Annotated in this window: 95 protein-coding genes (2 of these 95 cut by a window edge); 42 read left to right on the top strand and 53 right to left on the bottom strand. The window is 45.1% G+C overall.

The genetic code is table 11. The features are described 5' to 3' along the window. On the bottom strand, positions 1 to 193 hold the 5' portion of the coding sequence (lhgO, locus tag VIA_RS11335; RefSeq protein ID WP_004413133.1) for an L-2-hydroxyglutarate oxidase. The gene continues 1,025 nt to the left of window position 1, outside the view; the window shows 193 of its 1,218 coding nt (coding positions 1-193); the start codon lies at positions 191 to 193; its stop codon lies off the left edge, out of view. Positions 194 to 408: 215 nt separating this feature from the next. Between lhgO and VIA_RS11330 the strand changes: the two genes are divergently transcribed. From VIA_RS11330 to VIA_RS11320, 3 genes are all read left to right on the top strand, one after another. After that, entirely contained in the window at positions 409 to 1,368 is a 960-nt protein-coding gene (locus VIA_RS11330; protein ID WP_004413132.1) for an L-threonylcarbamoyladenylate synthase, read from the top strand. Positions 1,369 to 1,623: 255 nt separating this feature from the next. Continuing rightward, positions 1,624 to 2,376, top strand: coding sequence for a 1-acylglycerol-3-phosphate O-acyltransferase (locus VIA_RS11325; RefSeq protein ID WP_004413130.1), 753 nt, complete (start codon positions 1,624 to 1,626; stop codon positions 2,374 to 2,376). A gap of 149 nt (positions 2,377 to 2,525) precedes the next feature. Beyond that, a complete protein-coding gene (locus VIA_RS11320) occupies positions 2,526 to 3,842 on the top strand; it encodes an MBL fold metallo-hydrolase (RefSeq protein ID WP_004413129.1) in 1,317 nt (438 codons plus the stop codon). A gap of 67 nt (positions 3,843 to 3,909) precedes the next feature. On the opposite strand, the gene VIA_RS11315 is transcribed toward VIA_RS11320, so the two are convergent. Then, positions 3,910 to 4,770, bottom strand: a complete 861-nt coding sequence (locus VIA_RS11315) for an MBL fold metallo-hydrolase (protein WP_004413128.1) — start codon at positions 4,768 to 4,770, stop codon at positions 3,910 to 3,912. 110 nt (positions 4,771 to 4,880) lie between these two features. Here VIA_RS11315 and VIA_RS11310 point away from each other — a divergent pair, with 110 nt between their 5' ends. The 4 genes from VIA_RS11310 to VIA_RS11295 all read left to right on the top strand — a co-directional run bounded on the left by VIA_RS11310 (position 4,881) and on the right by VIA_RS11295 (position 8,680). Then, on the top strand, positions 4,881 to 5,777 hold the full coding sequence (locus VIA_RS11310; protein WP_004413126.1) for a LysR family transcriptional regulator: 897 nt from the start codon (positions 4,881 to 4,883) through the stop codon (positions 5,775 to 5,777). A 133-nt stretch (positions 5,778 to 5,910) separates the two neighbouring features. Beyond that, positions 5,911 to 7,185 carry a hemolysin family protein gene (locus VIA_RS11305; RefSeq protein WP_004413125.1) on the top strand — a complete coding sequence of 425 codons (1,275 nt, stop codon included), beginning with the start codon at positions 5,911 to 5,913 and terminating at the stop codon, positions 7,183 to 7,185. 77 nt (positions 7,186 to 7,262) lie between these two features. Next, on the top strand, positions 7,263 to 7,988 hold the full coding sequence (locus VIA_RS11300) for a DUF3581 domain-containing protein (RefSeq protein ID WP_004413124.1): 726 nt from the start codon (positions 7,263 to 7,265) through the stop codon (positions 7,986 to 7,988). A gap of 155 nt (positions 7,989 to 8,143) precedes the next feature. After that, complete coding sequence (locus VIA_RS11295) at positions 8,144 to 8,680, top strand: hypothetical protein (protein WP_004413122.1); 537 nt, start codon at positions 8,144 to 8,146, stop codon at positions 8,678 to 8,680. Between the two features lie 15 nt (positions 8,681 to 8,695). On the opposite strand, the gene VIA_RS11290 is transcribed toward VIA_RS11295, so the two are convergent. Then, positions 8,696 to 9,673, bottom strand: a complete 978-nt coding sequence (locus tag VIA_RS11290; protein ID WP_004413121.1) for an ion channel — start codon at positions 9,671 to 9,673, stop codon at positions 8,696 to 8,698. A 99-nt stretch (positions 9,674 to 9,772) separates the two neighbouring features. Next, a complete protein-coding gene (locus VIA_RS11285) occupies positions 9,773 to 10,660 on the bottom strand; it encodes a LysR substrate-binding domain-containing protein (protein ID WP_004413120.1) in 888 nt (295 codons plus the stop codon). 104 nt (positions 10,661 to 10,764) lie between these two features. Here VIA_RS11285 and VIA_RS11280 point away from each other — a divergent pair, with 104 nt between their 5' ends. Continuing rightward, positions 10,765 to 12,015, top strand: a complete 1,251-nt coding sequence (locus VIA_RS11280) for a D-amino acid dehydrogenase (protein WP_004413119.1) — start codon at positions 10,765 to 10,767, stop codon at positions 12,013 to 12,015. Between the two features lie 291 nt (positions 12,016 to 12,306). Continuing rightward, positions 12,307 to 13,845, top strand: coding sequence for an alanine/glycine:cation symporter family protein (locus VIA_RS11275; RefSeq protein ID WP_004413118.1), 1,539 nt, complete (start codon positions 12,307 to 12,309; stop codon positions 13,843 to 13,845). Between the two features lie 130 nt (positions 13,846 to 13,975). Here the strand turns inward: VIA_RS11275 and VIA_RS11270 are convergent, their stop codons facing one another. The 4 genes from VIA_RS11270 to guaB form a co-directional block, all read right to left on the bottom strand. Continuing rightward, positions 13,976 to 14,569 (bottom strand): acetate uptake transporter, encoded by a 594-nt coding sequence (locus tag VIA_RS11270; RefSeq protein ID WP_004413117.1) that lies wholly within the window; start codon positions 14,567 to 14,569, stop codon positions 13,976 to 13,978. A 292-nt stretch (positions 14,570 to 14,861) separates the two neighbouring features. After that, positions 14,862 to 16,553: a glycoside hydrolase family 19 protein gene (locus VIA_RS11265; protein ID WP_004413116.1), complete on the bottom strand. Its 1,692-nt coding sequence runs from the start codon at positions 16,551 to 16,553 to the stop codon at positions 14,862 to 14,864. 219 nt (positions 16,554 to 16,772) lie between these two features. Continuing rightward, entirely contained in the window at positions 16,773 to 18,326 is a 1,554-nt protein-coding gene (guaA, locus tag VIA_RS11260; RefSeq protein ID WP_004413114.1) for a glutamine-hydrolyzing GMP synthase, read from the bottom strand. Positions 18,327 to 18,441: 115 nt separating this feature from the next. Beyond that, positions 18,442 to 19,905 (bottom strand): IMP dehydrogenase, encoded by a 1,464-nt coding sequence (guaB, locus tag VIA_RS11255; RefSeq protein WP_004413113.1) that lies wholly within the window; start codon positions 19,903 to 19,905, stop codon positions 18,442 to 18,444. A 232-nt stretch (positions 19,906 to 20,137) separates the two neighbouring features. Between guaB and xseA the strand changes: the two genes are divergently transcribed. Next, positions 20,138 to 21,469: an exodeoxyribonuclease VII large subunit gene (xseA, locus tag VIA_RS11250; RefSeq protein WP_004413112.1), complete on the top strand. Its 1,332-nt coding sequence runs from the start codon at positions 20,138 to 20,140 to the stop codon at positions 21,467 to 21,469. 1 nt (position 21,470) lies between these two features. On the opposite strand, the gene VIA_RS11245 is transcribed toward xseA, so the two are convergent. From VIA_RS11245 to VIA_RS11180, 14 genes are all read right to left on the bottom strand, one after another. After that, positions 21,471 to 21,692, bottom strand: coding sequence for a zinc ribbon domain-containing protein (locus tag VIA_RS11245; RefSeq protein ID WP_004413111.1), 222 nt, complete (start codon positions 21,690 to 21,692; stop codon positions 21,471 to 21,473). A gap of 44 nt (positions 21,693 to 21,736) precedes the next feature. Continuing rightward, the gene (locus VIA_RS11240) at positions 21,737 to 22,756 is read right to left on the bottom strand and encodes a sensor domain-containing diguanylate cyclase (protein ID WP_004413110.1); all 1,020 of its coding nucleotides are present in this window, start codon (positions 22,754 to 22,756) and stop codon (positions 21,737 to 21,739) included. Between the two features lie 314 nt (positions 22,757 to 23,070). Further along, on the bottom strand, positions 23,071 to 23,937 hold the full coding sequence (locus VIA_RS11235; protein ID WP_004413109.1) for an alanyl-tRNA editing protein: 867 nt from the start codon (positions 23,935 to 23,937) through the stop codon (positions 23,071 to 23,073). A gap of 83 nt (positions 23,938 to 24,020) precedes the next feature. Then, a complete protein-coding gene (gene der, locus VIA_RS11230; RefSeq protein ID WP_004413108.1) occupies positions 24,021 to 25,508 on the bottom strand; it encodes a ribosome biogenesis GTPase Der in 1,488 nt (495 codons plus the stop codon). A 168-nt stretch (positions 25,509 to 25,676) separates the two neighbouring features. After that, positions 25,677 to 26,837, bottom strand: coding sequence for an outer membrane protein assembly factor BamB (gene bamB / locus VIA_RS11225; protein WP_004413107.1), 1,161 nt, complete (start codon positions 26,835 to 26,837; stop codon positions 25,677 to 25,679). 9 nt (positions 26,838 to 26,846) lie between these two features. Continuing rightward, complete coding sequence (locus VIA_RS11220; RefSeq protein WP_004413106.1) at positions 26,847 to 27,461, bottom strand: YfgM family protein; 615 nt, start codon at positions 27,459 to 27,461, stop codon at positions 26,847 to 26,849. 66 nt (positions 27,462 to 27,527) lie between these two features. Continuing rightward, positions 27,528 to 28,796, bottom strand: coding sequence for a histidine--tRNA ligase (gene hisS, locus VIA_RS11215; RefSeq protein WP_004413105.1), 1,269 nt, complete (start codon positions 28,794 to 28,796; stop codon positions 27,528 to 27,530). A gap of 46 nt (positions 28,797 to 28,842) precedes the next feature. Continuing rightward, positions 28,843 to 29,961 carry a flavodoxin-dependent (E)-4-hydroxy-3-methylbut-2-enyl-diphosphate synthase gene (gene ispG / locus VIA_RS11210; protein ID WP_004413104.1) on the bottom strand — a complete coding sequence of 373 codons (1,119 nt, stop codon included), beginning with the start codon at positions 29,959 to 29,961 and terminating at the stop codon, positions 28,843 to 28,845. Between the two features lie 8 nt (positions 29,962 to 29,969). After that, complete coding sequence (rodZ, locus tag VIA_RS11205) at positions 29,970 to 30,935, bottom strand: cytoskeleton protein RodZ (RefSeq protein WP_004413103.1); 966 nt, start codon at positions 30,933 to 30,935, stop codon at positions 29,970 to 29,972. Between the two features lie 320 nt (positions 30,936 to 31,255). Then, on the bottom strand, positions 31,256 to 32,380 hold the full coding sequence (gene rlmN, locus VIA_RS11200) for a dual-specificity RNA methyltransferase RlmN (protein ID WP_004413102.1): 1,125 nt from the start codon (positions 32,378 to 32,380) through the stop codon (positions 31,256 to 31,258). Positions 32,381 to 32,549: 169 nt separating this feature from the next. Next, positions 32,550 to 32,981, bottom strand: a complete 432-nt coding sequence (csdE, locus tag VIA_RS11195; protein WP_004413101.1) for a cysteine desulfurase sulfur acceptor subunit CsdE — start codon at positions 32,979 to 32,981, stop codon at positions 32,550 to 32,552. 20 nt (positions 32,982 to 33,001) lie between these two features. Continuing rightward, positions 33,002 to 33,811, bottom strand: coding sequence for a tRNA cyclic N6-threonylcarbamoyladenosine(37) synthase TcdA (gene tcdA / locus VIA_RS11190; protein ID WP_004413100.1), 810 nt, complete (start codon positions 33,809 to 33,811; stop codon positions 33,002 to 33,004). Between the two features lie 77 nt (positions 33,812 to 33,888). After that, positions 33,889 to 34,992: a murein transglycosylase A gene (gene mltA, locus VIA_RS11185; protein WP_004413099.1), complete on the bottom strand. Its 1,104-nt coding sequence runs from the start codon at positions 34,990 to 34,992 to the stop codon at positions 33,889 to 33,891. A gap of 79 nt (positions 34,993 to 35,071) precedes the next feature. Then, positions 35,072 to 35,452, bottom strand: a complete 381-nt coding sequence (locus tag VIA_RS11180) for a DUF2850 domain-containing protein (RefSeq protein WP_004413098.1) — start codon at positions 35,450 to 35,452, stop codon at positions 35,072 to 35,074. 241 nt (positions 35,453 to 35,693) lie between these two features. Between VIA_RS11180 and argA the strand changes: the two genes are divergently transcribed. Beyond that, complete coding sequence (gene argA / locus VIA_RS11175) at positions 35,694 to 37,031, top strand: amino-acid N-acetyltransferase (RefSeq protein ID WP_004418048.1); 1,338 nt, start codon at positions 35,694 to 35,696, stop codon at positions 37,029 to 37,031. Positions 37,032 to 37,260: 229 nt separating this feature from the next. Beyond that, complete coding sequence (locus tag VIA_RS22360) at positions 37,261 to 37,437, top strand: hypothetical protein (protein ID WP_004413096.1); 177 nt, start codon at positions 37,261 to 37,263, stop codon at positions 37,435 to 37,437. Between the two features lie 24 nt (positions 37,438 to 37,461). Here the strand turns inward: VIA_RS22360 and recD are convergent, their stop codons facing one another. From recD to VIA_RS11150, 4 genes are all read right to left on the bottom strand, one after another. After that, positions 37,462 to 39,585 (bottom strand): exodeoxyribonuclease V subunit alpha, encoded by a 2,124-nt coding sequence (gene recD, locus VIA_RS11165; RefSeq protein ID WP_004413095.1) that lies wholly within the window; start codon positions 39,583 to 39,585, stop codon positions 37,462 to 37,464. Further along, positions 39,585 to 43,202: an exodeoxyribonuclease V subunit beta gene (gene recB, locus VIA_RS11160; RefSeq protein ID WP_004413094.1), complete on the bottom strand. Its 3,618-nt coding sequence runs from the start codon at positions 43,200 to 43,202 to the stop codon at positions 39,585 to 39,587. The genes recD and recB overlap by 1 nt, the downstream gene beginning before the upstream one ends. A 297-nt stretch (positions 43,203 to 43,499) precedes the next feature. Then, positions 43,500 to 46,964, bottom strand: coding sequence for an exodeoxyribonuclease V subunit gamma (gene recC / locus VIA_RS11155; RefSeq protein ID WP_004413093.1), 3,465 nt, complete (start codon positions 46,962 to 46,964; stop codon positions 43,500 to 43,502). Positions 46,965 to 47,058: 94 nt separating this feature from the next. After that, complete coding sequence (locus tag VIA_RS11150; RefSeq protein WP_004413092.1) at positions 47,059 to 48,027, bottom strand: TDT family transporter; 969 nt, start codon at positions 48,025 to 48,027, stop codon at positions 47,059 to 47,061. Between the two features lie 104 nt (positions 48,028 to 48,131). On the opposite strand from VIA_RS11150, the gene VIA_RS11145 reads away from it, so the two are divergent. The 8 genes from VIA_RS11145 to VIA_RS11110 all read left to right on the top strand — a co-directional run bounded on the left by VIA_RS11145 (position 48,132) and on the right by VIA_RS11110 (position 54,802). Further along, positions 48,132 to 49,025 (top strand): LysR family transcriptional regulator, encoded by an 894-nt coding sequence (locus tag VIA_RS11145; RefSeq protein WP_004413091.1) that lies wholly within the window; start codon positions 48,132 to 48,134, stop codon positions 49,023 to 49,025. 102 nt (positions 49,026 to 49,127) lie between these two features. Further along, positions 49,128 to 49,430, top strand: coding sequence for a YebG family protein (locus VIA_RS11140; RefSeq protein ID WP_004413090.1), 303 nt, complete (start codon positions 49,128 to 49,130; stop codon positions 49,428 to 49,430). Positions 49,431 to 49,574: 144 nt separating this feature from the next. Continuing rightward, a complete protein-coding gene (locus VIA_RS11135; protein ID WP_004413089.1) occupies positions 49,575 to 50,318 on the top strand; it encodes a copper homeostasis protein CutC in 744 nt (247 codons plus the stop codon). Between the two features lie 42 nt (positions 50,319 to 50,360). Next, a complete protein-coding gene (locus VIA_RS11130; RefSeq protein ID WP_004413088.1) occupies positions 50,361 to 51,308 on the top strand; it encodes a LysR family transcriptional regulator in 948 nt (315 codons plus the stop codon). A 292-nt stretch (positions 51,309 to 51,600) separates the two neighbouring features. Then, a complete protein-coding gene (locus VIA_RS11125; protein ID WP_004413087.1) occupies positions 51,601 to 52,875 on the top strand; it encodes a restriction endonuclease subunit S domain-containing protein in 1,275 nt (424 codons plus the stop codon). Between the two features lie 45 nt (positions 52,876 to 52,920). Next, positions 52,921 to 53,562, top strand: a complete 642-nt coding sequence (locus tag VIA_RS11120; protein ID WP_004413086.1) for a hypothetical protein — start codon at positions 52,921 to 52,923, stop codon at positions 53,560 to 53,562. 145 nt (positions 53,563 to 53,707) lie between these two features. Further along, positions 53,708 to 54,247, top strand: a complete 540-nt coding sequence (locus VIA_RS11115) for a porin family protein (RefSeq protein WP_004413085.1) — start codon at positions 53,708 to 53,710, stop codon at positions 54,245 to 54,247. Positions 54,248 to 54,316: 69 nt separating this feature from the next. Then, positions 54,317 to 54,802 carry a hypothetical protein gene (locus VIA_RS11110; RefSeq protein WP_004418051.1) on the top strand — a complete coding sequence of 162 codons (486 nt, stop codon included), beginning with the start codon at positions 54,317 to 54,319 and terminating at the stop codon, positions 54,800 to 54,802. 9 nt (positions 54,803 to 54,811) lie between these two features. On the opposite strand, the gene phoU is transcribed toward VIA_RS11110, so the two are convergent. The 4 genes from phoU to VIA_RS11090 form a co-directional block, all read right to left on the bottom strand. After that, a complete protein-coding gene (gene phoU / locus VIA_RS11105) occupies positions 54,812 to 55,510 on the bottom strand; it encodes a phosphate signaling complex protein PhoU (RefSeq protein WP_004413083.1) in 699 nt (232 codons plus the stop codon). Between the two features lie 69 nt (positions 55,511 to 55,579). Beyond that, positions 55,580 to 56,398: a phosphate ABC transporter ATP-binding protein PstB gene (gene pstB, locus VIA_RS11100; protein WP_004413082.1), complete on the bottom strand. Its 819-nt coding sequence runs from the start codon at positions 56,396 to 56,398 to the stop codon at positions 55,580 to 55,582. 2 nt (positions 56,399 to 56,400) lie between these two features. After that, positions 56,401 to 58,047 (bottom strand): phosphate ABC transporter permease PstA, encoded by a 1,647-nt coding sequence (pstA, locus tag VIA_RS11095; protein ID WP_004413081.1) that lies wholly within the window; start codon positions 58,045 to 58,047, stop codon positions 56,401 to 56,403. Positions 58,048 to 58,070: 23 nt separating this feature from the next. Continuing rightward, positions 58,071 to 60,254: an ABC transporter permease subunit gene (locus VIA_RS11090; RefSeq protein ID WP_004413080.1), complete on the bottom strand. Its 2,184-nt coding sequence runs from the start codon at positions 60,252 to 60,254 to the stop codon at positions 58,071 to 58,073. 172 nt (positions 60,255 to 60,426) lie between these two features. On the opposite strand from VIA_RS11090, the gene ppk1 reads away from it, so the two are divergent. Next, entirely contained in the window at positions 60,427 to 62,523 is a 2,097-nt protein-coding gene (ppk1, locus tag VIA_RS11085) for a polyphosphate kinase 1 (RefSeq protein ID WP_004413079.1), read from the top strand. Further along, the gene (gene ppx / locus VIA_RS11080) at positions 62,507 to 64,006 is read left to right on the top strand and encodes an exopolyphosphatase (protein ID WP_004413078.1); all 1,500 of its coding nucleotides are present in this window, start codon (positions 62,507 to 62,509) and stop codon (positions 64,004 to 64,006) included. The genes ppk1 and ppx overlap by 17 nt, the downstream gene beginning before the upstream one ends. A gap of 25 nt (positions 64,007 to 64,031) precedes the next feature. On the opposite strand, the gene VIA_RS11075 is transcribed toward ppx, so the two are convergent. From VIA_RS11075 to phoB, 3 genes are read right to left on the bottom strand one after another with little or no spacing between them, the layout of a single operon-like run. Next, positions 64,032 to 64,991: a PstS family phosphate ABC transporter substrate-binding protein gene (locus tag VIA_RS11075; protein WP_004413077.1), complete on the bottom strand. Its 960-nt coding sequence runs from the start codon at positions 64,989 to 64,991 to the stop codon at positions 64,032 to 64,034. Continuing rightward, on the bottom strand, positions 64,991 to 66,289 hold the full coding sequence (phoR, locus tag VIA_RS11070) for a phosphate regulon sensor histidine kinase PhoR (protein ID WP_004418055.1): 1,299 nt from the start codon (positions 66,287 to 66,289) through the stop codon (positions 64,991 to 64,993). Before phoR ends, VIA_RS11075 begins: the two co-directional genes overlap by 1 nt. Before the next feature lie 25 nt (positions 66,290 to 66,314). Further along, on the bottom strand, positions 66,315 to 67,004 hold the full coding sequence (phoB, locus tag VIA_RS11065; protein ID WP_004413075.1) for a phosphate regulon transcriptional regulator PhoB: 690 nt from the start codon (positions 67,002 to 67,004) through the stop codon (positions 66,315 to 66,317). Positions 67,005 to 67,212: 208 nt separating this feature from the next. Here phoB and rdgC point away from each other — a divergent pair, with 208 nt between their 5' ends. The 3 genes from rdgC (at position 67,213) to VIA_RS11050 (ending at position 70,042) form a co-directional block, all read left to right on the top strand. Next, positions 67,213 to 68,127, top strand: a complete 915-nt coding sequence (gene rdgC / locus VIA_RS11060; protein WP_004413074.1) for a recombination-associated protein RdgC — start codon at positions 67,213 to 67,215, stop codon at positions 68,125 to 68,127. Between the two features lie 260 nt (positions 68,128 to 68,387). After that, positions 68,388 to 69,785 (top strand): prephenate-dependent tRNA uridine(34) hydroxylase TrhP, encoded by a 1,398-nt coding sequence (trhP, locus tag VIA_RS11055; protein WP_004413073.1) that lies wholly within the window; start codon positions 68,388 to 68,390, stop codon positions 69,783 to 69,785. A gap of 2 nt (positions 69,786 to 69,787) precedes the next feature. Further along, complete coding sequence (locus tag VIA_RS11050; protein WP_004413072.1) at positions 69,788 to 70,042, top strand: YfhL family 4Fe-4S dicluster ferredoxin; 255 nt, start codon at positions 69,788 to 69,790, stop codon at positions 70,040 to 70,042. Positions 70,043 to 70,100: 58 nt separating this feature from the next. On the opposite strand, the gene mepA is transcribed toward VIA_RS11050, so the two are convergent. The 8 genes from mepA to queA form a co-directional block, all read right to left on the bottom strand. Further along, a complete protein-coding gene (gene mepA, locus VIA_RS11045; RefSeq protein WP_004413071.1) occupies positions 70,101 to 70,955 on the bottom strand; it encodes a penicillin-insensitive murein endopeptidase in 855 nt (284 codons plus the stop codon). A gap of 38 nt (positions 70,956 to 70,993) precedes the next feature. Then, positions 70,994 to 71,326, bottom strand: coding sequence for a DUF1904 domain-containing protein (locus VIA_RS11040; RefSeq protein ID WP_004413070.1), 333 nt, complete (start codon positions 71,324 to 71,326; stop codon positions 70,994 to 70,996). Positions 71,327 to 71,434: 108 nt separating this feature from the next. Then, positions 71,435 to 71,956: a hypothetical protein gene (locus tag VIA_RS11035; protein ID WP_004413069.1), complete on the bottom strand. Its 522-nt coding sequence runs from the start codon at positions 71,954 to 71,956 to the stop codon at positions 71,435 to 71,437. Between the two features lie 70 nt (positions 71,957 to 72,026). Continuing rightward, the gene (gene secF, locus VIA_RS11030; protein WP_004413067.1) at positions 72,027 to 72,974 is read right to left on the bottom strand and encodes a protein translocase subunit SecF; all 948 of its coding nucleotides are present in this window, start codon (positions 72,972 to 72,974) and stop codon (positions 72,027 to 72,029) included. 14 nt (positions 72,975 to 72,988) lie between these two features. Further along, positions 72,989 to 74,845, bottom strand: coding sequence for a protein translocase subunit SecD (secD, locus tag VIA_RS11025; protein ID WP_004418060.1), 1,857 nt, complete (start codon positions 74,843 to 74,845; stop codon positions 72,989 to 72,991). A gap of 20 nt (positions 74,846 to 74,865) precedes the next feature. Next, the gene (gene yajC / locus VIA_RS11020) at positions 74,866 to 75,195 is read right to left on the bottom strand and encodes a preprotein translocase subunit YajC (RefSeq protein WP_004413065.1); all 330 of its coding nucleotides are present in this window, start codon (positions 75,193 to 75,195) and stop codon (positions 74,866 to 74,868) included. A gap of 172 nt (positions 75,196 to 75,367) precedes the next feature. Further along, positions 75,368 to 76,504 carry a tRNA guanosine(34) transglycosylase Tgt gene (gene tgt, locus VIA_RS11015; RefSeq protein ID WP_004413064.1) on the bottom strand — a complete coding sequence of 379 codons (1,137 nt, stop codon included), beginning with the start codon at positions 76,502 to 76,504 and terminating at the stop codon, positions 75,368 to 75,370. Between the two features lie 260 nt (positions 76,505 to 76,764). Continuing rightward, on the bottom strand, positions 76,765 to 77,817 hold the full coding sequence (gene queA, locus VIA_RS11010) for a tRNA preQ1(34) S-adenosylmethionine ribosyltransferase-isomerase QueA (protein ID WP_004413063.1): 1,053 nt from the start codon (positions 77,815 to 77,817) through the stop codon (positions 76,765 to 76,767). A 315-nt stretch (positions 77,818 to 78,132) separates the two neighbouring features. On the opposite strand from queA, the gene VIA_RS11005 reads away from it, so the two are divergent. Further along, positions 78,133 to 78,573, top strand: a complete 441-nt coding sequence (locus tag VIA_RS11005; RefSeq protein WP_004413062.1) for a CBS domain-containing protein — start codon at positions 78,133 to 78,135, stop codon at positions 78,571 to 78,573. A gap of 67 nt (positions 78,574 to 78,640) precedes the next feature. Here the strand turns inward: VIA_RS11005 and VIA_RS11000 are convergent, their stop codons facing one another. Then, on the bottom strand, positions 78,641 to 79,636 hold the full coding sequence (locus tag VIA_RS11000) for a LacI family DNA-binding transcriptional regulator (protein ID WP_004413061.1): 996 nt from the start codon (positions 79,634 to 79,636) through the stop codon (positions 78,641 to 78,643). A gap of 198 nt (positions 79,637 to 79,834) precedes the next feature. Between VIA_RS11000 and VIA_RS10995 the strand changes: the two genes are divergently transcribed. From VIA_RS10995 to VIA_RS10980, 4 genes are all read left to right on the top strand, one after another. Next, positions 79,835 to 81,289, top strand: a complete 1,455-nt coding sequence (locus tag VIA_RS10995; protein WP_004413060.1) for a glycoside hydrolase family 32 protein — start codon at positions 79,835 to 79,837, stop codon at positions 81,287 to 81,289. A gap of 16 nt (positions 81,290 to 81,305) precedes the next feature. Beyond that, the gene (locus VIA_RS10990; protein WP_004413059.1) at positions 81,306 to 82,679 is read left to right on the top strand and encodes a PTS transporter subunit EIIC; all 1,374 of its coding nucleotides are present in this window, start codon (positions 81,306 to 81,308) and stop codon (positions 82,677 to 82,679) included. Positions 82,680 to 82,770: 91 nt separating this feature from the next. Beyond that, the gene (locus VIA_RS10985; protein WP_004413058.1) at positions 82,771 to 83,694 is read left to right on the top strand and encodes an aminoimidazole riboside kinase; all 924 of its coding nucleotides are present in this window, start codon (positions 82,771 to 82,773) and stop codon (positions 83,692 to 83,694) included. Between the two features lie 216 nt (positions 83,695 to 83,910). Then, complete coding sequence (locus VIA_RS10980; RefSeq protein ID WP_004413057.1) at positions 83,911 to 85,851, top strand: HAMP domain-containing methyl-accepting chemotaxis protein; 1,941 nt, start codon at positions 83,911 to 83,913, stop codon at positions 85,849 to 85,851. A gap of 67 nt (positions 85,852 to 85,918) precedes the next feature. On the opposite strand, the gene VIA_RS10975 is transcribed toward VIA_RS10980, so the two are convergent. Together VIA_RS10975 and VIA_RS10970 are read right to left on the bottom strand one after the other, a co-directional pair. After that, positions 85,919 to 86,722, bottom strand: coding sequence for a thrombospondin type 3 repeat-containing protein (locus VIA_RS10975; RefSeq protein ID WP_004413056.1), 804 nt, complete (start codon positions 86,720 to 86,722; stop codon positions 85,919 to 85,921). A 175-nt stretch (positions 86,723 to 86,897) separates the two neighbouring features. Further along, entirely contained in the window at positions 86,898 to 87,584 is a 687-nt protein-coding gene (locus VIA_RS10970) for an EAL domain-containing protein (RefSeq protein WP_235801307.1), read from the bottom strand. A 194-nt stretch (positions 87,585 to 87,778) separates the two neighbouring features. Between VIA_RS10970 and VIA_RS10965 the strand changes: the two genes are divergently transcribed. Next, positions 87,779 to 88,702, top strand: a complete 924-nt coding sequence (locus VIA_RS10965) for a helix-turn-helix domain-containing protein (protein WP_004413054.1) — start codon at positions 87,779 to 87,781, stop codon at positions 88,700 to 88,702. Positions 88,703 to 88,905: 203 nt separating this feature from the next. Beyond that, the gene (locus tag VIA_RS10960; RefSeq protein WP_004413053.1) at positions 88,906 to 89,871 is read left to right on the top strand and encodes a helix-turn-helix transcriptional regulator; all 966 of its coding nucleotides are present in this window, start codon (positions 88,906 to 88,908) and stop codon (positions 89,869 to 89,871) included. Between the two features lie 679 nt (positions 89,872 to 90,550). Here the strand turns inward: VIA_RS10960 and aceA are convergent. From aceA to VIA_RS10945, 3 genes are all read right to left on the bottom strand, one after another. Then, positions 90,551 to 91,864 carry an isocitrate lyase gene (gene aceA / locus VIA_RS10955; protein WP_004413052.1) on the bottom strand — a complete coding sequence of 438 codons (1,314 nt, stop codon included), beginning with the start codon at positions 91,862 to 91,864 and terminating at the stop codon, positions 90,551 to 90,553. Positions 91,865 to 92,017: 153 nt separating this feature from the next. After that, entirely contained in the window at positions 92,018 to 93,664 is a 1,647-nt protein-coding gene (aceB, locus tag VIA_RS10950) for a malate synthase A (RefSeq protein ID WP_004413051.1), read from the bottom strand. A 621-nt stretch (positions 93,665 to 94,285) separates the two neighbouring features. Further along, on the bottom strand, positions 94,286 to 95,191 hold the full coding sequence (locus tag VIA_RS10945; RefSeq protein ID WP_004413050.1) for a hydrogen peroxide-inducible genes activator: 906 nt from the start codon (positions 95,189 to 95,191) through the stop codon (positions 94,286 to 94,288). 199 nt (positions 95,192 to 95,390) lie between these two features. On the opposite strand from VIA_RS10945, the gene VIA_RS10940 reads away from it, so the two are divergent. The 3 genes from VIA_RS10940 (at position 95,391) to dapD (ending at position 98,202) form a co-directional block, all read left to right on the top strand. Beyond that, complete coding sequence (locus VIA_RS10940) at positions 95,391 to 95,999, top strand: peroxiredoxin C (RefSeq protein WP_004413049.1); 609 nt, start codon at positions 95,391 to 95,393, stop codon at positions 95,997 to 95,999. Positions 96,000 to 96,322: 323 nt separating this feature from the next. After that, positions 96,323 to 96,964, top strand: coding sequence for a MarC family protein (locus VIA_RS10935; RefSeq protein WP_004413048.1), 642 nt, complete (start codon positions 96,323 to 96,325; stop codon positions 96,962 to 96,964). A 209-nt stretch (positions 96,965 to 97,173) separates the two neighbouring features. Continuing rightward, positions 97,174 to 98,202, top strand: a complete 1,029-nt coding sequence (dapD, locus tag VIA_RS10930; protein WP_004413047.1) for a 2,3,4,5-tetrahydropyridine-2,6-dicarboxylate N-succinyltransferase — start codon at positions 97,174 to 97,176, stop codon at positions 98,200 to 98,202. A gap of 84 nt (positions 98,203 to 98,286) precedes the next feature. On the opposite strand, the gene VIA_RS10925 is transcribed toward dapD, so the two are convergent. Further along, positions 98,287 to 98,859, bottom strand: coding sequence for an outer membrane beta-barrel protein (locus tag VIA_RS10925; protein ID WP_004418067.1), 573 nt, complete (start codon positions 98,857 to 98,859; stop codon positions 98,287 to 98,289). 7 nt (positions 98,860 to 98,866) lie between these two features. Beyond that, on the bottom strand, positions 98,867 to 102,679 hold the full coding sequence (locus VIA_RS10920) for a hypothetical protein (protein WP_004413046.1): 3,813 nt from the start codon (positions 102,677 to 102,679) through the stop codon (positions 98,867 to 98,869). 439 nt (positions 102,680 to 103,118) lie between these two features. Here VIA_RS10920 and VIA_RS10915 point away from each other — a divergent pair, with 439 nt between their 5' ends. The 4 genes from VIA_RS10915 (at position 103,119) to glpD (ending at position 108,253) form a co-directional block, all read left to right on the top strand. Then, positions 103,119 to 103,973 (top strand): MIP/aquaporin family protein, encoded by an 855-nt coding sequence (locus tag VIA_RS10915; RefSeq protein ID WP_004413045.1) that lies wholly within the window; start codon positions 103,119 to 103,121, stop codon positions 103,971 to 103,973. 56 nt (positions 103,974 to 104,029) lie between these two features. Continuing rightward, positions 104,030 to 105,547 carry a glycerol kinase GlpK gene (glpK, locus tag VIA_RS10910; protein ID WP_004413044.1) on the top strand — a complete coding sequence of 506 codons (1,518 nt, stop codon included), beginning with the start codon at positions 104,030 to 104,032 and terminating at the stop codon, positions 105,545 to 105,547. 185 nt (positions 105,548 to 105,732) lie between these two features. Further along, on the top strand, positions 105,733 to 106,512 hold the full coding sequence (locus VIA_RS10905; RefSeq protein ID WP_004413043.1) for a DeoR/GlpR family transcriptional regulator: 780 nt from the start codon (positions 105,733 to 105,735) through the stop codon (positions 106,510 to 106,512). Between the two features lie 172 nt (positions 106,513 to 106,684). Then, entirely contained in the window at positions 106,685 to 108,253 is a 1,569-nt protein-coding gene (glpD, locus tag VIA_RS10900) for a glycerol-3-phosphate dehydrogenase (RefSeq protein ID WP_004413042.1), read from the top strand. Between the two features lie 58 nt (positions 108,254 to 108,311). Here the strand turns inward: glpD and VIA_RS10895 are convergent, their stop codons facing one another. Beyond that, positions 108,312 to 109,496, bottom strand: coding sequence for an NnrS family protein (locus VIA_RS10895; RefSeq protein ID WP_004413041.1), 1,185 nt, complete (start codon positions 109,494 to 109,496; stop codon positions 108,312 to 108,314). A gap of 249 nt (positions 109,497 to 109,745) precedes the next feature. Between VIA_RS10895 and VIA_RS10890 the strand changes: the two genes are divergently transcribed. Next, on the top strand, positions 109,746 to 110,306 hold the full coding sequence (locus tag VIA_RS10890) for a gamma-glutamylcyclotransferase family protein (protein WP_004413040.1): 561 nt from the start codon (positions 109,746 to 109,748) through the stop codon (positions 110,304 to 110,306). Between the two features lie 33 nt (positions 110,307 to 110,339). Here the strand turns inward: VIA_RS10890 and VIA_RS10885 are convergent, their stop codons facing one another. Beyond that, positions 110,340 to 110,672, bottom strand: a complete 333-nt coding sequence (locus VIA_RS10885) for a tRNA-binding protein (RefSeq protein WP_004413039.1) — start codon at positions 110,670 to 110,672, stop codon at positions 110,340 to 110,342. 180 nt (positions 110,673 to 110,852) lie between these two features. Here VIA_RS10885 and VIA_RS10880 point away from each other — a divergent pair, with 180 nt between their 5' ends. After that, positions 110,853 to 111,857: a substrate-binding domain-containing protein gene (locus VIA_RS10880; protein WP_004413038.1), complete on the top strand. Its 1,005-nt coding sequence runs from the start codon at positions 110,853 to 110,855 to the stop codon at positions 111,855 to 111,857. 56 nt (positions 111,858 to 111,913) lie between these two features. On the opposite strand, the gene VIA_RS10875 is transcribed toward VIA_RS10880, so the two are convergent. Then, positions 111,914 to 112,795, bottom strand: a complete 882-nt coding sequence (locus tag VIA_RS10875) for an aldo/keto reductase (protein WP_004413037.1) — start codon at positions 112,793 to 112,795, stop codon at positions 111,914 to 111,916. 195 nt (positions 112,796 to 112,990) lie between these two features. On the opposite strand from VIA_RS10875, the gene VIA_RS10870 reads away from it, so the two are divergent. Then, positions 112,991 to 113,884: a LysR family transcriptional regulator gene (locus VIA_RS10870; protein WP_004413036.1), complete on the top strand. Its 894-nt coding sequence runs from the start codon at positions 112,991 to 112,993 to the stop codon at positions 113,882 to 113,884. Between the two features lie 90 nt (positions 113,885 to 113,974). Here the strand turns inward: VIA_RS10870 and ahpF are convergent, their stop codons facing one another. Beyond that, on the bottom strand, positions 113,975 to 115,343 hold the 3' portion of the coding sequence (gene ahpF, locus VIA_RS10865; RefSeq protein WP_004413035.1) for an alkyl hydroperoxide reductase subunit F. 224 nt of this gene lie beyond the right edge of the window; only the last 1,369 of its 1,593 coding nucleotides appear in the window; its start codon lies beyond the right edge, outside the window — the gene reads right to left on this strand; its stop codon occupies positions 113,975 to 113,977.

The following is a 115,343-nucleotide window of genomic DNA, read 5'->3' as shown; positions in this document are numbered from 1 at the left end:
TTAAACTGCCGGGGGCATAATAGACTCCAGCGTGAATCACACCACTGTTATGCCCTGTTTGATGAGACGATAAGTGCTGCTCTTTCTCAAGTAGTAAAATCGAGCAATTTGGGTGACGTTGCTGTAACTGCCAAGCCGTCGACACGCCAACAATCCCGCCGCCAACAACAATGTAATCGTAAGTCTGCTTCAATCTCTTGTCCTTTTTAGCTCAATTCAGCGTATCAGTTAGCAAGCTTTCAAACGTAGAGTAACTTTCTTAGCCGCTAAACAGTTGAAAGTAGTCGTTATATAGCGAAATTTTATCAATCGATACAATTCATGTTCAATTAAACATCGAAACTTTGTGAAACATGGTTAAAATAGCCGGCTCAGATTTTTATCCATCGGTTCTTTGAGGAAGAGACATTGAAGACGCAACACCTTTCAGCAAGCAATAGTAAAGATATTGAACAAGCCAAAGAGATTCTCGCTTCTGGCGAACTTGTTGCGATTCCGACCGAGACCGTTTATGGCCTTGCAGCCGATGCTTCGAACCCTGAAGCGGTGAAAAAGATCTTCGCTGCCAAAGGTCGCCCAGCAAATCACCCACTGATCGTTCACATCGGCAGTGTGGAGCAATTGACTGACTGGGCAACGGATATTCCTCAAGAAGCTTATACTATCGCCAGCGCTTACTGGCCGGGTCCTGTCACACTACTACTGAATAAAGCTGAACAAGCAACGCCAGTGGTAACCGGTGGTTTAGAGACGATTGGTGTTCGTATGCCAGCGCACGATGTTTTCGCCTCCTTACTCTCTTCAGGTATGGCGGTAGCGGCACCTTCAGCGAACCCTTATAAGAAGCTCAGCCCAACTTCCGCTCAGCATGTGATGAACTCGCTAGGTGGCAAGATTGCTGCGGTACTTGATGGCGGTGATTGTGTCCACGGCCTTGAATCGACCATTATCGACCTTACGCAGCGACCATTTCGCGTATTGCGCACAGGCCCAGTGACCGCTACACAACTATCTGAAACATTAGGTAAAGAAGTCCTTGCGCCCAAAGCTCACGCGGTTGCGGTACCGGGGAATGTCACTAGCCATTATCAACCGAACACTAAAGTTCGCTTGGTTGATCTTAGCGATATTCAATCAGCAAACGGTAACAACATCGCTTGTTTACACTATTCAGCAATCGAAGCCTCACTCGGTTTTAAATCGAAGCTGATGCCACAAGATGTCGCGCAGTACTCGCATGACCTTTATCGCGCGCTTGATGAAGCCGATAAATGGGGCTGTGATGAGATCTGGGTCGAGCGTCCACCGGTGAGCGAAGCGTGGTTTGCGGTTCATGACCGATTGAATCGAGCACAATCTAAGCTGTAATCATTCTAAGCCCAGTTCACGCTGGGCTTTTTGCTTTTTCATCACTAGCAATCCTGTACTCAGATCAGACTCAGCGAACAGGTGTTCATCTTTTTTCTTTTTAAATGAATAAGTTAAACAAGATATCTGGCTATTTTTCGATCCCACTTCACACCTTTTCATTATCTAGCTAAACCTACCCGCAAAATTGTTGCAATTTAGTTAACTAGACCTAAAACTCTAAATTCACCGATAGATTTAATCAAGGAGTGTATTGTGCTGACTATTGTTCGTCTTATCTTGGCAGGGATCTTTGTGGTATTCACCACCCTATTTGCTTTGCTGTATTGCCTGTTTAGCCCAAGAAACCCTAAGCACGTGTTCTTCTTTTGTCGCTGGTTTAATCAACTGCATAAACTGATCGGAATTGAGCTTATTCAGCGGGGGCTTGAACATGCCCCAACGCCGAACAATAGTGTGTATATCTCTAACCATCAAAGCGTCTATGACTTTGTTACCTCTCCGGGTATGTTAAGGCCTCGTACGGTTTCACTTGGCAAAAAAGAGCTGATTTGGGTACCGTTTTTCGGCCAACTGTATTGGATAACGGGCAATATTTTGATTGATCGCCAAGATAAGTCCAAAGCGCGCGACACGATTAAACAGGTCGCCGAAGCGATCCACCAGCGTGACCTGTCTGTTTGGGCCTACCCCGAAGGGACGCGCAGTAAAGGTCGTGGGTTATTGCCATTTAAGACCGGTGCTTTTCGTATGGCGATTGAAGCGGGAGTTCCGATCACGCCAATGGTGGTCAGCACCACTCACAATAAGATCCATCTGAATCGCCGCAACAATGGTATCGTGATTACTGAAATGCTTGAGCCGATTGATGTCACTGGCTATAGCATCAATGATGCGCGAGCCTTAGCCGATCATTGCCATCAGCTAATGGCGAAAAAGATTGCTGAGCTTGATGCGGAAGTCGCGCAACTTGAAGCGCAAAAGCAGCCAACTCAAGCTCCTCAGTAGGCAGCCAATAGCGACTCACTCGCAGATAACCTACTGAGCAGTCGATAAATTACTTTGAAAACTGCTAAGCCCTCGCATTTCTCGCTCAGCGACTTGTCGTAAAATAGCTTTGTCGGCACTGTCGTAGCGAAATTTTGCGAGGGGGTTATATGGAAATCATTCATCATGGTGGCAAACACACTATCACTGGTTCTTGCCATGAACTAAGAGATGAGCAGCAAGCGATTCTCGTCGACTGTGGATTATTTCAAGGTGCTGATACTCGCCCGCTTGAGGTTGAATTTGCTACCTCACACCTTAATGCCCTCGTGATTACCCACGCGCATATTGACCATATCGGTCGTCTACCTTGGTTACTTGCAACCGGATTTAATCAGCCCATCTATTGTAGTGAGGCCACCGCTGAGCTTATTCCGCTAATGCTCGAAGATAGCTTAAAACTTCAACTCGGATTAAAGCCCAAACAAGCTCAACGGATACTCAATAAAATCAGTAAGTTACTTAAGCCGCAGCCTTACAGTCAGTGGGTTGAACTAGAGCCCGTATTGCAAGACTCAATGGCGATCCGTTTCCAGCCTGCGGGGCATATATTGGGTTCTGCCTATATTGAAGTGCGCTTAGCCAATCAAGAGGTGGTGGTATTTTCTGGCGATTTAGGCCCGAGTAACACGCCTTTATTACCCGACCCATTATCGCCTGAGCGAGCGGATTATCTACTGATTGAAACGACTTACGGTGACAAGCCGCATGATGATATTGCCACGCGCTCTGAGCGGCTAAAAGCGATCATTGATCGCTCACTTGAAGATGGTGGTACGATCTTAATCCCTGCCTTTAGCGTCGGCCGAACTCAAGAGCTGCTGTTTGATATTGAGCAGCTGATTCATGATCACCAAATCGATATTTCAATTCCGATCATTTTAGATTCACCGATGGCGCAGCGCGTCACCCGCTCTTATCGACGTTTCAAACAGCTTTGGGGGCAAGAAGCGAAGCAGCGCCTTAAAATGCACCGCCATCCACTCGCCTTTGAGCAGTGCATTACGGTAGAAGATTACCGCACACACCAACGACTGGTTAATCGACTGCAATCCACAAGGGAAGCGGCGATAGTGGTTGCGGCCTCCGGTATGTGTCAAGGTGGCCGCATTATGGATTATCTTAAAGCGCTCTTACCCGATGAGCGCACCGATATCTTGTTAGCGGGTTATCAAGCTGAAGGAACGTTAGGCAGAGAGATTCAGTCCGGCGCAATGGCGGTAGAGATTGATCAACAAGAAGTCGAAGTGAATGCGCAGATTCATACCATGTCTGGTTACTCTGCCCACGCAGACAAAGACGATTTACTTCGATTTGTTCAGGGGATTGAACCTACACCAAAAGAGGTGCATTTGATTCATGGCGAGCCAAATACTCAAGACACTTTCGCCAGCACGCTTAAACAGCTGGGTTATCACGTCATTTAGTTAGATTAATTGCTCGTGAGTGAGCTTGGCACACTTTACCAAACTCACTCTATCAACTTAGTTTCGCTTACCAAGTCGTCTCATTTTTATGTACTTGAGCACCAAGCTCTAAACTAAAATCGGAACCCAATTTCGGGTAGTGCTTTACCATCGAATCAATCAACTCAACGCTGTTGGTACTGCTTTCTTTCGCCTGCTCGAAACGCTCAATCCACTTATAGGTATAACGGATAGTGCTGGCATCTAGCTTGCCTTGTTCCGTCATATGGCCCGGCACAACAAATTTCGGCTTAAGCGCTAGCATCTCTTGCAGTTGCGCCATCCAAGCATCGACTTCTTGGCTTGATTGCGTGTCAGCCATCCATACATGCATACCTTCGACAATACCAACGTTGCCTAAAATGGCTTTTTCACTTGGGATCCACAGGTAAGGTCGGTGCGCAAGAACGCCATCTAGACCGCGTATCTCGACCACTTGATCGTCCACTTTAATTTGATTGGCCTCGATAGCGGTTGGCAGTTGCGGGTTAGTCGGCGCGTTTAACCCCATCTTAGGTCCCCAAAAGCTCACTTTCTTTTCGAGCTTTTTGGCAATCGCCTCACGTACCGCGGGCGTTGTGACGACATTGGCTTCAGGGAAGATTGTCAGCAGTTGCTCTGCGCCAAAGTAGTAGTCTGGATCGGCTTGGCTAATAAAAATGGTCTTCAACGGTTTGCCCGCATCCAAGATTTTAGCTGCTATACGCAGTGCATCCGCTTTGGTAAAGCCGGTATCAATCAATAAAGTTTCCGTTTCACCAATCACTAAAGTTGAGGTGACGTTAAAGCTGTTGTCGTCTGCGTTGTAGACCTCAAAGTCTAAATCAGCACTGGCTATTGATGAGTATGTTGCGGCTAGCAATAAACTAAAGGTAGTAAGGGCTTTCATGAACGCTCCTGATTTGATGTTGTTTTGTTCAGTGGTAATCATGTTAGCGACTGGTTTTATTTCGAAATAGAGCCTATTCTTTGCATCATTATTTCTTAAATCGAACAAGTATGGATAAGTTAACTGCAGCGAAAGTGATGTTGGATGTGGCGCAGACAGAAAGCTTTACCGCCACCGCAGACAGGCTCGATATGTCTCGGCCTATGGTAACCCGATACGTTGAAGCCGCTGAAAACTGGCTTGGCTCACGCCTACTTCAGCGCACTACTCGTAAAGTGTCATTAACCAGCGCGGGTGAACAGTTACTGCCAAAACTGCAATCTTGGGTCGATGAGGCGCACAAACTGGAAGAGAGCTTAATGCCCACACATGCCATTAGCGGCCTGGTGCGAGTATCTGTCAGTATGTCTTTCGGCTTTTCCCAGTTAATGCCAGCGCTTGAGAAATTTCGCCAACAGTACCCTGCGGTTAAATTGGATATCGATGCTCAAGACAGGGCCGTCGATATGGTGGCAGAGCGGATTGATTTGGCAATTCGAACCACCAACGATCCTAACCCTACTTTGATCGGACGACCATTTTCTGTCTGCTACTCAAAGCTGGTTGCTTCTCCAGAGTATTTAGCTACTCAGCCAGAGATAAAAACGCCACAAGACTTAACTCATCACCAATGCCTTGGCTATAAAAACTTTGGTCGCCATCTCTGGCAGCTTACTCATAAGGGAGAGAGACAAGAGGTCGAAGTGAATTGCGATATCACCGCCAATGAAGCGACCGTATTACTGCATGGCTCCTTAGCGAATATGGGCATCTCAATGCAGCCAGATTACCTTGCCGACCAATGGATCGAGCAAGGCAAATTGGTTTGGGTACTGCCAGAGTGGCAACTGATGTCGCTGCAAATGTATCTGCTTTATCCGTCACGCAAACACCTCTCAATACCCGTCCGCGTATTGATTGATTTCTTGCTAGATTACTTTGACTACACCTCTCCAAAATCAAGTTAATGGCGACGAACTTATTCCCATAACATTTGCTAATCGTTACCTTAAAAACAATTAGCCATGCTGCTTAAATAATCAATATCTTTTCCCTTGTGCTATAGCTATGCTTTGAATGTGTTTATAACTGGAACAATTAATGGACATTTTCATACTGGTGGGGCTTATCACCCTAAACGGCATTTTTGCCATGTCAGAACTTGCGCTTGTCGCAGCTAAGTCGAGTCGTCTTAAGAAACTCGCAGAAACTCAATCTTCCGCAAAGCTCGCACTAGAGCTAAAAAGCAACCCAACCCGCTTTTTATCGACCATCCAGATCGGCATTACCGCAATTGGTATCCTTAGTGGTATTTTCGGTGAAGCGACGCTGTCTGGCCCATTTGCACAGTGGCTAATCCAACAAGGCTTCGAGCCTGAACTCGCCTCTATTGCCGCAACTGCAAGTGTGGTGGTGATCATTACTTACTTTGCCATTGTGGTCGGCGAACTGGTTCCCAAGCGATTTGCCCAACGTAATGCAGAACGTATTGCTGTGATTGTTGCCTACCCTATTCATTGGCTTGCAATCCTGACGACGCCGTTTGTGGTGTTATTGAGTGTTTCAACCGATGCTCTGCTAAAACTATTTCGTCAGCATGGCGATGATAATGATCAGGTCACCGAAGAAGATATCTTCGCGGTCATGACCGAAGGCTCAGAATCTGGTGCGATAGAACCGCAAGAACAACAGATGATCCAAAACATTCTCTATCTCAACGATCGCTTAGTGACGTCACTGATGACACCTCGCTGTGATATGGACTTTCTAGATGTAGAGCAGCCGATTGAGCAAATCCTCAAACGTATTCGTCAGACGCAGCACTCGGTGTGGCCTGTCTGCCATGGCGGTTTAGATAAGATCATTGGTACGATATCGTCTAAGGTGTTACTCGACCAATATGAAGAGTTATCAATCACCAAGATTGTCAAACTGGTCAGAAAACCGCGCTATTTCCCAGAATCGATGAAAGGCTTACCGCTGCTAAATCAAATGCAGAAAAACAACTGTGAGATGGCATTTATTGTTGATGAGTATGGCGATATTCAAGGTATCGTTACTCACTACGATATATTGGAGTCCGTCGCGGGTGAGCTTGGTCTAGCACCACAACATGTCTGGGCGAGACAGCATCAAGATGGCAGTTGGTGGATGGATGCCTTAATCCCGCTCAATGAGCTTAAACGCCGCCTAGATATTGCTTCTATCGAAGGTGAAGAGAGTGAAGGCTTCCAAACCCTAAATGGTTACATCACTTGGAAAGCGGGCAAAGTGCCACAATGTGGCGAAGTGATTTCCTGTGGTGACTGGCAGTTTGAAGTGTTAGCGGTGACTTCGAGTCGAATCTTGCAGGTTAAGGTTTCGTCAATTCTTTAGCGAATCATCTGGATAGACCATTTAATAGCATAGCTTCATGTATACTGCGCGGCAGTTATGGCCACATGAATAAAAGTATGTTTCTTACACCTTATTTTTCACAAGATAACAATCAGTTCCAGTTCACTCGCCAACAAGCAAGTCACTTTGCTAAAAAGGTTGCGGGAGACTATAACCCTATCCACGATGAAGATAGCAAACGCTTCTGCGTGCCTGGTGATCTGCTTTTTGCGGTTCTCCTAAGCAAAGAAGGCATTAGCCAAAAAATGCGCTTTGATTTTTCGGGAATGGTGAGCGATAGCGTATCTCTATCAGTTGAAAATAAGTGTGCCAAGGAAAGTGCGTTAGTCGATGCTAATGCGAAAGAGTACTTACACATGTCACGTGAAGGTGAAGTAAGCCAAAACCCAGAGTTCATTGAACACGTGGTAACGAGCTACGTTCAGTTCTCTGGTATGAACTTCCCGCATATCATGGTGCCACTAATGGAAGAACAGCAGATGATGATCAACTGCCAGCGCCCATTGGTTATTTACGAAAGCATGGAAGTCGAGTTCTCTCGTTTAGACTTAACGCACCCTGAAGTCGTGTATGCAGGCGCTACATTCGATGTAGAAGGCAAACGTGGTCTCGTGACCCTAAACTTCGATTTCAAAGAGAATGGCGAGATCGTCGGTAAAGGCGTAAAACGTATGGTAGCAAGTGGTCTTAAACCTTACGACCAAGCGGCTGTTGATGATCTTGTCGAGCGTTTTAACGCGCGTAAAGATGCTTTCTTAGCGGACTTTGCTAACGCCGCATAATCAAATTTAGGTTACCAGATCGCTGATTTGGTAACCTTTTTCTTATCTAATCCTTCTCACTGCGCCGACTGGCTCAAACTATTCAGCGTTACTTCTAGCTCCATCGCATCTTCTCCGTTAGCCTCTGCACTATTCCAACCGTCTATCGAGTTACTATGACCGCGAGCACTCAATACGCTGCACCTATCTTGCAGTTCACTCAAACCGATACTTCATCCATCTTGACGCAACTCCCATCAGAGCAACATAGCCAATGGTCAGCGACGGTTGAACTATTGAAACAACAATTCATGCAACTGCCGCACTTAGCTGGTGACGTTGTGCTCGGTTTTACTAATCAAGCGACGGCATCGGTCAGCTCAATAATTGTTTTGTATCGTGGATTAGTCTTTGTTATCGCAGTTGGTTTCGAAGCGAGTGACTACCAGTCAGAGGTGTTAGCAGCGCTATACCAACAGGCAAATGAGTTAAAGCAACATCACTTAGCCAGTGAGAGTAAATTTATTATACCGGTCAGTATTGAGACTCACGCCTCCCCGCAAGGCGGCGCGATTGTTGTCTCTGAAGATTTAGTGGCACAAACCATGTGTGATAATGGCCAGAACCTCGCTGCGCTGATTGAGCACTTTTCTAACCAATACAAAGACGATCAGATCATTCTCTCTGATTGGTTAGCCAGCGAGTTCAAATAACCATTTCCACAGTGCTCAGCGGGTCATTTTTTTAACAAAGACCACCACAAACAGTGCCATGGTAAAGCTGCCTAAGAAGGCTTCGCAGGCAGCGATAAACCTCGCCAGCCCAACGGGAGATATGTCTCCATAGCCCAAGGTGGTGAATGTGACGACGCTAAAATAGAGCGAGTTAAAAAACTCCAACGCATAAAACTTCCAGCCACTTACCCCCTCGTAAACAGGGTGTCCCCCTGTGGTATCTAAGAAGAAATAAGCCAGAGCACAGACTAAGATTAAGAAAATCGAAAAGCCGACGACACGAATCGGATCTTCGCCGTAGCCACAAAATACATCCACCAGCTTGGAGATGCCGCGCCTAACACTAAACAACGGCATTTGGTAACGGCGAAAACGCATTTCCCGTTTAAAGAAATCGCCAGCCATTTCAAACAAGCCTTGCTTCTCGCATTGCTTACGAATATTTCTACAGACTTCCTCTGCTTCTTGGCAATACATTACCGATTCTTTGCGTTTATGCCCCCGAATCGCACGTCTCGCCGCCCTTTCTTGTTTTAGGTCGCCTCCCCATTCAATATTTTCTAACTTAGCGCGAGAGAGCGAAGCACCAAGCAAATTACAATTATCTAACTTGGCGCAGTGTAAATTTGCACCAATTAACTTGGCTTTCATTAAAGATGAGCCACGTAAATCTAAGCCAAAAAAGTGAGCATCGGTCAAATTTGCTCGATAGAAGTCGACATCTCGACATAGATAACCTTCTTTGCTACCGCGGTTTACTAAATTGAGATCTTCTAAATTCGTTTTTGCCAACTGAAATCCGTCTAAAGGTTTACCTGCTGCGGCCCATTGCTCAACCTTGTCTTTTACATCATCATTGCTTTTATCGACTTTTGGATCGTGCCAGTAACAGAGTCCTGACTCACCACTTGGTTGATCGCAGCACCAGCCATCAGGGTTTTGATAGCTGCATCGGCCTTGATGAGATTCCATAATGCGCTGCCCCTACATTCGCTTGATTTTACTAAGGCAGAATCAAGCTCACTACTAAGTGTAGTGGGTGCATATGGCCGCGCCATCGATATTTATAAATTAATCAATAAGCACTTGTTCTCTCAACCAATTTTTAAATAAGCGCGTGTAGGGATTATCGGTATGGGTCAAAACAAAGTAACCAGCATGAGCAGAAATAGCCGCAAAAGGTGCTATTAGGCGCCCTTCTTTTAGCTCATTGCTCAGTAGTGCTGATCGTGCAAGTGCAATCCCGACTCCAGCCTCAGCCGCTGACATCGCCATATCGGTGCGATTAAAGAAGTGCCCTTGGTTAGTTTCAAAGGTCAGGCTTTGCTGTTTAGCCCAATAATGCCACTCATGATCTTTCGCTGCACCGGCCCATGGCATGACATCATGCAATAGCACCACATCTCTCCAACAATCATTGTCTAACCGCAATGGATGGGATTGCAAATAACTGGGACTGATGACAGGTATTAGGGACTCCTCCATGAGTAATTCTGCGCTTTGATGCTTGTAAGGTATCGGCCCATAGTCAATCGCAATATCAAAGTTGCGGTTGTCACTATCCACCAACGCCCCTTCAGCAAAGGTATGTATTTGCACATCGGGGTAGAGTTTATGAAATTTATCTAAGCGAGGAACAAGCCATTTGAAAGCAAAAGATGGCGTCAGCTTTAGTCGGATCTGCTTACGCTCAGATACATGACTAAGCTGAAAAACATTTTCTTCAATGGCAGCTAAATGATGACTGGTCGATTCAACTAGCTTGCTGCCCTGCTCGGTTAATCGTATCCCACGAGCATGGCGTTCAAATACCACAAAGCCGAGTTTCTCTTCTATTTGTTGCAGCTGCTGACTCACTGCGCCAACGGTTAAACTCAGCTCTTTCGCTGCACTGGTTAAGCTTTGGTGGCGGGCGACGATACAGACCAAGTTCACCCCATGCAGAATTGCGGACTTCATAACTAGCCTTTAAAAAAACTAAAACCTAATATCAATTCTTATCGATTGTTAAGCGAATGTAAATTACCGATCCTAAGCAAAATTTAATTGTGTGAGAATCAAACGTGAAAGTCGTTGTTTTAGGAAGTGGTGTCATCGGGCTGACCAGTGCATGGTATTTATCTCAAGCGGGATTTAACGTAACCGTTATCGATAGGCAAGCCCGCTCCGCTGAAGAGACAAGCTTTGCTAACGCAGGTCAGATCTCCTATGGCTACTCTTCCCCATGGGCCGCGCCGGGTATTCCGACTAAGGCGATTAAATGGCTATTTGAACAGCATGCTCCGCTAAAGATTAAGCCAAACCTAAGCCCAGAACTCGTCAGTTGGGCAACGAAGATGCTAGGCAATTGCCAACTTGATAAATACAGAATCAATAAAGCGAGGATGCTGACTATCGCTAATCGTAGCCGAGAGTGTTTAGCAGAATTAAATCAAAAACATCAATTAGACTATCAAGGTAAAACCCAAGGTACACTGCAAATATTTCGTAAACAGGCTCAGCTTAGTGCGATAAAAAAAGATATCGCTCTGCTAGAAGAAAGCGGTACGCGCTACCAATTGATGTCACCTAAAGAGTGTTTAACTCAAGAGCCTGGCTTATCAAGCATGGAAGGCAGTCTTGTCGGTGGGCTCTATTTACCCGACGATGAAACGGGGGACTGCTATCTGTTTTGCCAACAACTGCAAAGCATGGCAGAGCAAGCGGGCGTGCAATTTCTGTTTAATACCGAGATCGAACAGTTACTGGTTGATAATCATCGCATCGCAGGTGTCAAAACGTCGCAAGGCATCATTGAAGCCGATCACTATGTCATGGCGCTGGGAAGTTACTCTAAACATCTTCTGCAGCCTCTTAGTATCGATATTCCCGTTTATCCGGTCAAAGGCTACTCTTTAACGCTACCTGTTGTTGACGAGGCTCATGCCCCACATTCCACGATCATGGACGAAACCTATAAAGTCGCGGTAACCCGATTTGATCAACGCATTCGGGTCGCAGGCACAGCTGAATTGGCTGGCTTTGATCCGAGTTTGCCAGAAAAAAGGCTAGCGACACTCAACCATGTCGTTCGCCAACTCTTTCCTAAGGGCGTCGACTTCAACCAAGCTGACTATTGGAGTGGCTTTCGTCCAATGACCCCTGATGGCACGCCTATCATAGGTCAAACTCCTTATTCCAACCTCTACACCAATACTGGTCATGGCACGCTTGGTTGGACCATGGCGTGTGGATCAGCCAACATTCTGACCGAGATCCTTGCAACTCAAGGAGAGAAGCCATTTTCAGAGCTGAGTGTCGAACGCTATCAGTAACCAGTAACGATACAATCCACTCATATAACTCTCATAAACAAGATATATACAAATTCGCCATTTGTAGTTGTTATAAATATAAAACACCACAAATGGCGCTTATTTCATCAGATACTCAGCCTCTTTCTACTACCATCCAGTCCAACTCGTGTTTTTAACAATTTTTTAGCACTTTGTGTTTTAGATCACGTCAGTTAACACCAAAAGATAAATAAATTAACAATTAAATTACAAGCAGGGTAATATCCTGCTCAGAAAACAACCATTACAAAACAAACAGGGAAACTTCTTATGCAGTCAATTGTTGATTTTTTGAATGGAATCATCTGGAGCCCGGTATTGATTTACCTTTGCTTGGGCGCAGGTCTTTTCTACTCAGTCATGACACGATTTGTTCAGATTCGTCACTTCACTGAAATGTGGCGTCTACTTTTATCAGGGAAAAGCTCATCTAAAGGTATTTCATCGTTCCAGGCATTAGCGGTTTCGCTATCTGGTCGTGTCGGTACAGGTAACATCGCAGGTGTTGCGGCGGCGATCGGCTTCGGTGGCCCAGGTGCTGTATTCTGGATGTGGGTGGTTGCCTTCTTCGGCGCAGCTACGGCATACGCAGAATCAACGTTGGCGCAAATTTACAAAGAGGAAGATAACGGCGAATTCCGTGGCGGCCCAGCTTACTACATTGAAAAAGCAATGGGACAAAAATGGTATGCATGGGTTTTTGCTATCGCGACTATCTTTGCTTGTGGTTTCTTACTACCAGGCGTTCAATCAAACAGTATCGGTAACGCAGTAGAAGCAGCGTTCGGTTCTGGCGCAATGATTGAAACTGCGATCGGTACATTCAGCTTCGCTAAGATCCTAACAGGTACTATCATTGCTGTGATTCTAGCCTTCATCATCTTTGGTGGTGTTAAGCGTATTGCAAACTTCACGCAGATTGTCGTTCCTTTCATGGCGCTAGCTTATATCGTAACAGCGTTCATCATCATCCTGCTAAACATCGGTGAAGTACCACGCGTATTCGCAATGATCGTTGGTGATGCATTCACGCCTATGGCGGGTGTTGGTGCTGCAATTGGTTGGGGTGTAAAACGTGGTGTTTACTCTAACGAAGCTGGTCAAGGTACTGGTCCACACGCAGCGGCAGCAGCAAGTGTTGATCACCCTGCGCAGCAAGGCCTAGTGCAGTCATTCTCGATCTACATTGATACGCTACTAGTCTGTTCAGCAACTGCGTTTATGATCATCATTACTGGTGCATACAACGTTCATGGCGCTGAAGGTTTCCTAGTGCAGAACGTAGCGGCAGATATCGCTGCGAACGGTCCAGTCTTTACTCAGATGGCAATCGAAAGTGCGCTACCGGGCATTGGTAAGCCATTCATCGCGATTGCACTGTTCTTCTTCGCATTCACAACCATTCTTGCGTACTACTACATCGCAGAGACAAATATTGCGTATATCCGCCGTACCTTCAAAGTTAACGGCTTAATGTTCCTACTAAAAGTCGCATTAATCGCAGTTGTGTTCTACGGTACAGTTAAGACCGCAAACCTTGCATGGGCAATGGGTGATGTGGGTGTAGGCCTAATGGCATGGTTAAACATCGTCGGCATCTTGATTATCTTCTTCATGTCTAAGCCAGCACTAAAAGCGCTACATGATTACGAAGAGCAGCAAAGACAAGGTGTGACTGAGTACACGTTTAACCCAGTTAAGCTTGGCATTAAAGGCGCTGACTACTGGGAAGATAAGTACCGTCGTAAGACAGGTAAAGAGCCAGAATCAGAAGTGGATTCTAAACCGGTTGAACAACCTTCAGCCTAATAGCGATAAGCTATAAATAAAAAGCAGTGGTAAGAAAAAGGGGTTAGCAAATGCTAACCCCTTTCGTATTAAGGTTCCCAATTTCAGTTGTCGTTCTTCAGGCGATTCGACAACTAAATTTTAAATTTGATTAAGCGGCAACTTGCTCTAGCTCAACTTGAGCTGCTTTCTTCTCGCCAACTGGCAGAATCGTACGGCCATATTCGTTATTAAGAACTTGAGCCATAGCAAAGTAAATTGCACTTGCGCCACAGAAGATACCTTCTAGACCAGCGATTGTGCCAATCACCTCACTACCAGTGAAATCACGTGCAGCAAGTAGGAAGAATAGGATTGTTAGTGAACCGAATACCACTTGTTTTGCCACTGGGTAGCATAGAGAGCCAACAAACATAAAGCCTGTGAAGATGCCCCATAGTGCTAGGTACCAGCCCATGAAGCTTGCTGGGCTTGCTGGAAGGCCCATGTAAGGCATCACGATTAGACCAACCAATGTTAGCCAAAATAGACCGTATGAAGTGAACGCAGTCGTACCAAATGTATCACCACGTTTGAAGCACATCATGCCAACAAGTACTTGGCTAAGACCACCATAGAAAATACCCATTGCTAGGATCATAGAATCCATAGGGAAGAAACCTGCATTGTGAATGTTAAGCAGGATGGTCGTCATACCGAAACCCATTAGGCCCAGTGGAGCCGGGTTTGCCAGTTTTGTTGACATTTTGCACACCTTTAAAAAAAGTTAATAAAATTTACGCGCAGATTTTAGTGGTGTGGATGAAAAAAGATAGATCAAGGATTTGCAATCTAAGATTGCGCAAAACGCATGGTTAACGATAAAGAGCCAATTACCATTCAGCGTATGAATATGTAGATTGTTTCCCCCTAACAGCCACGATACAAAGCAAATGCTGCAGGAAAGAAAAAGCCGCTTAAGCATTATTGATTACTTAAGCGGCATGATCAGTAATAACAAGGCTACGCTGATTTCAAATCAGGCTTAGCTGCTGTGTTTACTGACAGGAGATTTCATCCCAGAACCAGTTCGACTGAACTGGAGATTCCCATACTCCCGGACCATTTTTCGCAATAAAGCACTTGCCGTTATAGGTCACTTTATCCCCGTCAGCCGCTTGTGTTACTCCTGGCTCCCACTGAATAAAGCTATCTGGAACCGGAGTGGGATCTGGCGTTGGTTCAGGGTCCGGAGTTGGTGTTGGGTCCGGTGTCGGATCTGGCGTTGGGTCTGGAGTAGGCTCAGGCACTGGTTCAGTTGGGGTACCTGATACTAGTTCCCACGGCCCACCAAGAGCAGGATCATCACCTTGAGTCCACCACTTCGCTTGATAAGTCGCGCCTTTATATGTCACTTGCTCACCGGCGTTATAGACTTTATTAGCGTCCCAATCGGTGCCTGTGCCAGGGTCAACTGGATCAAGCTTATCGACGATACGTACTTCAGGCCAGCTGGAATGAGATCCATAAAAGTTGGTCACACACTTCTCGTAGTCACCCGGAACCAAAGCTGAGTAAGCCGTTTGGAAACCCACCAACTCACACTCAAATGAGTAACCACCCGGACGATCGGCATAGTACTTCCAGTTGCCATCCCAGTTAGTGTAAAGCACATCTGTTGCGCCATTTAGGTTTAAGCTGCCATAAGGTGTTTGCTGCCAGCAGGTGTTCTTCTCGTCAGCATCAAGTGGAATTTGATAGTGCGAAGATAGCCCTTCCCAGTAACGAATACGGTTGACTGGCTGACCCTTATCTTTATTTTGCTCACCACACTCGATACCACCGTTAATGATATTGATGGTAGTACCAAAGCCGTAACCAATGCCGGCATCAACTTCACGTTGAGACGGTGACCATGTTTTATCGATCACATGCAACATCGCTGGTTTAGGAGCTTGCGGCGTTAAGAAGAACCAAATGGCTGACGCGAGGTTTAACCATGAGTCCGCAACTAACCCCGGGTTATTAAGCAGTACTGATGCATCGCCATCAAACATGACTTCAGAGAATGCACCGTAGTTAAAGTGGTAAGAAAGCTGTTTTGCACCACGGCCAAAATAGCCTTGCCCTGTCGCACATGGCCATTTTTTATTCTGCCAATCGTTCTGGCCACAGCCTGTTGTGTAACCTTCTTGCCCTTCTGACCAGCCCATTTCACGCACATGCACTAGCGCTTGTTGCCACTCTTCAAGTCCAAGTGGATTGTCCGAGGTATTATCTATCGCGATATGACCACCAGTTTCTTGGGCAAAGTGAGCAAACGCAGTGACAATAGATCGCTTACAGATCGCATCAGAATCGCGGCCATCGGTATATTCCGAACAGAACGCAGGAAACTTACCAATCGCTCTTAAGAAACGTGTGTAGGTGTACTCTGGCGCCGCCATACCGGTTAGAAAATCCCACTCTGAACGAGGAAATACTCGCTCGGCTCGCTGTACGTTTTCAGGGTTAGTTGCCAGGCCTGAGTCGATGGCCTCAACAACGCTGTTCGGAGCAGTGCGCAATGCTTGAGACCAAATCTGATACATTGGGTCAGCCGTTTTCTGACTTTCTACCGCCTCAACATCAGAGCGTGCAATCACGTACCCAGTCGGGTTTTGCGGATCGGGCTGGATGTTCATCGCCGCCCAACTGGACGACACTGCCGCCAACGAAAGTGCAGCGGTTAAGTAGCTTACCTTTTTCATGGAACATTTCCTTGTGTTTTCAGCTGACAAAAGGTTAGGGAATACTGAAAAAATAAGCACGATGAATAACTTAGACTTACGTCAAGATGCGACGCGATTTGAGCTTACAACAGAAGGCGTAACAAACTGAGATGAAGAACTGTGCGCTTACTCCAAAGTTTTAGGCGAAAAAAAACCAGCCCGAAGGCTGGTTCAATTATTGGTTGTTAATCGCGAAGATTATTCCCACTCGATAGTTGCTGGTGGCTTACCAGAGATGTCGTAAACAACTCGTGAAATGCCGTCAACTTCGTTGATAATGCGGTTAGATACCTTACCTAGGAAATCGTACGGTAGGTGTGCCCAATGCGCCGTCATGAAGTCGATCGTTTCTACAGCACGTAGAGAAACAACCCAATCGTACTTACGACCATCGCCCATTACACCTACAGAACGTACTGGTAGGAATACCGTGAACGCTTGAGAGACTTTGTTGTAAAGATCCGCAGCGTGCAGCTCTTCAATAAAGATAGCGTCTGCGCGACGTAGCAAATCACAGTACTCTTTCTTGATTTCACCAAGAACACGAACACCTAGGCCAGGACCTGGGAATGGGTGGCGGTAAAGCATGTTGTAAGGCAGACCTAGCTCTAGACCAATCTTACGTACTTCATCTTTAAACAGCTCACGTAGTGGCTCAACAAGACCCATCTCCATATCATCTGGCAGACCGCCAACGTTATGGTGAGATTTGATCACGTGCGCTTTACCTGTCTTAGAGGCCGCTGATTCGATAACATCAGGGTAGATAGTACCTTGAGCTAACCATTTAGCATTTTCCAGCTTCTTAGACTCTTCATCGAATACGTCAACGAATACGTGACCGATAGTCTTACGCTTCTCTTCTGGATCAGACTTGCCTTCAAGTGCTGTTAGGAAGCGCTCTTCTGCATCAACTTTGATGATGTTTAGGCCGAACTTGTCGCCAAACATATCCATTACTTGCTGACCTTCGTTCAGACGAAGTAGACCGTTATCAACGAATACACACGTCAGCTTGTCGCCGATTGCGCGGTGAACCAACATAGCAACCACTGATGAATCAACACCACCAGATAGACCTAGAATAACTTCATCGTCGCCCACTTGCTCTTTAATACGAGCAACGGCATCTTCGATAATTGATTCTGAAGTCCATAGACGCTCACAGCCACATACGCCAAGAACAAAGTTCTCTAGCATTTGCAGGCCATTCTTCGTGTGCGTTACTTCTGGGTGGAACTGAACACCGTAGTATTTCTTCTCTTCGTTCGCCATCGCAGCGTAAGGACAAGTGTCTGTCTCACCCGCTTTAACGAAGCCTTCAGGGATCTCGACAACTTTGTCACCGTGGCTCATCCAAACATCTTGAGATGCTTCAAGATCTTTAAAGATTGATGACTCGCCCGATACTTGTACTGCTGCGTAACCAAACTCACGCTCATTAGAAGTCGAAACTTTACCACCTAGCTGCTCAGCCATAGTTTGCATGCCGTAACATACACCTAATAGAGGAACACCTGAGTCAAATACATATTGAGGTGCGCGTGGAGAGTTATCTTCCGTTACGCTTTCTGGGCCACCAGATAGGATGATACCGTCTGGATTGAATTCACGAATATCCGCTTCTTCAACATCCCAGCTCCAAAGTTCACAGTAAACGCCGATTTCACGTACGCGGCGTGCTACTAATTGAGTGTACTGAGAACCGAAGTCCAAGATCAGAATACGTTGGTCATGAATATTTTTAGTCATTTTGAGCAGTCTTATAAGCTAAGTGATTAAAACGGAGGCGAGTGTACTCGCCTCTTCTTAATGCTTCAAGGAAAAAAGCAAACGTTTACGTCGGATGTGTAAATCTCTATTGAGATTAACCTAGACGGTAGTTTGGAGCTTCCTTGGTGATTTGAACGTCATGGACATGAGACTCTTTCATGCCTGCACCTGAAATACGTACGAATTCAGCTTTAGTACGCATATCTTCAATGGTTGCAGAGCCTGTTAGACCCATGCTTGAACGTAGACCACCCATTTGTTGGTGAACGATCTCTTTTAGGCGACCTTTGTATGCGATACGACCTTCGATACCTTCTGGTACTAGCTTGTCTGCTGCGTTGTCAGACTGGAAGTAACGGTCAGATGAGCCTTGAGACATAGCGCCAAGTGACCCCATGCCACGGTAAGCTTTGTATGAACGGCCGTTATATAGGATTACTTCGCCAGGTGCTTCTTCAGTACCAGCGAACATAGAGCCAACCATGACACATGATGCACCTGCTACGATAGCTTTACAGATATCACCTGAGAAACGGATACCGCCATCTGCGATAACTGGAATACCGTGCTGGTTTGCTACTTCTGCAGCATCAGCAATAGCAGTAACTTGAGGAACACCCACACCTGTTACGATACGAGTTGTACAGATAGAACCAGGGCCGATACCTACTTTAACTGCACTTACGCCAGCGTCGATAAGCGCTTTAGCACCAGCACCAGTCGCTACGTTACCACCGATGATATCTAGATTTGGGTATGCTGCGCGAGTTTCGCGGATACGATTTAGAACACCTTCAGAGTGACCATGTGAAGAGTCGATAAGTAGAACATCAACGCCCGCTTCAACAAGAGCAGCAACGCGCTCTTCGTTACCTGCGCCTGCACCAACTGCCGCGCCAACACGTAGACGACCTTGCGCATCTTTACATGCGTTAGGCTTACGTTCTGCTTTGTGGAAATCTTTCGCGGTAATCATACCGGTTAGTTGGAACTCGTCGTTCACAACCAGTACTTTTTCTACGCGCGCTTTATGCATTTTCTCTTGAACTTCTTCACGAGTCGCACCTTCCTTAACAGCTGCTAGGCGCTCTTTAGGCGTCATTACAACATCGACTTTCTTGGAAAGGTCAGTTACAAAGCGAACGTCACGGCCAGTGATGATACCAACAAGTTCGTTAGTATCCGTTACCACTGGGAAACCTGCAAAACCATGCTTTTCTGTTAGAGCAACAACATCGGCAATAGTTGCATCAGGGCTTACTGTCACAGGGTGAGAAACCACACCTGCTTCGTAAATCTTAACCTGGTGAACCATCTGCGCTTGCTGCTCAATAGACATGTTCTTGTGGATAAAGCCAATGCCACCCTCTTGCGCTAGCGCAATCGCTAGACGAGCTTCAGTAACGGTGTCCATAGACGCCGAAATCATTGGGATGTTTAGGGTGATGTTCTTGGTCAGCTGAGTGCGAAGATCAGCTGTGTTTGGGAGAACGGTGGAGTGTGCTGGCACAAGTAGTACGTCATCGAATGTCAGCGCTTCTTTGGCAATTCTTAGCATTTGCAATATCTCACAATTAGAGGAGTAAAAAGAACAATCCGGTCTCATCGTTTCGCATAATGAGGGCAGTAAGTTTTGTTAACTTAACTACATTTGGATTAGATATTGCGGACGGATTATACGGCCTACGTAATCGCTTGACCACAAATTTTTTAATTTTTTTCTTGCATTAACCCCCTTGATATGTATTATATTGCCGCTAATTTCCATATTCACGTCCGCGAGATTAGCCTTGTCATCTCTGACCAATCAAAACATCTTCACCGTTTCTCGTCTTAATGCAGAAGTGCGCCTATTACTTGAAAATGAAATGGGGATTGTTTGGTTAGTTGGCGAGATTTCAAACTTCTCTGCTCCTGTCTCTGGTCACTGGTACCTCACTCTTAAAGATTCTCGTGCTCAAGTAAAATGTGCCATGTTCCGTGGTAACAATCGCCGCGTTACATTCAAGCCGAAAAACGGCAATCAAGTCTTGGTTAAAGCTCGTTTATCGCTGTATGAACCGCGTGGTGACTACCAGTTAATCATTGAAAGCATGCAGCCAGAAGGTGACGGCCGACTTCAGCAGCAGTTTGAAGAACTGAAGATGAAATTGGCGGGTGAAGGCTTGTTTGCTCAAACCAGCAAGAAGCCATTACCTGAGCACCCGAAGCGTGTTGGTGTGATCACCTCTAAAACAGGCGCTGCGCTATACGATATTTTAGATGTATTGAAGCGCCGCGATCCTTCCCTACCCGTCGTGGTTTACCCGACGATGGTTCAAGGTGAAGAGGCGGCAATCCAAATTGCTCAAGCGATTGGCTGCGCTAACAGCCGCAATGAGTGTGATGTATTGATCGTCGGACGTGGTGGTGGCTCACTGGAAGATTTATGGTGCTTTAATAACGAGATATTGGCCCGCACAATTGCTGCTAGTCAGATCCCGATTATCAGTGCTGTCGGTCATGAAGTGGATGTGACTATCGCTGACTTTGTCGCTGATATGCGCGCGCCAACACCATCTGCAGCAGCCGAACTGGTTAGCCGTGATAACAGCCATAAAGATCAGGCGCTACTGAGCCGTCAAAATAAGCTCGTCAGCGCAATGCGTTATTACCTAAGTGAACAAAAACGTCATAACGCCCTACTCCTTCATCGCTTAGAGCGTCAACACCCGAGCTACCAATTACAGCGTCAAAGCCAGCAGTTGGATGAACTTGAAGTTCGTCTGCATCGCTCAATGGAACGCTACTTATCTCAACGTAGCCAAAAAGTTGAGCGTCAACAATATCGTTTGGAGCTTAACTCACCAGTTAAACGCCTGTCAGAGCAAAAATCGACTCTACAACGATTGGAGCAGAAGCTGCTTGATGCAATGGACAGACGCTTGCTGAATACACGTCATCAGCTGGCATTAGCTGCCGAGAAGTTAGATACCGTCAGTCCATTAGCAACCCTAAAGCGTGGCTACAGTATTTCGCAAACTGAGCAAGGTAAAGTACTGACTAAAACATCAGATATAAAAACAGGCGACACTTTGGTCACCCGTTTATCTGATGGAGAGATACGTTCAACCGTTAACTAAACTAACTCGGTTGAAACTCAAAACGTACTTTTGACTTTGACTTAAGCTCATTGCATGCGTTGCAAAAATAGCTCGCTGAACCACATGCTTGCAGCTTCTCTAACTCCGCATCGCAATCAGGGCAAAAACCAATCTTTTTAAAGTTTTCATCGCAAGATTGGCAATGGTATTCGCCAGTCCAGCTCAATTCATCATGACAAATTGGGCAACTATTCTCATTCATATCGGCTTCTTCACAATATCTATATCACGCCTACTTTAACTTCCTCAGGCAAAGTTACTATGATCTTTATCAAGCCCATCAGGGTGCTTTACTTTGTACATTGCGTGATCGGCTCGCTTTATTAATCGCTGCAATGAGGTCATTCGTGTTATTTCACACACTGCCATACCGACACTGACATAAATTGTTACCCCATCAACTGGCGATATCTCACCTAATCGTTGGTTAAACTCCACAGCCAGTTGGGAAAACGTATCTGGATCGTTGGACCAAGAAAATGCGACAAATTCATCGCCACCATAACGGCCGCCCAAGCTACTAATCTCAAATGTCTGATTAAACACCTCACCAACAGCGGCAAGTACTTTGTCTCCGACCTCATGACCATTGCGATCGTTGATCTGTTTGAACTTATCAATATCAGCAAAGAAACACGCGATGTATTTTAGTTCGGTATTTAAACAATCATTCGCTTGCTGGAGCAGAGCCCTACGGTTCAAACACCCCGTTAAACTATCGTAGCGAGCGTGATAGTGAAGCTGATCCTCTAACTGATACTTCTCCCATGCTACAGCATAGAGTGACGCCAGCATTTCGAGTACTTCGAGTTCATGAGACTCAGGCAAAGACGGTGCAGCACTGTATATTGCGAATGTCCCCATGACCGCTTCTTGACTAGATAAAATAGGAACAGACCAACAGGCATGTAAACCTGCCTCTTCTGTCAGTGACGTGAATGGCGCCCAGTTGGGATGGGTATTGATATTATCGACGACAACATTTTGCTTTAGGTAAGCAGCAGCGCCACACGATCCTATTGTCGGGCCAATAGTGACGCCTTCAATTGCGTCATTATAGAATTCTGGCAAGCTTGGAGCCGACTCCAAGTAAAGCCGGCTACTGTTGGCATCAAGCCTTAGTATTGAAGCTTTTCTTTCACCAAACCAGCATTCAGAGAGCTCAACCACACGGCGATTGAGCTCTGTTCTTCCCATTCCTAATGCAAGCTTAGTGAGTAACTTGTTAACTTCTCTGTGAGCAGTAAGAAGCTTAAGGTAACTCATATGACTGATCTTTAATATATTCTGTTTTTATGGGAAAACAGTAGCATAAAGGCTCTATTTATAACCCGATCCCAGCCTCATTTATAACCAATTAGAATAAAACTCTAGAAACGATCTAAGCTATAGTAAAGATCAAACTCTGATCATCGGCTAAATCCAAAGTGATCAGCGATCTGCACCAAAAAGAACATTTATATAACCACATACCGAAAGCATAAGTTACATGTTCTGCATTTGGATTTTTAAAAGCATAAAAAACCAAACGTCTTTTGTTTTACGCCATTATCAGAATATTATAAAAACGATCGACTTCACTATGTCGGTTTTACATCAGTGTGCATTTCAATATTACTCGCATCGACTTGAACCAGTTTCACCTCAATCACAGCATAATCGTTTAAAGAACTTGCATGACTGCCACCGCAAGGAATAACAGCGATTGCGCCCTCTTTTAAGTCACACGACCAGTATCGAGAGTCCGTCAATGCGTCTCCATGGCACTCAACCAAGATGTCAGAATCGAACTTTAGCCATTCGATCAATTGTGCGTTCACCAAGCTCTCTATTTGCGCTAAGTTCGCTAGCAAGTCAGCACTGTTTAAACCACGCTTACGTAGCGTCTTACCCAGTCGATAAGTATCTAGGCATTTATCCGGTGTAACAAAACTTGTCACCTGCGCATAGCTATTGAAGTCGTAGTTGCCATGCGGATCTTTTCTGTCTGCGTCTTTACGCCAATAACCGTGCTCAGTCAGTACCTTATTTAGAGCGAGATATGAAAGGTGGCCTGCACTGTGCCCACGACTCAATGATTGCTGATAAGGCTTATCAACCGATAAACAGACTTTCTGACCAAGCTCAAGTTCGACAGACCCCTTAGTTAAACAATGGACGACAACAAAGCTCCAGCCTGGCTCATCACGTTTCACAGGGATTGTTTGACCGACATAAAGCTCGCCGCTTGCCAGTTCAACGGCGCCAACTTGGCAATCAAGCACATTGTGGCAATCTAGAGTACCTCTATCAGCAGGATGATCTGGCCAAATATGGCTCACGGGATGAAAAGGCGTGGTATCTGTCACCACATATAGATGCTCGCTACCTTGCTGGATAAGCTGAACAACAGCGTCAAGCTGCCAAGTATTGTGACAAAATTGGGCGATAGTTGGTTTAATTTGCATTTCTTGTCCTATAAAAAAAGCGCCTTAGTAAACTAGGCGCTTTTTATCAATAAACTCTTTCCTGTGTACTCCGACTCAGGCAATTAGTTCTTACGATTTTTCATCATGCTCATTAGGCGCTTACGTTTACGCTCTTGAGACATAGTCATCTTGTTCGTTTTACCCTCAAACGGGTTGTCGCTGCTCTGGAACTGAATACGGATCGGTGTACCCATGATCTCTAGAGACTTACGGTAGTAGTTCATCAGGTAACGTTTGTATGAATCTGGCAGTTCATTAACTTGGTTACCGTGAATAACCACGATTGGTGGGTTATAACCACCCGCGTGCGCGTATTTCAGCTTAACACGGCGACCACGAACCAACGGTGGCTGGTGATCATCAGTTGCCATTTTCATAATACGAGTCAGTACTGATGTACCTACACGAGTTGTCGCAGACTTGTAAGCTTCTTGCACAGATTCAAACAGGTGACCAACACCAGTACCGTGCAGCGCAGAGATAAAGTGGATACGCGCGAAGTCTACGAAACCTAGACGACGGTCTAGCTCTTTCTTCACGTGCTCTTTCACGTCTGTATCAAGGCCATCCCACTTGTTCACAGCTAGAACAATTGAACGACCAGCGTTTAGGGCAAAACCTAGTAGGCTAAGATCTTGGTCTGAAATGTTTTCACGTGCGTCAATTACTAGTAGAACAACGTTCGCGTCTTCAACCGCTTTTAGCGTTTTAACCACTGAGAACTTCTCAACAGTTTCATTGATACGTTTACGACGACGAACACCAGCCGTATCGATCAGTACGTATTCACGACCATCACGCTCCATTGGAATGTAGATAGAGTCACGTGTTGTACCCGGCATATCGTAGACAACCACACGCTCTTCACCAAGAATACGGTTAGTTAACGTCGATTTACCTACGTTTGGTCGACCGATAATAGCCAGTTTGATTGGCTGATCTTGCAGACGCTTAAACTCTTCCTCAGCTTCTTCTTCGGTGTAGTCTAACTTCTCTTCATCAAGATCTTCAAACTCGGTTAGGTCTTCGATTTCGCCTTTCGCTTCTTCTGCCATTTTTTCTGCAAATGGGTTAAGCGCGCGATCAATCAAAGCACCGACACCACGGCCGTGAGCCGCAGCAATCTGGTACATGTTTTCAACACCAAGTTGCCAGAAGTCAGCTGACGCTGCGTCAGCATCAATACCATCAACCTTGTTTACAACCAGCATTGAAGGCTTTTCAATCTTACGAAGGTGGTTAGAAATGGCGATGTCAGATGGTGTTAAGCCTGCGCGGCCATCAACCATAAATAGCACAACATCAGCTTCATCAATCGCCGCTAGCGACTGTTCAGCCATTTTGGTTTCTACACCTTCTTCTGTGCCATCAATACCGCCGGTATCGATAACAATGAATTCATGTTCACCAAGCTTCGCTTGGCCGTATTTACGGTCACGAGTTAAGCCAGGGAAATCCGCAACCAACGCGTCGCGTGTACGAGTCAATCGGTTAAATAACGTTGACTTACCAACGTTAGGACGCCCTACCAGAGCAACAACAGGTACCATAATAACCTCTACAATATTCTTTTCTTTATGTAGTTATAGGTAACAACTCAGCAGAGTCCACTTTATGAGCACTTTACCTATAACCACATGTAACTTTGGGGTTCTAAAACAAACAAACGGCTCCCAACTGTTACCAGCGAGGAGCCGAATGTGAATTGTATCACGAAACTATTCGCTGATCGTTAGTTTCTTTACATCGCCATTGCGCGTCATTAAGAGATAACCACCAGGGATTGTGATTGGTGCAACCGCAAAGCCACTGCTGTCTACTTCTTGTTGAGCAACGAATTCACCGCTGCTGCGATCAACCCAATGTAGATAACCTTCACTATCACCTACAACCACATACTGGTTGATAATCGTCGGCGCTGTCAGTAATCGGTGTTCAAGCTGCTCATTGCTCCACAATTCAGTACCGCTACGTGCGTCAAAAGCAACAAGATGATCTTGCTCTGTAACGATATAGATACGACTACCGTCACTGGCGATATCCGTCGCAGACGAGAACGCACGCTTCCATACCGGCTTACCAGAACGCAAGTCGATAGCCGTTAGCTGACCATTGTAGCCAATGATGTATAGGTTGCTGCCTATAATCAGCGGCGAAGCATCGACATCAACAAGGCGGTCAATTTCAGTTGCGCCCTGAGGCATTCCGATCGGCTGCTGCCAAATAAGCTGACCACGTTCAACAATCGCCGCTGCTAAGCGGCCATTTGCCGTACCCCAGAAGACACCGCCAGAAGCCGTGACTGGAGTACTGTTACCACGTAGAGTCAAATTCGGTACTTCGGTACTGATCGTCCACTTACTTTCACCCGTTACCTGATCAAGCGCAATCAGCATACCGCTGTTAGTATGAACAATCACAAGGTTGCTGTCTGTCGCTGGTGAGGTCAACACTTCACCATCCACTTCAGAGTTCCAGTTTTGTTCACCGGTTTCTTCGTTGAACGCTAACACTCGACCATTTTCGCTACCAATGAAGATTTGGCCGTACGCAGCCACAATCCCACCAGATAGACGAGCTGAGACATCAGATTCGACTTCGGTTTCCCACAAGGTTTTACCTGTTTCTGGGTCGAGCGCTTTAATCACACCATCACGGCTTGCAACAAATACTTTGTCATAAGCGTATGCAGGTGTGAGCTTAGAGTAATATTGACCAACACCATTACCTACCGACGCTTTCCACTCTGTACTTGGCGTAAATTCACTTTGTACAACAGGAACTGGTGCCATGATGATGGTATCTTCCTCACTCGCACAACCCGCGAGGATACCAGCGAACATTGCCGCAGTGAGCGCTTTCTTCAGCATATTCTTCATGCTATGCCCTTACTTGGCTAGATCGTCCAGTTTCATCTGTAGTGTTTGGCTTGCATCACCAGATTGCTGCGCTTCTGTGTAAGCGGCATACGCGGCTTGCTCATCGCCTTTACGCAGTAAGATGTCACCTTTAAGTTCTGCTACTCGGCCAGCCCAGCTTTCATCAGTGATGTTTGCTAGCTCAGCAACAGCAGCATCAAACTCGCCCTGCTCCGCTTTAACGCGAGCTAAGCGGTAATTAACCACTGACAATACTGCCGCATCTTTGGTTGCAGACTTTGCCCACTCTAGCTGAGCAAGCGCTTCATCAAAGTTACCCGCTTCAACTTGTACCTTCGCTAGCTGAAGAGCAGCTAGAGTTGCATATTCAGTATCTTTATTGCCATCAATAAAGGTTTGAATGTCGCCTTCAGCAGATGCGCCTTTTTCAGCAAGTACTTGAACTGCTTTTGTGTAGCTTTCTGACGCCGCTTCTTGAGCCGCAGTCACAGAATCTTGGTAGTAGCGCCACCCGAACAGGCCGCCAAGACCAACAACAGCACCTAAAATGACTGCTTTGCCGTTCTCTTTCCACCAATCTTTGATCGCTTCTACTTGTTGTTCTTCAGTATCGTAGAGTTCCACTTCCTGTCCTCTTACATCTCAAAAAAGTAGCGACAGAGATCGCTACTTCAAAATTAGATAAATTAATTACACTAGCTCAGATAGCTTAGCGATAACGTCTGTTTGGCTGTAAGTTTCTTGCGTACCGCCAATCAGGTCTTTCAATACTACCGTGTTATCAGCCACTTCGTTCTCACCAAGAACCAACGCGACCGCTGCACCAACTTTATCAGCACGTTTAAATTGCTTTTTAAAGTTACCGCCACCGAAGTGGTTCATTACGCGTAAGCCTGAAACCTGTTCGCGTAAAGACTCAGCTAGCTTCATACCCGCCATCATAGTGCCTTCACCGGCCGTAACCATGTAGACATCAACGCTACGACGTACTTCCGTTAGCTCAAGAGTTTCTAGCATTAGTACAAGACGCTCTAGGCCCATTGCGAAGCCGACTGCTGGTGTTGCTTTACCGCCTAGCTGTTCAACTAGACCATCGTAACGACCACCACCACATACCGTGCCTTGAGCACCTAGGCTTTCTGTAATCCACTCGAATACAGTGCGGTTGTAGTAATCTAAACCACGAACTAAACGCTCGTTAACTGTGTATTCGATACCTGCAGCGTCAAGAAGTTCACAAAGACCAGCAAAATGTTCTTTCGACTCTTCACCTAGGTAGTCAGACAGGCGCGGCGCATCACCAAGGATTGCTTGAACATCTGGATTCTTAGTATCCAGTACGCGCAATGGGTTAGTGTGCATACGACGCTTACAGTCGTCATCTAAAATATCGATGTGCTGTTCTAAGAATGCGATCAGCGCAGTACGGTAGTTCGCGCGATCTTCTAGAGAACCGATTGAGTTAAGCTCTAGACGAACGTGCTTATCGATGCCTAGCTCACGCCATAGACGTGCCGTCATCATGATAAGTTCAGCATCAACATCAGGACCATCTAGACCGAAAACTTCCACACCACATTGGTGGAATTGACGGTAACGACCTTTTTGCGGGCGCTCGTGACGGAACATTGGACCCATGTACCACAGACGCTGTTCATCACGGTTGATAAGGCTATTTTCAATGCAAGAACGTACACAACCAGCTGTACCTTCAGGGCGCAGCGTTAGGCTATCACCGTTGCGGTCTTCAAAGGTGTACATTTCTTTTTCAACCACGTCGGTCACTTCACCGATAGCGCGACTGAATAAATGTGTCATCTCAACGATTGGCATGCGCACTTCGTTGTAACCGTATGCGCTAACTACGTTCTTCACTGTGTTTTCAAGTTTTTGCCACAGTGGTGATTGAGTTGGAAGGCAGTCGTTCATGCCTCGAATTGCTTGGATTTTCTTTGCCACAGTCATTTACCGTAAAATAGGTACCGTAATTTGCATTACGTTGAGATTAATCTTCTTGTTTGATATCGATGCGATTCGCTTCGTCGAGTACCGACGCCTTAGCACGAATCTTCGCTTCTAGCTGATTAACTAGATCTTCGTTATCAAATCGCTCTTTCTGACGCTTACCGTCTTCGTAGAAAGCACTCTTCTTATTACTACCCGCTAAACCTAAGTGAGACACTTCAGCTTCACCTGGGCCATTGACGACACAACCGATGATCGATACGTCCATTGGCGTAATCACATCTTCTAAGCGCTGCTCAAGTGCGTTTACCGTGCCAATCACATCAAACTCTTGGCGAGAACAGCTTGGGCAAGCAATAAAGTTAATGCCGCGAGAACGAATACGTAGTGACTTTAGAATATCGAAACCGACTTTGATCTCTTCAACAGGATCCGCCGCCAACGAAATGCGCAGCGTATCACCTATGCCTTCCGCTAGAAGCATACCGAGGCCAACTGATGACTTCACCGCACCTGCGCGAGCACCGCCTGCTTCTGTAATACCCAAATGCAGCGGTTGATCAATCTTCTGAGCAAGCAGACGATATGAGTCAACGGCTAAGAAGACATCTGACGCTTTTACGCTGACTTTGAACTGGTCAAAGTTCAGGCGGTCAAGAATATCGACATGACGCATTGCTGATTCGACGAGTGCAGCTGGTGTTGGTTCGCCATATTTCATCTGGATGTCTTTTTCCAGAGAGCCACCATTTACACCGATGCGGATCGGAATGTTTTTATCACGAGCGCAGTCAACTACGGCACGAATACGCTCTTCATTGCCGATGTTGCCAGGGTTAATACGCAGACAATCAACACCATACTCTGCCACTTTCAGCGCAATACGGTAGTCAAAATGAATATCCGCAACGAGTGGAATATTCACCTGCTGTTTAATCTGTTTGAACGCTTCTGCTGCATCCATTGTAGGAACAGACACGCGAACGATATCTGCACCGACATTTTCCAGCGCTTTAATTTGAGCAACAGTCGCCGCAACGTCTGTTGTTCTGGTGTTTGTCATTGACTGCACAGCGATTGGTGCGCCATCACCAATAGGCACATCGCCCACGTATATACGCGTCGATGGGCGACGTTTGATCGGAGATTCGTATTGCATAGTAATTTCTAAGGTAAGTTGAATCTTGCTACTTTGCCTGAAGTATACCCAGAAAGGTCGACAGGTTCACTCGCTAATGTCATTGAAACGTTTTCAGGCGCACCTAAAATCACGCTATATGGCATATTTCCGGTGAGATCTAAGCTTTGACCCGCTTTTTTCACGCCAGTCGAAAGTGTTTTCCCCGTAGCATCTTTGACTTGAATCCAGCAATCATCACGAAATGACAACGTCAGAAGGTTCTTAACCACTTCCGTTTTTTGTGCTGAAGATTCTGGTTGTTGCTCAGCCACCTGCGGTGCTTGAGCGTCATCAGTGTTTGTAACTTGTTCATTAGGTGCTTCCACTGGCTCAGCGATGATTTCTGTACTAGACGTCTGATCTGCCGTTTGCTCTGCTTCCGCTTCGATAATTTGTTCAATGTTACTGTCGGTGGCTGTCACACGAGACTCTTCCGCCTCTAACGTAGTAAAATCAAGCGCAGGGTCGCTTTCTTGTTGTTCAATCTTGAGTTCTTGTTCCGTATCGCTGGTAAGGTCAGCCAAACTGGCTTCCTGATTTTGCCACCACCAAACCGATGAAATACCTGCGATAACCGCAAAAATACCCCATGTTAGCGTCATGATACGGCTATCGTGCTTTTCGCGATTGGTCTTGCGAGAAAAGCTCTTCATTTCTTGTTCTTCCGGCTGCGTATCTTCACAGCCGTCAAGCGCACAAAGTACCACAGACTCTTCAATACCAACGGCACGTGCATATGAACGCAAATAGCCTCGAGTAAATGTCGCGACCTGATCAGAAGCAAAATTGTTATTTTCGATATTTTCAATAATAGAGGCACGTAAACGTAAACGATCAGCAATTTGCTTTTGGCTAAGACCTAGCTCTTCACGTTTATTTTTCAGAATAGTACCAGCTTCTACTCTTTCTACATTTTCTTCGTTGTTCGTTGGTGCTTGTTGTTCAGCAGTCATGATTTAATCATTCTCTTCAAGTTAGAATTTGTCTCTCACGCGTTAGTTATTCATTTTTGTTGTGCGCCGGACAAACTCAAAAATTTGTGGGAGGACATAGCCTCGCAAGTCGATACTCTCGCTTCACTCAATAGACAGGGAATTACCCTAAAGCGTTAACCCTTAATTCTAATAGATATCTTAGCCGAAACAACATAGACAAAGTGCATATTTTACAAGCAGCTCAAGGTTTTTCGATAATTTGACAGAGAGATCGCTACAGGATGTAACGAAAAAGCCAGAGCTAGGCTCTGGCTTTCGGTAAATATCGCAACGCGTTATTAAACTGCTTTCACTTCAATTGTGTCGCCTTTCGCGGCTTTATTGATTGCCGTGCGCTTAGTACGGTCAATCACATCACCAACAAGTTGGCCACAAGCGGCATCAATATCATCACCACGAGTCTTGCGAACTGTCACGGTGTGCTCATATTGCATCAATGTTTTCTGGAAGCGGTCAATACGCGAGTTACTCGGTTTCTTGTATGGTGACCCTGGATACGGGTTAAACGGAATCAAGTTAATCTTACACGGCGTATCTTTCATCAGCACTGCCAACTCACGAGCGTGGTCCATATCATCGTTAACATGGTCAAGTAACACATACTCAACCGTTACTTTGCCACGGTTAGCATTTGAAGAAGCGATGTAACGACGAACTGACGCTAAGAAGTCTTGAATGTCCCAACGATCATTGATCGGCATAATTTGGCTACGCAGCTCGTCATTTGGCGCGTGAAGAGAGATAGCTAACGCAACATCAATCTTACCTGTCATCTGATCAAGACCAGAAACAACACCTGATGTAGAAACAGTTACACGGCGCTTTGACAGACCAAAACCTAGATCATCCAGCATGATTTCAAGGGCTGGGATTAGGTTCTTCATGTTAAGTAGTGGTTCACCCATCCCCATCATCACCACATTGGTGATAGGACGACGACCCGTCTCTTTTTGCAGACCGATTTCACGTGCAGCACGCCAAACCTGACCAATAATTTCAGAGACTTTAAGGTTACGGTTGAAACCTTGCTGAGCCGTTGAGCAGAACTTACACTCTAACGCACAACCGACCTGAGAAGAGACACATAGCGTTGCACGGTCATCTTCAGGGATGTAGACCGTCTCAACATCTTGATCGCCCACTTTCATCGCCCATTTAATGGTACCGTCTGAAGAGTGCTGAGCTTCAGCAACCACAGGCGCTTTAATCTCACAACGATGAAGCAGTTTCTCACGTAGCTTCTTGTTAATGTTGGTCATGTTATCGAAGTTATCGACACCGAAATGGTAGATCCACTTCATTACTTGATCTGCACGGAATGCTTTTTCACCGAGCTCCTCAGCAAAAAACTTACGCATACCTTGACGATCAAAGTCGAGTAGATTGATTTTTTCAGTGGTCATGTGGCCTCTCAAACGACGGAACATTAATTAAGGGCGCGAATTGTACAGCCTTTACGCAGTGACAACAAGCGTTGTAAAAGCCTGTATTTAGTAAGGCGTTAATATCTTTGTGGTTAAAGTTTGTACAAAAACAAACAACCCACCAAATTGGTGGGTTGTTATGATGAAACTATGCTTGAGCGACTTGCTGTATTTGCTCGACAATCGCTTTCAAACCATTGCCGCGCGAAGGGCTTAGGTGGGCGATTAAGCCAAGCTGTTCAAAGTAGTCATCGATATCAAACGCTTGAATCTCTGCTGCGGACTTACCGTCGTATGCTGCCATCACTAAAGCAATCAGGCCGCGTACAATTCGAGCATCAGAATCCGCGCAAAAATACCAAGTCCCATCCACTTGCTGACTGACTAGCCATACCAGACTTTCACAACCTGATACGGTGACTTGCTCAGACTTTAACTCTTCAGGCATCTGAGGCAGCTTTTTACCCCACTGAATAACCTGACGATAGCGATCTTCCCAGCCTTTAAAGCCTTGCATAGCAACCACAATATCATCAGCTTTGATATCTGTACCAAATGGAGATAACGGAAACGGTGACATAGAACTCTCCTCTTCTGTAACTATTTGGCGTACTTAAGTAGTAGTTTTTCGACAATGCGCGATACCGCAACAAAGCCAAACGTCGCAGTCACAACCGTCGCGGCGCCAAAGCCACTTGCACAGTCCATGCGCTTTGGTCCTTCAGCGGTTGATTTAACACCACATACTGAGCCATCTGGCTGAGGATACTTAAGTTGTTCAGTCGAAAAGACGCAATCAATACCAAATTTACGCGCTGGATTGGTCGGGAAGTTGTGGTGACGTCGCAGCGTATCTTTGATTTTTTTCGCTAGAGGATCTTGGATGGTTTTAGTTAAATCCGCCACCTTAATTTGTGTTGGATCGACTTGGCCACCAGCACCACCAGTGGTGATAACTTTGATTTTATTGCTACGGCAATAAGCCAATAATGACGCTTTAGCTTTAACACTATCAATCGCATCAAGTACGTAGTCGTACTCTTTACTCAGATACTCATGTTGGTTATCTGGAGTAATAAAATCATCAATCAAGTTAACCTTACACTCAGGGTTGATCAGCTTAACGCGCTCGGCCATCACTTCAATTTTGCTCTGACCAACTGTACCGGACATCGCATGGATTTGACGGTTAATGTTGGTGACACACACATCATCCATATCAATCAAGGTAAGCTCACCAACACCTGTGCGTGCTAACGCTTCTACCGCCCACGAGCCAACGCCACCAATACCGATCACACAGACGTGCGCCGCGCGTAAGACCTCGACTTCATTGTTACCATATAGGCGACGAGTACCACCAAAACGCTGGTTATAGTTTTCAGAAGCTGGAGTTTCGAGTTCACGCATATTGATTGTCCGCTCGGTGCAAAAAGAAAGAGTGCGATTTATACGCACTCTTTATTAAAAAGTCTAGATGTGAAGATCTATTGTAACTTCTCTGGCGGCAATGCCCAAGGCGCTTGTGTCGCCGAACCATCAAGCCCCAGTTTCCATACTCGGCCAAAGTGCTTGTAATGACCTGCTTCGGTACCGGCTCTTGGTCCCATGCCATGATAAAGGTCCAAATGGTTCTGTTTCACTGCGCCGCCCGTATCTAACACAATCAGTAGACGCAATTGATGCGCGCCACTCCAAGTGCCATCCGGTTTTAACAGCGGAACTTCAGCCAAGATTGGCGTTCCCATTGGGAAAATTGAGCGGTCTCCCGCCACAGATGCCATTGGTAATAGTGGGATACCTGCTGAGCCTGTTACTGGCGCATCGGCACGTGGTGCAAAGAAGACAAATGATGGGTTCTGCTCTAGTAGCTCTTTTACCGTTGCTTCATCATTTGCTAATACCCAATCTTTGATTGCCTTCATCGACATTTTTTCACGCGGCACGAGATCACGTTCAATCAGCACTCGGCCGATGCTGACATAAGCTTTGTTGTTCTTACCGCCATAAGCGAAATACTCTAGGGTGTCATCATCTTCAAAATGAACAAAACCACTGCCCTGCACTTCCATTAAGAACGGGTCAATTCGATTAGCAGCGTAACCAAGCTCTAGACCCTGACCTTCTAGGGCACCGTCATAGATTTGCGCACGTGTTGGGCAGTCACTTTCACAGTTCGGCTTTGAATAAACTGGGTACTTAAACTTTTCGTTTGGCTGATGACGTAGCTCCATCACTGGCGAGAAATAACCAGTAAACAGCACATTGCCTTTTTTGTCGCCGCCACCAAGTTGTGCCGCCTGAATGTCGAAGTTAGCTAAATCATTCGGATCGCCACTCTGTAATACCCATTCGTTGAGCTTTTCATACAGAGGTTGGTAGATTTTGGCCATCGAAGGAGAATTGGTGACGACCTGATCGGCCTGACGATGGAATTCAGTAAAATCTCTCGGTTTATCCGATTCTACGACGACAGACTTATTTAAGATGGTGTTGAACTCTTCACCCGTATATTGTTGGGCACGTTCGGTAGGTTGAGCACAGCCAAAAAGAACAGCGGCAGCTGCGATAGGAAGATATTTTTTGAACACTGGTTTGATCCCTTTCAAGCGATGCCATGAGCATGACAAACTTAACAAAAATACGCAATCCAGCAGTGGTCAATGGTGGTTATTTTTGGCTTTCTCTGACATGGAAAACCGCTTGATAGTGCGGCTGGGAGATCAAACGCATTTCAGTAAAGGCTTCATTGAGTATGATAAAGCGGCGCTTTTCGTCACCAACGCTATATTCTAGGTAGGTCCCATCCCAGCTATAACTGGTCGCGACATTCCCCCCATCAATCGTGACACCCGTTGGCCCCAAGACAAATTCACTCGCAGCATAGGATGCGACATTTTGCTCGACCCAAGTGCCATAGAGATTCGACTTAGGGTAAGTCACCGATAAGTAATAGTCATAGAGTTTGCTCCCTAACATCACAGCCGCAATGCTAGCGACAATCGCTCCAACAATGATAACTCGCTCTATCAGCTTCTTCTTTGTGATCACAGATCCACTCACCTTACTTCTTACTGCGGTATTCAGGATACACCTCCCAAGGTATAAGTCTGCGTTATAAATAGACAGTTGGCTAATAATTTCACTTAGATCGATTATTACTACGAAGTTGACTCGTCTTCGAAACAAAATTGCACTATATCTATCGCAACGACACCCAGAAAAAACACTTGCCGACTTTCGAATAAAATTGCAGTATATTTGTATATAAATTCACTCAATGGATGGCGTTGTGAAAATTCGTAGTACCGCTCTCGTCAAAGGGTTCAGACAGTCCGCCCCGTATGTCAACGCACATAGGGATAAAACCATGGTTATCATGCTCGGTGGCGAGGCTGTAGCAGATGGAAATTTTTCCAATATTATCAGTGATCTAGCCTTGCTACATAGCTTAGGCGTAAAAATTGTTCTCGTTCATGGAGCGCGGCCACAAATTAATCATCTTTTTGAGCAAAATAACCACTCAACGCCATACCATAAAGGGATCAGAGTTACCGATGAGAGCTCACTAAATTATGTTATGCAAGCCGCTGGGCAGCTCCAACTTGCTATCACCGCCCAGTTATCGATGAGTTTGAGTAACACACCAATGGCAGGCACTCAGCTAAATGTCGTCAGTGGTAACTTTGTTATTTCTCAGCCTCTAGGGGTTGATGACGGTGTGGACTATTGCCACAGCGGTCGTATTCGCCGCATTGATGTTGAAGGCATTAATCGCATGCTTAACCAAGGGTCGATTGTGCTACTTGGTCCTATCGCAAGCTCAGTCACCGGAGAGTCTTTCAATCTGTTATCAGAAGAGGTCGCAACCAAAGTTGCCATCAAGCTCAAAGCGGATAAGCTGATCGGCTTTTGTTCAGAGCAAGGCATCATTGATGAAGAAGGTAATGCGGTTGCAGAGTTGTTCCCGAAAGATGCCGAGAAAATGTTATCTATCTTAGAAAATCAATCTGAGTCAGGGGCAGAAAACTCATCGGGCACATTACGATTTTTACGCGCAGCGACAGCGGCTTGCCGAGCCGGTGTGCCGCGTAGCCATTTAATCAGTTACAAAGTCGATGGCGCTCTGATTCAAGAGCTATTCTCTCTCGACGGGATCGGTACACAAATCGTTGAAGCCAGTGCAGAACAAGTACGCGTTGCTAACATTGACGATATTGGCGGTATTTTGGATCTGATTTATCCATTAGAGGAACAAGGTATTCTGGTGCGCCGCTCTCGTGAACAGCTGGAACAAGAAATCCATCAATTCACCATCATAGAAAAAGATGGTCTGATCATAGGTTGTGCAGCACTTTATCCCTATCACAATGAGCGCATGGCGGAGATGGCTTGTGTTGCTATTCATCCTGAGTATAGAGATGGTAACCGAGGCTTGCTGCTACTCAACCACATGCGCCTGCAATCTAAAGCGCAGGGCATTGAGCATATTTTTGTATTAACCACCCACAGCTTACATTGGTTTAGAGAACAAGGTTTCCATGAGATGGGCGTAAACTTTTTGCCATCCCATAAACAAAACCTCTATAACTACCAGCGTAAGTCGAAGATTCTGGCTCTGGAACTCTAGCTCAATTGAATTCTTATTCTTGATACAAGATTGACGAAACGGCCTACATTATTGTCTTTATTTCATATCTTGAATTGGTTAAAATTTCAGCTTCCAGCTCGTAGAGCTAATATTTGCGACTGGAAGCTAGATAGGATCAACTTCACCACTTTGCAGGCTGATATCGCAGCTTGCTAGGTTGCAAGGATTGCTTGAGGTTACACACAACGTCACTAAGAGCAAACTATCGATGAAGAAAATCATCTGTAACTCAGTACAGAGTTTCTGGGACATGGCCGATAATGAACTGCTAGAGAACCTAGATGTTCATTGTGTCTTTCCCGTCACTGAAGGCTTAAAAGCATTCATCCTCAACTATAAAGAGAAGTACCGTATCCGCAGTATCTCATTCTCTTCTGCACTGTAGTTGAGACCTGATAGCCATGGATGGTTATCCACTTACCTGCAATCTTTCTATCAACCCACTTGCTCGCTCCGTTCGCACTTTTATCCCTCGATTCATCACTCGATCGTCCGCATAAAAACTCAAACGCTTCTTCGCCCTTGTAATACCGGTATAGATTAACTCGCGGGTTAAGATTGGCGTAAAGTCCGGTGGCAGAATCATTAAGGTATGTTCAAACTCACTGCCTTGAGATTTGTGAATCGTCATTGCATACGCAGTTTCATGCTCAGGTACACGGCTAGGCAATACCGACTTAACGCTACCATCTGGCAACTCGAAGTAGACCTTCAACCTTGCTTGTTGCTCAGAGCTATCACGCATACATATGCCGATATCACCGTTGTACAGACCAAGAGCATGATCGTTACGTGTCACCATCACTGGCCTACCGTGATACCAAAGCTCATCTTGAGTTTGAATCAACTTACGTGCAGCAAGCCCGCGTTCAACGCGATGGTTTAGCCCTTTAACACCAAAGTCCCCTTCACGTATTGCGCACAGCAAGCGGCAACGCGCGAACTGGTCCAACACAGCCTTAGCGCGCTGTTGCTGCGTTTCAGGCTCATTGGTATTCGGGTCTAACTGATGCAACTCAATACGTTTCAGGTAATGTGCGTATTCCGCAACCAATGTTTGAATCAGTTGATTGTAGTGCTGGCTGTCGATAGGAAATTTACTGATATCGGCAAACTCTTTCTGCCATACCCAATCTACCTTTTGTGCCGAGCCACTATTGACCGCTTGAGCAAGTTGTCCAATCCCTGAACGAGCATCGAATCGATAACTTTTCTTCAGCATACATAAGCTATCAGCGATGCTGGCTTGATTATGTGCTCCACGAGCTAAAGTGCTAAAACCGGTAAGTTTAGCGACTTGAGCCGCTTGCCCATGGCTAAAACCAAATTGATTAAATGAACAGATATCACCGAGCACCGCGCCAGCTTCAACCGACGCCAATTGGTCTTTATCGCCAAGTAAGATCAGCCTTGCATGCTTAGGTAGTGCATCAATCAATTTGTACATCATAGGCAAATCGACCATTGAAGCCTCATCAACCACTAATATATCTAGGTGCAGTGGATTGTCACTGTTATGTCGAAACTCCGCACTGTTAGGGATTGCCCCGAGTAGTCGATGTAATGTGCTTGCGTCGGTCGGAATGCTCTCTTTCAGCTCCGGCGCAACTGGCAGCTGCGCTATGGCCTTACCTATGGATTCCGTTAAACGCGCAGCTGCCTTGCCCGTTGGCGCAACCAGTTTAATGGTGGGTTGAGAGCCATAGCCTTGCGCTTGCTCTATCAATGCGGCTAGCAGTTTGGTTACTGTGGTCGTTTTACCTGTACCCGGCCCGCCAGAGATAACCGCAAACTTTCGAGTTAATGCCACGGCTGCAGCAACCTTCTGCCAATTGACACACGCAGACTGTGGAACAAGCTCATCCAGCACCGAAAGATCTTCGATGGTTTTCGCCGTGGTAAGCTTTTGGTCTATGGTAGGCCAATCCAACATTTCCTCTGCGACAACGTCAAGGTGGTCACAGACCATACGCTGACGAATCACCGCTGAGCTCTCTCCAGATTGACTATATTTATTCAATGAATCAAATAGATAACGATATTCTCTAGCAAATAAGTGATTGAGTAGTTCAGTCAGTTTTTGCACTTCATCAGGCTTTAGGATCATGGGTGACCCAAAGCTATTTAAGCGTGCCGCTAATGTCACTTCGTAGTGCCAATAACGATGTAGATAAAGCCTCGAACCATCAAATATCAGCGGTAGTGCCTCACCGTTTGAACCGACAATCGCAGCACTGTTTAACTTGCTGACCCAATCAATTGTTACTAGCCCTTCATTAAGCGCCAACGCAGATTCACCAAAGAGCCCCAATTTAGCGGCTAAATCCACAGGTTGAGCTTGCAGGTCAAACAGAGGTAAACAAATATGTCCTTTGCCAAGCTCACTGCTCACTACTCCGGCAATAAAAGCCAGAGCGTCATCTTGCGTTTGAGTTTCAATAAAGCGAGCAAACTGATAATCCAATTGCCTGATATTGCCCTTAGCGGCAAGCTGTTTAAGCGTATCTAATAGAGAATTCGAGGTTGCGAGCATTACAGTAACTCCATTTGGCCAGCATTATTATGCTTAGTGTCAATCGGCTGACCATCAATCAATTTGTCCATATCATCAAGAAATTCGAGGCTTGGCTTGGCAGAAAAAACACCGTGGTCACTCGCTCCGTCCATACCTCTTAAGAACAGGTAATAGACGCCGCCGAAATGCTGTTCGTAATCATAGTTAGCAATGCGGCTACGTAAGAACCGATGTAGAGCCAGAGCATAAATTTGGTACTGGAGGTCGTAACGATGATCGGCCATCGCTCCATTAAGCGCCTGACCGTGGTAGTAACTCACATCATCCCCTAAATGGTTCGATTTCCAGTCGAGGACGTAATACTTACCTTGATGTTCAAACACCAAGTCAATAAAGCCTTTCAACATACCCTGCACAGTATGAAAACCAAGATCGCCCGCTTTGGCTGATAAGGTATCGTGACGTTGAATGACGCGATTTAGAGCAGGAGCGGCCAACACTTCAATCGGCAGCAAGAACTCCATCTCAACCAACCTCTGACTTGGTCCTTTTTGATTGAGGATTAGTTGCTTCCCATCGAGAGGTGTCGCCAGCACGGTATCAATCAACTGCTGTAAAACCGGTAACCAGCTCTGATCTAACTGCTCACTCTCCAGAAGACGGATGATGATGTCTGTATTTTCTTCACTGCTCGCGCTTTGGGTAAACTCAACTTCTTCAAATAGCGTATGCAAGAAAGTACCAGGCCTAGCTCCACGTGGAAAAGTAAAGATAGATTGCTCGGGTTCCACCAGTTCTTCTTCATCCTGTTCATCAGAAGAATCGATATCGAGGTGCATTAAGTCGGTGTAGGCCTCATCACTGTGATGTGAACCTTGTTTGATTAAACCTGAGTAACTGGTGATGCGCCAGTGACGATCGATCTCATTAGATAGTGTTCGAGCAGTCAACGTCTGCGGCTCGCCCGTAATTTGAGTAAAAACCTGCTGTTGCTCTGGTGGCAATGAACAAAGCTGGACCGCATCAAGACCATCAACATGCTTTTGGATAGCCATGGTCAAATCGCTAATGCCCCCTTCCTTACCGTCTTGGAGTAGGTAGCCCATCGCACTGTGGTGGACACCGGTAGGCTCTTTGGTCGAGCGACCATTGCGCAGCGGCGCAGCACCAATAAAGCAGCCATAGACGGCGCGGGTTAACGCCACATAAATTAGACGTAAGTCTTCGGCTAAACGTTCTTTGTCAGCTTGAGCTAATGACGCATCTTGCTTCGTAATATCTAAGATAGTCCTGTCTTGCGCCGCATCGTAATACTTGGCTTCACTCGCCTCGCGGTAGCTAAGTACAAATGGCAAAAACACCAAGTCATATTCCAAACCTTTCGATTTATGAATCGTGACGATCTGAACCAGGTTCCGCTCCGATTCTAATCGTTGAATCTGGTCCTCACTGCCACCTAAACCATTTTCAGCATCACTGATCGCTTGTGCTAACCAACGCAGCAAACCATGGTCACTATCGAGCTCTTGGCTTGCTTGTTGGAGCAACTCACCAATATGCATCAGGTCAGTTAACGTTCGCTCTCCGCCCTCTTCTTCCAATAACCGTTCTGCAATATGACGTTTGCTCATCACAGCACGCAACATTGGCAGTACGCCACGTTGAGTCCAGAGTTTGCGGTACTCTTTAAACTCATTGATGGCACTTTCCCACTCATTCTCATCGTTATTGAGTTTGTCCAAAGCCCCAGCATCAAGCGCAAACATTTCAGAAGCTAAGCTCGCACGCAGCGCGCGATCATTTTCTGGCGTTAATACTGCTTGAAGAAGGCGCTGCAAGTCTTGAGCGATCATTGAAGTGAATACGCTATCGCGGTTCGAAAGGTAAACGCTGGCAATGCCCTGCTTGGCCAGAGCGTCTTTAACCATTCGACCTTCATTACCCGTACGCACTAGAACAGCAATATCGCCTGCTTGGATCTGATGCTTGCCTTTACCGTCTTCGAAAAACGCCAAATCTTGCTGCGCAGAAGTCAACACCGCTTGAATCTGATCCGCAGTCGCTTTAGCCATGGCTTGCAGATATTCACCTTTGGGTAGCGGTTTATCTTCAGCATCTTGTAGCCAATAGGTCAGCGCAGGTTGCTTTTGGCCACCGATAGTCCAAATGCGTTTTTCAGCATTCGGGCTATGGTTAACCGGATGAAACGGAATATCTTGATCGTAGATAAATGGACTGCTCGGTAAAGCAAAGACTTGGTTTACCGCTGCGACCATATCGGCACTTGAACGCCAGTTCGTCCCTAACGTGAAGTGGGAAGAAACCTGATTACGCGCTTTGATATAAGTAAAGATATCCGCGCCACGGAAACCATAAATCGCCTGTTTTGGATCACCGATCATAAATAGGCCGCATTCTGGGTTATTAAGATAAATACGGCTAAAAATACTGTATTGCAGTGGGTCGGTATCTTGGAATTCATCAATCATCGCGACGGGATAAAGCTGGCGAATACGACTAGCCAATAGCTCGGCTTCATCTTGGTCGATGGCGGCAGATAAATTAGTCAGCAGGTCATCAAATGACATCCACTGTTTCTGCTGTTTCGCTTTAGCCAGCATGTCGCGGCAATGTTCAATCGCATGAGCCAGAATCGGTGCTTTTAAACTGATTGGCGCAGCTAAGAAATCTTCAATCGCATTAAATACTTGGTGCTGAGGTGGGTTACCTTTTGGCGTTTTCTCTACCAATACGTTTTGGGCAAACTTTTCCAGCTTATCTGGATAGTCGTAGCTGGTTGTTTCCGTCGCCGCCCACAGGCTCACCGCTTCTAACCAAGTCGGTAATGACTTCTTAGTGTAGCTGCGTTTATTGACATCAGAATCACTGATCAGAGCGAGAAAATCATCTTGATGTTCACGCCATAATGCTTTCAGCTCATCTATCTTAGCTAAGTTCTGCTGATGAAGATCAGCGAGTGAGCCGCTCATCGCCGCGACCGAGAGGCTAAGGGGTGCACCAGTTAAATAGCTGGAAACATCACTGAGTAGATTGGCAGGTGCATTCCAAATTCGGCGAACCTCACCAGCCAGATTAAGCGGTAACGGATAGAAATTTCTGCGCCAGTAGTCAGCTACAATTTGCGCCTTTAGGTGGCTCTCATCGGTGACGAATTCGTTATTAAATCGGCTGCCTGATTCAAAGGCATTCTGAGTAAGCATGCGCTGACAAAAACCGTGAATGGTGTAGACCGCGGCCTCATCCATTTGGCGCTCAGCTTGAAGAAGAATTTCCGCGGCTTGTTTATGGTCACTCACTTCATCCAACAGAGGTTCAATAACCGGATCGCTGCTTTTTCCGCGCGCAAAAGCCAAGCGAGCATCATGAATTCTCGCTCGGATACGATCACGCAACTCAGCCGTAGCGGCTTCAGTAAAGGTCACCACCAATATTTGATCAACCGTCAATGGCACTTGATGCTTGGTTTCTGGACTACCATGACCCAAAAGCAATCGTAGGTATAAACCTGCGATGGTAAAGGTTTTCCCCGTCCCCGCTGACGCCTCGATCAATCGAGCGCCATGAAGAGGAAAAGTCATGGTGTTTAGCGGAGTAACCATTGACGTAGCTGTCATAAAATTCTGCCTTTTTGCTGAAAACTTATGGATCTCGTGAGACATAAGTGTGATCCAGACTTAAAAACTGTTGTTATTCATATTTATCCTACAAAAGTTAGGATGTTATGCGATCTTTCTCACGGCAGAAGCTGTGTCTAGCCGTTAGTATGCGCGCCATGTGTTGAGCAGCTTTAACGTTGCAACAAACCAAAAGAATCATGGTCCCTCTGACCTGTGGCCGTACAGCGAACGCCCTACACTATAATGATTTACTGGCGGCCACCTACTTTCCTTACTGCTTTGTTTCCAAAGACCTTATTGCATATCTTCATTTGTCATCGCTTCTAAGCGTGCCGTTTGCAGCACTAGCGCACTCATTGTTCGTAGGCTTGTAGCCAGTTCATCATTCCAACTTGGCCAAATTCGGGCAATGTATGGGTTATTTCCTTCACCGGAAGCAATGAAACTGTCGTTGAACGTATCGACCATTTTCTTGAGTGACTTTTCTTCATCATCCACCCATTTACCGCGACTGAATCCAGCCTCTACACAAGCAAGCGCTGTTTTAGGGAAATAGGCCAGTGGCTCTGTCATGCCTTGATAAAACAGGCGGACTAACTCAGACAATAGCGAAAGTGCATAATTTGCATCAGCAATAGGTGGGTAAACTAAGTGCACCACACCCTCTTTTTTGTCATAGCCAATCATATGAGTGCGTTTACTTTGACCCATTGCAGACATCGCAAGGTGATCAATCCACGCTGATAGGTAGTCTTGTGAGCGTATTTTACCACTGCGGTAACGGACTAGGCCTGACTGATAATGCTGAGTTAACCAACCAGTCAGTTGGATTTTTTTATCTTCGCCCAACACATCCAGCGTCAGTTTTACTTCCAAGTCGTCATTGTCATTACCGCAAAGGAAAGTCAGTTTCTCCACCAACTCTTCGGCTTGCACTCGATTGGTCTCAAACTCAATATCGCCGAATGCACCAACCGGAAGTTTGCCTTGCGCACGCTGTTCATCAACAAACGCTTTAATGATCGCTTTAGTATCTGAGCCTTGCCCATTATCTAACTGGCGCTTCAGTAAACTATCTAGCAGGCCGTCGCGCATTTGATAGCTTTCCAAACCATTAAGAATAAATGGTTCATCATCTTCCATTACTGGCAATGGCGGCTCGAACATCACCTTTAAGCGGCGGTTAAAGAAGTACTGCACAGGCAGGCGCCAAAAGCGTTGCAGCTCGACGAGGTCTAAATCAAGTGGGTAAGTCACATCAAGCAGGTAATCTTGTAGGCGCTGATTAAACTCGCCACTTACCTGACCTTGGCGGTTAGCGGCCGGAAGCCACTCTTTGGCATAGCTTGGTGAATCACCTAAAAAAGCGCTGCTGCTAAACGGCACCATAGAGTGCTGAGTCAGTAACTCATCAAGCAGCTTTTCACCGGACTCATCGCAAGCCAATTGCTCATCACCCTCTAGGCAATAGTTCTGATGACAATACTCCATCAACTCAGATACCAGCACTGACGGCACTCGCTCGGTGTTATCTTGAATCGAGCGGCCAACATAACTGATATACAAGGAGTGCTGCGCAGAGAGCATCGCTTCTAAAAATAGGTAACGATCATCATCACGACGAGAACGATCACCGGGCTTGGTTCGGCCATTCATCAGATCGAACCCTTCCGGCGGCACAGTTCGTGGATAGACACCATCGTTCATGCCAAGCAAACATACTGCTCTAAATGGAATCGAGCGCATTGGCATCAAGGTACAGAAGTTCACTTGTCCAGCGAGAAAACGCTGACTTACCCGAGTGCCAGAAAGTTTATTTTGTAGATACTGAGCAATAATGGCGGGAGCGAGTGGCTGTTCAAACGCAGCATCAGTCAGTTGCTCTTTTAGATTAGCTAAGGTGTCGCGAATCGATTTAAGCGCCGCTTCGCCTTCTAGTTCGACTTTAAAGAATGCATCAAGAAGCAGAGTTAGCACTTCGCGCCACTCATCAATCGACTGAGTTTGCACTAGCTTTTGACGATACTCACTAACGGTTTCAATAAAGTGCGCCAGTTTACCCGCCAGCTCAGCGCCCAATCCTTGTACTTGGTTATAGGGAGCTAAAGTACCCGTTGATGACTCAAATAGACCTGCTGATTCTGGCATCGCATAACCTAACAGCATGCGCTCAATGCCGAACTGCCAGGTGTTTTGCGCCGTCTCAGGCAGATCAAATTCATGCCCTGTAGACGGATTCAGTCCCCAGCGGATCCCTGACTCTTCTACCCACTGTTTGGCTAAAATAAATTCATCTTCGCTTAGTTCAAATCGCGCCAATATTGCTGGAGTTTCCAGTAGCTCCAATAGCTCTGATGCAAGGCAGCGCGTATTCGGCAGATTAACCAGTTGCATGAACGCATTCAGGATTGGGCTCTCTTGGTCGGCGGTACGATCCGAGATCGAATAAGGAATAAAACGTTCACCGGGCGCATTACCAAACACCGCCTGAATCGCTGGGCTATAAGCATTGATATCCGCGACCATCACTATGATGTCACGCGGCTTGAGACTAGGGTCAGCATCAAACATTGCAAGCAACTGGTCATGCAGTACTTCCACTTCACGCATCGGACTATGGCAAGCATGTAGGCTGAGAGATTTATCGCCCAGCGTGACTACTTGCTTGTGTGAACTACTGTCTAGCTGATGATCATCTTGGTGCTCTTCTAGATTGAGGATATCTGCTTGCAGTTGATGGAGCAGCGAATCGCGCTCGACATCGACAAATGCCTCAATTTCGTGTGACTCTAATTGCGACAACAGATACATATTGTCACGGCCAAGCTTGCCCATTGACGCTAGCAGGCTGTTACCTACCGCATCAGTATGTAGCTCATCGAGCAAATTGTCTTCCAATGAACCTTTAAGTTGTTCACTTTCACCATGCTGCTCAGAATGGTCTTGATTCCAAACCACATGTTTACGATGTTTTGCTGCTAGGCGGGCGAGGAACTTTCTGTCTCGTACTTCACCCCAGTAGTAGCGACATGGGTTAGTGAACATCAAGTGCACATCAATATGCTCACCAATCGCTTTTAACGCGTCCATATAACGCGGTGGCAAAGAGGTGATACCAAATACAAATAGGCGCTTAGGTAAGTGATCAAAGTTACCCTGATAGTTTTCGAGTGTATCAATAAAGTGCTCGTATAAATTAGCACGGTGATATGGAGACTGGCCTAAAGCCAAAGTGTGATCATAAAGCGCTTGCCATAAGATCGGCTGCCAAGGGTGCTCTTCCTCTAGCTCTGCCACGGTTTGGCCTGCCTCCCAAGCGGCGATCCACTCAGGGCGGTACACTAAGTAACCATCAAAAATATCGGCGATTTTTTCAGACAATTGGTAGAGCTTAGAGCTATCTTCATCTTGCTCTAAATAACGTTTAAGTGGGTCAAACTCTGGCGTGTTGAGCATGCCCGGCAAGATGTGCATCAACTTCCAAGTCATCGACTCTTTATTAAAGGCACTGCGCTGAGGTACATCAGGCAGGACCTCAGTAAACATGTTCCAGATGAAGGTCGCAGGGAGTGGAAAGTCAATGTTCGCTGCTACCCCAAACTCTTTCGCCAACTCCATTTTTAACCACTGAGACATACCTGGGCTTTGCACCAAGATTTGCTCTTTTTCAAATGGATTTGCTAGAGGATTGAGCCGAACCAGCTCGACAAGTAGAGACTTTAAAACATCCACTTGGTTGGAATGGTAGACAGTAAACAAAATGCACTCACACTATTCTCGCCGTAATTAGGATTGAGATTAGCATAAGTGCACGGTTTTCTTGATAAATATAAGCTTAGAAAAGCTCAAAAGGTTACGCGTTACGCACTACATGTCGATGAGGCTGATAGAAGTGGAAGTAACGTGCCGCAACATAGCCCACCACTAGCGTTGCAACCACTAGCTCTAACCCTGCTAGCCAATGTACTTGCTCAACATATTGCTGCGCGATGCCAACACTTTCCATCCAAGCAGATAATTTAAATAGCGCTGTCGAGCCTATCACCATAGGGAAGGTAAAAGCTGCATAACCTGGGCTAAACGGTAAGCGTAATAGCTTAAAGAAAGCGAGGTAAATAATCGCTGTCATTAATACTGCAATACCAAATAACACCCCAATTATCACCGGTGATGGCTGTGTCGTCACGGTTAAGTAACCTGCCAATGAAAGACTTGCTGGTGCAGCCATTATCGCCATAGTTGGTTTTGCTGCATCTGGCACTTCGTGAGTAAACATAAAGCGGTAAATCATCATAGGTAACATCACCGCATAGGCCGCAATACCAAACACTAGAGCAATATGTGCAACCATCGCCAAGTTAGGGTTACCAGAAAAAGAGACATCCGCAACGATGATACCAACAGGCGGAACAAACCAGCTTGGCACCATATGATGCAGTTCAAAGCTCTGCGCGCGGTGGTAAACGAAGCTAGTAAGGAACACCACATGCAACCCAACAGCCGCTAGCCATACTAAGTCACCTGCCACAGGATAAAAGTGTCCAATCGATGCAGAGACGACCATAGTACCCATTGCGAAAGTCGGTACTACGCTACCCACCACTGGGTGAGCAAGATCTTCACGTAATAGGTGATTATGAAATAAAAATTTCACCGCTAAGATTGCCAATAGTACGCTGGCAATCGCTGCTCCGCTCCATTGAGCGTAACCGTGAAATGGCGCGGCATTTTCCCAACACCAACCTAAACTGGCAATCCCTAGCGCTAAGCCCGCCATTGGAGTTGGAGCTCCCATCACTTTTGCTTTTGCTGCTTGAATCATTGTTGCCTCTCAACCTCTTTAGTACGGAGCCAGTTTACGCTTGCTAATTGTTCGAGAATATCTAATTATTTAAAACAGTCGTTCAAACAAACTTAACGAGACTTATGGCTACTAACATTTCTCTCAAACAGCTCAAAGTATTCATTACTATTACTCAGCACGAGACGCTCACTTCTGCTTCAGAAGCACTGTTTCTATCCAAAGCAGCAGTGAGTATGGCGCTGTCTGAATTAGAAAAGCAGATAGGCCACTCCCTATTTGATCGCGTCAACAACCGTCTCATTCTTAATCAAGAGGGACAGAAGTTACTGCCATTAGCCGATGAGCTTATTGAGCGAGCGCAAGATATCGAACAACTTTTTGATAATGACCAGACATTAACCGGAGAGTTAAAGATTGGCGCTAGTGATACGATAGGCAATCAGGTCGCCCCCTATCTGCTGCGAGACTTTCGCGCGGAAACTCAGCACACATCGCAAAGCTTATTTATCTCAAACTCGGCTTTGATCTGTGAGAAGCTGATCGATTATGAGCTCGACCTTGCTTTGATTGAAGGAAAAACCCTTCACCCTCAGTTAATTTCCACTCAGTTTAGTGAAGATGAAATGTGCATCGTCAGTGCACCGAATGACCCATTGGCCAGCAGACAGCCACTAACCATTGGCGCACTTGAAAATAGTGACTGGATACTGCGCGAACCCGGATCTGGTTCAAGAGAGTTCTTTTTACGTACCGTCGCACCGCGAATTGAGCACTGGCAAGAATCCTTTCAACTTAATACCACAGAAGCGCTACTCAACAGTGTTTCAGCAGGGCTTGGATTAGGCTGCCTTTCGAAGCTCGCCGCCGAGCCAGCCATCAGAGATGGGCGTGTTGTTGAACTAAAACTCTCCCTTGATATGAAGCGACGCTTTTGGCTACTGGTGCATAAAGAAAAGTACCAAAGCCCGCTGCTTAAAACATTTATCGACTATTGCCACCAATGGCGTAAAGACTGACCACTTAGATCCCATAATCAGCGCATCACCTAGACTTAACTGGTCAAAAACTGTATAAACAGACAGTAAATATTTTCAATAATTTGAGTTAGAGGACCAACCATGGCTGTAATCGTCAAGTACGTGGTAGAACGCAACGGAGAAGAGAAAATGACTTTTACCTCTAAAGCGGAAGCTGACGCATATGACAAGATGCTCGATATGGCTGATGAGCTTTTTGAGCTACTGGGTAAAAGTGAACTGCTAGAAGATGAAGGCAAGACAGAAGACTTGGCTATGTTCCTAGCACAAAACAAAGAAGAAGTGCTTTACGCTCTTGGGGCTAAACGCAAACCTGCGCCGAAGAAACCAAAGAAAGTAGAAGCCGTTGAAGATGCAGAAGAAGCGCAAGACGACGCTGCATAATTTCACTCTTGCTCAAACAATCTAAACCTCAGCCTTATGCTGAGGTTTTTTATTTTTAGGGAAACAAATCCTTGCACCTTTACCCTAATATCTTGCACCTAGACTGCTAGAATAACTCATCACCCTCTGAATGAGTTCACTCCGATGAAATATCACGTAGAAGTCTGTATCGACAACTTAGAATCTTTGCACAATGCCATTAATGGTGGCGCAACACGTATTGAGCTTTGCTCTTCCCTCGCGCTTGGCGGGCTAACGCCAAGCTTTGGTTTTATGAAGAAAGCAGGACAAATCTCAACAATTCCTGTGTATGCCATGATTCGCCCACGCCAGGGGGACTTTCTTTACGACCAAGATGACGTCGACGCAATGCTGCTTGATATCGAAGCCGCAGCCGAAGCGGGGCTTCAAGGTGTGGTGTTCGGTGTTCTTACCGCCGATGGTAACGTGGATATGCCTTTAGCGCACCAGTTGGCCGACAAAGCAAAACTGTACGACTTGGGCATCACTTTCCACCGAGCTATCGATCAAAGTAGTCACTGGCAGCAAGCACTCGAAAACGTGATTGAATTGGGCTGCGAACGTATTCTTACCTCAGGCTTAGCCTCTAATGTCGAACAAGGCGTCGAGGTATTGAAAGAGATGGTTGCGCTCGCTGACGGCAAAGTCTCAATTATGGCTGGTGCAGGCTTAACGGCAGACAACGTTCAAGAGATAGTGAGCCACACTGGCGTTCGAGAAGTCCACTTATCAGGGAAAACGACTCGCGCTAGTTATATGAACGCAGCTAGTGACGCGGCTAAAATGGGCAATCAAGAGATTGATGATTTCATTATTCCGATGACCAATAGCAGCGCAATAGAAAAAGTCGTAAACGCACTCAGTTGATGGTAAAAAGAAAGTGGCTAACCAATAGGACTAGGATGAGAGATGGCAAAGGATCTGTTTTACAGTTTAGATTTGAATCTACTGAGAACGTTTTTGGTTTTATCGCAAGAGCTCAATATGCGTAAAGCCTCTCAGCGACTGTTTGTCTCTCAACCCGCGATCAGCCAATCTCTGCAAAAGCTGCGCAACCACTTCAATGATGATCTTTTTGTTAAAGTCCCGTCAGGGTTAGAACCGACCTCATTTGCGACGGAGCTAGCCGACGCTATTACTCCGCATTTAGACGGACTGGCAAATGCGCTCAATAGCTCGCAAGAGTTTGATCCTAAGTTGATTGATAACAAGCTTAAAATTGCTCTCTCCCCCATGGTACTGGCCTGCCTCTCTGGAACGCTTTTTCACCAATTAAGAGAGCAAGCACCTCAAGCCGATATCGAGCTAATTGGCTGGACACACAATACCCTAGAGAACATCAGTAAAGGGGAAGTGCTACTTGGTATCAACTACGATCTTTCTGCCCCCAAAGAAATCTACCTAAAACAACTGATTGAGCTTAAAGGTCGAGTCTTTGTCCGCCAAGGACATCCTATTAAGAAATCCATCGCAACAATGGAAGAGTTTGATGGCTATGAGATCGCTTCTTTCATCAATCCTGGCTGGAACGACACCTTTAGTGTCGCTGAACAACTGATGAAGAACCATGGGCTAAATACTCGTGTCGGGTTCCGCTCAGAACTGGTCATGGCAATTATTGATGTTGTACAACACACCGACATGTTTATGCCCCATTCAAATTTATTCCCACTCGACCTTTACCCCAATCTACGCGCTATTGACGTCATCATGGACGAGCAAGATAAGTCGATGCCGGTTTACAGCCAGTACCATGTAAAAAATCGTAATAACCCTCTGATCCACTGGTTAAACTCAGAAATTCAAACCGCGCTCAATCATCAAGTCAATAAGAGTGAATCCATTCTCGCTGTTTAAGCTCTAGTAACACCATAACCCGCCAGCTTCGCCCATTATGATAAGCAATACTTATCTACCATATAAGTTTTCATCATTAGATTGGTAATTACTTATTAACAATACTAGCCGCAGCAAATAGTTCAGCACTGGATATCGCTGATTAGAGTATGTTTGATTGTGACTTGTCCTACTCTCTCGACAATTCTAACTCCTACCCTCTCTAGCCAAAGGATTGGCCTTCTCATTAACTGGTATCGATCGCAGTAAGCATCACACCAGTCAATCTTGTAAGACTTTTAGGTAGTGGATTATGAAAAAATCTCTTTTAGCTTTAATCGTCGCTGGCTCATTTGTGTTGGCTGGTTGTTCTTCTTCTGGTGGCGCAGGCAATTCTGATGCTGACCGCGATGTCGATCCTGAGTTTGGTGTAACGCCACCCGATTTTGGTGAAACTCCTGATTGGGGAGTGCCAGATACTGAACACACACCTGATCGCCCTCTACCAGACCACTCTCCAGATTGGGGAGTAGATACAACACCTGATTGGGGATTACAACCTTCACAGCCACCGATCGACAATGCACCTGATCGTCCAAACCCAATTGACCCAGATTTTGGGCTAGATACAACCCCAGAGTGGGGACTACAGCCTTCTCAACCACCAATTGATAATGCACCAGATCGCCCAGAACCTGACTTTGGTGATACTCCTGGATGGGGCGGTGAAGTCGGTGATATTCATGTCGATGGTGATGGTGTGATCCGCTATGAAGGTCAAAACTTCCAAATCACTGGATACGATGATTCAATCAAAGAGTTCACCATAGTCGATCCTAATGGCGTTACCTTATATGCACGAGTTATGGGTGACGGCCGAATTGGTATCATCTACAACCAAAAAGTATATTTCCTGAACAGCCATCGTTTTGCGTTTACTCCTGATTATGACTTTGATATTGATACTGACCTTGATTACATCGCTAAAGATGACATCACTAATATCTTAAACCTACAAAAAGAAGCGATTAAGCAGCTTAACCAAGATGAATTGATTGGTGAGTACCTTAAATATGCCTCTGGCGTTTTCTACAACAAAGAGAAGATGGAGCAAGCGGCATATGACGTTGCGACGCACTACCTACTGACGGATGCGGAGCTAGATGCACAGCACAAATTGGGCGTATTAGCGTTCTCATTTAACGGCAATGTTTCTATCGCTCACTCAATCGTGGTCGATGCTCTAAAGCATATTGATAACAATGCATCTGATGTAGAGAAAACTGAAATCTTACGCTATATCAACGGTAAGCTAGGCTCAGAGCACGAGACAATTCAGCATGTTTACGAAGCGGTATATCGCCATGGTACCGATATGCTTGACCGTATCGGAGTGTCAGGCAACGAAGGTAACCGCTACGCCATTGCATTAGTTCGCAATATCCAGCGTCATGGTTGGGATCATGTGAAAGGTAAGCTAGAAGAGCACATTGGTAGCAATCCTCAGCCAATGCAAATGTCGACGCCACAGCGCAATATCGACCAAAATCGTGTCCGCAGCGACATCCGTAACCGCCTATCTAAATAACTCCAGAGGAAAAAGGCTCAGAGAACCTGAGCCTTTTTATTACTCATGAAAAAAACACTGTTCTTTATCTTGAGCTCGCTGCCTAGTGTTGCTCTAGCTAACTTCAATTTTAGCTATGCAGATGAAATCGTAGAGTTGGGATACTCAGTAGATATTAAGGACAATTCATATTTATACCTAGGCGCAGACACCTCTAACTGGTTTGCAGTAGGTTACGGCCACTCATATCTATTTGACACCTTAACTCGAGTTTCGGGTTACTACGAATATGGGCAATGGGATAACGTTTTATTAGGTGACTTTGGTGTGCGAACCAAAAGTAATTTGTTTGATCTCTCCGTTACGCAGTTCTTTAAAAGCTCCAGCATTAAGCTCGGCGCAAAATATGAACTAATTGATGATAGTGGCTGGGAATTTGAAGCGGGTGATAAACAATCGGTTTATACCGGAGCTAGCTATTACTTTGATAATTGGTATGTCTCTACGACCTACACTCATTCGCTAAGAAAGTATGACGATGAGATGTGGGGCGATAGTGATAGCGATTTTCGCTCAAATGAACTGGAGCTAACTCTAGGACTAAACCGAATTTGGAAAGTATCGCCATACGTAAAAACCACCGCCTATCGTGCTCATGCAGACACCACTTATTACAGTTGGAGTGTTGGCGGCAGTCTGACTTGGTAAATGCACACTCTTAATAAGCAGCGATTATGAATGATATAACGCTTATCAATTAGAGCTTATTGATTGAGAAACCTATTATAAACGCATCGGGACAAAGACATTTCTAGGATGGAAAGCACAATGAATTTTATATGAGAATACAGAAATGAAACTAGCCTTCACAACACTTTTAACTGCATCACTTTTATCTGCTCCAGTACTCGCAAACAACGAAGGCCACCGTATTGGCCTTGGCTTTAACAGCACATCAATTGAAGAAGTCGATACCCCATCACACGACTACTCTGCGAGAGGTATCAAATTGGAATATGGTTACGAATTTAACCATATTGTTGGCGTTAACCTTTCATACAGTAAAGCATCAGGTGATTACTGGGGACCAATTGAAAGCGATAGCACAACGTTCAAGCTAGATACCGATATCGGCTATACGTTCAACCTAGATGGATTCTCAATCAAACCTTATGGTGTTATTGGATTCGCAACATTCAAAGAAGAACTTAGAGCTTATGGCGAAAACCTAGGATCTTGGGATGATTCTTCTCTATTTATCGGTACAGGCGTTCGTGGCACATTCAACGACCACTTCTACGCTGACTTCCGTGCTGATTTCATCAACTTAGAAACAGAGAACGTCGATCATTTTGTCGATCAGTTCTCTCTCACAGTCGGTTATAAGTTTTAATTCCATAAACGTCTTAGCCTAATTTTCACGCCATGGATGGCGAGCCTACTCCTTGTTCTGGTATCTATCATGAAAAAACATCTACTTGCCCTTATACTCCTAACACCACTTACTGCAACTGCAAGCGGTCTTCACCTCTCTCCTGAAGTAAAAATTGGTCCTTACTTAGGGGCTGGCATTCAGGTGGGTATGACTGATGTATTAGATTTGGATGCGGTTTTCTTCAGTTACAATCGCACTGCCTACCAAAGCTCTGTCTACGATGAAGCGATCGACTCTTTCCGTATTGGCGGTCAAAAGATGCTAGGTGCGAGTAAAACACATGGTTTTCAAGCAGAAGTTGGGTATGCAAAATATGATGGAACAAAAGACCTATTTTCACCAACTCGCTATAAAGCTGATGGTATTAGCATTGGAGGCGCTTACGTATTCCAAGCAACGGAAAATTTAGCGCTAAGAGGTGGTGTGGACTTTAATCTATTTGGCTGGGGAAACACTCATATTCCTTATGATATCTCCCCTACGTTTAATTTAGGTGTAATTCTTAACCTTTAATGCAATCGACTAACGAAGTGCATCATCTATACTCTGTTCGCCCAAGTGGCGAACATCTTTTCCTTTCACAAAGTAGATGATGTACTCACAAATATTCTGACAACGATCCCCTACTCGCTCAATCGCACGTGCAGACCACATTACCTGTAGAATGTTTGGAATGTTCTTCGGATCTTCCATCATGTAAGTCATCAGTTGACGAATCACCGCTTCGTATTCAGCATCAATTTTATCATCCAGCTTATACACTTCTGCGGCAGCATCAACATCCATACGGGCAAATGCATCCAAAACTTGATGCAACATACTGATCGCTTGACGGCACAGTGGCTCTAAAGAAACCTGAAATTGGCGTTCTTTCGAAGAGGGACTTTCGATAGCCACATAAGCAATTTTGGTCGCGACATCACCAATACGCTCAAGGTCAGTAATGGTTTTGATGATCGCCATGATTAGACGCAGATCTTTCGCGGTTGGCTGACGCTTGGCGATAATTCGCGTACACGCTTCATCAATCGAGACTTCCATTGAGTTCACTTTATGATCATCTCGAACCACCTTTCGTGCTAGCTCAATGTCTTCTTTATGCAGCGCTTGCATCGCAAACGACAATTGCTGTTCAACCAATCCGCCCATGGTTAACACATGAGTACGGATTGATTCCAACTCGACATTAAACTGACCTGAAATATGGCGCCCAAAGTTCATAAATAAAGTTATTCTCTTTTTGTGGATGAATAGTTAACACAGCTACGGTTTCAAATATGACCAACAAACCTAGCCATATCTACCAGTAATGTAGTCTTCCGTTTGCTTTTTCAATGGCGAAGTAAAAATAGAATCCGTATCTGAGTACTCGATCAACTTACCCATATGAATAAAGGCAGTGTGGTCACTCACACGAGCGGCTTGCTGCATATTATGAGTAACAATTGCAACGGTATACTTAGTCTTCAGATCGTTGATCAACTCTTCAATCGTCAATGTCGAGATCGGATCCAACGCCGAAGTAGGCTCATCCAAAAGCAACACCTCTGGCTCAATCGCAATCGCGCGAGCAATCACTAAGCGCTGCTGCTGACCGCCAGATAATCCAAATGCATTTTCATGTAGACGATCTTTCACTTCATCCCATAACGCCGACGCTCGCAGTGAACGTTCGACCGCATCATCAAGAGCACGACTGTTGTTGACTCCTTGAAGGCGCAAACCATAGACCACATTTTCATAAATTGATTTAGGAAACGGATTCGGCCTTTGAAACACCATACCAACACGGCGACGTAAGGTAGCCACATCTACATCCGGATCATAGACGTTCTTGCCATGCAGTTTCACTTTGCCTTTAACACTGCACCCTTCGACCAGATCGTTCATTCGGTTGATACAACGAAGTAAGGTTGATTTCCCGCAACCCGATGGACCGATAAAAGCGGTTACCTGACCTTTAGGAATGCGCATAGAAATGTCACTCAAAGCCTGCGCGGTCTGATAATGCAGGTTTAACCCCTCAATCGAGATAGCCGTTAAATCATCACTAAGATTATTCACGTCTAGTGGGGTCGGATAGCCAAGAGTTTGATTCACAGAAAACATGGTTAATCTTGTCCTAAAGTTCGGTATTTCTCGCGTAGGTTATTACGAATACTAATCGCAGTCAGGTTAAGGCCGATGATTACCGTAACCAGCAACAAAGAGGTGGCATAAACCAACGGTCGTGCACTTTCAATATTAGTCGTTTGGAAACCAACGTCGTAAATATGAAAGCCCAAGTGCATGAACTTGCGCTCTAAATGCAAGAATGGGAACTGACTATCCACAGGCAAGCTTGAGGCGAGTTTTACCACACCCACCAGCATTAAAGGAGCCACCTCACCGGCTGCGCGAGCCACCGCTAAAATAAGTCCGGTGATCATAGCAGGGCTTGCCATAGGTAAGACAATACGCCACATGGTCTCAAACTGGGTCGCCCCGAGAGCTAGAGAGCCGTGTCGCACTGAGTTTGGAATTCGGGTTAAGCCTTCTTCTGTCGCGACAATCACAACAGGTAGAGTCAAGACGGCTAAGGTTAGTGCAGACCATAAGAGGCCTGGCGTGCCAAAGGTTGGAGCTGGTAAGCGCTCTTGATAGAACAGCGAGTCGATCGAACCACCTAAGGTATAAACAAAGAAACCTAAGCCAAATACGCCATAAACAATCGAAGGTACACCAGCGAGGTTAATCACCGCTACACGAATCAAACGGGTGAAAGCGTTATTCTTGGCATACTCATGCAGGTAAATTGCTGCAATCACACCTAAAGGCATCACGATAACGGACATGATCAGTACCATCAGCACGGTACCAAACATTGCCGGGAACACCCCACCTTCTGAGTTAGACTCTCGTGGGTTATCAGACAAAAACTTCCACGCTTGCTTGCCCCAACGTAATAATTTTTCTGCGGTCGACATTTGGTTCGGGTACCACAAGTCTAAAACGTGGCTAAGCGGAATGGTCACCCGCTGGCCCGTCATATCTTCAACCAACAAGCCTTGCTGTTCTAACTTACTACGGAGGTTATCAAGTTTCGCTTCCACTTTAGCCAGTGCTGCCAGATATTCAGCATTTTTCGCCTCATAACGAGCAACAAACTCATCATCCAAATTGCCATTCAAACTGCGCTTGCGCTTTTCAAGTCTCAATCGTTCCGCTTGAGCACTAATCACGCGAACTTCTTGCTGAATAAGGCGCTCAATCTCTTTACGCAGAATCTGTGCATACGCGAGGCCTGAAGTGATATCTTTCGTTACGTCATTACTAATACGACCGTCAGAATGCTGATAACCAACAGGTTGGCCAAAAAAATCACCGCCTCGGGTTCGCTCAATCACCGCCAGATGTTGTGGTTTTGTCGGAGAGTTTAGGTCTATTTCAAGTAAAGAAACAAAATCCGCAGAGTAAAGATCTCGGTTGGCTACTTTGATATTGACTCGCTTAGCCAGCCCTTTCTCTTTGACACTTTCAGGTAGGTCAATATCCATCTCTCTAAGATGAGTAATCGGGACGTACTCTTGCGAGTAGATTTGACCAACGAGGATTTCTCCCTCTTTGGTTTGCCATTGATAGAGTGGCGCAGGCCAAAAGTAAGAGAGACCTTTCCAGCCAATAAGCAGCAATAGCCCCAATACAGACAACAAGCTGATGCTAACTGCACCACCTGTTAACCATATCCACGGAGAGCCTGATTTTAACCACTTAAACACGTACTAGGTTTCCTAAATTTAAATTAGAGAGAGCGATATTTTTCGCGTAAGCGTTGACGAACCCATTCGGCTAATGAGTTAACCGCAAAGGTGAATATCAGCAACAACAAGGCCGCTAAGAACAAGATACGATAATGCGAACTGCCAACTTCTGACTCTGGCATTTCTACCGCAATCGTCGCCGACAATGTGCGCATACCTTCTAGAATATTCCAATCTAGGATAGGTGTGTTGCCTGTCGCCATAAGTACAATCATGGTTTCACCTACCGCTCGGCCTAATCCCATCATAATGGCAGAAAAAATTCCGGGACTTGCCGTCAGTAACACCACATGAGTCAAGGTCTGCCACTGTGTTGCCCCTAAAGCTAACGAACCGTCAGACAAGTGTTTCGGTACTGAAAATATCGCGTCTTCAGCAATGGTGAAAATAGTAGGTATAACGGCAAAGCCCATCGCAAACCCGACTACCAATGCGTTACGCTGATCAAAGTCGATCCCTTTATCGGCGAGGAAGACTCTCACATCACCATTGAACAGCCAAGCTTCAATATTGCCACTTTGCGACAACACCGTCACAGCGACAACCACCAGCACTGGCATCAAAATAGCGGCGTGCCATCCATTGGCAAAGCGACTGGTCCAATGCTTTGGTAGTGCATGCCAGCCCATCCCAAGCAAAATGGTCGAAATGGGTAAGAAAAGCATTAAGGTTACAATGGCAGCCAAATGTGTCTCGACGATCGGCGCAAACCAAAGACCCGCTAAGAAGCCAATAATCACCGTCGGTAACGCTTCCATCAACTCAATAGATGGCTTCACCACCCGGCGCATTTTCGGTGTCATAAAGTAAGCAGTATAGATAGCGCCAAACACGGCTATTGGTACTGCAAATAACATCGCAAAAGCGGCTGCTTTTAATGTGCCAAATGCAATGGGAACTAAACTGAATTTAGCTTCAAACTCATCACTTGCAGAGGTGGTTTGCCAAACAAACTGAGGCTCAGGATATCCTTCGTACCATACCTCTTGCCACAGAGATGAAAGTGATACCTCTGGATAAGGGTTATCAATTTCAGCAATGCTCAGAGCGCCTTCTTTGACCGCCAACAGATACAATTCATTTTGCGACATTGCCGCCAGTTGCGGTGCTTGCTCATAAGCGCGCTTAAAAATGACTAGCTTTTCGCTGGTCGTGTAATGACTTTGAATGGTGCCATTAATATAAAAGCTGTAGAACCCTTTACGATAACTGTCTGGCAATAAAAACTGCAGTTCTGACGCAAGTTTGAACTGACGGATATGAGTGAGAGAGCGCTGCCCATCGGCTAGCACATCAAACCATTGCGAAACCAAACCATCTTTGTGCGTCACCAACAGAGAATATGCCCCCGACAAAAGGTCTATATCTGTCACGGCGTGTTGCGGTTTGCCTTGGCTAAGATCGACGATTTCACGCACATTGAATCTATCATCATGCTTAGTAGCAATAATCAGTTCAGAACCTGAACGAAGGTAAAGGGTGTTTCCACCAGGGGTCACCAAAATTTGATCAAGCCCAGTAATAGGCTGTGCAAACTGAAAATTACGTACGCCTTGATCACTTTGCCAGCGAACCTGAACACTGTTGTCTTGATACCAGCCCACTAAGGTAAGCTGCTTTTGCGTTGAGAAAGCAAACTTCTTAAGTTCGTTGCCTTCGACATGCAAATCAAATGGCATCGATTTCTCGAGTACGTTTGGCGCAAATTCTCGACTTTCTTCAGTCAGTACCGAATTCATTCTTGGTTTAAATAATCTAACGTCACCAGTTGTGCTGGCAAAACCATACCACCCGAAAGAATTTAGCGAATCAGCGAACAGGCTATTTGGTTGAGCGATTTGTTCAGAAAGGACGGGGTGAACACTCTGTTCCATAAGTGACCAGAAATTAATTCGGCCATCTGCAGAAATGACAAACGCATTTTCACCATACTCATCAACACCAGCGGCAATAGGCTGGGTAACGGTAACCGGAATGCTTCTAACATTGGGGGTGATCTTAGCGTCACTAAACAGTGGTAACACCATGATCGCTAGGTAAACAAAGATCAGTACTAGAGCGGCCAAGACGCCAACACCACCTGCAGATACAGCAAATCGAACCAACCGATCTTTGATTAGTCGCTTTCGATCTCGCTCTCGCAATGAGAATTCTGCTTGGGTCATTCCTGTCTCTTACCTATTTTCGTCCAAGGGTATAATATTTCTATTAGGTGACAATTATATTACAGTTCGCATTAAACAACTGAAAACAATGCAATAAAATTTCGCAATAAAAGTGTCATATTAAGACCTTAACTTGCTAACGCCCCCTCGTCATTCCGCAGAAGGTAAGATTATGAGTACAGAAAAGCTGTATATCGAAAAGGAGCTCAGTTGGCTCTCTTTTAACGAGCGAGTCTTACAAGAAGCGGCAGATAAAGACGTTCCTTTAATCGAAAGAATTCGATTTCTTGGTATATTTTCCAATAACTTAGATGAGTTCTACAAAGTTAGATTCGCCGATGTAAAACGCCGAATTCTGATCAATCAAGAGCGTGGCGGCAACGATAATTCCAAGCACCTATTAACTAAGATGCAAACCAAAGCACTCAAACTGAATGAGCGCTTTGACGAGCTTTACGCCGAGCTGATACGTGATATGGCTCGACACGGCATCTTTTTAGTCAACGAACACCAACTCAGTTCCTCACAACAAAAATGGATTAAGAAGTACTTTGGTAAGAAGGTACTGCCTTACATTACGCCAATATTGTTACGGGAAGATATCGACATCCTCCAGTTTCTAAAAGATGAGTACGCCTACATTGCCGTTGAATTGCGTCAAATTGAGCAAAGCCAGTACGCGTTGATTGAGATCCCTACCGATCACTTGCCCCGCTTTGTCATGCTGCCAGAGCAAAAAGACAAACAACGAAAAACAATTATCTTGCTCGATAACATTATCCGTTACTGTCTGGATGAGCTATTTAGCGGCTTTTTTGATTACGATGAGCTAAAAGGCTACGCGATGAAAGTGACTCGCGATGCTGAATATGACCTCAATTACGAAGTAGAAAACAGTTTGATTGAACAGATGTCTGAGGGCGTAAGCCAACGACTCACTGCGATGCCAGTGCGTTTTGTCTATGAACGTGAAATGCCCGAACAGATGCTGAGTTTCCTGTGCAATAAGCTACAAATTTCCAATTACGATAGTCTGATTCCCGGTGGACGTTACCACAATTTCAAAGACTTCATTAATTTCCCCAATGTCGGAAGAGAGTATCTGGAAAATAACTCTCTACCACCAATGCAGTGCGCTGATTTCATTGGTTTTGCTAACAAGTTTGACGCGATAAAAGCACAAGACATTTTACTGCACTACCCCTATCACACCTTTGAACACATCAGTGATTGGGTACGACAAGCATCGTTTGACCCCAAAGTTACCAGCATCAAGATTAACATCTATCGTGTAGCGAAAGACTCTCGCATCATACGTTCACTGATTGACGCAGTACACAATGGCAAGCAAGTGACTGTCGTCGTCGAGCTTCAGGCACGATTTGATGAAGAAGCGAATATTGAATGGTCAAAGGTACTAACCGAAGCGGGCGTTCACGTGGTTTTTGGCGTGCCTGGGCTGAAGATTCATTCAAAACTGTTGCTGATTAGCCGCCGCGAAAACGATGAAATTATCCGCTACGCTCATATTGGCACCGGAAACTTTCATGAGAAAAACGCGCTTATCTATACCGATTTTTCATTACTCACCGCAGATCCAGAACTGACTAAAGAAGTGCGCGGCGTGTTTGATTACATCGAAACCCCATATCGACCGATTAAATTCCATCACCTGATTGTTTCACCTCGAAACTCTCGTAAACAACTTTATCATCTCATCGATAGCGAGATCGCCAACGCGCAACAAGGCAACAGAGCAGAGCTGACTATCAAGGCTAATAACCTCGTCGACAAAGGTTTAATTAACAAGCTCTATGAAGCGAGTTCTGCAGGGGTAAAAATTAGGATGCTCATCCGCGGTATGTGCTCTTTGGTCGCTGGAATTGAAGGCATAAGTAACAATATTGAAATCATCAGCATCGTCGACCGCTTCTTAGAACACTCACGCGTTATCATCACCCACAGTAATGGCGAACCTCAGATCTATATCTCCTCAGCCGATTGGATGACTCGCAATATTGACCATCGAATTGAAGTCGCGACTCCTATCCGTGACAAGCGTCTTAAACAACGCATTATCGATATTATTAACCTCCACTTTACCGATACGGAGAAAGCGAGATGGATTGATAAAGAGATGAGCAATCAATATGTTCTGCGTGACAATCAAGACAAAGTCCGCTCACAAGTGGCCATTTACGACTATCTTAAAAGCATAGAAAAACAAACCAAGAATCAAAAACGGAAACAGCATGACGCAAACACATGACATTCGTGATGTCGCGGCCATTGACCTTGGTTCCAACAGTTTTCATATGGTGGTTGCCAAAGTCATTGAGCAAGACCTACAGCTAGTTAGCCGCCATAAACAAAGAGTGCGTTTAGCGGCTGGGCTAGACGCACAAAAAAACTTAGACAATGCCTCCATTGAGCGTGGCCTTGAGTGCTTGGCGATTTTTTCCGAGCGGCTACAAGGCTTCGATACACAAAATGTTCGAATCGCCGCAACGCATACTCTTCGCCAAGCCAATAATGCGCATATTTTCCTCCAACGCGCTCGTGAAATATTACCCTTCCCAATCGAAATTATTCCCGGTGTGGAAGAAGCCCGATTAATTTATTTAGGCGTTGCACATACTCAGCCACAATCGAAATCCAAACTTGTGATTGATATTGGTGGCGGCAGTACCGAAATGATCATCGGCCAGGGTTTCCAGCCAGAGCTCATCAACAGTAAACAGATGGGCTGCGTCAGTTACACCAAGCGATTTTTTGCTGATGGTAAGCTGTCAGCGACGAACTTTGCTAATGCGACCCTGACCGCTGAGCAGAAGTTAGAATCTCTCGCCTATCGATATTGTAAAAAAGGCTGGGAAGTCGCCTTTGGCTCGTCTGGAACAATTAAAGCGATACGAGAAGTCTTGATCGGACTCGGCTACGAAGATGGCATCATTACTCGTAAACGCTTATCCAAACTGATCGACACCCTTTGCCAGTGGGAGAACATCGACGATATAGAGTTGGTGGGATTAACCGTAGAAAGAAAGCCTGTTTTCGCCGCGGGTGTTTCCATTCTTAACGCTATTTTTCACAGTCTGGCGATCGTAGAAATGCAGTTTTCTCAAGGCGCATTACGCGAAGGCCTGCTGTTTGAAATGGAAGAGAGGTTTAAACGTACCGACATACGCATGCGCACTACTGAAAATCTAGCCAATAAACATATGGTCGATTTAGAGCATGCCGCCAAGATAAAAGGACAAGCCAAACAGTTTTTGCAGCAAATACATACGGAATTAGGGATAAAAACCAGTTCGCCTTTGTTTGATCTGCTTGAGTGGAGTGCATTACTCCACGAGGTAGGACTCAGTATTAGTCTGCAAGCCTTCCACCGCCATTCAGCTTATATTCTGCGTCACACCTATATGCCGGGCTTTAACCAAGAGCAACAACGAGTTCTGGCAATATTAGTTCGCTTCCAGCGTAAAGCATTAAAGTTGCATGAGATGGAAGAGTTCTCCCTGTTCAAGAAGAAGCACATCATCGGACTTATCCGCATCTTACGATTGGCTATCTTGCTGAACGGCCAACGCAATGATGACCCGCTTCCCCCGCTATCAATTAAGATTGACGAAGATAAGTGGGTACTCACTTGTTCGGATAAAGATTGGTTAGATTCCAACAAACTGCTGCATGCGGATCTTATCAATGAACAAGAGTATTGGCAGCAAGCAGGTTGGGCTCTGAGCTTCTAGACAGTCCTCAGAAAAAACCTCAGGACTAATTAGTAATGCCTACTTTAGCGAGCTCTCGACGAGCAATTTCTGGAGAGATAGGCACATAACCATCCTTCGCTACTAGATCCTGACCTTGACGAGAGAAGATAAAACGAATGAACTCACGCTCAATTGGGCTCAGTGGCTTAAACGGGTGCTTATTCACATAGACATAGAGGTAGCGTGAAAGTGGGTACTTACCTGAGAGAATATTTTCTTGGCTTGCTTCTACGTATTGGTCACCTGATTTAGCAACCGGCAGCAGCTTCACGCCAGACACTTGATAACCTACGCCGGAGTAACCAATAGTATTAATCGCAGAACCAACCGACTGCACGACGGATGCCGAACCGGGCTGCTCATTGACACTACTTTTAAAGTCACCACCACACAGTGCATTCTTCTTAAAGTAACCATAAGTCCCCGATACCGAGTTACGACCAAACAACTGCATGCCCCGTTTGGCCCATTGGTAGTCTAAACCTAGCTCAGACCAAGTGTTGATAGAGTCTGTCGAGCCACATCTTAATGTTGCAGAGAAAATGCTATCAAGCTGGGTAAAGTTCAGGCCTTTAATCGGATTGTCGCGGTGAACAAAGATACCAATCGCATCAATGGCAACACGTAGCACTGTCGGTTTATAGCCATGCTCTCGTTCAAAAGCTTCTACTTCTCGGTTACGCATCGCGCGGCTCATTGGGCCAAACTGCGCCGTTCTCTCTGTCAGAGCGGGAGGCGCGGTAGAAGAGCCCGATGCTTGAACCTGTCCATTCACACTTGGGTAGAGTTGCTTAAACTCTTCGACCCATAGCGTGGTCATCCCCGCTAAGGTATCAGAGCCAACGGTAGTCAGGTCACCCGTGATTCCTGCCACCTTGCTGTATTTAGGTAAGCTCTCTCCTTCAGCTAAACTTGGCGCTGATAGAGACAGTGAAAGCAATAATACACCGATGAGCTTTTTCATTAGTTCACCACTAAGCGCACAGGAAGTGTAAAAGCAAACTTACTGCCCACGCCAACTTCACTGCTGATCTCTAGGTGAGAGTCATGGTGAGTCAAGGCATGTTTTACAATCGCAAGGCCTAAACCACTACCACCAGTATCACGAGAGCGTGCTTTATCCACTCGGTAGAATCGTTCAGTCAGTCGGTGTAAGTGCTGTGGCTCGATGCCATCACCACTATCTTCCACTTCTAAATGCGCCCCTTGAGCAGACTGATACCAACGTACCTTGATGTCTGCACCCGCTGGGGTATATTTGACCGCGTTATAAACCAGATTAGAAATCGCACTACGCAATTGGTCATCATCGCCTAATACACGCAGGTTACTATCAACATCAAAAGAGAGTTTATGACCTAAATCACCGCTTAAGCTCGCCGCTTCTTTCTCAAGTACTTCAAGCATCGCAGGCACGTTAACTACATCTTCCAGCTCGTGCATTGGCGCAGCTTCGATTTTCGACAGCGTCAGGAGCTGATTCACCAGGCTATTCATGCGATTAAGCTGCTCGGTCATTACTCCGTGCGCTTTAGTCCACATTGGGCCTACTACCATATCTGGATCTTCAGTCATTTCCAGATAGCCTTGCAGCACGGTCATTGGCGTACGCAATTCGTGGGAAACATTAGCGAAGAAGTTGCGGCGCATGCCTTCAAGTTGCTTAAGCTGAGAGACATCACGTACCACCATCAAGTGTTCACCTTCTGTGTAAGGTACGATACGTAGCTCAAGCATACGTTCAACGTTCAGTGGCGAACGCATCTCTAGTGGCTCAGAGAAGTCTTGTTTATTGAGATACTTAATGAAATCAGGTGTGCGAATCAGATTGGAAATCGGCTGACCGGAATCATCTGGCCAACGGAACCCCAATAGGTGCTGAGCAAGCTTGTTACACCAAACAATATTACCTTCACTGCGAAATACCACTACGGCATCCGGGAGAGATTCAGCACCATTACGGAAACGGCGAATAAGGTTGGTCAGCTCTTTACGCTTTTTACGCTGGCGCTGCTGTAGGCGGTAAATACCGTTAAACAGAGACTCCCAGTTACCACTGCCTGACGGCGGTGTTAGACGCTTCTCATCCCACAGCCAAGTCGAAAGACGCATTTGATTGTGTAGATGCCATACAAGCTGCAAAACCGTGGCAGCTAACAGCAACCACGGCATATATCCGAAAATCCAGCCTACTATCACCCATGGGGTGTAAAAAAAAGCCAGCTCCCAGGCTAGCTTTTTCCAAGTTAACCGTTCGACCACTTACCTCTCCAAATGATAAAACCTATTACGCCTTAGTTGAGAAACGATAGCCCGCGCCGCGAACCGTCTGAATCAACTTATCATGACCTGCCGCTTCTAACGCTTTACGTAGGCGACGAATATGTACATCTACCGTGCGGTCTTCCACATACACGTTAGTACCCCAAACATTGTTGAGTAGCTGTTCGCGGCTGTACACACGTTCTTGGTGGGTCATGAAGAAGTGCAGCATCTTGAACTCCGTTGGGCCCATATCTAATGGCTCATCGTTTGCTGTCACTCGGTGCGAAACTGGGTCAAGTTTAAGTCCTTGAACATCAATTACGTCTTCTAGTGCCGTTGGCGTCACTCGGCGAATCACCGCTTTAAGGCGAGCAACCAACTCTTTCGGTGAGAACGGCTTGGTGATGTAATCATCTGCGCCCACTTCAAGGCCGCGAACTTTATCTTCTTCTTCACCACGTGCCGTTAGCATCACAACTGGGATATTACGGGTTAGCTCTTCACGCTTCATATGTTTGATGAAGTTGATACCGCTACCACCAGGTAACATCCAATCTAGGAGTACTAGATCAGGGAAGGGTTCAGCCAGTTTAGTTACCGCGCTGTCGTAATCTTCTGCTTCTACTGCTTGGTAACCTTTTTGTTCAAGTACAAAGCAAAGCATTTCGCGAATTGGTGCTTCGTCTTCAACAACCAGAATCCTTCTAGACATAATTGAATAACCTTATGTTAGTTAGTTTATTTGAGCTTGTTCCGCTCTTGGCAACGCTAAGCATTATCACTAGCAATTATGACACTTTTGTGACCTTTGAAAACAAATTTTCATATAACTTTCATCCCACTATTGTGTGTTTGCAGTAAGACAAGACGTGTAAAAGTCTTTATTATTGGCAACTCGGATAAAGGTATAGAGAAAGAATATGTGGTTTAAAAACTGTCTGGTTTATCGCTTCAACCGCGAAATCGAATTCAACGCTGACCAACTAGAAAAACAACTGGCTGAGTTTCGTTTTACGCCTTGTGGTAGCCAAGATAAGCAAAAATTTGGCTGGGTTACAGCGATGGGAAAACATGGTGACATGATGACTCACGTGTCTGAAAACCGCATTCTAGTTTGTGCTAAGAAAGAAGAAAAAATGCTTCCTGCATCAGTGATTAAAGACTCATTGAACGCAAAAATTGAAGCAATGGAAGCACAAGAAGGTCGTCCTCTTAAAAAGAAAGAGAAAGACAACCTGAAAGATGACATCGTGATGGATCTTCTTCCACGTGCATTTAGCCGTAGCAGTCATACTTACGTGCTAATCCTACCAAAAGAAGGCTTCATTTTAGTCGATGCTAGCAGCTCGAAAAAAGCGGAAGATGTACTAGCGCTACTGCGTAAAACGATGGGCAGCCTACCCGTTGTGCCAGCGATTCCTGAAAAGCCAATTGAAACCACATTAACCGAATGGGTGAAAACGGGTGAAACGCCTGTTGGCATTCAAATGCTGGATGAAGCTGAGCTGAAATCAGTACTTGAAGAAGGCGGCGTGATCCGTTGTAAGAAGCAAGAGCTGACAGCCGATGAAATTCGTAGTCATATTGAAGCAGACAAGATGGTGACTAAGCTAGCGGTTTGGTGGCAAGAACGCATCGAATGTATTCTCGCTGAAGACGGCAGCATCAAACGCCTCAAGTTCTCTGATGAACTTAAAGATCAAAACGATGATATCCCACGTGAAGACCAAGCTGCTCGCTTTGATGCAGACTTCTCTTTAATGTGTGGTGAATTTAGTGCATTCCTGCCAAACCTATACGAATGCCTTGGCGGTCTGCCTCATCCAAACGCATAAAGCTGTGCTTCAGGGCATTTAAGAATGACCTGTTTAGCTATTGCGACAAGTATGCGCAGACATTGCTCTGCGCATCATTTCAAATATATAACTCACCTCTAGCGACTTGGAAAGCAATAGCTATTCTGGTCATTCATGCCTTGAACAAATTTCGTGTACATTCTGTTCTGGTCACAAGTCACGTTTTGACGTAAAATTTGCGCCCCCGATCCCATGTGGTGGAATCGGCCTGACTTGAGATCAGATTAAGAGAATTACACATGACTGAGAAAGCATTCGTACCAGAGCTACTGTCACCTGCAGGTAGCCTTAAAAACATGCGTTACGCATTTGCCTACGGCGCAGACGCGGTATACGCAGGCCAACCTCGTTACAGCCTTCGCGTACGTAACAACGAGTTCAACCACGAGAACCTACAAATTGGTATCGATGAAGCTCATGCCCAAGGCAAAAAGCTTTACGTGGTATGTAACATCCAACCGCACAACTCTAAGCTAAAAACCTTCATCCGCGACCTTAAGCCAGTTGTAGAGATGGGCCCAGACGCACTAATCATGTCTGACCCAGGTCTAATCATGATGGTTCGTGAAGCGTTTCCAGAAATGCCAATTCACCTGTCAGTTCAAGCGAACGCAGTGAACTGGGCAACCGTTAAATTCTGGGCGGCTAACGGCGTTGAGCGTGTAATTGTATCTCGTGAGCTTTCTCTAGAAGAGATCGAAGAGATTCGTGAGCACTGTCCCGAGACTGAACTAGAAGTGTTCGTTCACGGTGCTCTATGTATGGCTTATTCTGGCCGCTGCCTACTTTCTGGTTACATCAACAAGCGTGACCCTAACCAAGGTACATGTACTAACGCATGTCGTTGGGAATACAAAGTTGAAGAAGGCAAAGAAAACGACACAGGCGACATCGTAGAGAAGTTTGACCCAGCAGAAGCGCAAGCGGTTGAAGTTCAAGACGAACGTCCTGAAACGACTATCGGTCGTGGCAAACCAACTGATGAAGTGGTTCTGCTTTCTGAAGCGCACCGTCCAGAAGAGAAGATGGCCGCTTACGAAGATGAGCACGGCACTTACATCATGAACTCGAAAGACCTACGCGCGATCCAGCACGTTGAGCGTCTGACCAAGATGGGTGTTCACTCACTGAAGATCGAAGGTCGTACTAAATCTTTCTACTACTGTGCTCGTACTGCTCAGGTTTACCGTAAGGCGATTGATGACGCTGTTGCAGGCAAACCATTTGATGAGAGCCTAATGGGTACACTAGAGAGCCTAGCGCACCGTGGTTACACTGAAGGCTTCCTGCGTCGTCACACTCACGATGCTTACCAGAACTACGACTACGGTTACTCTGTATCTGACGCTCAGCAATTTGTTGGTGAGTTCACTGGCAAACGCCGTGGTGACCTAGCGGAAGTTGAAGTGAAGAACAAATTCATTGTCGGTGATAGCCTTGAGCTAATGACGCCAAAAGGCAACGTAATCTTCACGCTAGAAGCGATGGAAAACCGTAAGTCAGAAGTTATCGACGACGCAAAAGGAAACGGCCACTTCGTATTCATTCCTGTTCCACAAGATATGGATCTAGAATATGGCCTATTAATGCGTAACTTAAACGATGGTCAGGATACCCGTAACCCAACAGGTAAATAAGCATGGCTTTACTGATCACTGATAAGTGTATTAACTGTGATATGTGTGACCCTGAGTGTCCAAATGGCGCAATTACAATGGGCGATTCGATCTTTGAGATCGATCCTGACCTATGTACTGAGTGTAAAGGTCACTATGAGAAGCCAACATGTCAATCAGTTTGCCCTATCACTAAGTGCATCATAACCGATCCAGACCATGTTGAGACTGAAGAAGAGCTGTTGGAAAAGTTCGTTATTATTCAGGGCTTAGCCTAATATTGGTTTATAAAAAACGCCGCTCATTGAGCGGCGTTTTTTTTATTCTAATTTAATACTAACTGTTATCTAGCAACTGCTGACACTGAGTGGGAATCACTTTCAGCTTCTTCTTTTTAGGTTTTGTTGAGGCCACTTTAGGCGCGGCTGGCTTGGGCTGTGGTTTCCAGCTTGCTAGCTCAGCCCCGCAACCATCACCTTTAGGTGGCATTGCTTGAGGTTTGCAGTTCTGACTCCCTTCTGGGCAGTTCAAACGCACATGCATATGGTAATGATGTCCCCACCATGGACGCACTTTTCGCAGCCACTCTCGATCGTTACTTTGTTCAGTGGTACACAATTTCTCTTTAATCACAGGGTGGACGAAGATACGCGCAACCTGCTCATCACTGGCGGCAAATTTCACTAACTCGAAATGACGGCTATCCCAGTTATGTTTGAGTAGTTGGTATTGCTTTAAATTGACCACACTATGAGGCGCCGGCTTTGCTAACTGCGGTGCGGAAAGCGGTATATCAGCTAGCTTAAGCCAGATATCGATATCTAACCCCGTTTGATGACTAGAATGTCCAGATGAAAATCGCCCACCTTGCGGCAAGGATATATCACCAATCAAGATATTGGTTTTTAGCTCACTGTGTGACAGTTCAGCTAAACGCTCAATAAAACCGATCGCATTCGGATGACCATAGTAACGAGCTCGTTGACTACGGATCACTTGATAGCCTTCGCCCTCTAATGGCAGCGCAGCACCACCAGACAAGCAGCCATTGGCATAACTACCAATCGCTTGAGGCGCACTATTTGAAGGGGCGTTAATTTTCTCCCACGGAGTCGCAGCTGCCGTGGAAGCAAAGAGTAAAGAAGAGCATAACAAAGGCAATGTATACCATCTATCCATACTAGCCTGCATTGCTTTCTCCTCTTTCTAAAACGGAGCAACGGAGCTGATTAGTAGTGCTCGCCATTATCGTAATAACCTTTGGCATCAAGCGCTGTAAAAATCACCGCGACATCGACATCTTCACCAATCACACCACGAACTTGCGAAGTCACGACCTTGGCAACTGCATCTTGAACTTCTTGGCCGCGATCAAACCACAACACCTCAACAAATGGATAAGCACTACTCACTTCCCCTTCGTGGAAGAATGTTGAATAGATATACTCAAAGGTAAAATCTTCACGAGGGCAGTCCATCAAAGGCTTAAGCTCATCAATTAACGGCTTAGATAGCGTTTGTACTGTCTGAGGATCTACCGCTCGAAAACGTAAATGTGGCATAACTTGCTTCCTATTTATTATTTTCATTCATCATAGCAAGTTATTACTCAAAGTCTGTAGCCTCTATTTAAGTGTGCGACAAAACTGGACAATATTCACCCAACACATTCACTCAGTGTAATCACCAGACATAAAGCGCAATGAAATTATCTCACCATCACTGATTAATTCAGCATCCCAGAGCGGAGAGTACCATACTAGCTTCCTCGGTGCGGTTTGAGGGTAGCGATTGATAAATCGAACTAAAGCTTCATCGACCTCACTCATTGAACGTTGAGAGCTCTGCTGGGAGATATCAAAGCGCTGTTCCATTACTTCAACACTCTGCAAAGAGAAGCCGTCGCTACGTAGGTTGAGTTGAAGTTGAGACAGCTGATGAGCAGAAAATTCACTAAGTAGTTCAATCTCAAGCGCAGACTCCCCCACGATTGCTTGGGCAAAGTAACTCTCTCGATAATAACCAAGCTCATCCTCACACCATGTATTCTCATCACACTCTTGCCATGAGCTGAGAATGTTTTGCCTAAGGGTATCGGGTTGACTGGATAGAGTTAAGGTATTTGCTGATGCGTTAAAAGCAACCGATACATTAAGAGAAAACAAGGCAATAAACGCCGTAAACCATCGCATTCATGACTCCGTTAAAACAACAAAGCCGCTGAAAAACAGCGGCTTTGATTAACAACTTTGACTTAATACCTTATGGCATCTCATCAAACTCTGCACCTTCTTTTTCTACTTGAGGTGGCATTAGGTGTTCTTTGGTAATACCCAGTTTCAATGCCAGTGCCGAAGCCACGTAGATTGAAGAGTATGTACCAACCGTAATACCGAGTAGAAGCGCAGTGGCGAAACCGTGAATCATCGCACCGCCTTGAACAAACAAAGCAATAACTACGAACAAGGTCGTACCCGATGTGATCAATGTACGGCTCAATGTCTGTGTGATTGAGCTATTCATAACATCAGATGGTTCACCCTTACGCATCTTACGGAAGTTCTCACGGATCCGGTCAAATACAACGATGGTATCGTTGAGCGAGTAACCGACCACCGTTAGTAGTGCAGCGACAATGGTCAAGTCTACTTCGATCTGCATCATCGAGAATACGCCCAGCGTGATGATAACGTCGTGCGCTAGTGCTAATACCGCACCCGCCGCTAAACGCCACTCAAATCGAACCGATACGTAGATCAAGATACAGATGAGAGACACGAGAATCGCAAGACCACCAGCTTCAGTAAGCTCATCACCTACATTCGGCCCAACGAACTCAATACGGCGCATTTCAACGCTTTCGCCCGTGCCGTCCTTGATAGCGTTAAGAATCTGGTTACCCAACGTCTCACCCGCCATATCGTCACGAGGACGTAGACGAACCATTACTTCACGAGCACTACCAAAGTTCTGCACCGTTGCGTCACCAAAGCCTTCCGCTTCCAGTGCACTACGAATATCTTCAAGGTTTGCTGGCTGTTCAAAACCAACTTCGATTAGAGTACCGCCAGTAAAGTCTAGACCCCAGTTCAACCACTTAGTTGATAGAGTAAAGATTGACGCACCAATCATCAAAATTGAGAACACAAATGCCAGCTTCGACCAACGCATAAAGTCGATCGTATTTTCTGCTTTTAGAATCTGAAACATACTAATTCCTAGCCTTAGATCGACAGTTTGTTAATTCGTTTACCACCGTATGCAAGGTTCACGATACAACGCGTCCCTACAATGGCTGTAAACATAGAAGTTAAGATACCGATAGACAGTGTCACGGCGAAACCTTTGATCGCACCTGTACCGACTGCAAATAGAATAATCGCAGTGATAAGCGTGGTAATGTTCGCATCGGCAATGGTACTAAACGCATTGGCATAACCTTGGTGAATCGCCTGTTGAGGGCTGCGGCCATCTCTTAGCTCTTCACGGATACGCTCAAAGATCAGTACGTTGGCATCAACAGCCATACCGACGGTCAGTACAATACCGGCAATACCTGGCAAGGTCATAGTCGCACCCGGAATCATCGACATCACACCAATGATCAACACTAAGTTAGCCATGAGCGCAACGTTCGCGATCATGCCGAACTTACGGTAGTAAAGCAGTGTGAATAGCATTACTGCAACCATACCCCAGATCATCGCTTGAATACCCATATCGATGTTCTGTTGACCCATAGATGGACCAATGGTACGTTCTTCAACAATCGAGATAGGCGCGATTAGAGCACCTGCACGAAGTAGAAGTGCTAGGTTGTGCGCTTCAGCAGCGGAATCAATACCTGTAATGCGGAAGTTACGACCAAGAGCCGATTGAATCGTTGCTTGGTTGATTACTTCTTCATGCTTGTTCAGAATCACACGGCCTTCAGGAGTACGACGACCACTGTCTTTGTATTCTGCAAAAACCGTTGCCATTAGCTTGCCAATGTTCTGACGAGAGAACGCTGCCATCTTGTTACCACCTTCGCTATCGAGCGAGATGTTAACTTGAGGGCGACCGTATTCATCAACACTTGAGCTTGCGTCAGTGATGCTTTGACCACCTAGAATGACACGTTTCTTAAGTACCACTGGGCGACCATCACGATCTTGCTTGATTTCACTGCCCGCTGGCGCACGGCCATTAGCAGCAGCGGCAAGGTCGGCTTTAGAGTCCACTTCACGGAACTCTAGCGTCGCTGTTGCCCCAAGAATTTCTTTCGCGCGAGCAGTATCTTGAACACCCGGAAGCTCAACAACAATGCGGCTAGCACCTTGACGTTGAACTAACGGCTCAGCAACACCTAGTTCGTTAACACGATTACGTAGGATAGTGATGTTTTGCTCAACAGCGTAGTTGCGAATCTCCGTCAGACGCTGCTCAGTAAAAGTTGCTGTAATAGAAAAGCGGCCGTCTGAATCAGACGTTGTAAACAGCATGTCTGGGTGATTTTTTTCAAGAATACGTTCTGCTTCAGCTAGCTGCTCAGCATTGCGTAGCAGTACTTCGACACCTTCTTTACCCGCAGGGCGAATCGCGCGGTAACGAATTTTCTCTTCACGAAGTTCACTACGAAACGCTTCTTCTTGCTGACCGACTAGCTTCTCCATCGCAGCGTCCATATCCACTTCCATTAAGAAGTGAACACCACCACGTAGGTCAAGACCTAGCTTCATTGGCGCAGCACCAATAGATTCAAGCCAATCCGGAGTCGCAGGAGCTAGGTTAAGAGCAACAATTTTGTCTTTGCCAAGCGCTTCGTTGATGATATCGCGAGCACTGATTTGTGTGTCAGTGTCGTTAAAACGTACAAGAATAGATCCATTTTCGAGAGCAATGGATTTATGAGATAAGCCCTGATCATCTAGAGCTTTAGTGACAGAATCCAGCGTTGACATATCTACAGAGGCGCCACGCGCCCCTGTAACTTGAATAGCCGGATCTTCACCGTAGAGATTTGGAAGTGCATACAATGCTGCGATAGCGATGGTAAACATCACCATCAGATACTTCCATATTGGATAGCGGTTTAGCACAGCGGAGATCCTTTAGCTGTTTATAGAGACTTTAGCGTACCTTTTGGTAGCACTGCAGTAACGAAATCTTTCTTGATAACAACTTCGTTATTTGTGTTCAGCTCGATAGAGATGTAGTCGTTGTCTTCTGCGATTTTAGTGATTTTACCCACTAGGCCACCGCTAGTTAGCACTTCGTCACCTTTACCCATTGAGCCCATTAGGTTCTTGTGCTCTTTAACACGCTTAGCTTGTGGACGGTAGATCATGAAGTAGAAGATCACCGCGAACATACCTAGCATGATTAGCATTTCAAAACCGCCGCCTGCTGGTGCGCCTTCTACTGCTGCGTGAGCTTGAGAAATAAACATTAAAATATCCTCTATTATTTTTAATAATGTCCAAGTTGGGCATTCGCCAATTAGTTTCAAGTCTGAGAGTGACCAATAGAGATCGCTCTCTCAAAAATAGCGTGCGTTTGCCTACTTTATTAGCAAAAGCCTCTGGCACAATACCAAAGGCTTTAATTCTTAAATGTGTCGATTACTGCTCTTTTGCCAGTGGCGGAACTTCGCGGCCACGACGCTCATAGAACTCTTGCACGAACTCATCAAAACGATCTTCATCAATTGCCGTACGAATACTTTCCATCAGACGCTGGTAGTAACGTAGGTTGTGAATCGTATTTAGACGTGCACCTAGAATTTCGTTACAACGCTCTAGGTGGTGAAGGTACGACTTAGAGTAGTTTTGACAAGTGTAACAGTCACAGTGCGGATCTAATGCAGTTGTATCTGTTTTGTGTTTCGCATTACGGATCTTGATCACACCGCCAGTCACAAATAGGTGACCATTACGTGCGTTACGCGTTGGCATTACACAGTCAAACATATCGATACCACGACGAACACCTTCAACTAGGTCTTCTGGTTTGCCTACACCCATTAGGTAACGAGGCTTGTCTTCTGGTAGCTGTGGACATGTGTGCTCAAGAATACGGTGCATGTCTTCTTTTGGCTCACCTACTGCTAGGCCGCCGACTGCATAACCGTCAAAGCCAATCTCAGTTAGGCCTTTTACAGATACATCACGTAGGTCTTCGTAAACACCACCTTGAACGATACCAAATAGGTTGTTCGGGTTTTCGAGTTTATCGAAGTGGTCACGTGAGCGCTGTGCCCAACGTAGTGACATTTCCATCGATTTCTTCGCTTCATTATGCGTCGCTGGGTATGGCGTACACTCGTCGAAGATCATTACGATGTCTGAACCTAGGTCTTTTTGGATTTCCATCGACTTTTCAGCGTCCATGAAGATCTTGTCACCGTTTACAGGGTTACGGAAATGTACACCTTGCTCAGTGATAGTACGCATCTTACCTAGGCTGAATACTTGGAAACCGCCTGAATCTGTAAGAATAGGACCGTGCCAGTTCATAAAATCGTGCAGGTCACCATGCATTTTCATTACTTCCTGACCTGGGCGTAGCCATAGGTGGAAAGTGTTACCAAGAAGAATTTCAGCACCCGTGCCTTTTACTTCTTCAGGAGTCATACCTTTAACAGTACCGTAAGTACCGACTGGCATGAATGCAGGTGTTTGAACTGTGCCACGTTCAAAGGTCAGTTGACCACGACGCGCAACACCGTCTTTTTTCTTAAGATCGAATTTTAACTTCACGAAGCCTCCGGTTGTCAGAGAAACAGTCTGACATTAAGTTCAGAGCTTTAAGCTCTATGAGGAGCGGTCGCCTTCCATGCGAGATGCAGAATAACTGATTATTCTGCTTCCTAGCGTACTGCTAGCACTCGTAAATTGTTTGCGTTCAGCTCGATGCTGAACATAAGAGATTCCCTACTCGTTCGTCCCTCACTCTATGGAATGACAAGCACGTCATTCCTGAATCGAGGTACGAGATGTCAGGAATCTCTCAAAGTAATCTATGCTGTTTTCTTTTTGATGAACATCGAATCGCCATATGAGAAGAAGCGGTACTTATTCTCGACTGCGTGCTTATACGCGTTCATCGTATTGTCATAACCTGCGAAAGCACTCACTAACATAATCAGAGTGGACTCTGGCAAGTGGAAGTTAGTAATCAAACAATCGACTAACTGGTATTCGTAACCTGGAAAGATGAAAATCTCGGTATCACCGAAGAACGGTACCAATTCAGTGCCTTTTTTAAGCGCATCTTGCGCGGCACTTTCTAGCGAGCGTACCGATGTGGTTCCCACCGCAATGATGCGGCCGCCACGTGCTTTAGTGGCATTAATCGCATCAACCACTTCCTGCGGTACTTCGACGTACTCGGCATGCATGTGGTGTTCATGGATGTCATCAACTTTGACAGGTTGGAAAGTACCCGCACCTACGTGCAGAGTAACATACGCAAATTCAGCACCTTTCGCTTTGATCTTTTCAAGCAAAGGTTCATCAAAATGAAGACCCGCTGTTGGTGCGGCTACGGCCCCCGGCTTCTCGTTGTAAACCGTTTGGTAGCGCTCTTTATCTGAATCTTCGTCTGGGCGGTCAATGTACGGTGGCAGTGGCATGTGGCCAATTTCTTCCAGTACTGCTAGCACGTTTTGCTCTGAGTTAAACTTTAACTCGAACAGGGCGTCATGACGCGCGACCATCTGTGCAGAAAACTCGTCATTCTCACCGACAAAAATCGTACTGCCCGGTTTTGGTGATTTTGAACAGCGAACGTGAGCCAAAATGCTCTTTTCGTCCACTACACGCTCGACCAAGACTTCTAATTTACCGCCTGATTCTTTACGGCCAAACATACGCGCTGGAATCACTCGTGTATTGTTGAATACAACTAAGTCGCCTGGCTGAACTTGCTCTAACACATCAGTAAATGTGCCATCAACAAGCTCACCGGTATTGCCATCCATTTGTAATAAACGGCTTGCGGTACGCTCCGGTTGTGGGTAACGAGCAATAAGCTCATCCGGTAAATCAAAGTGAAAATCTGATACTTGCATGTTACTAATCTTAAGTCGTGGTTTCTTATGTCGTGATGGAAGCCGAACTGATTCTGTCACAAACAGACGACGAGTTTTTCGCAGCCGACTAGTATATTGTGCGTGCGAGCAATAGCAAGGAAAGAGATGTGAATTATTGTAATCATTTACGCAATTTGCCCTCCAAACTCATCTATTATCCTGCTGAATTATTCACCAATTGATTTACCACAAAAAAGTCGTGGTTATAGCAGTAAAAACAGGTTTAGCTCTCAAACTCAATCGAAGAAAATTACTATATTTAAAGGGCAAAGAATAATAACTCAGGAGGCAGCCATGATTAAGGTAGAAGAAATGATGACGCGTAACCCTCATACGCTTCTTCGCTCTCACAATCTCGCCGATGCAAAAAGCATGATGGAAGCGCTCGATATTCGTCACGTTCCAATCATTGATGCAGATAGAAAACTGCTTGGGGTCGTATCTCAGCGAGATGTACTCTCGGCTGAAGAATCTAGCCTACAGAAACTTCCGGAAAGTCAGTCCTATACGCTCAATACACCACTTTATGATGTGATGAAGACCAGTGTTATGTCGGTATCACCACAAGCTGGCTTAAAAGAAAGTGCTATTTATATGCAAAAACATAAAGTGGGCTGTCTTCCCGTGGTAGAGAAAGGCGAGCTGGTCGGAATTATCACCGACAGTGACTTTGTTGCGATTGCGATTAACTTGCTTGAGCTACAAGAAGAGGTCGAGCCTGAGGAAGTTGATTAACCCTATTCATTCCATCACGCTAAAAAGTAGCTTTTATAAATAGCTCTTAATAGCGTGATGACGCTTGCTAATCATTCCGCAAGATCTCAGGGCGGCGAGAAACCGCTTGCAATGAAGGGTGACTTCTAACCGACAGGGTTGGCTCTAGTAGAACCAAACGCTGCGCTAACTCACCTTGCTGAATCGCTTCGATCATCATATCAAAGCCTAACAAGGCAATTTTCCTAATCGGCTGCCTAATACTTGAGAAGCCAAGTGACTGAGCAATAAAGGTGTCATCAAAGCCGATGATATCGACCTTATGGCTCACCTTTTGTTCTTGTAAGGCATTGTGCAAATGACTCGCGGAAATATCATCGGAGCAAAACACGGCCTCGATAGGCTGAGGATGATGAGAGATCCACTTTTCAATGTAATCACGCAAAGAGTCTGAGTCATAAGGAGCAAGAACAGACTCCGTTGGTAATTCTTTCCCCAACCTAAACAGCTCGTTTTGATAGCCAAGTAGCCTATCTGATTTAGTGTCACTGGCTCCGAGGTAACCCAATTTCCGATACCCCTGCTGGACAAAGTATTTCGCTGCCAACTCCCCACCATGTTGGTGGTGAGTACCGATGCTGATGGTATTTGGCGCAGTCGCCGTTAATAGCACTACCGGGAAAGGTAAATCATTAAGGTAGGTTAAATGCTCTTGCTTTAAAGAACGCGGGATAAGAAAAACGCCATCGACTTTATGGTTGATACACTCAGAAAAAAACGTCTTTTCTAGCTGAAGGTTATTACGGCTATTAAACAGCAGCAGGCTTCGACCATGCTTGTAAGCCTCCTCTTCCAGAACATCGACCAACTGAGAAAAAAATGGGTTAGACATATTGCGCACAATTACCGCGAACAGCTTAGTTGGCTTCTTCCTCTTCTCTGGCGGTTTTTGATAATTAAGCTCTGTCATAGCCAACTCTACCGCTTGCTTAGCTTCAACAGAGACACGCTCGCTGCCATTGAGCACTCTAGAAACCGTCGCAATAGAGACCCCTGCCCTTTTGGCCACGTCACGAATCGTCATCGTACACCTATCCACACTTTCTATCAGTAAGCGTCATATATTACCCATCACCATGTAACAAGACTTTGTGTTACATCACAACCTGCTCTCTATTTGTTCAAAACGCCATCAAATTGAGTGAATAAAAGTGCAGCGCTATTTTCACCCTTTATCAAGCGCACTATGATTTTCTCAACCCAGGTTATTAGGTAAATAAACGTGCAAGAACAAAAATACAAAACCATCAACATGGCCAGTGAATTGGATAATGAGAAATTTGAGAAAATAAAATCAAAATCAACATTTCGACCTCTATTCCATATTAGTCCGCCGCATGGACTATTAAATGACCCTAATGGTTTTTGTTATTTCAACAATAAATACCACTTATTTTACCAATGGTTTCCGTTTGATACTTACCATGGCATGAAACATTGGATGCACTTAACTTCTGATGATTTATTAACCTGGCAAGAACATGGTTCAAAAATAACACCATTGGAACAATATGAATCACACGGAGCCTATTCTGGAGGTGCTCTGGTTGAAAATAACCAATCGTACCTTTTCTACACCGGAAATATTAAGCGTGGTAATGAGCGTGATGCCAATCAGTGTTTAGCAATTTTAGATAACAACAATCAAGTCACCAAGCACCCTGATAACCCAGTTATTACGTCTGTACCTGAAGGCTATACCGGCCATGTCCGTGACCCCAAGATCATTAAACACGATAACCAATACTTTATGTTACTTGGCGCGCAAAGAGAGTCAGACTTAAAAGGTGAAATCATCATCTATCAATCTGACGATCTTTTAGATTGGCACTACAAAGGGCCACTCGACATTCAAATTGATGGCGAGTTCCTTGAGGCATACATGTATGAATGCCCTGATTTACTTGAAGTAGATGGACATGATGTACTGATTTTTTCCCCACAAGGCGTTACTGCTGATGGAACTCGCTTCCACAACAAGTTCAATGTTATCTATTGCTTAGGTCAGGTTAACTTTGACCAATTAACTTTCAAGGTCACGCACTGGGATGAATTAGATCGCGGCTTCGATTTCTATGCCCCACAAACAATGGCCAATGCGCCCAAGCAACAAACCTTAATTGCGTGGGCAGGGACAGACGATCACTTGCCAAGCGAAGAGCATGGCTGGATTAACTGCTTAACCCTGCCAAGAACATTGGCTGTCGAGCAACAACGATTGCTGCAAAAGCCAAGTATTGTGACGACTGCGGCTGTAAGAAAACACGAAAAAATTGGACATTTAATTACTAATCAAGGAGTTGAATTAGAAGAGTTATCTTTCTCTTTAAACGTAAATAATTTAAACAAAGATAACCATTTAAAAATTTCACTAAATACACCAAGTGGTAAAGAGTTAACGTTTTCTATTAATAACAACACCATTACTTTAAATAGAGAGCATTATGACCATCACCAAGATGATTGGAAATATGGTTGTAAACGAGAACATCAAACTGATTACGACATTAAAGATATTCACTTGATATGCGATCAAAGCATTATTGAAATTTATATTAATAATGGACGAGATGTATTTACCTGTCTTTTCTTTCCTACTCAAGAAGAGCATCAGCTAAATATCTCTACAGAAAAAAATGCTCAACTCGATACCCAGCTAACCTACCTTACAATATAATAAAGTGGTGAACAGAATGAATTATGACGCTACCGTAAATGAGATACTGGATAGTATCGGGGGCCTAGATAACATCCGCAACGCTGAGCATTGTGCTACGCGTCTACGCCTCATCCTTAAAGATAATGACAAGGTCAATACCGACAAAGCGAAAGAGATCAACCAGATCAGTGGCTACTTTTATCAATCTGGCCAACACCAATTCATCATTGGTACTGGCAAGGTTTCCCATGTTTATGAATCGCTAAAACGCGCTTTAGGTGGAGAGCTTGAAAATTCTAATTTCAAACAAGACGCCTTTGCAGACATGACGGCAAGTCAAAAAGTCGTTCGTACCTTAGCCGACATTCTGATTCCACTGATCCCTGCACTGGTGACAACCGGTTTGCTAATGGGCCTGCGTGGCATGATGCTTCACTCTGACGTTGAATTCTCTCCCGAGATATTAGCCCTGTTTAGCATGCTAACCGATACCGCTTTTGCCTTTTTACCTGTTTTGATTGCTTACTCTGCGGCAAAGAAATTCGGTGGTAATGCCATTATTGCTATCGTAGTTGGCTTAATGATGGTTGCCCCTCAATTGCCTAATGCGTGGGTGGTTGCCAATGGCGGCGCGGATCCTATGATGGTCAATTTACTCGGAATAAATTTCCCACTGGTTGGCTACCAAGGCACGGTGCTGCCTGCCATTTTTGCAGGTTGGTTTGTCTCTTACTTAGAACGCAACCTACGCCGCTTTATTCCAGCCAGTATGGACTTAGTCTTTACGCCATTTTTGACCATCACTATTGCAGTGTTCGTCATCCTGTTCGGCTTTGGCCCAATCCTACAAACTATTGAGCACGGCTGTACCTCATTGGTGCGCATGGCACTCGACCTACCACTTGGTCTAGGTTACATCCTATATGGTGCTGTACAGCAAATGATCGTTATCACCGGTCTGCATCACGCATTAGGTGTGATTGAAATTGGCCTACTGAATGAAACTGGCGTGAACCCACTTCAGCCACTAGGTACGGCTTCAATGGCAGGTCAATTCGGTGCGGCAATTGCGGTTGCGACTCTATTAAAAGACAAGATCAAGAAAGGTAATGCTTACAGTGCCTCAATGTCGACACTGTTTGGTATCACTGAGCCCCTACTGTTTGGTGTCAACCTTCAATACGGCAAAGTGTTTATGTTTGGCATGGTCGGTGGTGCTGTGGGTGGTTTCGTTACATACCTACTAAACATCAGTGCAACAGGCATGGGCATCACTTTTATACCGGGTATCTTACTTTACTCTCAGTCATTAACTGCGGTTCTAGGTTATCTCACGGTTATTGCAAGTGCCTTTGCGACCGCTTTTGTCCTGACCCGTATCTACAACCCAGTAAAAAATAGCCAATAACCCTATCTAGTTGGCTGGTTCACCCCTAGGCCAGTCAACTATTTTGCCCATCTTGCTATGCTCCGATGGGCACTTTTGTAAGGAACGAACTATGAACAAAGTTTGGCTCACCGGTGACGCCGTCGTTGACCTGATACCAGAAGGTGAGGATCGCTACTTAAAATGTCCGGGTGGCGCACCAGCTAACGTCGCAGTCGGCATTGCTCGCCTTGGTGGCAGCTGTGGCTTTTTTGGCCGCGTCGGAGATGACCCTCTAGGTCGCTTTATGGTCAATGTGCTTGATCAAGAAAATGTAGATGTAAGTAGCCTTAAACTCGATCCCGAGCAACGCACCTCAACCGTGATTGTTGACCTCGATGATCAAGGCGAACGCTCATTTACCTTTATGGTTAAGCCAAGTGCGGATCAATTCACTCTGCTAGTTGATATTCCCTCGTTTGAAGCGAATCAATGGCTTCACAGCTGTTCGATTGCCCTTGCAAACGAGCCGAGCCGCTCAACCACATTAGCGGCAATGTCAGCGATAAAAGAAGCAAACGGCTTTGTCAGCTTCGATCCAAACCTACGTGATGAAGTGTGGCAACAGCCGCAAGAGATTCGTCCTGTAGTAATGCGCGCGATTGAAATGGCCGACGTGGTGAAATTCTCCGAAGAAGAACTGCTCTATTTAACCGAAACCTCTTCTCTTGATGAAGGCTTGTCTGTGCTTTCTCACTGTGCGATACCATTGGTGCTGATCACGTTAGGGGAACACGGCGCATTGGCGATCGTTAACGGGCAACGACATCATGTAGAGTCACAATCTGTAAACGTTATAGACACGACAGGCGCTGGCGACGCATTTGTCAGTGGCTTACTCGCTTATCTATCACAACATGATGATTGGCAACAAGAAACAAAAGTGATTGAAGCCGTTCGCTGGGGCAATATCTGCGGTGCATTGGCAACCACACAAAAAGGCGCCATGAGTGCTCTACCAAACCACTCACTGCTGCTCTCCTACCTCGACCATTAAATCCACCGATTGCTGACATCTACGACGTGAGTGTCAGCAATTCCACTTTACGTTCAGTTATTTACGCTCTGCCTTATCGACTTCTTTAGGTTTCCTGGTCTCAAAATCAGCAGAATCCAAATATCCCCATTATAATTTACTTATAATTATATCAACCAAGTTGTACATACCGTCAGTTCAAACCTATTCCTCATAAAACCAAACAGGAACATTGGTATGAGCCTTAAAAAACTATTAACTTTGGGGTTTGGAGTAATCCTAGGCCTGATTTTGATCATTTCTGTCGTCGCTTCATTGCGCTTCTATCAGTCAAGTGGCGGTTTTAACACCTATCGAGCCCTTGCGTTAACCAGTGTGTCTACAGGGAGAGTTCAAGCGAATATTCTAGAAGCCCGACTCGCAGCGCTTAAATACATTAAAAATAATGATGAAGCGAATATTGCAGAACTGAATAAGCGAATTACCACCGCAATCGACCTAATAGAGGGGGTGATTAACTCGCACCTTGACGATGAGCACAAATCTGATTTCATCGCCATCGAAAATCAGTTAGCGCAATATCAAGCTGGCTTCAACCAAGTTATCCAGCTAGTCAATCAACGTAACAAGCTAGTGAAAGAGCAGCTTGATCCGGCTGGTTTAGGAATGCGAGTGTCGGTAACAAGTCTCATGAACCAAGCCGCAACTGAAGATGACTTAGACGTGGCAGTAAGCGCGGGGACGTTACAACAGCACTTACTACTTTCTCGTCTTTACGCGTCTAAATTTCTAACCAGCAATTCACAAAATGATGTTATGCGAGCCGAAAAAGAGTTTTCACTCGTCGCAGAGTTAGCAAGCAAGGTGGAGTCTCAATTGATCTCTGCACAACAAGTCTCGAATCTGAAAGCGTTCCAACAGCACTTTGAACAATACCGCTTAACATTTGCCAAAGTTGTTCAAACGATTAACAACCGAAACGAGATTATTTCTGGAACATTGGATGTCATGGGTGCCTCTGCTGCACGAACGATAGAAGAAATTAAACTAGACACGAAAGCTAAACAAGATACCGTCGGACCAGAAATGGTGGATCGCTTTGCCAATGCACAAGTGACCTTAATTGTTCTTTCTCTCATCGTAATCGTCAGTGCTCTCGGTATCGCTGTCGCCATCTACCGTAGTGTCTTGAAGGTTGTCGGTGGTGAACCAAGTCAGATCCAAGAGATGGTGGCAGAAGTCGCCTCAGGGAATCTTTCAACGCAGATTAGCACTACTGGGAAAGAGTCTGGCATATACGCTAACATACTGCAGATGCGCCTAGAACTCCGCCGTATCATTGAGGGTTTCCATCAAATTTCTGATAACGTTTCGTCTTCATCTATGTCCTTAACAGGCATCATGACTGAGACGGAAAGTAATGCTCAACAAGAGCTCAGCCAAGTAGAACAGATCGCGACCGCAATCAATGAGCTATCAAGTACAGCGTCTGAGGTGAGCCAGAACGCCGCCAACGCTGAAACGGCAGCTAGCGATGCCACAAATAATGTTGTTGAAGGTGGTCGTATCCTAGACTCTTCCGATCAGGTCTCGCAGAAAGTCGACAGCTCGATTGAAGAAACATCGAAGATCGTTAATCAGCTACAAGAATACTCGGTCGAGATCGGCACAGTCGTTGAAGTGATTAACTCCATTTCGGAGCAGACCAACTTACTCGCATTGAATGCAGCCATCGAGGCGGCTCGTGCTGGTGAACAAGGTCGAGGTTTTGCAGTAGTAGCAGATGAAGTGCGCTCGCTGGCAGCAAAAACTCAGCAATCAACCGTTGATATTCAAGAGATCATTTCTCGCTTACAAGCCCAAGCGAAAGACGCGAATCACTATATGCAGTCTAACTTAACCCTTGCTGAAGATTCTCGTAAATACAGCGAACAGCTTCGCTCCGCATTTTCTTCTATCACCGCGTCCGTATCACTGATTTCAGATATGAACACACAAGTGGCAACAGCATCTGAACAACAATCGGGAGTGACTCATGACATTTCAGAGAATGTATCTCAAACATTTGATCTAGTGAATAAAAACGCATCAGGTATCGAAGACAGTAAACGAGCCAGTGATGAACTGTCTAACCTGGCAGTGAAACAAAAAGAACTGTTGAGTTTCTTTAAACTTTAGCTAAAGCAGATAGAAAGGGAGAGGACTCCCTTTCTATCTTCGTCAATCACAGCGGAATTGCTTATAATCAATGATGGTTTGCATTTGAAGCTAACCATAATACAAGATAATCAGGAGTCCCATCCCGATCTGTATCCACTTCAGCGTAATCTGGAATCCCATTACCATCGTTGTCCACGCTTAAATCTGCAGACCCAACTAGAGTTTGTGGTGTGAATGGGTTGGTACCAATTTCAAGCTCAAGATAGTCATTAACGCCATCACTATCGCTATCCACCTCCATATAGTCAGGAACACCGTTTCTGTCACGATCAACCTGTTGGTCAGCATACTCTGAGAAGGTCATTAACATTGAGTGATCGAGGTTAACTAGAAATTCTAGATAGTTGGGAATCCCATCACCATCTGTATCGACCATATAATCCTGTTGTCGGGAAATCGTTTCAGCTTTTTGATGATTGAGGCCAACGTTCCATTCTATATAGTCAGGGATACCATCTGAGTCAGAGTCCACCTTAGTGTCATGGTGAATTCGATCACTTCGAGGCATATAAGGATAAAGACCAAGCTTAACCTCCACTATATTCGTTATCCCATCACCGTCGCTGTCTTCAAGACCGTCTGAAATACCATCATCGTCACTATCTTTCTTAGTCGGTTCTAGTCCCATCTCTAACTCTAAATTGTCAGGAATTCCGTCACCATCCGAATCAAACTCACCACCAGCAAGTTTTATGTCCGTGGGATGCACTACAACGCGCCCTCCTTCAGACATTCGGTTTATCTCAACTTCGTGGCATCCGACCAAAACGTTACTAGTAAATAAAGCCAAGAACAACTTAGGTGCAGAGATATTATTAATTCTATTCATTTACCCTAACTCCCATAAGCTCAACGTTCCAATTACAACACTGCGCTAGCCACTTAAGGTATGGATGTCATAACTTACGAAACATGGAGCAGATACTTAGCTCAGACAATTATTGCTTAATTATTAATATCGTAATTGAAACAAGGATTATATTAATAGCAAATTTTCCTACCACTCATTGATATGGTCTCCCTAAGTAGTAGCCTTGAGCAAAATTAACTTTTTGTTCTTTTAAAAACTCCCAGTCAGACAACCCCTCCACCCCCTCAGCAACAAGGTCAAACTTGTACTTTGAGGCCAGATTATTAATACCATTCCATTCTGAGATCTCCTTTTTTCTCAGAAATGCTTTATCTAGCTTAACAATACTTGGCTTTACGATCTTAATGCACTCTTCATCATGATGTGCACCCGTACCAAAGTCATCAATAGCAAATTTAACACCCGAAGATTTACAGAAATTTATATTTAGGATCATAAGGTTGAACTCTTCACCTTTTGGGTAGCTAGTATGCTCAGTTAGCTCGAACCATAAGTGAATACCTAAATCTTGACACTTTCTTATAATTTTAAAAGTATCCAATAAAAATAAATGACTGGCTAAATGGGAAGGTGAAATGTTAATGGATATAAACATCTCTTTTTCAATACTCTTATGATCCAACACCATGCAAAGTTTTTTCATAAACATTCGGGAAAAGTAATTAATTCCATTGTTTTCTTCTAAGTACTTCATAGATTGCTCAACAGAATGAGCATTGTCCCAACGACCTAATACTTCGTAACCTACAATCCTTCTATTATCCGTAGAAAATATCGGCTGAAATACAGGATAGAACTTGCCATTATAGATATCTTTCATTAATACATTGAAATAGCTAGAATCGAGTTTACATGCCAACATATGCTTAACTCCAAGGTAAGATCACTATCAAGTCTATTTCATCATTAAATGGAAAAAACAGCATATGAATTAAAACAATGTGCTGATCTGCCTAATTACTCTATACTTACTCAGAAAATTTACTATTTTACACTTGGTATAATTCGTCAATCATGTTTTCTAAGCACCTGAGAATATTAAGAAAAAACCTTAATTTAAGCCAACATCAGCTGGCCACAAAACTTAACCTAGCCAGCGATGAGTTTTTATCTATCGATGCCAACACTGTAAGTCGCTGGGAAAGAGGAATAATAAAACCGACGCTCTCAAAGCAACTTCGGATACTCCGTTGCTTTACTACAGACTTGATGCCTTATTTAAAGTCACTCAACCACCCTATTAGTAGTGACAAGCTCAATAGACTACTGTATACACGTTTCCAAAATGTCAATATTCGCTTGGCGACAGCTAGCTATAAAAAAACCGCAATAGAGAAAAAAATTGCCATCGAGGAAATGCCTCTATTTGATGCTCCTAATGATCACACAATTGACGACATCAAGTATCTTCACACCGAACTAGATATTGGATATCCTGGTCTTTTCGACATTAATCTTTATCAATATCACCGGGACAAAAAAGCAATTGGAAAAAAGTTCATCAACAAAGACACTAAGGCTCTTATCGGACACTCTGTTAGTCTCATCTTTGATGGTGGTTTTATCGAAAGTTCCGTGAAAAAAAACTCTGTATTTATAGATGTTACTCAAGCAGTAAAATACACCCCAACACAGACACTTTCGTGTTTAAATGCCATCCGATTTTCATCTAGCCTTGATGTATTCAAAACACAATTTTCGTCTCAATTAAAAAACTTAGCTACACATGCTAATGTCCATAATTACTATATTTGTGTAGAAAACCCTGAAGCTTTTGACTTTATGCACCAGCTAGGATTTGAAACTATTGCTTACGATACGAAAACATCTAAAAATGGGTGCAAAGTAGGGAGTAATTATTACAAGAGAGTATTGCTAGGTATCGACTCATCACTACTTCTTAGTAATAACGAATTACTAAGCCTACTTATAGATTGATTCAAAGGAGTAATTTAAACAAACTAAAAATAACGCAATGCATAAACAACTTGTTTACTAATGGTACTCACTTCGTATATAACCAGTCAAACCAAAGATAGGCAATCACAAAAAAAGAAAATAATAAATGCCTACACCTACACTGTTAAACATTTGGATAATTGAAGTAAATATCTAACATGAATAACTAGAGGTTTATGTGAATGGTTTATACATTTGGCCAACTACTTAAAAACATTCGACTTGAGAACAATGACAGTCAGGCAGATCTTGCCACTAAGTTGAACTTATCAAGTGAAGAGCTCTCTAGCGTAGATACTGTAACCATTAGCCGATGGGAACGAGGCGTAACAACACCAACTCCAAGTAAATGCTTACGTATCCTTAGATGCTTAGAAACAGACCTCTACGACTTTATTATTTCGCTCCCTAGCGACGCAACTCTCGATAACTTCAACGTAAGCATGCGAAAAAAATTTCAATCGCTGTCCGCTCGTATCACCTCAGCAAATTACGATTACGTTCCGTACTTTAATCAATTCCTCATTATCGAAAAGCCGCTTATTAGCACCAGACAAGATCCAATGATTGATAAACTTAGAAATTACCACTATAAAATCAGTTACTTAAAAGATGCCTTAAAAAGTGTGGATTTGGAGAGCAGCTATAAAGCAGAGAAGGCAATTGGGTGTAAATATGTTGATATGTTTAGCAACAATATACTTGGTCACAATATTGCGTTCACTTTCGAAAAAAACACGATCGAAAAACTGTTCCTCGAGCAGGGTTACAACATCGATCTAAATAAAGCATCAGCTTACACTAAGCAAAAGACATATGCTTATTTTAGCTTCAATAAGTTCTCCCTAAATGAAAAGGTATTAAGAAGACAAATAGTGAGTGAATTCAATTATTTAGCAAGAAGATCCAACATCTATAGTTACTATGTTTCTGTGGCCGTTGATTCCACGGTAAAGTTTTTGGAAAGCCTAAACTTTAAGATCACAGCGTATGAGGAACCATCTGACCTTGGAATTGTAAAAGTCGGTTCAAAAAAGTACTCTCGTGTGATCATGTCTATTGACACAAGTGACCTTCTAGCAAATAAAGAGGTCATTAAAATACTTACTTTATGTGACTCTTGCTCAAATCCTTGCTATAAGCGTTAACCTTATGTTCTCTGTATATGCAATCTATAAGTAAATAGACACCATCAATTGTTAACTCTTCAGGCTTTGTATGAGAGCGAGCTAATCTCTGCTCACATTCCATAAATAGTATTTTCAAAGCACTGTAGTTTTCAAAATTTACAGACATTACCAACCCCTCAGGTAATCAACTCCTATTTCGAAAGTTAGCATTAAAAACACTAGTATAATTAGCATGTATGGAATAAATAGCCAAACAATGCCTAAAGAAATACTAGAGCATATCGAGTTAGCATTAGTATATCGATGCTCTTACTTCTATAAATTAGATGTGATTATATGAAGATGTTGGTGTTTAACCAGACCACTCCCCCTTTTTATGGTCTGGAATTAGCTTTTAATGACTGCGAATAACACTATGTTATTGTGTCAAAAGCTTATTTAATCCGGTTTAGTCATCGCTATTCTGGTCGTCACTTTGGTAGTCTTTTTGTACTACCAAGGTGATTCTTTCTTTTATCTAATACCTCTATAAATTGCATTCATGTGTAAATAGAGCGCACCAATAAAAAAGAGCGGCGAAAGCCGCTCAAAAGCATGTCAAAGTTTATGCCTAAACAGAATATCCATACCCAAAGTCTAGTGAGCCAAAGCCTGCGTATTATGGCTCACTAGATGCGGTACTAATGGCTAGGGATTCTTAGAATTGGTCTTCTTCGGTTGACCCCGTCAATGCAGTGACTGAAGAGTTACCACCTTGAATCGTGTTAGTCATCTTATCGAAGTAACCTGTACCCACTTCTTGTTGGTGAGCTACGAAGGTGTAACCTTTTTCTGCCGCTTGGAACTCAGGACGTTGAACTTTCTCAACGTAGTGGCGCATACCTTCACCTTGTGCGTAATCATGCGCAAGTTCGAACATGTTGAACCACATGTTGTGGATACCTGCTAGCGTGATGAACTGGTACTTGTATCCCATATCAGATAGTTCTTGCTGGAACTTAGCAATCGTCTCTGCATCTAGGTTTTTCTCCCAGTTGAATGAAGGTGAACAGTTGTAAGCTAACAATTGTCCTGGGTATTCCGCATGAATCGCTTCAGCAAACTTGCGTGCTTCTTCTAGACACGGCGTAGCTGTTTCACACCAGATTAGGTCAGCGTATGGCGCATAAGCTAGACCGCGAGAGATAGCTTGGTCAATGCCAGCACGAACACGGTAGAAACCTTCTTGGGTACGTTCACCTTCGATGAAGTCCGCATCGTATGAATCACAATCTGACGTAATCAAGTCAGCTGCGTTTGCATCGGTACGAGCGATAACTAATGTTGTCGTTCCTGATACATCTGCCGCGAGACGAGCTGCAACTAGCTTTTGCACCGCTTCTTGAGTTGGGACTAGTACTTTACCGCCCATGTGGCCACACTTCTTCACTGACGCTAATTGGTCTTCGAAGTGAACACCTGCAGCACCTGCATCAATCATCGATTTCATTAGTTCGTAAGCGTTAAGTACACCACCAAAGCCTGCTTCAGCATCCGCTACGATTGGTAGGAAGTAATCAATACCACCTTCAGATTCTGGCGACTTACCATTTGACCACTGAATTTGGTCAGCACGGCGGAATGAGTTATTGATACGCTTAACCACTGAAGGAACAGAATCTACTGGGTATAGTGATTGGTCAGGGTACATAGTTGAAGCAGTGTTGTTATCTGCTGCTACCTGCCAGCCTGATAGGTAAATCGCTTCGATGCCTGCTTTCGCTTGTTGAACCGCTTGGCCACCTGTAAGTGCACCTAAACAGTTCACATAGCCTTTCTTCGCATCACCGTTAACCAGTGACCATAGCTTGTCTGCACCACGCTGCGCGATAGTATTCGCTGGCACCATAGAGCCTCGTAGTTCTACCACTTCGTCTGCTGAGTAAGGACGCTTAACGTTCTTCCAGCGTGGATTAGTTGCCCAGTCTTTTTCCAGAGCTTCGATTTGTTGGCGGCGAGTTAAGTTAGTCATCGGTTTATCCCTCTTTTGATGAGCGCTTCTTATGTTATGTAACGGGCGCTATGTTTCCTTGTTCCTTGGCAGTACTTCCTGCTCTGCCGCAGACGATTCACGTTATTGTTTGAATATGTTTGTCATTCCCTATAGTGAGGATGACAGAGTCCTTTAGTCCAAGTAGTCGTAACCTGGAATAGTTAAGAAATTGGTTAATTCATCACTGGTGGTCAATTTCGCCATCAGCACAGCGGCTTCTTCAAAGCGTCCAGACTCGTAGCGCTCTTGCCCTACTTCCTCTTTCACTACTTCAATTTCTTCCGCAAGGTAGAGCTCAAACAGTTCATTAGTGACCGTTTGGCCGTTATCGAGCGCCTTACCATGCTGAATCCATTGCCAGATTGAGGCGCGGGAGATTTCTGCGGTTGCCGCATCTTCCATCAAGCCGTAAATAGGTACACAGCCATTGCCAGAGATCCATGCTTCGATGTATTGCAGCGCAACACGAATGTTATGACGCATGCCTTGTTCAGTGATCTCACCATCACATGGCGCAAGAAGATCTTCTGCGGTAACCGGCGCATCTTGATGTCGTGATACGTTTAGTTGGTTAGTGCGCTCTCCTAATGCCAAGTCAAATACAGCCAGAGCAGTATCAGCTAAGCCTGGATGAGCAACCCATGTACCGTCATGCCCATTGTTTGCTTCTAACGACTTATCGTTATGTACCTTATCGAGCACCTGCTGATTGGTTTGTGGGTCTTTCGCTGGGATAAAGGCGGCCATACCTCCCATAGCGAAAGCACCACGTTTGTGACAAGTACGAACAAGTAAACGCGAGTAGGCATTCAGGAACGGCTTATCCATTGTCACCACCTGACGATCCGGCAGCACGCGATCGGGGTGTTTCTTCAAGGTTTTGATGTAGCTAAAGATGTAGTCCCAGCGGCCACAATTAAGGCCAACAATGTGCTCTTTGAGTGAGAACAGAATTTCATCCATCTCAAACACAGCAGGCAAAGTTTCAATCAGAACGGTTGCCTTTATCGTGCCAGTATCTAGGCCGAAGTAATCTTCCGTGAAGTGGAATACTTGGCTCCACCACTGCGCTTCTTTATGAGACTGCAACTTAGGAATATAAAAGTAGGGACCACTGCCTTTATTCAACAATTTGGCGTAGTTGTTGTAAAAGTAAAGCGCAAAGTCAAACAGCGCCCCTGGGATAATCTGACCGTTAAATGTCACGTGTTTTTCTTTTAGATGTAGACCACGTACTCGGCAGATTAAAACCGCTGGATCAGACTCCAACGCATAGTGCTTGCCATTAACCGGATTGGTATAGCTGATGTCGCCGTTAACTGCATCGCGCAAGTTAATCTGTCCATCCAGCACCTTGTTCCAAGCGGGAGCCATCGAATCTTCAAAGTCCGCCATGAATACTTTTACATTGGCATTCAAAGCATTAATCACCATTTTACGGTCTGTAGGACCGGTGATTTCTACTCGGCGATCTTGTAGATCTTGTGGAATCCCTTGGATCTTCCAGCTTCCTTCACGGATATCTAGCGTATCCTCTAGGAAATCCGGCAGCTCACCAGCATCGATCTTTGCTTGCTTCTCTTCACGAGCAGTAAGCAGTTGTTCGACCTGACTAGCGAACTTGTCACACAGCAGAGATAAAAAAGTTTGGGCTTCAACAGGGAAAATCGCTTGGTGTTCTGGTGAAAGGGTACCAGTAACACTAAGCATGCCTTCGTTTAGTAGGGTTTCTTGGGCTTCTACTGTTGTTTTGTCTCTATCTGGTGTATTAGCAAGCATAATCTTTTTCCTTTATGAACCTTTCGATAAACACATCGAGCGGAACGTCACCTTAATTACATTTGTAACTATCAAACAACAATCAAACATCCTTACTGATTGTCACCTGACTAGGTTTCTTGTTGTCTTGCCAGTTAGATTGACTGACTGAGATAAGCTTTTCAATCTAGACATAAGTCTTACTGGGCTTGTATTTAAGCTATACCAAACCACGCTAGAGTAAAAGTACTAAAGTAAACAAAACGTTAAATTCGAAGTTTTATTCCGCAACACACAAACCATTGATTTCGATCACCAAAACGTAACTACTTACGTAATTTAATTACAGTGAAATTGGGACTGTAAAACCGTTTCAAACGGGCGTTTAACTTTAGTTATCCGAAGGGAAACTTAGGTGAGACTGGGCTTAACGATGATATGCAACCGACTCGTCAAACAAGCAGAGAATATTGAGTTGTAAAATTCACACTGTGAAATTTCACAATTTAATGAAAGCTTCATCAAGATTCTGTTGTGAAATTTTACAAGTCAAAGTTCACCAACAGAATAAAATGCTAAAAAGCACACTAAAACTAGTGTGCTTTTTATGGGTTTAGGGGAGATTTGGACTACTACTTATCGCTAAAGTAGCTCAGAAACAACATCTGCTAATTGATCAAATGTGCTCACACGGGATGAACTTGGGCGCCAAACTAAGCCAATGTGGCGATGCGCTTGCTGTCCAGGGGCATCAACCACGACTAAATTTTGGTTCTCAATCAAACCATGGTCGATCGCCATTTGTGGAATAAAGGTGGTGCCCATACCGTTAGCCACCATTTGTACCAAAGTGTGCAAACTGGTAGCGGAGAATGGGTTAATCTTCTCTTTATCGGTTAGCTTACACGCGGAAACAGCATGCTCTGTTAGGCAGTGTTCTTTCTCTAATAAGAAAACAAACTCATTCGGTAAGTCGGCGTACTTGATTGGGGTTTGAATCGCATCGGCTTGATTCTGACTGATGATCATTCTGAACGGATCATTACCGACAATGCGGCTATCCATACCATCGATATCGACAGGCAACGCTAAGATCAACACATCTAGCTCACCATGACGCAATGCATCAAGAAGGTTAGTCGTGGTGTCTTCTCTTAGTAATAAGTTCAACTGAGGAAAACGTTGATTGACCTCTTGAACTAAATCACACAATAAAAAAGGCGCGATAGTCGGAATACAACCTACACGTAACTGCCCTTCCATCTCATCCCCTTGGCACAAGCGACCAAGCTCGACGAGGTCTTGACCTTTAGCTAGCAACTCACGTCCTTGCAGTACAACCAGTTCACCCGCTTGAGTAAATACCAATGGGCTTTTCTTATCTTTCTTTTCATAAAGAGGACATCCAATCAACTCTTCAAGGTTTTGGATGCCCTTACTTAGAGTCGACTGACTGACAAAACACTTTTCAGCCGCTTCACTAAAGTGGCGAGTTTCATGCAGGGTGATGAGATAATGTAATTGTTTGAGACTAGGCCACTTATTCATAGATATATCGATAAAATCTGACTGGATATTGACCAAGTTAATAAAAAACGGCTTATCGCTTTTTTCGATTAACTTAATCTATTTAATTCGCTTTTTTACATACTACAATGTGTACTATAGTTTGTCGCGTACAAACACGGACCAAACCAAATACACTTATCTTGGTTTGGAACAAACCATATATTTTAGGAGCAAAAAAATGGTACTAGTAGGTCGTCAAGCCCCAGATTTTACTGCTGCAGCTGTTCTAGGTAACGGTGAGATCGTTGATAACTTCAACTTCGCAGAATTCACTAAAGGTAAGAAAGCGGTTGTTTTCTTCTACCCACTAGATTTCACGTTTGTTTGCCCATCTGAGCTAATCGCTTTCGACAACCGTCTAGCTGACTTCCAAGCTAAAGGTGTTGAAGTAATCGGTGTTTCTATCGATTCTCAGTTCTCTCACAACGCATGGCGTAACACTGCTATCGAAGATGGCGGTATCGGTCAAGTTAAGTACCCACTAGTTGCTGACGTTAAGCACGAAATCTGTAAAGCTTACGACGTTGAGCACCCAGAAGCTGGCGTTGCTTTCCGTGGTTCTTTCCTAATCGACGAAGACGGTCTAGTACGTCACCAAGTTGTTAACGACCTACCACTAGGCCGTAACATCGACGAAATGCTACGTATGGTTGACGCTCTTAACTTCCACCAAAAGCACGGCGAAGTATGTCCTGCACAATGGGAAGAAGGTAAAGCAGGTATGGACGCATCTCCAAAAGGTGTTGCAGCGTTCCTATCTGAGCACGCAGAAGACCTAAGCAAGTAATTACTTGCTTCACATACCCACGCTCAACGGGTATGACGGTTGGTAGATATAAAGCTAAAAAGCACTAAGCGCGAAAAGCGCAAACGCCAATCAGTTCTAAGTAAAGTCTTAATCGAAACCCAAAGCATTGCTTTGGGTTTTCTTTTTTGTGTACATCAAAACCGCATTCAGCCTAGATTCACTTCTCTGCCTCTAGAAGTTCATACTTCGAACGGACAATGTAATTACACTGATAAATAGGCTGTTTTTCACCCAGTCTTGATTTAGTATCTAAGCAGCGCTAAAAGCAATGTTGCATATGCCATCTTTATTAAAGGAATAATATGAAAGAGCTGATCATTCACACCATAACGGTCTTTATGGGCTTTTTTGCGATCATGAATCCTGTCGCGAATACACCGATCTTTCTTAGCTTAACCAATGGCAACGACCGAGAGACGATAAAGTCAGTGGCCTTTCGCTCAGTACTGATTGCATTCTTAATTGTGTCGACGTTTGCCATTTCAGGAAAAGTCATTTTCGATCTCTTTGGCATCACCCTTTACGCACTGCGCATCACCGGTGGAATACTGGTATTTTTAATTGGCTTCCATATGCTGCAAGGGGACTCCACACACAGTACCACTAAAGAGAAGGTCAACTCAGACGCGCAAAAAGATGCCGCTTTGAGTATTGCGGTCTCGCCGTTAGCAATGCCAATCTTAGCAGGCCCAGGCACCATCGCGACCGCGATGAACTTTGCAACAACTGGTGGAGTCTATGAAACCGTCATCACCATTATTGCTTTCGGCCTATTGTGCGCACTGACCTACGTTCTTTTTGTTTTCGGTGAACGCTTCGTAAAAGCCGTAGGACCAAGCGCCTTAAACGTGATTACTCGAATGATGGGATTAATTCTTGCGGTGATAGGAATGCAAATGCTCATCGAAGGGATAGAGCAAGCTTACAAAGCCCTATTCATCTGATGTTGTTAGGGTTTTAACAAGCACTAACTCGAGAAATTCCGACATTTCTTAACAGACAAACATATCTCTAAAGAGACAAAAAATATCGGCTTACAGACTTTATCTAGCTCTGCTCTTTAAAGTCGAATCACCTCTCTTTATGATGACTCTAACTTAATTTGAAAGAGCACAGACGCTCTCACAACAAATTCAATACATGGAGATTCAACATGGCTTACTTTTCCCTAGCCTTTGGTACGGCAACGAAAAACCGTGACGGTAAAATCATCGAAGCGTTTTTTCCAAATCCAGTTCTAAACCCAGCTGACGCACTTGTTGATGCAGTAGCGAAAGTTGCTGGCTACGAGCAAGGCAACCAAGCTATTGAGATCTCAGCAGCGCTAAGTGCAGAGCTAGCAACAGCATTTGAAGCAAACGGCGATGCAGCAAACGCATCTTTCGCAGCAAAAGCAGCACAATCTTCACAGCCACTAGTACTTGTTGTACTTGCTACCGATGAGAAACCAGCTTCGGTTGCTGAAGGCTTCCTTAAGCTACAACTAATTTCTAACCGTTTAGTTCAACCACACGGCACCGTTCTTGATGGTATCTTCGGTCTACTGCACAACATTGCGTGGACTAACGAAGGCCCTATCGATCTGCCTGAGCTTGCTGATCGTCAAATCGAAGCACGTCTAGCGGGTCGTGCACTGTCGGTAGATTGTGTAGACAAGTTCCCGAAAATGGTCGACTACGTGGTTCCAACAGGCGTTCGTATCGCTGACACTTCACGCGTTCGTCTTGGTGCACACGTGGGTGAAGGTACAACAGTTATGCATGAAGGTTTCATCAACTTCAACGCAGGTACAACGGGCGTAAGCATGGTTGAAGGTCGTATCTCTGCTGGTGTTGTTGTCGGTAACGGTTCAGACATCGGCGGCGGTGCTTCTATCATGGGTACGCTATCTGGTGGCGGTACGGTGGTTGTTTCTATCGGTGAAAACTCACTACTAGGCGCTAACGCAGGTCTTGGCTTCCCTCTAGGTGATCGCTGTACGGTTGAGTCTGGTCTGTACGTAACAGCAGGTTCTAAAGTTCGTATGATTGCTGAAGGCAAAGAAGTTGAAGTGGTTAAGGCTCGCGACCTTGCTGGTGTTTCTGACCTACTATTCCGTCGTAACTCAGTGACTGGTCAAATTGAATGCCTAGCAAACAAAACCGCTGTTGAACTGAACTCTGAGCTTCACAGCAACAACTAATCAAGAAAGAGCGCTACTTAAGTAGCGCTCTTTAGCCTTGATTACACTTTCGGCTCACTTATTAATGGCATACTCATATGCCTACTACCATGGATAATATTTGACACCGATGTAGAGCTGATTAAAGTTCGATTTACCTAACTCCTCATCATCAAAATCCATATACCTGTACTCTGCAAAATAAGATAAGTTGTAATCGTATTCATACTCTAGTCCAACAGAGACTAGAGGTGCATAGGACCAATTAGACGTTGTCCCTCCCGCGGTACTCTTGTCTGTATATACCGACGCAATGCCAGCACCAAAATAGGCGGTATAATCAATGAAGACAGGGTATTGATACTTAGCTTCCAGCGTCCCCGACCATAGTTCAGCAGTGACCTGCGAATTCTGTTCAGGATATGCAGCATCAAATTTCCCAAGCCAACTCAAGGTTGAATGTACCGACCAATTGTTAACGTCAACCCCTAAAACGATCCCAGCAGAAGAGGAAACATTGTCACAGTTCAGGTTATTATCGTTGCATATATTATGTCCGACTGTTCCTCCACCAACCACTCCGACATATAAAGACCCTGCATCACTAAATGCATTGGCCGACAATGGCAATAGACATAGAAATGCGAATAATGGTGATTTAAATTTATCAATCCTCATGGTCCATCTACCCCGCTACATTGTGGAAAAAGAAAGGCTTACGATTAAATCGAGTCTCTGTATTAGTTAATAGCGAACCATTAGAATCACTGGCAAGATCCATTATGCTGCTATAGCGATAAGCCCCCTCTGGGGTAAATAAGTAAAAGAATCCATTGGCAAAGGTTACCGCTGTCATTAGATCCATTTTTGAGTTTGTCACACTGTAAGTGATGCTCGGCGAAACACCAGAACCTAATGCCTGTACATCAGGGTAGACTTCGAATACTCCATGATTCTGCGACGTAAATGCTATATCAGGCCTAGTAACACCATTTCCATTCGTTAAATTATCGAGTTTATAGATAACATTTTGGTCACTAAATATCACGCCAGAACCGGAAACCACGTTCATATCTTCTGGAACCTGCCATTTATATGTGATTGGGACTGACGCAACACCTTGTGAGGCTTTTTTCAATGCTAAATCTTGAATTGAATCATACGCAAACAGCTCTCTATCCCCACTATCTGCCCAAATATAATCGCCATCAAAGAATATCGTTGTAGCATCAGCGTAAGGATAAGAGGGGTATACGTTTCGCCCATCTGTTACATTGGAAAAATCCCCATCATCAGCAAAACGCGTGAAATCGTTACCATCTTTAACCGCCATAAATGCTCGAAGTAGAGTGCTGGTATCACCTACAGCACCAACCCTCATTGAGCGATAGACATTTTTTACACCATCCAATGCTGTAGAATTGTCTACAACAACTTGAAGGTAAACGCTATAACCCTCTACATCGAGACTATTAGTTGGCGTAATTTCCAACCGATATACACCCTCAGTCTCTGGTGTAAAATCAGGTAGAAAAAGCCCCCCATCTCCATCAGACTCAATGACGGTAGATGCAACAACGACACTTTCGGGTTCATATTGTCCGTCGACTTTCACCATCTTAGACCAATTGTAATGAGCGCTCCCTGCAGTTTGCGCATCAAAGAACTTTGAGGAAACTTCAAATGCTAGCCCTAGGTCTTTACTTGGACTTCCCTTAACCTTGGGAGTGCCCAACATTCGCTTACTACTGTCCCACTCAACAACATATTTATCCGTTTCGTAACCTGAATAAGGATAAGAGGCGATGGTATACTCGTTATCGTTATCTCCTAGCATGTCGACCACATTGGTATAGGCCTTCATTCGACCGCCTTTCGCTGCATAATACAGAGAGCCGTCAAAGGTTTTTCCGTATTGACCGTTATTGCCAGTTAGATCCGCAACATAATTACTATGATCAGCATCACCCCCCATTTGCATCAAGCTGCTAAAGAATAATGCGGTAGACCGCACTTCACTTGCTCGTTGTCGCGTCCGAACAATAGTTTCTCCATCATAAAAAACAGCGTTGGTATGAGCGTCAACTTCGCTCCCAAACTCTGTGCCCTGGGATACGTAATTAGTCACTTTGCTTTCTTCGGTGAGTGTTGGTGTATTTGCATCGCTCACTTGGCTAGATATGTTCGCAATCGAATCCCTATCACTCGTCTGGTAATAAAACTTGTAATAGGCACGGGTAAGTTTGCCATTCTCATCTAAAAAGATGGCATCCTCTTCCGACGAACCGCCATTTGAATACATTATGTATGTATCTGTAGTATCAATCGCAGCTGTACTTTCAGGCGATTTAAAACTATATAAATTACCTGAAAAAGCTCGTAACCAGTTTCTGACGCTCTCGATACCTATCTGTAATGTTTCCGGTTCACCTGGCAGCACCACACCTGAATATGAGTAGTAAGGCGTCAATGTCACTTCGTACTTTCCCGCACTATCAATAACAAAATCACCAGTACTGGTAATGGAACCATCGTCTGAATTAATCGTTGTCCCGTGATTGAGTACCGGAGCAACAACATAATCAACTCGCACAAATGTCGCACCGTATGTGTCAACTTCGTACTGAATAGCCAATGGTTCAAACTGTTTGTAGTTTAGGTCTTTCTCAGCAAGGTCTTTCTCTAAAAGTTGCAGATTCGATAATGTGGCTTTTGGCTGAGCGACAAATGGGTCTCCATCATTATTAATTTCGTCAATATCCGGAACTCCGTCACCGTCAGTATCGACTTCCAAGTAATCGAGAATACCGTCACCATCGGCATCCACTAACATGTCATTCGTCACTCCGTCAGTCTGAGCCAAAGCTGGATTCAAGCCAGCTTGAATTTCAATGTAATCTGGGATTCCGTCACCATCACTATCAAACCCCACGACATCGGGAACACCATCCCCATCGCTGTCAATTGAACTGTCAGGCGTTCCATCAACGGTCTCTGGATCAAAAGGGTTGGTTCCAAACTCAAGCTCAATATAATCCTCTACGCCATCACCATCACTATCGACTTCCATATAATCAGGGACATTATTGCCATCACCATCAAATAGAGTGTCATCCGTAGCCCCGTCAGTCTGAATGCGACCAGGGTGTAAACCTACCTCAATCTCAAGGTAATCTGGAATTCCGTCACCGTCGGTATCAAGCTCAGCGTAATCAGGTATCCCATTTCCATTGAGATCTGCATGTAAGTCAGGCGTCCCGTCTATCGTTTCAGGGTCAAATGGGTCTAAACCTGTTCCAAGTTCAAGGAAATCAAGAACCCCGTCACCGTCGGTATCAAGCTCAGCGTAATCAGGCACTCCATCACCATCGCTGTCGACTTCCATATAATCTGGAACACCGTTTTCATCAGCATCAACTAGCTTGTCATCCGTTACGCCATCCGTTGTCGGCGTACTCGGATTTAAGCCTACGTCATCCTCAATATAGTCAGGAATACCTTCACCATCGGTATCTATCTCGGCTATATCAGCAAGACCATTATCATTCCCGTCAAACTTTAAATCTGGTGTTCCGTCAATGGTTTCTGGGTCAAAGGGATCCGAGCCAATCTGCACCTCGATATAATCGGCAACACCATCGCCATCACTATCAACTTCCATATAGTCAGGAATATTATTGCCATCACGATCTAGCAAACGATCGTCCGTACTCCCATCTGTCATTGGAAGCTCTGGGTCAAGCCCTGCTTGAATCTCAATAAAATCAGGGATGCCATCGCCATCAGAATCCAATTTCAAACGGTCGGCATCAGGTGTCCCGTCGACTGTTTCGGGATCAAATGGATCGAGTCCAAGTTCGATTTCAATAGCATCAGGTACACCATCGCCATCGCTATCTACTTCCATATAGTCTGGAATGTTATTGCCATTATGATCTACGCCTTTATGTCCTTCGAGGCTATAGGTTTGGCCCGTATCATCCTCCACTCCAGCGATCGCCTCAATGTAATCTGGGATACCATCTTCATCCCTATCTACTAAATGGTCCGGCGTCCCAGTGATGGTTTGTTTATTTAAGTAATTTAATTCCGCTTTCCATTCAAAATAATCTGGGATGCCATCATTATCTCTATCCAATGTTAAATCATGAAAACGACCGTCACTCCGCTGGCTTAATGGGTCTAACCCCAATTCATACTCAGCCCTATTAATTACTCCATCGCCATCGTTATCTTCTTCTCCATCGGGAATGCCATCGCCATCACTATCGACATTATTAGGATCTAAGCCCATTCTTATCTCTAAGAAGTCAGGTAGACCATCTCCGTCACTGTCTCTTGTTTGGTTCTCAGGAACGACACCGAAGTCATCATTAGCTAACAGCCTATGTTCCGACTCGTTACAACCTACCAACATGCCACCTAAGACCAAGGCAATGGGTAACTTATGTAATCGACGTAACTTGAAGTCACCTTTACTTATTTTTTTGGCAGACATATATCACTCCTAGCTATATTTTCTCAATGAAATGCTACATTTCATTCACTGCTAGGAGAGGGCATATACAGATTAGCTTCGGAGCAAATGCCTACTCACATTGTCTTGATAACGGTGCATCGGTCACTGCTCTATTCGCACTCATTGATTGCGTAATTTGCCACCAATCACTTAGCTACCTCACAAAACTCCTCTTACCAGTTTGTGGATTGAATTACACGGCGGTAGTTTTACCGCTCCAGTTAACGTTCCTTTTCGAACCACATACGAACGAATTTCCTTTTTGAGCAAAAATTTGCGTTATTTAACAAATGAACTGGATTTAGTTAACAATTTTATGCTCAAACGCTCACTTTTAATGTTCGTTTATTTTCGAACCCGCTTAAATATGCACAATATCACCGTGCTAGATAAGCACAAACGACAAAGGACTTTAAAAATGACAACGAACAAACAACCTACCCTACTAGGTGAATGCTTGGCCGAGTTTATCGGTACCGGACTACTGATCTTTTTTGGCGTTGGCTGCGTGGCTGCTTTGGTATTAACCGGGGCAACATTTGGACAATGGGAAATTAGTATCATGTGGGGCTTCGGGGTCGCCATCGCTATTTATTGTACTGCCGGAGTGTCAGGAGCACACATTAACCCAGCTGTAACCATCGCCCTTGCGGCATTCCATGGTTTTGATAAAGCGAAAGTCATTCCTTACATCATTTCACAGCTATTAGGTGCGTTCTGCTCTGCGGCACTCGTTTACGCCCTGTACAGCAACCTATTTACTGACTACGAAATCGCTCATGGTTTTGCTCGTGACAGCAAAGACGCATTAGCAACGGCAGGTATTTTCTCAACATACCCACACGCTTCACTCTCTTTCTTCGGCGCTTTTGCTGTGGAATTTGTTATTACTGCTGTTCTGATGTTCGTTATTTTGGCTTTGGGTGATGAAAGTAATGGTGCTTCTCGCGGTGCAATGAACCCACTGCTGATCGGTATTCTTATTGCTGTGATTGGTGGCTCTTTAGGCCCACTAACTGGCTTCGCGATGAACCCGGCTCGTGACTTTGGTCCAAAGCTATTCGCTTACTTTGCTGGTTGGGAATACGCACTAACAGGTGCTAAAGATATTCCATACTTCATCGTTCCTATTCTTGCTCCTATCGCTGGTGCTTGTTTCGGTGGTTGGTTATACCCGAAAGCAATCGCGGCTTACTTACCTCAACAAGGTCAAGGCTGTACGATTCCAAACCAATGCGATAATGAAGACGAAGCTCAAGAAGCACGCGCATAACTTTTCAACCCTGTATTAACTAAAATATAAATAACGAAACAAAAAGGATTCTTACCATGACCGAGCAAAAGTACATTGTCGCCCTAGACCAAGGCACAACCAGCTCTCGCGCCGTAATCCTAGACCACGATGCGAATATCGTTAGCGTAGCGCAGCGTGAGTTCACACAAATTTATCCTAAAGCAGGCTGGGTTGAACACGATCCTCTCGAAATCTGGGCAACGCAAAGCTCAACACTGGTTGAAGCATTAGGCAAGTCGGGCATCCGCAGCGACCAATTAGCGGGTATTGGTATCACTAACCAACGTGAAACCACTGTCGTTTGGAACAAAGAAACCGGTAAACCTGTTTACAACGCAATTGTTTGGCAATGCCGCCGTACTGCTGACATCTGTGAAGATTTAAAAGAGCGCGGCCTTGAAGATTACGTACGTGACAACACCGGTTTAGTGCTAGACCCTTATTTCTCAGGCACTAAAGTAAAGTGGATTCTTGATAACGTAGAAGGCGCTCGTGAAGATGCTGAAGCAGGTAAACTACTGTTTGGTACCGTCGATACTTGGCTAGTCTGGAAGATGACTCAAGGCCGTGTTCATGTCACGGATTACACCAACGCATCTCGTACTATGCTCTTCAACATCAACGACCTTTGCTGGGATCAGAAAATGCTAGATGAGCTTGGTATCCCAGCTTCAATGATGCCAGAAGTGAAGCGTTCATCGGAAGTTTACGGCCAAACCAACATTGGTGGTAAAGGCGGTACGCGTATTCCTATTGCTGGTATTGCCGGTGACCAGCAAGCCGCACTGTATGGTCAAATGTGTGTTGAAGCAGGACAAGCGAAAAACACTTACGGAACAGGTTGTTTCTTGTTAATGAATACCGGCCAAGAGAAAGTAACCTCGCAAAATGGTCTACTGACAACGCTAGCTTGTGGTCCAACAGGTGAGCCTGCTTACGCTCTTGAAGGTGCAGTCTTTATGGGCGGCGCTTCAATCCAATGGCTACGTGATGAAATGAAACTTCTCGCGGACGCAAAAGATTCAGAGTACTTCGCAACTAAAGTCGACTCTTCTAACGGTGTGTATGTGGTTCCGGCCTTCACTGGTCTTGGCGCACCCTATTGGGATGCCTACGCTCGTGGCACTATCGTTGGTCTAACACGTGGTGTTAACTCTAACCACATTATCCGCGCAACGTTGGAAGGTATCGCTTACCAAACTCGTGATGTACTTGACGCAATGCAAGCAGATTCGGGCATTAAGTTAGCTAACTTGCGCGTTGATGGCGGTGCTGTGGCGAATAACTTCCTAATGCAGTTCCAATCAGATGTGTTAGATACTGAAGTTCACCGCCCTGAAGTGACCGAAGTAACGGCTCTCGGTGCTGCTTATCTAGCGGGTTTAGCAGTAGGCTACTGGAACAATATCGACGAACTACAAGGTAAAGCGGTATTGGATCGTACTTTCCTTCCTCACCATGACGAAGAAAAACGCAGCCGTCGCTACAAAGGTTGGAAACGCGCGGTAAAATGTGCGCAGACCTGGGCTGAGATGCACAACGACGAAGATTAATTTCTCGTTGAATGAATAAGTTAAGGGCGCTGTTTAGCGCCCTTTTTGCGTCTTACCCCCTATTCCTTATGACTTCCCCTTCTCTCTATGCGCAAATTCGAGCACAATAGCCGCAGTAAAATTATCGAGTGCGGCTTTTCGAAATCACCAATTCGAAAGTCTCGACCTCGATCAGGGAGTAATAAGTGAAGCAAATACCAAGACACCAGCAGATCATTGAGCTGGTTCAAAAGCAGGGCTACGTCAGCACGGATGAACTGGTAGAGAAGTTTAATGTTAGCCCGCAAACTATCCGCCGCGATCTCAATGAGCTTGCCGATGATAATAAAATTCGCCGATACCACGGCGGCGCAACGATTCCACTAAGCTCAGAAAACACCAGCTACACAACACGTAAGTCAATGAACTTTAATGAAAAAGATCTTATTGCCGAAGAGTTGGTTAAACATATTCCAGACGGTGCCACACTGTTTATTGATATCGGTACCACGCCTGAAGCGGTTGCGCGCGCACTGAACAAAAACCATAAGCAGTTACGTGTTGTGACCAACAATATTAACGTAGCCACTATTTTGCTGCCTAATCCTGAGTTCAAAGTCATTTTGGCCGGTGGTGAAGTTCGTAATCGCGACGGCGGTATCGTGGGTGAAGCAACACTCGACTTTGTTAAGCAGTTCCGTTTAGATTTCGGTATTCTCGGTATCAGTGGCATCGACTTTGACGGCTCACTACTCGATTTCGATTACCATGAAGTAAGAGTCAAACAAGCGATTATAGAGAACAGTCGCAGCGTCTTCTTAGCCGTTGACCATACCAAGTTTGGCCGTAATGCCATGGTTAAGCTCGGTAACATTTCTCAGCTGCACATGCTGTTTACCAACCGACAGCCTCCAAAAGAAATTCAAACCATTCTCAAAGAGCACTCGATTCCATTGGAAGTTATCGAAAGTTATTCAGCCGAATAACAATCAAATTTGCTCATCACACGAAACCTTCTACACTTTGTAGAAGGTTTTTTTATGCCTGAATCACACAAAACGCTCATAAACGAAAATAAAAGATGATCAAGAACGAAACCTAAGCTACGATAATTTCATGTTCTAAAATGCTCGTTCGCTCACCAAGAGGTCAAATTTTATGAGTATCCAACACAATGCGACTGCATCGAATGCATCAGAAATTCTCGACTTGATCGTTATCGGTGGTGGCATTAATGGCGCAGGCATCGCAGCAGACGCTGCCGGCCGTGGTCTTTCTGTCGGTTTATATGAAGCCAATGATTTTGCTTCAGCAACATCCTCTGCCAGCTCAAAACTGATCCATGGTGGATTACGTTATCTTGAGCACTATGAATTTCGCTTAGTCTCAGAAGCACTTGCAGAGCGTGAAGTGCTATTGAGAAAAGCACCTCATGTCGCTAGACCGATGCGTTTTCGTTTACCCCATCGCCCATTTTTACGCCCAGCGTGGATGATTCGCTGTGGCTTATTCCTTTACGATAACTTGGGGAAACGTACCACCTTACCAGCAAGTAAAGGGGTGGATTTATCTAAGTCTGGCCTGCTCAAACCAGAAATGAAGAAAGGCTTTGAGTACTCAGATTGCTGGGTGGATGATGCTCGTTTAGTACTATTAAACGTCCTCGCAGCCAAGGAAAACAACGCTGAAATTCGCAACTATTGCCGAGTAGAAAAAGCGCACCGAGCGAACGGTATTTGGCATGTCACGGTGCACGATGTGATGACCGATCAGCGCTTCGAGCGTAAAGCCAAAACATTAGTTAACGCCGCAGGCCCTTGGGTAAAACAATTCTTCGATGATGGTTTAGAACAAGCTTCGCCACGTAACATTCGTCTAATTAAAGGCTCACACATTGTTGTGCCACGCATCCATGACGAGCCACAAGCCTACATCCTGCAAAACAAAGATAATCGTATCGTGTTTATGATCCCTTATCTGGATAAGTTTTCGATCATCGGCACGACTGATGTTGAGTACAAGGGCGATCCTAGAGAAGTCGCCATTTCCGATGATGAAGTCGATTACTTGATTGATATCGTCAACCAGCACTTCGTTAAACAACTAGATCGTGACGATGTAGTATGGACTTACAGTGGTGTTCGCCCACTGTGTGATGATGAATCAGACTCACCGCAAGCAATCACTCGCGACTACACCTTAGAATTGGATGCAGAACTCGACCAAGCTCCATTGCTGTCCGTGTTTGGCGGTAAGCTCACTACCTATCGTAAACTGGGCGAGGCAGCACTGAAAAAGCTTGAGCCGTATTTATCGAATATGGGCAGCCCTTGGACCGCGAATCAAACCTTACCAGGTGGTAACTTTAGCTGTAGCCGAGAACAACTCGCTCAAACGATCCAAGCCAAATACTCATGGTTGCCTGAAGCTTTGATCCTGCGTTATGTGACTCAATTTGGTACCTATACGTGGAAAATGCTTGATGGTAAAACTAGCCTTGCCGATATGGGAACCGAGTTTTCGCAAGGTGCTCAAGGTGTTTATCAGCTCGAAATTGATTACTTGTTCAACCACGAACTGGCAGTCACTCAAGAGGATATCTTGTGGCGCCGTACTAAACTGGGTCTCTATCTATCTGAGGAAGAACAAAGCGCCATTGCCGACTACATTCGCCAATCACTGCAAGACAAAGTAGTGACCATAAATGAAATCAATAAAGCGGGCTAACCCCATCAAAAAAGGCTTGGTACATACCAAGCCTTTTCGTTTCTGTAGTTCAATATCGTTAACCCGGATGCCCATCGACGCGGGCATTAATCAACATCTTGCCAAATCTCGCCACATACAAAGTAAACGCTAGCACCCACAACAAAGCGCTGATATTCACGGCTTCAATCAGGTAGGCTGGGAAGAAAGCAGCGCCAACACTACGTACAATTGCCGCAAAAACGATCGCTGCAAAAGCAATGCTCATATTCGGCCCTTGATAGATAGCACGACCAGTATGGCCCATGGTGACACGAGCGATCATGGCGAGAATCACCCCACCAATCGCACCAATGGCAAATAGGTGTAGCATATTGTGACTCATAAACGGATTGGTCAGTAAGCCGCGCAATAACAAACTCACCGGAATACACAGATACGTTGCGTGCAAAGACCAAACCAGCGGCTCACTTAAGGTGCGCCACGGCTGCCAACGCATCACTCTTACGAGATGAGCCAGACCAGAGATCACCATCAACGGTTGACCAAGCTGAGCAAATGTCATCGGGAAAAAGCTTAAAACAAACAGACCCACTAAAGGCAAGTTAGCTGCCCAATCTAACCAAACAATTGGCTGCGGCTTTTCAAAGTTGAAGCGTCGCGCTGTAAAAAATGGAATCACGCGACTACCCATAATAGAGAGCAGCATGGTGAACCACCACAGCATCGCGTGCCAAACCGCCGAAGAAGGAAATGGCGGCATCCCTTTAATAGTCGCATAACTAGCAAAGTTAGCTGCGATCGCCAACACAAACAAAGGGACAAAAAATAGATTGCGCCACCCTTTTGCTTTCACCACTCGTGTTCCCACTTCATAAGCGGTAAACGCGAGGAACAGGGCTTCAATGGAAGAAATCAACCATAGTGGAGCCGGCGTCCAAAATAACACCCGTGGGATCACCCACAACATCACTAATATCGCTAATCGATGATGTTTAGTGCCATTGATACCTGTCCAGTTTTGCACCGCGGTCAATACAAAGCCTGCCACTATCGCCATCGCAAAGCCAAACAGCATCTCATGTACGTGCCACCACAGGGCTGGTACGTTTAGCGCTGATGGCTGTCCGGTTTGAAACATCCATACCCACAACGCAATGGCAATCACCGCGTATATAGAACCCAATAAGAAAAATGGTCTAAAGCCTAGACGCAATACGGGCGGAATCGCTTCTTCAACTTTTTTGTCAGTAATATTAAGCACTGAACAACTCCCAGCTATTAACTATGATTTTGTAAACTTGTTTTACTAGTTTAACTATCGCAAGAAGCGTTCCAACTGTGAAAGGCTTTAAAAACAAGGAACTTCTCATAGAACACGCCTTTAAAGCAGTCATAACGACACACAAAAATAAAGTCATTATGACTCTATCATGTTTAAAATATTGATTTATTTTCTGGTCAAAGATGCTAGCTTAGATCGTTCACGTGTCGCAGTAAGTTGGAGGGATGGATGACGCACTACATTTTTGGCTACGGAAGCTTAATGAATTCAGCTTCTCGTCAATTGACCGGACAAACATCGCAAGCCGAACCCGCAACGGTGACTGGCCTTAAACGCTATTGGGGTAAAGTTGATGACAGCTATATCCTCTCTCCCCTTGTCGTTGATAAGGGCCATGGAAAGGTCAATGGTGTTTTATTGGCTGTCAGTGATCAAGGGTTAGCAGAGTTTGATATTCGCGAACGCGGTTATCACCGTATTCAGATAGAACTCAACAACATTGACTCATCACTTAGCTTTGCTCAGCAAGATCAGGTCTGGGTCTATGTCAAAGATAGCCCTGAACCACCTTGCTCATTGAGTCCAATCATGCAAACTTACGTCGATACTGTACTTGCAGGCTGTCTAGAAATCTCTGAACAATTTGCTAAAGAGTTCGTTGAACATACCATCGGTTGGAACTTCCCATTAGAAAACGATCGTCATCAACCGAAATATGGCAACTTGGCAGGAGTAAAATCAGAGCACCACAATGTTATTGATGCTCTGGTGGCTGAAGCAAGAGCCTGAACAACCCTCAGCCTAATAGAGAGACAGTTCTAGTTAAACGATACGAACCCCAGCAGGCATTGATCGCTCTGGGGTAAGTAGCACACTTTCCGATTCATCATCCGTTTCTGCACAAAGCAACATGCACTCAGAAGTTTCGCCACGCATTTTCGCTTTCGCTAGGTTACACAGCACGACGACTTCTTTGCCCATCAATTGTTCTTCAGTGTAGTAAGGCACAAGACTTGTCACCGTCTGCAGCGTTTTTTCACCGACATCAATTTGCACAATATAGAGCTTATCCGCGTTTTCGTGGCGAGCCACTTCAATGATTTTTCCAGTACGTATTTCTAGCTTGGCGAAGTCAGTATAAGCGATCGTTTCCATGATAAACCTCAGTGCTTGTTAATTTGGTAAAACTTTACTAAAAGATAACGTTTACACTATCAGCAATCCTATCTATTTCAAGTGGTAAAGGTCTCAATTTTTTAATCTTAATTGCAATCAGATTGCGTTATTTACACACTCAAGGTTAAATGGTCACAGTGAAATTTATTGAGGTCTAACATGGCGACCATTAAAGATGTAGCAAGAGAAGCTGGTGTCTCTATTGCTACTGTATCAAGAGTGATCAACAAGTCTCCCAAAGCGAGTAAAGCATCGGTTGAGTCTGTAACCAAAGCGATGACGCAATTAGGTTATCGACCAAATGCCGCAGCCAAGGCACTCGTTAGTCAAAGCAGTAATACAATCGGAGTCCTGGTATCAGATGTATCAGATCCTTTCTTTGGGACACTGGTAAAATCAGTTGATAGCGTCGCGCATGAGCACGGTAAACACATCTTGATCGGCAATGGCTACCATGACCCTGAGCAAGAGCGACAAGCGATCGAGCTTTTGATCAACAACCGTTGTGAGGCGTTGGTCATTCACTCGAAAGGCTTATCTGATGCGGAGCTACTTGGCTACGCCAAAGAAGTAAAGGGCTTGGTTATTATCAACCGGCACATTGCAGAAATCGCCGAGCGCTGTATCTCGCTGGATAACTACAAAGGTGCCTATCTTGCGACAGAATATTTGATTCGACACGGCCACAAAAAAATTGCCTGTGTCGCCTCTTCACACAACATTGAAGATTCCAACCAACGCGTTGAAGGTTATTTGGCGGCTCTGCGTGAAAACAATATCTCACTGCCTGATAACTACATTGAATATGGTGAGCCCGACAGTGACGGAGGGGAAGTGGCGATGACTAACCTGCTGACTAAGTCGGTCGATATTACTGCGGTTGTTGCCTATAACGACTACATGGCCGCTGGTGCATTATCAGTGTTGGATGAAAATGGACTGAAAGTCCCAGAGCAAATTTCGATGATGGGCTTTGATGATGGCTTGATTGCCCGCTACGTTAGTCCTCGCTTAACAACCATCCGTTACCCAATAGCCATGATGGCTGAACGTGCCGCGCACTTAGCCTTAAACCTTGCTAAGGCCGAGCAGACAAGTAGTGATGCTATGGTGTTCACACCAACTTTAGTCAGACGCAATTCGGTCGAGAAAGTCTCCAACTAAATCAATACCAAAAAGGGCATCACTTTTCAGCGATGCCCTTTGACTAACTTAATGGCTTACGCGACGCCGTGACCTTTCGACGCCACCCAAACTCGATACCACTGCTCTTGCGTCAGAGTCAGCTCCAATGCCCCAACCGCCGTTTTAACACGCTCAATGTTGCCACTGCCAATAATCGGTACTGGCTTTGACGGCATCTTCATTACCCAAGCAAACAGCACTTGGTCGATAGATGCAGCGCCAATTTCTTCGCCAATGTCAGTCAATGTGTTACGAAGACGAACCATTTGCTCACTGTTGTCTGTGAAGATGCCACCACCCGCTAAACATGACCAAGCCATCGGCTGAACACGGTGGCGTTGTAGTTGATCTAAGGTGCCGTCTTCTGTGACCTGCAGATTAACTGGGTTAATCTCTACTTGGTTGGTGACAAGTGGCGTATCTAGACGTGATTGCAGCAGTTCAAACTGAGATGGCGTAAAGTTCGATACACCAAAGTGTTTCACTTTACCCGCCGCTTTTAACTGGGCAAAAGCCTCAGCCGCTTCATCAGCATCCATCAATAAATCTGGGCGGTGCAGCAATAATACATCCAATTGCTCCGTCTTTAGACGTGCAAGTGACGCTTCCGCCGAGGCAATGATCGCCGCTTTACTGCTATCGTAATGGTTAACTTGCTTACCTTCGCCACGGTAAATACCGCATTTGGAGACAATTTCAATTTGGTCACGCAAACTAGGATCAAGCGATAGAACATCACCAAACATGCGCTCACATGCTGACTCTGGACCATAAACAGGCGCATGGTCGACGGTGGTAATCCCCAGCTCAATATGCTGCTTAACAAAAGCGTATTGCTGCTGAGTGGTCATGTTCCACTCGGCCATACGCCAGTAACCTTGAATCAGCGGTGAAAATACCGGATGCGTCTTCTGCATGTTATATACCCTTATTTTGGTTGGCTACGTAGCCGTGCTACGCGCTGTGCTGCGCCCAGTATACTGACTGCGCTAACGGCGATTAAACCACTTAACCAGAAAAGATAATTCGATATAACGCACAATTGGTTCGTTTTAATTTCTTATATAGCACGATATAATCGCCATCATTAGCGGCCATTAAGAGATCTAACCATGCACAAGATGCACAAACGCTTTGAACGCTACGCTCTATTTAGTGAAGTAGCCAAGCAGTTAAGCTTTTCTAAAGCCGCAGAATCATTGGGCATTTCTCGCAGCTACCTATCCTCTCAAATTAACCAACTTGAACATGAGCTTGCCACCAGCTTATTGATCCGCTCGACGCGCAGCGTTCGACTCACCGCGGCGGGTGAGAAAATACTAGCTAAAATGCATGGCATCAACGCCTCAATCCTTGAACTGGAAAAAGAGCTCGACCATACCAAGTCTGAGGTGAGTGGCTTACTGCGCATTACCGCACCAACCATTTTTAGCCACCGATTCTTAGTCGACATTTGCCATCAATTTCAACAGTTGCATCCTGACATCGAGTTTGATCTCGACATCGGCTATAACCGACAAGATTTGGCTAACAGCCATTTTGATTTAGCCATTCGCGCCACTAATACACCGCCCGATAATATGGTGGCGAAGAAACTGATGCCGTATCAGCATATTTGCTGTGCTTCGCCGGACTATTTAATACGAAAAGGAACACCACTGACACCGAGTGATTTGATTGAACACAACTGCATGTCCGATCCAAACTTGCGCCAGTGGCAGTTTTCAAAACAAGGTAACAGTGAACAAATCAGCACCCATGGCGATATGTTGATCAGCGACAATCAGTTATTGCTCGCTGCGGCGGAAAAAGGCAAAGGTATCATTAAGATGCCCTGCTACTTAGTTCAGCCCGCACTCGACAATGGCTCTCTGGTTCAACTGCTGCAAGATTACGTGATTGCTGAAAGTGCAATTTACCTGATCTACCCGCCACAACTAAGAAGCAGCGCCAAGCTGTCCGCCTTTACCGACTTTATGCAGCAGTGGTTTGAAACTCGCTCATAGCTCCAGACATAAAAAACCACTTCCAATCGCTTGGAAGTGGTGTCGGATAGTCGACTAAATGTTTGCAAATGTATATGGACAGTAAATCTATTACGCTGGCTCAGCGACCTTAGCTGGAGCCGGAGTACGAATTAGGTAGTCAAACGCACCTAAACTTGCTTTAGCACCTTCACCCATCGCAATAATGATCTGTTTGTAAGGAACTGTTGTTACATCACCAGCAGCAAATACACCTTTCATTGATGTCGCGCCATGAGCGTCAATCACAATCTCACCACGAGGAGAGAGTTCAACCTTCGTTCCTTTCAGCCATTCGCTGTTTGGCATCAAACCAATTTGGACAAAAATACCCGCAAGTTCAATCTGCTTAAGCTCATCAGTGTTACGGTCTTTGTATTCTAGGCCCGTCACACGGTTGCCATCACCAAGCACTTGAGTCGTTTGCGCCATTTTGATGATTTCAATATTTGCTGTTGCGTTAGCTTTGTCGATAAGAACTTGGTCAGCGCGCAATGTATCGGCAAACTCAAGTACCGTTACGTGCTCAACAATACCCGCTAGGTCAATTGCCGCTTCAATACCTGAATTACCACCACCGATAACTGCCGTTTTTTTACCTTTGAATAGTGGACCGTCACAGTGTGGACAGTACGCGACACCTTTATTGCGATACTCTTGCTCACCCGGTACGTTCATTTCACGCCAGCGTGCACCCGTGCTTGTGATTACCGTGCGAGCTTTTAGTACTGCGCCGCTTTCCAGCTCAACGTGGATGTAACCATCTTTGCTATCTTCCGCGTCGATAATGTTCGCAGCACGCTGCTCAGTCATCACCTCTACGCCGTACTCTTTTACGTGCTCTTCCAGACTAGCCACCAGCTTAGGACCGGTTGTCGCTTTAACTGAGATAAAGTTTTCAATCGCCATAGTATCCATCACTTGGCCACCAAAACGGTCTGCGACCACACCAGTACGAATACCTTTACGTGCAGCGTAGATTGCCGCAGAAGATCCAGCTGGACCGCCGCCTACAACTAATACATCAAATGGGGCTTGCTCATTTAGACTCGCGGCTTTTTTCTCGGCTGCGCCTGAATCTACTTTGTTAAGGATTTCAGCCAGTGACATGCGACCTTGACCAAATAGTTCACCATTAATGAACACGCTTGGTACCGCCATAATGTCACGTGATTTCACTTCATCTTGGAATGCCGCACCATCAATCATAGTGGTTTTGATTAGCGGGTTGATTGCCGACATCATATTGAATGCCTGTACCACCTCTGGACAGTTTTGGCACGATAGCGAGATAAAGATTTCAACATTCAGCTCTTTATCTAACTGTTTAATCTGCTCAATAACATCAGCTTCAAGCTTAATTGGATGACCGCCGCTATGAAGTAGTGCAAGTACTAAAGAAGTAAACTCATGACCCATTGGCAGACCCGCAAAACCAATC

Origin of the sequence: Vibrio orientalis CIP 102891 = ATCC 33934 (genome assembly GCF_000176235.1) — a bacterium.
GTDB classification, from domain to species: Bacteria; Pseudomonadota; Gammaproteobacteria; order Enterobacterales; family Vibrionaceae; genus Vibrio; species Vibrio orientalis.
This window is presented reverse-complemented; position numbering and strand designations above follow the sequence as displayed.

Excerpts from the sequence above, each read along its gene's own strand:
- VIA_RS11320 (WP_004413129.1), top strand. The coding sequence starts at position 2,526 with ATGGAAATCATTCATCATGGTGGCAAACACACTATCACTGGTTCTTGC.
- VIA_RS11315 (WP_004413128.1), bottom strand. The coding sequence starts at position 4,770 with ATGAAAGCCCTTACTACCTTTAGTTTATTGCTAGCCGCAACATACTCA.
- VIA_RS11310 (WP_004413126.1), top strand. The coding sequence starts at position 4,881 with ATGGATAAGTTAACTGCAGCGAAAGTGATGTTGGATGTGGCGCAGACA.
- VIA_RS11305 (WP_004413125.1), top strand. The coding sequence starts at position 5,911 with ATGGACATTTTCATACTGGTGGGGCTTATCACCCTAAACGGCATTTTT.
- VIA_RS11300 (WP_004413124.1), top strand. The coding sequence starts at position 7,263 with ATGTTTCTTACACCTTATTTTTCACAAGATAACAATCAGTTCCAGTTC.
- VIA_RS11295 (WP_004413122.1), top strand. The coding sequence starts at position 8,144 with ATGACCGCGAGCACTCAATACGCTGCACCTATCTTGCAGTTCACTCAA.
- VIA_RS11290 (WP_004413121.1), bottom strand. The coding sequence starts at position 9,673 with ATGGAATCTCATCAAGGCCGATGCAGCTATCAAAACCCTGATGGCTGG.
- VIA_RS11285 (WP_004413120.1), bottom strand. The coding sequence starts at position 10,660 with ATGAAGTCCGCAATTCTGCATGGGGTGAACTTGGTCTGTATCGTCGCC.
- VIA_RS11275 (WP_004413118.1), top strand. The coding sequence starts at position 12,307 with ATGCAGTCAATTGTTGATTTTTTGAATGGAATCATCTGGAGCCCGGTA.
- VIA_RS11270 (WP_004413117.1), bottom strand. The coding sequence starts at position 14,569 with ATGTCAACAAAACTGGCAAACCCGGCTCCACTGGGCCTAATGGGTTTC.
- VIA_RS11265 (WP_004413116.1), bottom strand. The coding sequence starts at position 16,553 with ATGAAAAAGGTAAGCTACTTAACCGCTGCACTTTCGTTGGCGGCAGTG.
- guaA (WP_004413114.1), bottom strand. The coding sequence starts at position 18,326 with ATGACTAAAAATATTCATGACCAACGTATTCTGATCTTGGACTTCGGT.
- guaB (WP_004413113.1), bottom strand. The coding sequence starts at position 19,905 with ATGCTAAGAATTGCCAAAGAAGCGCTGACATTCGATGACGTACTACTT.
- VIA_RS11245 (WP_004413111.1), bottom strand. The coding sequence starts at position 21,692 with ATGAATGAGAATAGTTGCCCAATTTGTCATGATGAATTGAGCTGGACT.
- VIA_RS11240 (WP_004413110.1), bottom strand. The coding sequence starts at position 22,756 with ATGAGTTACCTTAAGCTTCTTACTGCTCACAGAGAAGTTAACAAGTTA.
- VIA_RS11235 (WP_004413109.1), bottom strand. The coding sequence starts at position 23,937 with ATGCAAATTAAACCAACTATCGCCCAATTTTGTCACAATACTTGGCAG.
- der (WP_004413108.1), bottom strand. The coding sequence starts at position 25,508 with ATGGTACCTGTTGTTGCTCTGGTAGGGCGTCCTAACGTTGGTAAGTCA.
- bamB (WP_004413107.1), bottom strand. The coding sequence starts at position 26,837 with ATGAAGAATATGCTGAAGAAAGCGCTCACTGCGGCAATGTTCGCTGGT.
- ispG (WP_004413104.1), bottom strand. The coding sequence starts at position 29,961 with ATGCAATACGAATCTCCGATCAAACGTCGCCCATCGACGCGTATATAC.
- rodZ (WP_004413103.1), bottom strand. The coding sequence starts at position 30,935 with ATGACTGCTGAACAACAAGCACCAACGAACAACGAAGAAAATGTAGAA.
- rlmN (WP_004413102.1), bottom strand. The coding sequence starts at position 32,380 with ATGACCACTGAAAAAATCAATCTACTCGACTTTGATCGTCAAGGTATG.
- csdE (WP_004413101.1), bottom strand. The coding sequence starts at position 32,981 with ATGTCACCGTTTCCGTTATCTCCATTTGGTACAGATATCAAAGCTGAT.
- tcdA (WP_004413100.1), bottom strand. The coding sequence starts at position 33,811 with ATGCGTGAACTCGAAACTCCAGCTTCTGAAAACTATAACCAGCGTTTT.
- VIA_RS22360 (WP_004413096.1), top strand. The coding sequence starts at position 37,261 with ATGAAGAAAATCATCTGTAACTCAGTACAGAGTTTCTGGGACATGGCC.
- recD (WP_004413095.1), bottom strand. The coding sequence starts at position 39,585 with ATGCTCGCAACCTCGAATTCTCTATTAGATACGCTTAAACAGCTTGCC.
- recB (WP_004413094.1), bottom strand. The coding sequence starts at position 43,202 with ATGACAGCTACGTCAATGGTTACTCCGCTAAACACCATGACTTTTCCT.
- VIA_RS11150 (WP_004413092.1), bottom strand. The coding sequence starts at position 48,027 with ATGATTCAAGCAGCAAAAGCAAAAGTGATGGGAGCTCCAACTCCAATG.
- VIA_RS11145 (WP_004413091.1), top strand. The coding sequence starts at position 48,132 with ATGGCTACTAACATTTCTCTCAAACAGCTCAAAGTATTCATTACTATT.
- VIA_RS11140 (WP_004413090.1), top strand. The coding sequence starts at position 49,128 with ATGGCTGTAATCGTCAAGTACGTGGTAGAACGCAACGGAGAAGAGAAA.
- VIA_RS11135 (WP_004413089.1), top strand. The coding sequence starts at position 49,575 with ATGAAATATCACGTAGAAGTCTGTATCGACAACTTAGAATCTTTGCAC.
- VIA_RS11130 (WP_004413088.1), top strand. The coding sequence starts at position 50,361 with ATGGCAAAGGATCTGTTTTACAGTTTAGATTTGAATCTACTGAGAACG.
- VIA_RS11125 (WP_004413087.1), top strand. The coding sequence starts at position 51,601 with ATGAAAAAATCTCTTTTAGCTTTAATCGTCGCTGGCTCATTTGTGTTG.
- VIA_RS11120 (WP_004413086.1), top strand. The coding sequence starts at position 52,921 with ATGAAAAAAACACTGTTCTTTATCTTGAGCTCGCTGCCTAGTGTTGCT.
- VIA_RS11115 (WP_004413085.1), top strand. The coding sequence starts at position 53,708 with ATGAAACTAGCCTTCACAACACTTTTAACTGCATCACTTTTATCTGCT.
- VIA_RS11110 (WP_004418051.1), top strand. The coding sequence starts at position 54,317 with ATGAAAAAACATCTACTTGCCCTTATACTCCTAACACCACTTACTGCA.
- phoU (WP_004413083.1), bottom strand. The coding sequence starts at position 55,510 with ATGAACTTTGGGCGCCATATTTCAGGTCAGTTTAATGTCGAGTTGGAA.
- pstB (WP_004413082.1), bottom strand. The coding sequence starts at position 56,398 with ATGTTTTCTGTGAATCAAACTCTTGGCTATCCGACCCCACTAGACGTG.
- VIA_RS11090 (WP_004413080.1), bottom strand. The coding sequence starts at position 60,254 with ATGACCCAAGCAGAATTCTCATTGCGAGAGCGAGATCGAAAGCGACTA.
- ppk1 (WP_004413079.1), top strand. The coding sequence starts at position 60,427 with ATGAGTACAGAAAAGCTGTATATCGAAAAGGAGCTCAGTTGGCTCTCT.
- ppx (WP_004413078.1), top strand. The coding sequence starts at position 62,507 with ATGACGCAAACACATGACATTCGTGATGTCGCGGCCATTGACCTTGGT.
- VIA_RS11075 (WP_004413077.1), bottom strand. The coding sequence starts at position 64,991 with ATGAAAAAGCTCATCGGTGTATTATTGCTTTCACTGTCTCTATCAGCG.
- phoB (WP_004413075.1), bottom strand. The coding sequence starts at position 67,004 with ATGTCTAGAAGGATTCTGGTTGTTGAAGACGAAGCACCAATTCGCGAA.
- rdgC (WP_004413074.1), top strand. The coding sequence starts at position 67,213 with ATGTGGTTTAAAAACTGTCTGGTTTATCGCTTCAACCGCGAAATCGAA.
- trhP (WP_004413073.1), top strand. The coding sequence starts at position 68,388 with ATGACTGAGAAAGCATTCGTACCAGAGCTACTGTCACCTGCAGGTAGC.
- VIA_RS11050 (WP_004413072.1), top strand. The coding sequence starts at position 69,788 with ATGGCTTTACTGATCACTGATAAGTGTATTAACTGTGATATGTGTGAC.
- mepA (WP_004413071.1), bottom strand. The coding sequence starts at position 70,955 with ATGCAGGCTAGTATGGATAGATGGTATACATTGCCTTTGTTATGCTCT.
- VIA_RS11040 (WP_004413070.1), bottom strand. The coding sequence starts at position 71,326 with ATGCCACATTTACGTTTTCGAGCGGTAGATCCTCAGACAGTACAAACG.
- VIA_RS11035 (WP_004413069.1), bottom strand. The coding sequence starts at position 71,956 with ATGCGATGGTTTACGGCGTTTATTGCCTTGTTTTCTCTTAATGTATCG.
- secF (WP_004413067.1), bottom strand. The coding sequence starts at position 72,974 with ATGTTTCAGATTCTAAAAGCAGAAAATACGATCGACTTTATGCGTTGG.
- yajC (WP_004413065.1), bottom strand. The coding sequence starts at position 75,195 with ATGTTTATTTCTCAAGCTCACGCAGCAGTAGAAGGCGCACCAGCAGGC.
- queA (WP_004413063.1), bottom strand. The coding sequence starts at position 77,817 with ATGCAAGTATCAGATTTTCACTTTGATTTACCGGATGAGCTTATTGCT.
- VIA_RS11005 (WP_004413062.1), top strand. The coding sequence starts at position 78,133 with ATGATTAAGGTAGAAGAAATGATGACGCGTAACCCTCATACGCTTCTT.
- VIA_RS11000 (WP_004413061.1), bottom strand. The coding sequence starts at position 79,636 with ATGACGATTCGTGACGTGGCCAAAAGGGCAGGGGTCTCTATTGCGACG.
- VIA_RS10990 (WP_004413059.1), top strand. The coding sequence starts at position 81,306 with ATGAATTATGACGCTACCGTAAATGAGATACTGGATAGTATCGGGGGC.
- VIA_RS10985 (WP_004413058.1), top strand. The coding sequence starts at position 82,771 with ATGAACAAAGTTTGGCTCACCGGTGACGCCGTCGTTGACCTGATACCA.
- VIA_RS10980 (WP_004413057.1), top strand. The coding sequence starts at position 83,911 with ATGAGCCTTAAAAAACTATTAACTTTGGGGTTTGGAGTAATCCTAGGC.
- VIA_RS10975 (WP_004413056.1), bottom strand. The coding sequence starts at position 86,722 with ATGAATAGAATTAATAATATCTCTGCACCTAAGTTGTTCTTGGCTTTA.
- VIA_RS10970 (WP_235801307.1), bottom strand. The coding sequence starts at position 87,584 with ATGAAAGATATCTATAATGGCAAGTTCTATCCTGTATTTCAGCCGATA.
- VIA_RS10965 (WP_004413054.1), top strand. The coding sequence starts at position 87,779 with ATGTTTTCTAAGCACCTGAGAATATTAAGAAAAAACCTTAATTTAAGC.
- VIA_RS10960 (WP_004413053.1), top strand. The coding sequence starts at position 88,906 with ATGGTTTATACATTTGGCCAACTACTTAAAAACATTCGACTTGAGAAC.
- aceA (WP_004413052.1), bottom strand. The coding sequence starts at position 91,864 with ATGACTAACTTAACTCGCCGCCAACAAATCGAAGCTCTGGAAAAAGAC.
- aceB (WP_004413051.1), bottom strand. The coding sequence starts at position 93,664 with ATGCTTGCTAATACACCAGATAGAGACAAAACAACAGTAGAAGCCCAA.
- VIA_RS10945 (WP_004413050.1), bottom strand. The coding sequence starts at position 95,191 with ATGAATAAGTGGCCTAGTCTCAAACAATTACATTATCTCATCACCCTG.
- VIA_RS10940 (WP_004413049.1), top strand. The coding sequence starts at position 95,391 with ATGGTACTAGTAGGTCGTCAAGCCCCAGATTTTACTGCTGCAGCTGTT.
- VIA_RS10935 (WP_004413048.1), top strand. The coding sequence starts at position 96,323 with ATGAAAGAGCTGATCATTCACACCATAACGGTCTTTATGGGCTTTTTT.
- dapD (WP_004413047.1), top strand. The coding sequence starts at position 97,174 with ATGGCTTACTTTTCCCTAGCCTTTGGTACGGCAACGAAAAACCGTGAC.
- VIA_RS10925 (WP_004418067.1), bottom strand. The coding sequence starts at position 98,859 with ATGAGGATTGATAAATTTAAATCACCATTATTCGCATTTCTATGTCTA.
- VIA_RS10920 (WP_004413046.1), bottom strand. The coding sequence starts at position 102,679 with ATGTCTGCCAAAAAAATAAGTAAAGGTGACTTCAAGTTACGTCGATTA.
- VIA_RS10915 (WP_004413045.1), top strand. The coding sequence starts at position 103,119 with ATGACAACGAACAAACAACCTACCCTACTAGGTGAATGCTTGGCCGAG.
- glpK (WP_004413044.1), top strand. The coding sequence starts at position 104,030 with ATGACCGAGCAAAAGTACATTGTCGCCCTAGACCAAGGCACAACCAGC.
- glpD (WP_004413042.1), top strand. The coding sequence starts at position 106,685 with ATGAGTATCCAACACAATGCGACTGCATCGAATGCATCAGAAATTCTC.
- VIA_RS10890 (WP_004413040.1), top strand. The coding sequence starts at position 109,746 with ATGACGCACTACATTTTTGGCTACGGAAGCTTAATGAATTCAGCTTCT.
- VIA_RS10885 (WP_004413039.1), bottom strand. The coding sequence starts at position 110,672 with ATGGAAACGATCGCTTATACTGACTTCGCCAAGCTAGAAATACGTACT.
- VIA_RS10880 (WP_004413038.1), top strand. The coding sequence starts at position 110,853 with ATGGCGACCATTAAAGATGTAGCAAGAGAAGCTGGTGTCTCTATTGCT.
- VIA_RS10875 (WP_004413037.1), bottom strand. The coding sequence starts at position 112,795 with ATGCAGAAGACGCATCCGGTATTTTCACCGCTGATTCAAGGTTACTGG.
- VIA_RS10870 (WP_004413036.1), top strand. The coding sequence starts at position 112,991 with ATGCACAAGATGCACAAACGCTTTGAACGCTACGCTCTATTTAGTGAA.